This window comes from Sphingobacterium sp. KH_072, assembly GCF_057837975.1.
The window spans coordinates 1,727,745-1,843,087 of record NZ_CM174457.1 but is presented as its reverse complement, the minus strand read 5'-3'; the positions used below and the strand labels follow the sequence as shown (position 1 = coordinate 1,843,087).

The 115,343-nt window shown below is 42.0% G+C and carries 108 protein-coding genes and 5 pseudogenes (2 of these 113 cut by a window edge); 74 read left to right on the top strand and 39 right to left on the bottom strand.

The window, feature by feature from the left end; translation table 11 throughout:
- Positions 1–755, top strand: the 3' portion of a protein-coding gene (locus AC3IRT_RS08630) for an SDR family oxidoreductase (RefSeq protein ID WP_489395976.1). The gene continues 142 nt to the left of window position 1, outside the view; the window shows 755 of its 897 coding nt (coding positions 143–897); the start codon falls outside the window, past its left edge; the stop codon is at positions 753–755.
- 12 nt (positions 756–767) lie between these two features.
- On the top strand, positions 768–947 hold the full coding sequence (locus tag AC3IRT_RS08625) for a DUF6496 domain-containing protein (protein ID WP_489395975.1): 180 nt from the start codon (positions 768–770) through the stop codon (positions 945–947).
- 110 nt (positions 948–1,057) lie between these two features.
- On the opposite strand, the pseudogene AC3IRT_RS08620 reads toward AC3IRT_RS08625, so the two are convergent.
- From AC3IRT_RS08620 to AC3IRT_RS08605, 4 genes and pseudogenes are all read right to left on the bottom strand, one after another.
- A pseudogene (locus AC3IRT_RS08620) lies at positions 1,058–1,337 on the bottom strand (transposase); the annotation flags it as partial.
- A 324-nt stretch (positions 1,338–1,661) separates the two neighbouring features.
- Positions 1,662–1,964 carry a hypothetical protein gene (locus AC3IRT_RS08615; protein WP_489395974.1) on the bottom strand — a complete coding sequence of 101 codons (303 nt, stop codon included), beginning with the start codon at positions 1,962–1,964 and terminating at the stop codon, positions 1,662–1,664.
- Between the two features lie 113 nt (positions 1,965–2,077).
- The gene (nhaA, locus tag AC3IRT_RS08610; RefSeq protein WP_489395973.1) at positions 2,078–3,301 is read right to left on the bottom strand and encodes a Na+/H+ antiporter NhaA; all 1,224 of its coding nucleotides are present in this window, start codon (positions 3,299–3,301) and stop codon (positions 2,078–2,080) included.
- A gap of 14 nt (positions 3,302–3,315) precedes the next feature.
- A complete protein-coding gene (locus tag AC3IRT_RS08605; protein WP_489395972.1) occupies positions 3,316–4,734 on the bottom strand; it encodes an alanine/glycine:cation symporter family protein in 1,419 nt (472 codons plus the stop codon).
- A gap of 175 nt (positions 4,735–4,909) precedes the next feature.
- Between AC3IRT_RS08605 and AC3IRT_RS08600 the strand changes: the two genes are divergently transcribed.
- Positions 4,910–6,280, top strand: coding sequence for a TrkH family potassium uptake protein (locus tag AC3IRT_RS08600; RefSeq protein WP_489395971.1), 1,371 nt, complete (start codon positions 4,910–4,912; stop codon positions 6,278–6,280).
- A 9-nt stretch (positions 6,281–6,289) separates the two neighbouring features.
- The gene (locus AC3IRT_RS08595) at positions 6,290–6,967 is read left to right on the top strand and encodes a potassium channel family protein (protein ID WP_489395970.1); all 678 of its coding nucleotides are present in this window, start codon (positions 6,290–6,292) and stop codon (positions 6,965–6,967) included.
- Positions 6,968–7,086: 119 nt separating this feature from the next.
- Here the strand turns inward: AC3IRT_RS08595 and AC3IRT_RS08590 are convergent, their stop codons facing one another.
- The gene (locus AC3IRT_RS08590) at positions 7,087–7,899 is read right to left on the bottom strand and encodes an undecaprenyl-diphosphate phosphatase (RefSeq protein WP_489395969.1); all 813 of its coding nucleotides are present in this window, start codon (positions 7,897–7,899) and stop codon (positions 7,087–7,089) included.
- A 198-nt stretch (positions 7,900–8,097) separates the two neighbouring features.
- On the opposite strand from AC3IRT_RS08590, the gene AC3IRT_RS08585 reads away from it, so the two are divergent.
- The 6 genes from AC3IRT_RS08585 (at position 8,098) to AC3IRT_RS08560 (ending at position 17,589) form a co-directional block, all read left to right on the top strand.
- Positions 8,098–8,937, top strand: coding sequence for a universal stress protein (locus tag AC3IRT_RS08585; RefSeq protein WP_489395968.1), 840 nt, complete (start codon positions 8,098–8,100; stop codon positions 8,935–8,937).
- Between the two features lie 1,645 nt (positions 8,938–10,582).
- Positions 10,583–13,765, top strand: coding sequence for a SusC/RagA family TonB-linked outer membrane protein (locus AC3IRT_RS08580; RefSeq protein ID WP_489395967.1), 3,183 nt, complete (start codon positions 10,583–10,585; stop codon positions 13,763–13,765).
- Positions 13,766–13,791: 26 nt separating this feature from the next.
- A complete protein-coding gene (locus AC3IRT_RS08575; protein ID WP_489395966.1) occupies positions 13,792–15,333 on the top strand; it encodes a RagB/SusD family nutrient uptake outer membrane protein in 1,542 nt (513 codons plus the stop codon).
- An 8-nt stretch (positions 15,334–15,341) separates the two neighbouring features.
- Positions 15,342–16,106: a carbohydrate-binding protein gene (locus AC3IRT_RS08570; RefSeq protein ID WP_489395965.1), complete on the top strand. Its 765-nt coding sequence runs from the start codon at positions 15,342–15,344 to the stop codon at positions 16,104–16,106.
- 10 nt (positions 16,107–16,116) lie between these two features.
- Entirely contained in the window at positions 16,117–17,181 is a 1,065-nt protein-coding gene (locus AC3IRT_RS08565) for a glycoside hydrolase family 43 protein (protein WP_489395964.1), read from the top strand.
- A 213-nt stretch (positions 17,182–17,394) separates the two neighbouring features.
- Positions 17,395–17,589: a DUF3253 domain-containing protein gene (locus AC3IRT_RS08560; RefSeq protein ID WP_489395963.1), complete on the top strand. Its 195-nt coding sequence runs from the start codon at positions 17,395–17,397 to the stop codon at positions 17,587–17,589.
- Here the strand turns inward: AC3IRT_RS08560 and AC3IRT_RS08555 are convergent.
- A complete protein-coding gene (locus tag AC3IRT_RS08555) occupies positions 17,540–17,677 on the bottom strand; it encodes a hypothetical protein (RefSeq protein ID WP_489396154.1) in 138 nt (45 codons plus the stop codon). The two genes, AC3IRT_RS08560 and AC3IRT_RS08555, sit on opposite strands and share 50 nt — an antisense overlap.
- 175 nt (positions 17,678–17,852) lie before the next feature.
- On the opposite strand from AC3IRT_RS08555, the gene ku (AC3IRT_RS08550) reads away from it, so the two are divergent.
- Positions 17,853–18,611 carry a non-homologous end joining protein Ku gene (ku, locus tag AC3IRT_RS08550; protein ID WP_489395962.1) on the top strand — a complete coding sequence of 253 codons (759 nt, stop codon included), beginning with the start codon at positions 17,853–17,855 and terminating at the stop codon, positions 18,609–18,611.
- Here ku (AC3IRT_RS08550) and ligD (AC3IRT_RS08545) read toward each other — a convergent pair.
- Positions 18,608–19,042 (bottom strand): non-homologous end-joining DNA ligase LigD, encoded by a 435-nt coding sequence (gene ligD, locus AC3IRT_RS08545; protein ID WP_489395961.1) that lies wholly within the window; start codon positions 19,040–19,042, stop codon positions 18,608–18,610. The genes ku (AC3IRT_RS08550) and ligD (AC3IRT_RS08545) overlap by 4 nt on opposite strands.
- Positions 19,043–19,084: 42 nt before the next feature.
- Between ligD (AC3IRT_RS08545) and AC3IRT_RS08540 the strand changes: the two genes are divergently transcribed.
- From AC3IRT_RS08540 to AC3IRT_RS08465, 16 genes and pseudogenes are all read left to right on the top strand, one after another.
- Positions 19,085–19,363 carry a transposase gene (locus tag AC3IRT_RS08540; protein ID WP_489393147.1) on the top strand — a complete coding sequence of 93 codons (279 nt, stop codon included), beginning with the start codon at positions 19,085–19,087 and terminating at the stop codon, positions 19,361–19,363.
- On the top strand, positions 19,360–20,211 hold the full coding sequence (locus AC3IRT_RS08535) for an IS3 family transposase (protein ID WP_489393126.1): 852 nt from the start codon (positions 19,360–19,362) through the stop codon (positions 20,209–20,211). The genes AC3IRT_RS08540 and AC3IRT_RS08535 overlap by 4 nt, the downstream gene beginning before the upstream one ends.
- Positions 20,212–20,504: 293 nt before the next feature.
- Positions 20,505–21,401, top strand: coding sequence for an SDR family oxidoreductase (locus AC3IRT_RS08530; RefSeq protein ID WP_489396119.1), 897 nt, complete (start codon positions 20,505–20,507; stop codon positions 21,399–21,401).
- Positions 21,402–22,143: 742 nt separating this feature from the next.
- Entirely contained in the window at positions 22,144–22,401 is a 258-nt protein-coding gene (locus tag AC3IRT_RS08525) for a hypothetical protein (protein ID WP_489395960.1), read from the top strand.
- Between the two features lie 270 nt (positions 22,402–22,671).
- Positions 22,672–23,787: a sensor histidine kinase gene (locus AC3IRT_RS08520; protein WP_489395959.1), complete on the top strand. Its 1,116-nt coding sequence runs from the start codon at positions 22,672–22,674 to the stop codon at positions 23,785–23,787.
- Positions 23,788–23,988: 201 nt separating this feature from the next.
- Positions 23,989–25,005 carry a LacI family DNA-binding transcriptional regulator gene (locus tag AC3IRT_RS08515; RefSeq protein WP_489395958.1) on the top strand — a complete coding sequence of 339 codons (1,017 nt, stop codon included), beginning with the start codon at positions 23,989–23,991 and terminating at the stop codon, positions 25,003–25,005.
- Positions 25,006–25,323: 318 nt separating this feature from the next.
- A complete protein-coding gene (locus AC3IRT_RS08510; RefSeq protein ID WP_489395957.1) occupies positions 25,324–28,251 on the top strand; it encodes a SusC/RagA family TonB-linked outer membrane protein in 2,928 nt (975 codons plus the stop codon).
- 24 nt (positions 28,252–28,275) lie between these two features.
- On the top strand, positions 28,276–29,859 hold the full coding sequence (locus AC3IRT_RS08505; RefSeq protein WP_489395956.1) for a RagB/SusD family nutrient uptake outer membrane protein: 1,584 nt from the start codon (positions 28,276–28,278) through the stop codon (positions 29,857–29,859).
- A 35-nt stretch (positions 29,860–29,894) separates the two neighbouring features.
- A complete protein-coding gene (locus AC3IRT_RS08500) occupies positions 29,895–30,959 on the top strand; it encodes a SusE domain-containing protein (protein WP_489395955.1) in 1,065 nt (354 codons plus the stop codon).
- A gap of 66 nt (positions 30,960–31,025) precedes the next feature.
- Positions 31,026–32,894, top strand: coding sequence for a glycoside hydrolase family 13 protein (locus AC3IRT_RS08495; protein WP_489395954.1), 1,869 nt, complete (start codon positions 31,026–31,028; stop codon positions 32,892–32,894).
- A 110-nt stretch (positions 32,895–33,004) separates the two neighbouring features.
- A complete protein-coding gene (gene pgmB / locus AC3IRT_RS08490) occupies positions 33,005–33,655 on the top strand; it encodes a beta-phosphoglucomutase (protein WP_489395953.1) in 651 nt (216 codons plus the stop codon).
- Positions 33,656–33,727: 72 nt separating this feature from the next.
- On the top strand, positions 33,728–36,049 hold the full coding sequence (locus AC3IRT_RS08485; protein ID WP_489395952.1) for a glycoside hydrolase family 65 protein: 2,322 nt from the start codon (positions 33,728–33,730) through the stop codon (positions 36,047–36,049).
- 212 nt (positions 36,050–36,261) lie between these two features.
- Complete coding sequence (locus AC3IRT_RS08480) at positions 36,262–38,022, top strand: alpha-amylase family glycosyl hydrolase (protein WP_489395951.1); 1,761 nt, start codon at positions 36,262–36,264, stop codon at positions 38,020–38,022.
- An 80-nt stretch (positions 38,023–38,102) separates the two neighbouring features.
- Positions 38,103–39,446, top strand: a complete 1,344-nt coding sequence (locus AC3IRT_RS08475) for an MFS transporter (RefSeq protein WP_489395950.1) — start codon at positions 38,103–38,105, stop codon at positions 39,444–39,446.
- A 181-nt stretch (positions 39,447–39,627) separates the two neighbouring features.
- Positions 39,628–39,987 (top strand): annotated as a pseudogene (locus AC3IRT_RS08470) (recombinase family protein).
- Positions 39,902–40,201, top strand: coding sequence for a helix-turn-helix domain-containing protein (locus tag AC3IRT_RS08465; RefSeq protein ID WP_489395949.1), 300 nt, complete (start codon positions 39,902–39,904; stop codon positions 40,199–40,201). The pseudogene AC3IRT_RS08470 and the gene AC3IRT_RS08465 overlap by 86 nt, the downstream one beginning before the upstream one ends.
- 118 nt (positions 40,202–40,319) lie before the next feature.
- Here the strand turns inward: AC3IRT_RS08465 and AC3IRT_RS08460 are convergent, their stop codons facing one another.
- From AC3IRT_RS08460 to AC3IRT_RS08445, 4 genes are all read right to left on the bottom strand, one after another.
- Positions 40,320–41,153 (bottom strand): tyrosine-type recombinase/integrase, encoded by an 834-nt coding sequence (locus tag AC3IRT_RS08460; protein ID WP_489395948.1) that lies wholly within the window; start codon positions 41,151–41,153, stop codon positions 40,320–40,322.
- A 241-nt stretch (positions 41,154–41,394) separates the two neighbouring features.
- Positions 41,395–41,565 carry a hypothetical protein gene (locus AC3IRT_RS08455; protein ID WP_489395947.1) on the bottom strand — a complete coding sequence of 57 codons (171 nt, stop codon included), beginning with the start codon at positions 41,563–41,565 and terminating at the stop codon, positions 41,395–41,397.
- Positions 41,566–41,661: 96 nt separating this feature from the next.
- Positions 41,662–42,513 (bottom strand): IS3 family transposase, encoded by an 852-nt coding sequence (locus AC3IRT_RS08450; RefSeq protein ID WP_489393126.1) that lies wholly within the window; start codon positions 42,511–42,513, stop codon positions 41,662–41,664.
- Positions 42,510–42,788: a transposase gene (locus AC3IRT_RS08445; RefSeq protein ID WP_489393125.1), complete on the bottom strand. Its 279-nt coding sequence runs from the start codon at positions 42,786–42,788 to the stop codon at positions 42,510–42,512. The genes AC3IRT_RS08450 and AC3IRT_RS08445 overlap by 4 nt, the downstream gene beginning before the upstream one ends.
- A 642-nt stretch (positions 42,789–43,430) precedes the next feature.
- On the opposite strand from AC3IRT_RS08445, the gene AC3IRT_RS08440 reads away from it, so the two are divergent.
- The 24 genes from AC3IRT_RS08440 to AC3IRT_RS08325 all read left to right on the top strand — a co-directional run bounded on the left by AC3IRT_RS08440 (position 43,431) and on the right by AC3IRT_RS08325 (position 65,672).
- Complete coding sequence (locus tag AC3IRT_RS08440) at positions 43,431–43,961, top strand: hypothetical protein (protein WP_489395946.1); 531 nt, start codon at positions 43,431–43,433, stop codon at positions 43,959–43,961.
- Positions 43,945–44,316 carry a hypothetical protein gene (locus AC3IRT_RS08435; protein WP_489395945.1) on the top strand — a complete coding sequence of 124 codons (372 nt, stop codon included), beginning with the start codon at positions 43,945–43,947 and terminating at the stop codon, positions 44,314–44,316. Before AC3IRT_RS08440 ends, AC3IRT_RS08435 begins: the two co-directional genes overlap by 17 nt.
- A gap of 45 nt (positions 44,317–44,361) precedes the next feature.
- Positions 44,362–44,637 carry a hypothetical protein gene (locus tag AC3IRT_RS08430; RefSeq protein WP_489395944.1) on the top strand — a complete coding sequence of 92 codons (276 nt, stop codon included), beginning with the start codon at positions 44,362–44,364 and terminating at the stop codon, positions 44,635–44,637.
- A gap of 314 nt (positions 44,638–44,951) precedes the next feature.
- Complete coding sequence (locus AC3IRT_RS08425) at positions 44,952–45,176, top strand: helix-turn-helix domain-containing protein (RefSeq protein ID WP_489395943.1); 225 nt, start codon at positions 44,952–44,954, stop codon at positions 45,174–45,176.
- Positions 45,173–45,505 carry a HipA N-terminal domain-containing protein gene (locus AC3IRT_RS08420; RefSeq protein ID WP_489395942.1) on the top strand — a complete coding sequence of 111 codons (333 nt, stop codon included), beginning with the start codon at positions 45,173–45,175 and terminating at the stop codon, positions 45,503–45,505. Before AC3IRT_RS08425 ends, AC3IRT_RS08420 begins: the two co-directional genes overlap by 4 nt.
- Positions 45,498–46,451 (top strand): HipA domain-containing protein, encoded by a 954-nt coding sequence (locus tag AC3IRT_RS08415; RefSeq protein ID WP_489395941.1) that lies wholly within the window; start codon positions 45,498–45,500, stop codon positions 46,449–46,451. The genes AC3IRT_RS08420 and AC3IRT_RS08415 overlap by 8 nt, the downstream gene beginning before the upstream one ends.
- A gap of 561 nt (positions 46,452–47,012) precedes the next feature.
- Entirely contained in the window at positions 47,013–48,014 is a 1,002-nt protein-coding gene (locus AC3IRT_RS08410; RefSeq protein ID WP_489395940.1) for a virulence RhuM family protein/type II toxin-antitoxin system death-on-curing family toxin, read from the top strand.
- Between the two features lie 157 nt (positions 48,015–48,171).
- Positions 48,172–48,441, top strand: a complete 270-nt coding sequence (locus tag AC3IRT_RS08405) for a hypothetical protein (RefSeq protein ID WP_489395939.1) — start codon at positions 48,172–48,174, stop codon at positions 48,439–48,441.
- Positions 48,442–48,987: 546 nt separating this feature from the next.
- Entirely contained in the window at positions 48,988–49,452 is a 465-nt protein-coding gene (locus AC3IRT_RS08400) for a (2Fe-2S)-binding protein (RefSeq protein ID WP_489395938.1), read from the top strand.
- 5 nt (positions 49,453–49,457) lie between these two features.
- Positions 49,458–51,695 (top strand): xanthine dehydrogenase family protein molybdopterin-binding subunit, encoded by a 2,238-nt coding sequence (locus AC3IRT_RS08395; RefSeq protein ID WP_489395937.1) that lies wholly within the window; start codon positions 49,458–49,460, stop codon positions 51,693–51,695.
- Between the two features lie 134 nt (positions 51,696–51,829).
- The gene (locus AC3IRT_RS08390) at positions 51,830–52,849 is read left to right on the top strand and encodes a sensor histidine kinase (protein WP_489395936.1); all 1,020 of its coding nucleotides are present in this window, start codon (positions 51,830–51,832) and stop codon (positions 52,847–52,849) included.
- Complete coding sequence (locus tag AC3IRT_RS08385; RefSeq protein ID WP_489395935.1) at positions 52,849–53,604, top strand: LytR/AlgR family response regulator transcription factor; 756 nt, start codon at positions 52,849–52,851, stop codon at positions 53,602–53,604. The genes AC3IRT_RS08390 and AC3IRT_RS08385 overlap by 1 nt, the downstream gene beginning before the upstream one ends.
- Positions 53,605–53,690: 86 nt before the next feature.
- The gene (locus AC3IRT_RS08380; protein ID WP_489395934.1) at positions 53,691–54,107 is read left to right on the top strand and encodes a helix-turn-helix domain-containing protein; all 417 of its coding nucleotides are present in this window, start codon (positions 53,691–53,693) and stop codon (positions 54,105–54,107) included.
- 120 nt (positions 54,108–54,227) lie between these two features.
- Complete coding sequence (locus AC3IRT_RS08375) at positions 54,228–55,382, top strand: XdhC family protein (RefSeq protein ID WP_489395933.1); 1,155 nt, start codon at positions 54,228–54,230, stop codon at positions 55,380–55,382.
- Positions 55,376–56,356 carry a GTP 3',8-cyclase MoaA gene (gene moaA, locus AC3IRT_RS08370; RefSeq protein WP_489395932.1) on the top strand — a complete coding sequence of 327 codons (981 nt, stop codon included), beginning with the start codon at positions 55,376–55,378 and terminating at the stop codon, positions 56,354–56,356. Before AC3IRT_RS08375 ends, moaA begins: the two co-directional genes overlap by 7 nt.
- Before the next feature lie 11 nt (positions 56,357–56,367).
- Positions 56,368–58,155, top strand: a complete 1,788-nt coding sequence (locus AC3IRT_RS08365) for an NTP transferase domain-containing protein (protein WP_489395931.1) — start codon at positions 56,368–56,370, stop codon at positions 58,153–58,155.
- Positions 58,146–58,880, top strand: coding sequence for a sulfite exporter TauE/SafE family protein (locus AC3IRT_RS08360; RefSeq protein ID WP_489395930.1), 735 nt, complete (start codon positions 58,146–58,148; stop codon positions 58,878–58,880). Before AC3IRT_RS08365 ends, AC3IRT_RS08360 begins: the two co-directional genes overlap by 10 nt.
- 39 nt (positions 58,881–58,919) lie before the next feature.
- Positions 58,920–59,147 carry a MoaD/ThiS family protein gene (locus AC3IRT_RS08355; RefSeq protein ID WP_489395929.1) on the top strand — a complete coding sequence of 76 codons (228 nt, stop codon included), beginning with the start codon at positions 58,920–58,922 and terminating at the stop codon, positions 59,145–59,147.
- Between the two features lies 1 nt (position 59,148).
- A complete protein-coding gene (locus tag AC3IRT_RS08350) occupies positions 59,149–60,258 on the top strand; it encodes a ThiF family adenylyltransferase (protein ID WP_489395928.1) in 1,110 nt (369 codons plus the stop codon).
- Positions 60,248–60,688, top strand: coding sequence for a molybdenum cofactor biosynthesis protein MoaE (locus AC3IRT_RS08345; RefSeq protein WP_489395927.1), 441 nt, complete (start codon positions 60,248–60,250; stop codon positions 60,686–60,688). Before AC3IRT_RS08350 ends, AC3IRT_RS08345 begins: the two co-directional genes overlap by 11 nt.
- A gap of 18 nt (positions 60,689–60,706) precedes the next feature.
- Positions 60,707–61,618 carry a bifunctional molybdenum cofactor biosynthesis protein MoaC/MoaB gene (gene moaCB, locus AC3IRT_RS08340; RefSeq protein ID WP_489395926.1) on the top strand — a complete coding sequence of 304 codons (912 nt, stop codon included), beginning with the start codon at positions 60,707–60,709 and terminating at the stop codon, positions 61,616–61,618.
- A 230-nt stretch (positions 61,619–61,848) separates the two neighbouring features.
- Positions 61,849–62,442 carry a (2Fe-2S)-binding protein gene (locus tag AC3IRT_RS08335; protein ID WP_489395925.1) on the top strand — a complete coding sequence of 198 codons (594 nt, stop codon included), beginning with the start codon at positions 61,849–61,851 and terminating at the stop codon, positions 62,440–62,442.
- Positions 62,439–63,416 (top strand): FAD binding domain-containing protein, encoded by a 978-nt coding sequence (locus AC3IRT_RS08330; protein ID WP_489395924.1) that lies wholly within the window; start codon positions 62,439–62,441, stop codon positions 63,414–63,416. The genes AC3IRT_RS08335 and AC3IRT_RS08330 overlap by 4 nt, the downstream gene beginning before the upstream one ends.
- Before the next feature lie 30 nt (positions 63,417–63,446).
- A complete protein-coding gene (locus tag AC3IRT_RS08325; protein ID WP_489395923.1) occupies positions 63,447–65,672 on the top strand; it encodes a xanthine dehydrogenase family protein molybdopterin-binding subunit in 2,226 nt (741 codons plus the stop codon).
- Here AC3IRT_RS08325 and AC3IRT_RS08320 read toward each other — a convergent pair.
- Complete coding sequence (locus AC3IRT_RS08320; protein WP_489395922.1) at positions 65,659–66,795, bottom strand: cysteine desulfurase family protein; 1,137 nt, start codon at positions 66,793–66,795, stop codon at positions 65,659–65,661. The two genes, AC3IRT_RS08325 and AC3IRT_RS08320, sit on opposite strands and share 14 nt — an antisense overlap.
- 181 nt (positions 66,796–66,976) lie before the next feature.
- Between AC3IRT_RS08320 and AC3IRT_RS08315 the strand changes: the two genes are divergently transcribed.
- The 3 genes from AC3IRT_RS08315 to AC3IRT_RS08305 are packed head-to-tail and all read left to right on the top strand — an operon-like array spanning position 66,977 to position 70,394.
- Positions 66,977–67,486, top strand: coding sequence for a (2Fe-2S)-binding protein (locus tag AC3IRT_RS08315; protein ID WP_489395921.1), 510 nt, complete (start codon positions 66,977–66,979; stop codon positions 67,484–67,486).
- A complete protein-coding gene (locus AC3IRT_RS08310; protein ID WP_489395920.1) occupies positions 67,479–68,126 on the top strand; it encodes a hypothetical protein in 648 nt (215 codons plus the stop codon). Before AC3IRT_RS08315 ends, AC3IRT_RS08310 begins: the two co-directional genes overlap by 8 nt.
- Before the next feature lie 27 nt (positions 68,127–68,153).
- A complete protein-coding gene (locus AC3IRT_RS08305; protein WP_489395919.1) occupies positions 68,154–70,394 on the top strand; it encodes a xanthine dehydrogenase family protein molybdopterin-binding subunit in 2,241 nt (746 codons plus the stop codon).
- A 747-nt stretch (positions 70,395–71,141) separates the two neighbouring features.
- Here AC3IRT_RS08305 and AC3IRT_RS08300 read toward each other — a convergent pair.
- The 14 genes and pseudogenes from AC3IRT_RS08300 to AC3IRT_RS08235 all read right to left on the bottom strand — a co-directional run bounded on the left by AC3IRT_RS08300 (position 71,142) and on the right by AC3IRT_RS08235 (position 84,986).
- Entirely contained in the window at positions 71,142–71,603 is a 462-nt protein-coding gene (locus AC3IRT_RS08300) for an MEKHLA domain-containing protein (RefSeq protein WP_489395918.1), read from the bottom strand.
- A gap of 14 nt (positions 71,604–71,617) precedes the next feature.
- Complete coding sequence (locus AC3IRT_RS08295; RefSeq protein ID WP_489395917.1) at positions 71,618–73,333, bottom strand: thiamine pyrophosphate-dependent enzyme; 1,716 nt, start codon at positions 73,331–73,333, stop codon at positions 71,618–71,620.
- An 855-nt stretch (positions 73,334–74,188) separates the two neighbouring features.
- Positions 74,189–77,359, bottom strand: a complete 3,171-nt coding sequence (locus AC3IRT_RS08290; RefSeq protein ID WP_489395916.1) for an efflux RND transporter permease subunit — start codon at positions 77,357–77,359, stop codon at positions 74,189–74,191.
- A gap of 18 nt (positions 77,360–77,377) precedes the next feature.
- Complete coding sequence (locus AC3IRT_RS08285; protein ID WP_489395915.1) at positions 77,378–78,517, bottom strand: efflux RND transporter periplasmic adaptor subunit; 1,140 nt, start codon at positions 78,515–78,517, stop codon at positions 77,378–77,380.
- Between the two features lie 31 nt (positions 78,518–78,548).
- Complete coding sequence (locus AC3IRT_RS08280) at positions 78,549–78,872, bottom strand: hypothetical protein (protein ID WP_489395914.1); 324 nt, start codon at positions 78,870–78,872, stop codon at positions 78,549–78,551.
- A gap of 45 nt (positions 78,873–78,917) precedes the next feature.
- Positions 78,918–79,667 carry an IS21-like element helper ATPase IstB gene (istB, locus tag AC3IRT_RS08275; protein ID WP_489393027.1) on the bottom strand — a complete coding sequence of 250 codons (750 nt, stop codon included), beginning with the start codon at positions 79,665–79,667 and terminating at the stop codon, positions 78,918–78,920.
- A gap of 19 nt (positions 79,668–79,686) precedes the next feature.
- Positions 79,687–81,216 (bottom strand): IS21 family transposase, encoded by a 1,530-nt coding sequence (gene istA, locus AC3IRT_RS08270; RefSeq protein ID WP_489393026.1) that lies wholly within the window; start codon positions 81,214–81,216, stop codon positions 79,687–79,689.
- Positions 81,217–81,628: 412 nt separating this feature from the next.
- Positions 81,629–81,751, bottom strand: a complete 123-nt coding sequence (locus AC3IRT_RS08265; RefSeq protein ID WP_489395913.1) for an integrase core domain-containing protein — start codon at positions 81,749–81,751, stop codon at positions 81,629–81,631.
- Positions 81,738–82,214: a transposase gene (locus tag AC3IRT_RS08260; RefSeq protein WP_489395912.1), complete on the bottom strand. Its 477-nt coding sequence runs from the start codon at positions 82,212–82,214 to the stop codon at positions 81,738–81,740. Before AC3IRT_RS08260 ends, AC3IRT_RS08265 begins: the two co-directional genes overlap by 14 nt.
- Positions 82,215–82,256: 42 nt before the next feature.
- Positions 82,257–83,303 (bottom strand): IS3 family transposase, encoded by a 1,047-nt coding sequence (locus AC3IRT_RS08255; protein ID WP_489395111.1) that lies wholly within the window; start codon positions 83,301–83,303, stop codon positions 82,257–82,259.
- Positions 83,216–83,419: pseudogene (locus tag AC3IRT_RS08250) on the bottom strand (transposase); the annotation flags it as partial. The gene AC3IRT_RS08255 and the pseudogene AC3IRT_RS08250, both read right to left, overlap by 88 nt.
- Before the next feature lie 23 nt (positions 83,420–83,442).
- Complete coding sequence (locus tag AC3IRT_RS08245; protein WP_489396118.1) at positions 83,443–83,595, bottom strand: IS3 family transposase; 153 nt, start codon at positions 83,593–83,595, stop codon at positions 83,443–83,445.
- Positions 83,596–83,732: 137 nt separating this feature from the next.
- The gene (locus AC3IRT_RS08240; protein ID WP_489395911.1) at positions 83,733–84,011 is read right to left on the bottom strand and encodes a transposase; all 279 of its coding nucleotides are present in this window, start codon (positions 84,009–84,011) and stop codon (positions 83,733–83,735) included.
- Positions 84,012–84,701: 690 nt separating this feature from the next.
- Positions 84,702–84,986, bottom strand: a complete 285-nt coding sequence (locus AC3IRT_RS08235; RefSeq protein ID WP_489395910.1) for an SDR family NAD(P)-dependent oxidoreductase — start codon at positions 84,984–84,986, stop codon at positions 84,702–84,704.
- 398 nt (positions 84,987–85,384) lie between these two features.
- Between AC3IRT_RS08235 and AC3IRT_RS08230 the strand changes: the two genes are divergently transcribed.
- The 5 genes from AC3IRT_RS08230 (at position 85,385) to ku (AC3IRT_RS08210) (ending at position 93,824) form a co-directional block, all read left to right on the top strand.
- Positions 85,385–88,375, top strand: a complete 2,991-nt coding sequence (locus tag AC3IRT_RS08230) for a SusC/RagA family TonB-linked outer membrane protein (RefSeq protein ID WP_489395909.1) — start codon at positions 85,385–85,387, stop codon at positions 88,373–88,375.
- A gap of 17 nt (positions 88,376–88,392) precedes the next feature.
- Complete coding sequence (locus AC3IRT_RS08225; protein WP_489395908.1) at positions 88,393–90,078, top strand: RagB/SusD family nutrient uptake outer membrane protein; 1,686 nt, start codon at positions 88,393–88,395, stop codon at positions 90,076–90,078.
- A gap of 547 nt (positions 90,079–90,625) precedes the next feature.
- Positions 90,626–91,627, top strand: coding sequence for a type IV toxin-antitoxin system AbiEi family antitoxin (locus tag AC3IRT_RS08220; protein WP_489395907.1), 1,002 nt, complete (start codon positions 90,626–90,628; stop codon positions 91,625–91,627).
- Positions 91,608–92,438, top strand: coding sequence for a nucleotidyl transferase AbiEii/AbiGii toxin family protein (locus AC3IRT_RS08215; RefSeq protein ID WP_489395906.1), 831 nt, complete (start codon positions 91,608–91,610; stop codon positions 92,436–92,438). Before AC3IRT_RS08220 ends, AC3IRT_RS08215 begins: the two co-directional genes overlap by 20 nt.
- 627 nt (positions 92,439–93,065) lie before the next feature.
- On the top strand, positions 93,066–93,824 hold the full coding sequence (gene ku, locus AC3IRT_RS08210) for a non-homologous end joining protein Ku (protein WP_489395905.1): 759 nt from the start codon (positions 93,066–93,068) through the stop codon (positions 93,822–93,824).
- On the opposite strand, the pseudogene ligD (AC3IRT_RS08205) reads toward ku (AC3IRT_RS08210), so the two are convergent.
- The 4 genes and pseudogenes from ligD (AC3IRT_RS08205) to AC3IRT_RS08190 form a co-directional block, all read right to left on the bottom strand.
- Positions 93,821–96,287, bottom strand: a pseudogene (gene ligD / locus AC3IRT_RS08205) (DNA ligase D). The gene ku (AC3IRT_RS08210) and the pseudogene ligD (AC3IRT_RS08205) sit on opposite strands and share 4 nt — an antisense overlap.
- A 187-nt stretch (positions 96,288–96,474) precedes the next feature.
- The gene (locus tag AC3IRT_RS08200; RefSeq protein WP_489395904.1) at positions 96,475–96,960 is read right to left on the bottom strand and encodes a hypothetical protein; all 486 of its coding nucleotides are present in this window, start codon (positions 96,958–96,960) and stop codon (positions 96,475–96,477) included.
- 4 nt (positions 96,961–96,964) lie between these two features.
- Positions 96,965–98,107: a zinc-dependent alcohol dehydrogenase gene (locus AC3IRT_RS08195; RefSeq protein WP_489395903.1), complete on the bottom strand. Its 1,143-nt coding sequence runs from the start codon at positions 98,105–98,107 to the stop codon at positions 96,965–96,967.
- A 200-nt stretch (positions 98,108–98,307) separates the two neighbouring features.
- A complete protein-coding gene (locus tag AC3IRT_RS08190) occupies positions 98,308–98,538 on the bottom strand; it encodes a hypothetical protein (protein ID WP_489395902.1) in 231 nt (76 codons plus the stop codon).
- Positions 98,539–98,953: 415 nt separating this feature from the next.
- Here AC3IRT_RS08190 and AC3IRT_RS08185 point away from each other — a divergent pair, with 415 nt between their 5' ends.
- The gene (locus AC3IRT_RS08185) at positions 98,954–99,148 is read left to right on the top strand and encodes a hypothetical protein (protein ID WP_489395901.1); all 195 of its coding nucleotides are present in this window, start codon (positions 98,954–98,956) and stop codon (positions 99,146–99,148) included.
- Positions 99,142–99,354 carry a hypothetical protein gene (locus AC3IRT_RS08180; RefSeq protein ID WP_489396117.1) on the top strand — a complete coding sequence of 71 codons (213 nt, stop codon included), beginning with the start codon at positions 99,142–99,144 and terminating at the stop codon, positions 99,352–99,354. Before AC3IRT_RS08185 ends, AC3IRT_RS08180 begins: the two co-directional genes overlap by 7 nt.
- 341 nt (positions 99,355–99,695) lie before the next feature.
- Here AC3IRT_RS08180 and AC3IRT_RS08175 read toward each other — a convergent pair whose 3' ends face one another.
- Complete coding sequence (locus AC3IRT_RS08175; protein WP_489395900.1) at positions 99,696–101,576, bottom strand: PAS domain-containing sensor histidine kinase; 1,881 nt, start codon at positions 101,574–101,576, stop codon at positions 99,696–99,698.
- 262 nt (positions 101,577–101,838) lie between these two features.
- Here AC3IRT_RS08175 and AC3IRT_RS08170 point away from each other — a divergent pair, with 262 nt between their 5' ends.
- The 3 genes from AC3IRT_RS08170 to AC3IRT_RS08160 all read left to right on the top strand — a co-directional run bounded on the left by AC3IRT_RS08170 (position 101,839) and on the right by AC3IRT_RS08160 (position 103,888).
- A complete protein-coding gene (locus AC3IRT_RS08170; protein WP_489393125.1) occupies positions 101,839–102,117 on the top strand; it encodes a transposase in 279 nt (92 codons plus the stop codon).
- Positions 102,114–102,965 (top strand): IS3 family transposase, encoded by an 852-nt coding sequence (locus tag AC3IRT_RS08165; RefSeq protein ID WP_489393126.1) that lies wholly within the window; start codon positions 102,114–102,116, stop codon positions 102,963–102,965. The genes AC3IRT_RS08170 and AC3IRT_RS08165 overlap by 4 nt, the downstream gene beginning before the upstream one ends.
- A 641-nt stretch (positions 102,966–103,606) precedes the next feature.
- A complete protein-coding gene (locus AC3IRT_RS08160) occupies positions 103,607–103,888 on the top strand; it encodes a hypothetical protein (protein WP_489395899.1) in 282 nt (93 codons plus the stop codon).
- 379 nt (positions 103,889–104,267) lie between these two features.
- Here AC3IRT_RS08160 and AC3IRT_RS08155 read toward each other — a convergent pair whose 3' ends face one another.
- A complete protein-coding gene (locus tag AC3IRT_RS08155; protein ID WP_489395898.1) occupies positions 104,268–104,465 on the bottom strand; it encodes a hypothetical protein in 198 nt (65 codons plus the stop codon).
- 224 nt (positions 104,466–104,689) lie between these two features.
- On the opposite strand from AC3IRT_RS08155, the gene AC3IRT_RS08150 reads away from it, so the two are divergent.
- Complete coding sequence (locus AC3IRT_RS08150; RefSeq protein ID WP_489395897.1) at positions 104,690–105,022, top strand: hypothetical protein; 333 nt, start codon at positions 104,690–104,692, stop codon at positions 105,020–105,022.
- 382 nt (positions 105,023–105,404) lie between these two features.
- Here the strand turns inward: AC3IRT_RS08150 and AC3IRT_RS08145 are convergent, their stop codons facing one another.
- Both AC3IRT_RS08145 and AC3IRT_RS08140 read right to left on the bottom strand, forming a co-directional pair.
- Positions 105,405–106,421, bottom strand: a complete 1,017-nt coding sequence (locus tag AC3IRT_RS08145) for a lipoprotein (protein ID WP_489395896.1) — start codon at positions 106,419–106,421, stop codon at positions 105,405–105,407.
- Positions 106,422–106,669: 248 nt separating this feature from the next.
- Positions 106,670–106,879 (bottom strand): helix-turn-helix transcriptional regulator, encoded by a 210-nt coding sequence (locus AC3IRT_RS08140; RefSeq protein ID WP_489395895.1) that lies wholly within the window; start codon positions 106,877–106,879, stop codon positions 106,670–106,672.
- A 90-nt stretch (positions 106,880–106,969) separates the two neighbouring features.
- Here AC3IRT_RS08140 and AC3IRT_RS08135 point away from each other — a divergent pair, with 90 nt between their 5' ends.
- A complete protein-coding gene (locus tag AC3IRT_RS08135) occupies positions 106,970–107,188 on the top strand; it encodes a hypothetical protein (RefSeq protein ID WP_489395894.1) in 219 nt (72 codons plus the stop codon).
- A 28-nt stretch (positions 107,189–107,216) separates the two neighbouring features.
- Here AC3IRT_RS08135 and AC3IRT_RS08130 read toward each other — a convergent pair whose 3' ends face one another.
- The 3 genes and pseudogenes from AC3IRT_RS08130 to AC3IRT_RS08120 all read right to left on the bottom strand — a co-directional run bounded on the left by AC3IRT_RS08130 (position 107,217) and on the right by AC3IRT_RS08120 (position 108,177).
- Positions 107,217–107,417 carry a hypothetical protein gene (locus AC3IRT_RS08130; RefSeq protein WP_489395893.1) on the bottom strand — a complete coding sequence of 67 codons (201 nt, stop codon included), beginning with the start codon at positions 107,415–107,417 and terminating at the stop codon, positions 107,217–107,219.
- Between the two features lie 47 nt (positions 107,418–107,464).
- Positions 107,465–107,860 (bottom strand): annotated as a pseudogene (locus AC3IRT_RS08125) (PcfJ domain-containing protein); the annotation flags it as partial.
- Positions 107,861–107,868: 8 nt separating this feature from the next.
- Positions 107,869–108,177, bottom strand: coding sequence for a hypothetical protein (locus tag AC3IRT_RS08120; protein ID WP_489395892.1), 309 nt, complete (start codon positions 108,175–108,177; stop codon positions 107,869–107,871).
- Positions 108,178–108,402: 225 nt separating this feature from the next.
- Between AC3IRT_RS08120 and AC3IRT_RS08115 the strand changes: the two genes are divergently transcribed.
- Positions 108,403–108,777 carry a lipocalin-like domain-containing protein gene (locus AC3IRT_RS08115; protein ID WP_489395891.1) on the top strand — a complete coding sequence of 125 codons (375 nt, stop codon included), beginning with the start codon at positions 108,403–108,405 and terminating at the stop codon, positions 108,775–108,777.
- A 361-nt stretch (positions 108,778–109,138) separates the two neighbouring features.
- Positions 109,139–110,374 (top strand): phage integrase SAM-like domain-containing protein, encoded by a 1,236-nt coding sequence (locus AC3IRT_RS08110; protein ID WP_489395890.1) that lies wholly within the window; start codon positions 109,139–109,141, stop codon positions 110,372–110,374.
- Here AC3IRT_RS08110 and AC3IRT_RS08105 read toward each other — a convergent pair.
- Positions 110,346–110,669: a helix-turn-helix domain-containing protein gene (locus tag AC3IRT_RS08105; protein ID WP_489395889.1), complete on the bottom strand. Its 324-nt coding sequence runs from the start codon at positions 110,667–110,669 to the stop codon at positions 110,346–110,348. The genes AC3IRT_RS08110 and AC3IRT_RS08105 overlap by 29 nt on opposite strands.
- A gap of 20 nt (positions 110,670–110,689) precedes the next feature.
- Positions 110,690–111,424 carry a S24 family peptidase gene (locus AC3IRT_RS08100; RefSeq protein WP_489395888.1) on the bottom strand — a complete coding sequence of 245 codons (735 nt, stop codon included), beginning with the start codon at positions 111,422–111,424 and terminating at the stop codon, positions 110,690–110,692.
- A 247-nt stretch (positions 111,425–111,671) separates the two neighbouring features.
- Between AC3IRT_RS08100 and AC3IRT_RS08095 the strand changes: the two genes are divergently transcribed.
- The 6 genes from AC3IRT_RS08095 to AC3IRT_RS08070 all read left to right on the top strand — a co-directional run.
- Positions 111,672–111,917: a hypothetical protein gene (locus tag AC3IRT_RS08095; protein WP_489395887.1), complete on the top strand. Its 246-nt coding sequence runs from the start codon at positions 111,672–111,674 to the stop codon at positions 111,915–111,917.
- Positions 111,917–112,201: a hypothetical protein gene (locus tag AC3IRT_RS08090; protein ID WP_489395886.1), complete on the top strand. Its 285-nt coding sequence runs from the start codon at positions 111,917–111,919 to the stop codon at positions 112,199–112,201. Before AC3IRT_RS08095 ends, AC3IRT_RS08090 begins: the two co-directional genes overlap by 1 nt.
- Positions 112,202–112,382: 181 nt before the next feature.
- Positions 112,383–113,165, top strand: a complete 783-nt coding sequence (locus tag AC3IRT_RS08085) for a recombination directionality factor (RefSeq protein ID WP_489395885.1) — start codon at positions 112,383–112,385, stop codon at positions 113,163–113,165.
- Positions 113,165–113,476, top strand: coding sequence for a hypothetical protein (locus AC3IRT_RS08080; protein ID WP_489395884.1), 312 nt, complete (start codon positions 113,165–113,167; stop codon positions 113,474–113,476). The genes AC3IRT_RS08085 and AC3IRT_RS08080 overlap by 1 nt, the downstream gene beginning before the upstream one ends.
- A 3-nt stretch (positions 113,477–113,479) precedes the next feature.
- The gene (locus AC3IRT_RS08075; protein ID WP_489395883.1) at positions 113,480–114,577 is read left to right on the top strand and encodes a hypothetical protein; all 1,098 of its coding nucleotides are present in this window, start codon (positions 113,480–113,482) and stop codon (positions 114,575–114,577) included.
- A gap of 3 nt (positions 114,578–114,580) precedes the next feature.
- Positions 114,581–115,343: the 5' portion of a hypothetical protein gene (locus AC3IRT_RS08070; RefSeq protein WP_489395882.1), read on the top strand. Its footprint extends 401 nt past the window's final position; only the first 763 of its 1,164 coding nucleotides appear in the window; the start codon lies at positions 114,581–114,583; its stop codon lies beyond the right edge, outside the window.

The following is a 115,343-nucleotide window of genomic DNA, read 5'->3' as shown; positions in this document are numbered from 1 at the left end:
GCGGAAAATTAAAAGGGAAGAAAGCGGTTATCACGGGCGGAGATTCAGGTATAGGGCGAGCAGTCGCCATCGCATTTGCGAGAGAAGGTGCAGATGTTTTGATTAGTTATTTGGATGATTCAGAGGATGAGGATGCAAACTTGACGGCAGAGTATGTTGAAAAAGAGGGGAGGAAAGCCATCTTAATCAAGGGTGACATCAAGGAGGAATCGCACTGCAAGTATATTGTAGAAACTGCGGTGAAGGAGTTTGGAGGATTAGATATTTTGGTGAATAATGCGGCATTCCAGATGGCAAGAGAAAGTATTCAAGATGTATCCTCTGAAGAATGGGATAAAACCTTTCGTACCAATATCACAGCAATGTTTTACCTGTGTAAAGCTGCTGAAACTCATTTGAAACCAGGTAGCAGTATTATAAATACCACCTCCGTCAATGCATATTCTCCTAACGAACTCTTATTACCTTATGCGGCTACAAAGGGTGCAATACAGAACTTTACAGCTAATTTGAGTCAAATTCTGCTGGAAGATGGAAAAGGCATCCGGGTGAACGCAGTAGCACCAGGACCTATATGGACACCGCTTATCCCATCAACAATTCCTGCTCACGAGGAGTTTGGGAAAAATACACCGATGGGACGTGCTGGTCAGCCAGCTGAGGTAGCTCCAGCTTATGTATTTCTTGCATCAGAAGATGCTAGTTATATCGCGGGAGCTACTATACCAGTAGCGGGTGGAAGAATAACTATTTAAAAATTTGATTTCATGGCAAAATATTCAAAGAAAGCAAGTGAAAAGGTAGAGCAGGCTATGCACGAGAAAAAAAGAGGTAAGTTGAAGAGTGGCAGTGGTAAAAAGGTGACGAGTGACAAGCAGGCAATTGCTATAGACCTTGCTCAGGCGAAGAAGGACGGTGAGAAAGTGCCCAAACAAAAGGAGGATTGACATTCGTGGAAAAGGCGATTAAACAGACAGTATTTCCCGTGTGACATCCCGTTATCTAGTTTGATTAGTGGGAGTGTAACGTGAACTTTGTCATTCAGAATTAACGCGTTTCAGAGTCCTCTATTTTCTTGAAGGATTCTATCACCAAATAGAATATATAATTGTGACAATGCCAGTCCCCAGTTTTGGATTGGCATTGTCCATTTTATACTGATATTTCTGATGAGCAGATACATGAGTTTCAGTAGTGCTTGTTCGGAAGAAAATGCCCCCCTAGTCTTTGGTGATCTTGCGAATCTGACGGTGTACGCCCTCGATAGGATTGGTAGTATAGGTAGTATAGATAATCTATCGAATCACTTGATGGTACTCAAAAAATGCAGATCGATTTGTCTAGTTTTGAAGCCATGATTTTACACCATATTCGTGCGAACCGTCCATAAGTCTAATAATCTCAGCCCCCCAACTCAGTCATTTAAATAAACTTTCGAAAAATAGGAGCGGAGTTACAAATAGGTTACAGTATAGTACTCCCTTTTTGCTGGACAGCAATAGTTCAAACTTAAGTTTATTTACGACACTTTTTTATTATTTTGATAGAATACCTGATTTGGGGTAAAATGACCCAGATGCGGTTTGGACGATTAGTTCCAAAATCAGTTGTGGCGATATGCTAGATAAATATGCGTTTTACCTATCGGCTTATGTGGCTGGTTAACTTTCTGATAATAAAACATTTTTGAATTCACTAAAGACAACTTCTGGGAACTTATTGTGACAAAATTCAGTAAAATGTTCATGTACAACTTGTTCGTTTATTATTTTGACAGATTTATTTGCGTAAAGTATACCGTCCTGATCATCAATCTCACACCAGCAAACTACAACTTCTGCATCATCCATATACATTCCGTAGCCATCTAGTCCATTCTTATCAGAATGTATCTCGAAAATCCTATATACTGCGTCTCCTACTTTGCCACCATCGACATTCATTTCACTTGTTATACGAACCATACCAATTCAGTTTAGTAAACACAAGTGTTAGAACTGTAGTTTTGTTTTTAAAAATTGAAATCCACAAAGTCACCTCTAGTATACGTGTACTTTAAAGCATCAATCCTTGAATCTTAGTCTAGTGATTTTCCTATGGTGATAGTTTCATTATCGAGTTTCTTCTTTTCTGGAACTGCTTTTTTAGGGCTAAAATGAAGTATCAAATACCCTACAACACCTGCCAGTAAAGAGGTAAGAAGAATAGAGAGTTTAGCCTCAGATACATGAAGAGGGTCAGAAAACGAGAGTATAGCAATAAAGATAGACATCGTAAATCCAATGCCGGCCAATAACCCTACACCTAAAATATGAATCCACCGACTTCCCTCTGGCAGTAAGCCTATTTTAGTTTTAACACACAAAAGTGTAGTCAAGAAAATCCCTACAGGTTTTCCCAGTAATAGTCCTAATGTGATACCCAGACCTAGCGGGGCGGCTAAACCATCGATCATTTCGCTTTCTAGGGTGATATTAGTATTGGCGAAAGCAAAAAGGGGAATAATTAAAAAATTGACCGGGCGAACAAGCGCGTGTTCCAATCTTTCCAGTGGCGATTCGATATCGGTATCGTTTGTGGGGATGGTCATTGCAACTAATACTCCAGCGATCGTAGCATGAATGCCTGAATGGTGTACAAAGTACCAGACAAAAACGCCCGGAATCAAATATAGATACGGGTTAAGAATATTTAGCCGATTCATGATTACAAGCGCAATCAACCCAATTCCAGCATATAGAAGATAAGTAACTTCTATACCAGAAGAATAGAAAAAAGCAATCACAAGGATAGCTATCAAGTCATCTACAATGGCAAGGGCCGCCAAAAATATTTTTAAACTGGCTGGTATTCGTTTACCTAAAATATTGATCACTGCTAAAGCGAAGGCGATATCAGTTGCCATCGGGATACCCCATCCGCTTGCGGTTGTGGAGCCTGAGTTGAGGCTTAAATATATTAAAGCAGGCACAATAGCACCACCTACAGCACAAAGTATAGGTAATGAAGCTTTTTTGGGAGAGGATAACTCACCCTCTACCACCTCTCGTTTAATTTCTAACCCTACCAATAGAAAAAAGATGGCCATAAGACCATCATTTATCCAAAGCAATACTGGATATCTAAGGTGCAAAGAACCATACTCTGTTCCTAAGGGGTAATCCAAGAGCGCCTGTAGATCAAACTTCCACGGGCTATTGGCTATTGTAAGCGAAATTATAACGCAAATTAACAACAGTATTCCGCCCGCATTTGCGGATTGGAAAAAATTTTTAAAAACTGTAAGATTTATTCGTTGCATGCTATTACTTAATTCTACCAATTTAAATTTTCAGACTGCTGAGTTGATACCGTTTTATAAATGGGATCTATACCTTTTTTCCGCTGAGTTTCGTAGTCTTTGAGCAAAAATACGGCTTTTTTGTACAATAACAGAATAGCGATCAGGTTCAGCCAAGCCATTAATCCTACGCCTATATCGCCCAGTTTCCATGCTAGTTCGGCTGTATTTACACAACCCATATACACAGAAATCAATAATATCACACGTAGAGTATGAATCGCAAGATGTACATGTTTTCCTGAAAACAAAAAACTAATATTTGTCTCTGCTATATAATAGTAAGCCATAATAGTTGTAAAGGCAAAGAAAAATAGCGTTACAGCAATAAATGCATGTCCAAAACTGGGGAAGTGAAGTGCTACTGCCTCCTGCGTAAACTCTGGTCCACTTAAACTTGCATCAATATGTTGTACAATAAAACCGCCCATCTGATCAGATACATTATATTGTCCCGTAAACAAAATCATAAGTGCTGTTGCGGTACATACGAATAGGGTATCAACGTATACGGAGAAACCCTGAACAAGTCCTTGTTTAATTGGGTGAGACACCTCTGCCGCAGCAGCTGCATGCGGAGCCGTACCTTGTCCTGCTTCATTACTGTAAATACCTCTTTTTACACCCCAAGATAGTGCCATACCTGCAACTCCTCCAAATACAGGCTCTAAATTAAATGCTGATCGGAAGATTAAACTAAAGACTGAAGGTATCTGATTGTAATTTAGCCCAATTATTATTAGGGCCATTATTATATAAGCTCCAGCCATAAAGGGTACTACGAATTCTGCCACTCTACCAATACGTCTTACACCCCCGAAAATAATCACCCCTAAAACAAGCATTGTGAATAGTGCTACTGCTACTCCTGATACTTCAAATGCACTATTGGCTGACACAGCTATGCTGTTGCTTTGCACACTTGGCAATAAGAAACCACAACTAATAACCGTAATTCCAGCAAAAACCCAAGCAAATATTTTTGAACGAAGCCCATGAAATATATAGAATGCCGGACCACCGCGATATTGTCCATCTTTTACTTGCTTATATAGCTGTCCCAAGGTAGCTTCTACAATGGCTGATGAACTACCTAGAAAAGCGATAATCCACATCCAAAATATAGCGCCGGGACCTCCCATAGCAATAGCAGTAGCTACGCCAGCTATGTTTCCGGTGCCAACTCTGCCGGAAATAGCTAAAGCAAACGCTTGTGCAGATGAAATCCCTTTATCTGAGCTTTTTCTTGCAAAAAGCAGCTGAATAGAGTGTTTTAGATAGCGTAACTGAGGCAGCCTTAGCTTAATACTTAAGAATATTCCAGAAATCAGGCATAAATAAATTAAAGCATCGCTCCAGACGACGTTGTAAATGATGTCAATAATATTTTCCATAAGGTAGTTAGTAACTTTTTGCAAAATATGTAAAAATATTCGGCTGTAAAGTTCTTTTATATGAAAATGTAGGTCTCAGCTGTCCAATTTCACATTGGATTTGTTTTATATCAGTTATGACAATATAGTTGGCAAATTTTATAATTTTACACACTTAATTAAGCAGTTTGAAAAGATGCGTTTTTACAATCCCGCCCAACTATTTGTTTTGAGTTTCATGCTTCTGATCCTAGCGGGATGTGTTTTGTTGAAAATGCCCTTTGCCCTTCAAGCTGAACTTTCTTGGGTAGATGCCATTTTTACTTCGACAAGTGCGGTATGTGTTACAGGATTGGCAGTGGTTGACACGGCGACACATTTCACCCGAATGGGGCAGTTCATTATCATGCTGCTTATTCAAGCCGGCGGTATCGGTATCTTGTCCTTCGCAGGGTTGTTTAGTTATTATCTGAAAGGAGGGAGCACGTATGAAAATCAACTCGCTATAGGCAATTTTTCAAATACTGATCGTATGTCGGAGGTCTTTGTTTTACTACGGCGCACTATTTATATCACTTTTAGTATAGAACTTATTAGCGCCGCATTTATCTTCATAAGCATTAGTGATCAGGGGCATGATTTGACAAATCAGCTATTTATCTCTGTTTTTCATGCAGTATCTGCCTTTTGTAACGCTGGATTTTCGGTTCTACCACGTGGAGCGGCTACGCTAGGCTATGTAAATAACTATTCATTTCAGCTATTACTAGCGGCAACCTATATACTAGGAGGATTGGGCTTTCCAATTGTAGTTAATATTTTGAAATATGTTCAACACGTCGCAAGACGTCTTATAGGCAGGTTGCGTAAAAGGGAGTTTTTCTTCCAACCTTGGGTAATAAATATTAATAGCAAGATCAATCTGATTACAACATTGTTGATCACCATTGTTGCCACAATATTCATTTATTTAAATGAATACCGAAATGTTCTATCCGCGCATGAAGGAGTAGGTAAATTTATAATTGCTTTTGCTACTGCTACTACTCCACGTACGGCGGGCTTTAATAGTGTAGATTTTGCCACATTGGAATTCTCCAGTATCATCTTTATCATATTTTTGATGTGGGTAGGTGCTTCCCCAAACAGTACGGGTGGTGGAATAAAGACCAGCACGTTCGCTGTGGCTGTAATGAATGTAATTAGTTTGGTCAGAGGTAAAGATAGGACAGAGGTATTCCGTCGTGAAATCAGTCCAATTAGCATCCAACGTGCTTTTGCCACCATGTTTCTATCTTTGATTACCATTGGCGTAGCAGTGATGGTAATTTCGTTTTTTGAGCCAGATAAGCCGCTATTAGACATTGCTTTCGAAGGCTTCTCTGCCTACAGTACGGTAGGATTGTCACTGAATGCAACCAGCACGTTTACGGTTGGTAGTAAAGTGGTACTTATCATCACCATGTTTATCGGTCGGGTGACCATGCTGTCCATGTTAATTGCGGTGGTTAAGAAGGTTAAACATTTGCAATACCGTTATGCATCGGAGGAACTCACTATTTATTAATTATTTGATATGAAATTTATTGTTATAGGTCTTGGAAATTTTGGTGCTTCACTATCACAAAAGCTTACTCGGCAAGGTCATGAGGTGGTCGGGGTAGACCAACGAATAGAACGTATTACGGCGTTAAAAGAAAAGATTACACATACCATCTGTTTAGATGCAGCCGATGAAGCAGCATTTTCCACACTACCTTTACGCAACACAGATATTGTTGTGGTAGGGATCGGAGAGAACGAGGGAGCCAATATTATGGTTACTGCTCTTTGTAAGGAGGCTGGTGTTAAACGTCTTATTAGTAGGGCTGTTAACCATCTTCATGAAAAGGTGCTACAGGCCATTGGGGTTGATGAGATTGCGCATCCGGAGGAAGAATCTGCCGAACGTTGGTCAAAGAGGTTGAGCATGACCGATTTGATAGACTCATTTGAACTCAACAGTCAGTACTCCATCGTAGAAGTACTTGTTCCAAATCGTCACGTTGGAAAAACCATCATGGATGTAGGCTTTAGGGAAAAATATGAATTACTGGTGCTAACCATATTAAAGAATACCCGAAAACAATCGACTTTTGGTAAAAGTATTGTCACAACGATATTGCATGGTATACCACGGCCCGATACCGTATTGGAGCAAGATGATATCTTAGTGTTATACGGTCATAACGACAACATTAAATCCTTTCTGTAAACGTTTTTTACAAGTATACCAGCCAGCTGCACTTTATAGACTTCTTAGCGCTATGCATAGTAATAAAAGTAGGCTGTTTTAAACCTGTAACCTTTAATATAAGGTACTAAAGGTTATGCTTAGATCCAAAGAAAAGTATACAATAGTACGCCTGAGCCAACAAAAGCGCAGTAATAGGAAAAGTAGACGAGTTTCGCTTGCTTGACAAGAGCGATCATCCATTTACAGGCAATTAAACCACAAACAAATGCCGCTATAAAGCCCAATACTAGAGCAGAGAGGGACATCATTTCTGTGGCCTCTAAATTTGCTTCAACCCCCGGACTGCTCAGCAACTTTTTGAGTGTAGCTCCCAATATTAAAGGAAGGACCATCAGAAATGAAAATCGTGCCGCAACGGAGCGATCTATCTTTAAAATTACTGCCGTGGCAATAGTGCTTCCTGATCGTGATAGTCCTGGTAAAATAGCCGCCATCATCTGAGCAAGACCAATCCAAAAGGATTTGATTGTCGAAATTTGTCCATTATTAGATGTTTGTCGATCTGCAAAATATAGCAATAGGGCAGTTATCAGTAATGAGCAGCCGACAACTTTCAAATTCGTAAAGAGTGCTTCAAGTTCATCCAGAAAAAACAAACCTGCAATAGCCGCAGGGACCATGGATATGATCACGTATAGGGAGAAGTTAATAGCTTCTCTATCTTTAAGTGTGATCACACCCGCTATAATTTGCATAATATCTTTCCTAAAAATAACAATAGTACTAAGCGCGGTAGCGCAGTGCAGCACAATGGCAAATGTAAGGTTCTCTTCTCCAAAGTCAAGTCCGAGCAGTTCTTGGGCAATAACAATGTGACCACTTGAAGAGACCGGTAAAAACTCTGTAAACCCCTGAACTATTCCTATTATAAGTGCTTTTAATTCTTCCATATCTCAACAGTTGACATATGATCGCTCACATATCATAATTCTTTTATCTATACATTGCTGTGGTGCAAACTTAAAAGAATTTTCCCTTATAGCTAAATATTCCTGACGCTATAACTAACTTTAGGAAGGCTGCTAAAAATAATAGCGTTTTTTATAACTTAGCAAGACGTAAAAAAATGCTAAGTATCCCAAAAGCCTATGAAAAACAAAATACTAGTACCTGTAGATTATTCGGAAAATGCATTATCAGCTGCCCGATATGCCTGTCAATTAGCATTATTATTAAATTCTGATGTGCAACTATTACATGTTTTCCAACCATTTAATTCGGCATTTCAAAGTCCTCTGGCTAATAAGACAGATAAACAACGTGCTGAAATTGGCGCGCAGAAGGGTATGGCGGAATTTCTATCTAAACTAAATCCCATAGGTAATCTAGCGGTAGAATGCTTGGTTGTAGAAGGTCTTTTGCTCGATTCCATTGAGCAAGTATGTATCGCGGATGAAGTAATTATAGTGGTAATGGGTACGCACGGAGCCTCTGGGGTGCGAGCTGATTTGATTGGAAGTAATACATATAATGTTGCTAAAACGGCCAGCAAACCTTTGGTAGTTGTACCACACGATTATGTGATGAAAAGTAGCTCGAATGTTACTTTTTTCACAAACTATCATAAGGATGACCTAAACACAGCAAAGGTCTTTGCAAGTGTATTTCATCAGGTTTACGCAAAGATTTTCATATCACATATATTGCCTGATAAAGACACCAATGGAGAAAGCCTGTCAAAATTAGCATCTTGGGCAGAGACACTTGAGCCGAGCCTTCAATTCTCGGTAGAATCTATTCTCATAGAGCATGCTGAAACCTTAGATACGGTCTTTCGAATACTTAAAAAAACAGAGTCAGTCATGTGCTTATTAACTCTTGCACATGATCGAAATTTTTTTGAAAATCTATTCCATAAAAGTTTGGCAAAAGCTATTATTATGAATCCGTACTGTCCTGTATTTTTAGCAGGTAAAAGCTCAATGTAAATCAGCATTAAAACCTTGCCATCAAAAACAAAACCTCCTGTAAACTATACTTTGTTAAGTATGCAACGATAAGTGTGAACAAAAAACAATACTAATGGGTTTAAATGCGAAGAGTACAAGAATGCAACTTTGGGATTGGATAAGTGATAAGATATCTAAGTTTAGTGCTTGGTGCAAGCCTGATCCTACGGATTCCACTTGGGTTCAAGTGGGAAAGTCAATTTTAAAAGTTCCGATTATTTTGTTTGTTCTAGCATGTTCGCCGGTGATGCTAATCATTTCAGGACTTATCTTCTTTTTATTACTTTGAAAAAAAGCATCAACCACCTCCTTAATCCTTGGTTTTTATCCTTTACGCTGCTATTTATTTCACATCAAATTCTGCAATGGATCTTGGGTATACATTGGAAATGGATTGATTCCTATCTGGATCCTATCTTGATGATGCCGATCACGCTTCATCTGGTGTTATGGGAACGGCGATTTATGTTTCGACAAACTGAATATTGCACCTTTTCAAAAACGACTATATTCCATTATTTTCTTCTAGTAAGTATTATCGGTGAGGTAATTTTTCCCGCCATTCAACCTATGTTTGTTGCAGATTGGGTGGATGTTTTATGTTATGCCCTGGGTACAGGTATATACTATATCTGGATGAATCAATAAAATATAGATCGGAGAATCTGTTTCAAAAAAAGAACGCCCTGTCAAAAAAAGGTTTTGGAGCAAACTTATTCAAGATTGTAATATTCTTAAATTGTGTTATAAATAGGTTTATAAGGTATAATTTCAAAGGCTCAATAATTATCAATAATTACTTCTGTTAATCAGAAACGCAGATTTTAGACCATATCGAAAATGGTTGCTAAAAGTCTCAAAATCTCAACCTCCTAATCAACCTTTAAACGAACTTTCAAAAAATAGGAGCGCGGTTACAAATAGGTTACAGTAATCTCAGCGTTCTATTATTTGGCAATAGCAAGTGTATCATTATCAGTTTTTCTAGCCATTACACTTTGTTGTGCTTCAAAGACTAAACATCTTAAGGTTATTCAGTAAAACGATATCGACTTTCTTGATTATTCAATTATAAAATTTGGACATAGAGGTCAATCACTAATATAGAACTAAATGCGCTAGTGAGCATTATTTAATAGAAATGTTCCCAATCGCCCCAAATGCATAGTTCATAGAAAGTTTATAGGCTTCAACCTCATCCTCCATTCCCATAAATGTGGGTTACCAAGTTCATTACTATTAATTCTTCCGGGTAAAATTTGATCTAAATGGACAAGTTCATGCAAAATAAGTTCGTTTTCCAAGTATACGTTTCCAGATTTTTCTATAGTTATTCCTCAAGCGCAGCCGTGCTTATAAAACGCGTACGTTTCATATTGGTTTGCCGTTATTTATTAGACAATATTAAAAATAAGATCGAATATGTTATAGAAGACAAAACGCCCCCTTCTCCTATATAAAGTGTTTGGCAATCTTCTTTGCTATGAGGAATAATAGGTAGTTAGGGAAAATAACGATGAGTTTCACTTTGATCTAATTTGGATATAATTTGATCAGATATGGCAAACTGCGCTGCGTAATCACTGCTTATATTGCTCGTTATAAACCTAAACCACAATAATATATGAGAAATATTGCAACCCTGCTGGGCTTGTTATCGACCGCTGTATTTCCGTTGGGGTATTTGCAGGCAAATACCACCTCATTAACCGCCAAGTACCATCGGGCATTTAGCAGTAAGACCGAGAATTATCAGAATTTCCAGTCTGTTTTTGCTGTCACCGGAACTGTGCAAGATGCCAATGGGCAACCAGTGCAAGGTGTATCTGTCCGCGAAAAGAATACGAATACCGAAACCATCACACAAGCCAATGGTTCCTACCGACTCGCTGTGAGTAGCGAAACGGCAACAGTTGTCTTTTCTTTCGTGGGCTATCAATCACAAGAAATTATTTTGTCGGGAAGCTCTACGGTAAATATTACGCTACAGTTAGACGATAGCGATATCGATGAAGTAGTTGTTATTGGTTATCAATCCATCCGCAGAAAAGACTTAACAGGGGCGGCATCTGTCGTTGAAACGCAAAATACCTCGGCAAAGGTTGCGCGTTCTTTGCCAGAAGCGCTGCAAGGACAAGCTTCTGGATTGGTGGTGCGAAATTCTGGCGGCCCCGGTCAGGGAGCTGTGGTGAACATTCGAGGCTTAAGTACACTTTATGGCAATGCTAGTCCGCTTTATGTTATTGACGGAATGCTATCTGACCCAAATGTTACCGTCAATCCCAACGATATCGAAAGCGTACAGGTGCTCAAAGATGCCTCTGCAGCGGCTATTTATGGTGCGCGTTCGGCCAATGGAGTTATCATCATAACCACCAAAAAAGGAAAACCAGGACCGATGGTCGTGAATGCTTCTGGGCGCTATAGCGTCTCCAGTTTGCCCAATATGTTTGATATGATGAGCGGGCCAGAATACGTTGCGATGAATCGACAAGCGTATGAAAATGCTGGATACACGCAACAGAATGCCGTATCGAATTACGATGGCACCGATGTAAATTGGGGCGACGAAGTGTTTCGTACTGGTGCGATTCAGGATTACAGCGTATCCGCATCCGGTGGAGGGCCCACGTCCAAATATTTCATGTCTGGATCTTATTTTAAAGATGTGGGTACCATGATCGAACGCAAATTTGATCGCGCAGCATTGCGTATCAATACAGAAGGATCCAAAGGACGCGTGCGCGTAGGAGAAAATCTGATGGTATCTACTTCCTACGGTCGATCGCCATTTTCTGGCGGAGCATTCGGTGGCAATCCATTTTACGATGCCTTTAGCATGTTGCCGATTATACCTGTGCAAGATTTTTCATTCATCAGCGATGCCAATCCAGGCGGATGGGGAATTGGCTCGAACGATGCGCGAACCTATTCGCGCAACCAAGTTGCCCAAGCCTACATTACGAATTCATCGTACAACTATGTGAAACTATTGGGTAATCTGTATGGGGAAGTAGATATCTTGGATTGGCTGCGGTACCGTGTAAACGCCGGTGTGGAAACTAGTTTTGATAAAAACACCGCGCTTCGTGGCAAAGGAATTTGGTACTGGAATCAAATTGATCCGCCTACGCGTATTGATGAAGATCGATCACAGTTCCTCAGCTATTTGTTCGAACACACACTCAACTTCAATAAAACGTTAGGTAAACATCAGATAAATGGCGTAGTGGGTTATACTCAGCAAACCATAGGTCGGGAATCAATCGGTGCAGGTAAAACCGATCTCTTAGCCGCTTCCGATCAGTACTTTACAACCATCAATTCGGCTTTAGGAGAGAGCATTTCTTCCGGTAGCCGAGGCCGAAATTTCATCGATTCTTGGTTGGGTCGTTTAAACTACACGTATGATGATCGCTATTTAGCCACTTTTAGTTTCCGATCTGATAAAGATTCTCGCTTTTCCAAGCCATACCGCACAGGTTTCTTCCCATCAGGTGCATTTGCTTGGCGGCTTAGCAATGAGGATTTTTATGATGTAAGCTGGTTGCCCGAGTTGAAGTTGAGAGCGTCGTATGGTGTTTTGGGTGCAGCAAATCTTGGAAACTACCAGTATTTGGGATTAATTAATCAAGCTCCGAGAGCCATCTTTGGTTCGGGCGAACAAAGCACACAAGTCGGTGCAACGCAAGTCAGTTTGGTAGACCCCAATTTGAGATGGGAGCAAAAGGCAACTTTAAATGTAGGATTTGATGCGGCCGTTTTCAATCCGCAGTTTAATGTGTCCTTCAACGCATTTCGCTCAGTGACTTCGGATGTACTCTTGTACTTGCCGCTACCAGGATACCTAGGCACAGTGGGCGGAGGCGGTATATTGACCAATATCGGCTCGATAGAAAATAAGGGTCTAGAATTGGAGCTTAGCTATCGGCCCGTTAGCCAGCGGGAGAATGGATTTAAGTGGGATATTTCTGGAAACTTCAGTGCGATCCGCAATAAAGTATTGGAGTTAGGTAATCTAGGGATTGATCCAACGACTGGATTGCCGCGCAACTACATACAATCTGGCAATACACGGACGCAAGTTGGTCGTTCGATCGGTGAATATTATCTGATTATGACCGACGGACTTTTCCAGAATCAAGAAGAAATCGATGCGCATCGTGCACAGGCTGGTATTGCGCAGCCTGGTGATGTGCGCTATGTAAACTTAATAGATCGCGGCACGAACAATGACATCACGCCAGATGACCGCACGTATGCAGGTACGCCTTGGCCCATGTTTACGTCTGGCATACAATGGAATGCGTATTATAAGAATTTTACGCTAAACCTGCAGGTATATGGTGTATATGGCACAAAATTGTACAATGATATGCGTCGCGACTTTGATGGCATGGGCTATTCTAATTACCGTCGTGGTATCATGCCGTGGACGGCGGAAAATCCAACGGATTTCCCACGTTTAGGCGTGTCCTACACGAGCAATACACCGGGAGATCCTGCGGTGGATCAGGGTATTATCTCCAACGTACGCGGAGATAGTAATCGCTGGTTAGAAAACGGTTCGTATTTGAGATTAAGCAATGTGCAAATAGGATATACTTTACCACAATCTATGCTGAAACGCTTGAATATACCATCCATGCACGTCTATGTAAGTGGTCAGAATCTATTAACGATAACAAATTACAGCGGTCTTGATCCGGATGTGGTCGGAGCCAATGCCAACTTAGAACCCGGAGTCGATGTTGGTGGCTGGCCGCCAAGCCGCATTATTTCTTTTGGCATATCTCTAGGACTTTAATCAATTAACCGGAAAAGAAAATTACCATGAAAAAAAAATTAATATCCCTACTTACTCCGTTGATCTTGATTAGTATAAGCTGTCAACGGGATTTTGATGAACCCAATCCCGATATGCTTACTACGGTATCCTTTTGGAAAGATCAGCAAGATGCTGTCAAAGGAATCAATGCGGTATATAGCTCCTTAAACAGGAGCGACTCTTATTACAATCGGGGCATGTTCTTCCTGTACTTACTACGTTCAGACGAAGGTTTTGGTTCCGGGGGAGATATTGGTCTAAATAACAATATGTCCTTTGCTTTTACCAGTAATAACACAAGTAACGGTACTTGGAACGCGATTTTTCACGCTAATTTTCGCGCCAATCAAGTGATCAGCTATGTGCCAGAAATTAGCATGGATGAGACACTGAAGAAGCGCATAGTCGCGGAAGCAAAGTTTATCCGTGCACTGAATTATTTTAATTTGGCTGTTTTTTGGGGGCGACCACCTTTGGTATTAACTCCGTTGTCGCCGACAGATTATCCACCAAATGCAACACAGAACGAAGTATTTGCACAGATTGAAAGAGACCTGACGGAGGCCATTCCTGATCTGCCGATATCGTATAGTGGTGAAGAGCTAGGCCGTGTTACACGCGGTGGTGCCTACGGCTTATTAGCCAAAACCTATGTGCAACAAGGGAAATTTAACGAAGCAAAACTGGCGATGGATTGGCTTGTTACGGGCGAAGGCAGCTCGATTTACGGGTTGATGGACAACTATGCAGATAACTTCAAAAAAACCTCTGAAAACAATCGGGAGTCTATTTACGAAATTCAGTACAAGGAAAATCCGGCCGAGAATGGGGATGATGATACCAACCCGGGCATCAGTCTAAACACTGGATCTTCCGTGCCGAAGTTTTTAGCTCCTCCTAATCCAGGTCCAGGCTATGCAGATGGCGGCGCCAGAAGATGGATCGTTTCCCTGTTTGAACAAGAACGTACCGCCGACGATCGTCGTGATCCACGTGCTGCGGCAAGCTTTCTCTATGATCAGACCGACGAACGCGGACCGGCATTTACGATGGTGTATGGACAAACTTGGCAGGCAATCTACGGCGGCAACGATCAACGTGTGTGGTTTCGCAAATTACTGAACGACCATTGGAAAAACGGGGAAAGCTTCAGCTCACCCAACAATTATCGCATGATTCGTTATGCCGACATTCTATTGTTGTATGCAGAATGTTTGAATGAAATTGGGCAAACACAAAGTGCCTATCCGCATGTAGATCGCGTGCGCACACGCGTTGGCCTGCGCCCGCTGAGTGTGGCGCGGCCAGCACTAGATCAAGCAAGCTTCCGAGAGCAAATACGGCAAGAGCGTACGCTGGAATTAGCGGGCGAAGGCTGGCGCTATTTCGACCTCGTGCGCTGGGGTGAGTTGGCGAATAACCTGTCCGTTTTGCGACAACGCGACCCAGAATTTACCAACTTCGTGCAAGGAAAGCACGAATGGTATCCCATTCCTCAATCTGATATTGACAACAATCCAAACCTGACTCAAAACCCAGGTTATTAATCGATAATATGATGAAAAATATGCTATCTATTCTTCTTTGCGGCTTCGCCTGTATGGTCGGAAGCTGCGAGCGAACAGTCGACATTCCATCCAGTAGCGCTGCGCCTACTATCCTTCTTACGGCAGATACAGTGGCGATTGCGAGTGGAAACTACGTCTTGCGTGCTGCTGGGCAAAGTGCCTATGGTGGGGCGCAACTGCGTCGTGTTGATTTTTATAAGGGCGAAGAAAAAATCGGGGAAAAGCGCATTGCACCTTTCAACTTTGATTATAAAGTGAATGAAGCCATCCCAGATCAAAGCCTATCTTTTCACGCCGTACTCATCGATGAAGCAGAAAATACGGTGAAGAGCAATACCGTAAACGCACGCGTGAAAGTACTACCTATTCGTATTGAAGCAGAGAATGCAACACTGCGCGGTGTAGCCCGTATTGCCAATGATCCCGAAACAAGAGAAACTTCCTCAAACCAAGCGAAGGTAGGTGCTATCGACAATGCAGCAAGCGGTATTGATGCGACTATTCAGGTATTGGCCGCAGGCGAGTATCGCATACGTATTGCTGCCGGAACCGGTTTCGACGGTACTTCCCATAAGGTATATATTGATGATGACGAATCTACGGCACAGGTCTATTCGATCGCAAACCGAGGCTGGAATGTATGGCAAACCCACGATATTGTGTTCCTGCTTGCTGCTGGCACACGTAAGATTAGCATCCGCCATCAAACCATGTACGGAGAGATTGATTACTTGGAATATGCCAAACTCTAAACTTACTACAATGAAAAACCTATTTTATATTTTCTTTTTAATAATCTCTTTAAGCTGTGACAAACGTGGAGCCGGGCCATTTTTGGCCACACCCAAACCTCCCGAGGCTATGGGCACGGCCAAATTTCAAAACCCATTGCTTACGGCTGCGCCGGATCCTTGGGTAGCACAGCGCGGTGATTTCTATTACTTTTTACAAACCTTGGGCAATCGAATCGAAATCCGGAAAACGGCTAAGATGAGTGAGTTGGCAGCCGCGCCGAGCCAAGTGGTATTTAACGCGCCATCTACAGGCATCAATAGCCGCGATGTATGGGCACCCGAACTCTTCTTTATACGCGGCAAATGGTACATCTATTATACCGCCAGCAATGGGCAAGATGTGAATCACCGGATGTTCGTGCTGGAAAATGCGAATGAAGATCCGACGACCAGTAATTGGGTAGATAAGGGACAGCTTATTACGCAACCTACGGACCAGTGGGCTATTGATGGTAGCATTTTTGAGCACGGTAACGAACTGTTTTTTATCTGGTCTGGCCGACCGGGTGCGCAACAAGGTAACCTAACGCAGAATATTTATATCTCTAAAATGTCAGATCCTTTTACCTTGATCGGCGAGACAAGTATGATCTCTACGCCAGAGTTGGATTGGGAGAAAAAAGGATTCAGTGTTAACGAAGGCCCAGAAATTCTTAAAAATCCCGCAGGCGATGTATTTTTAATCTACAGTGCCAGCTATTGCGGCACAGACGATTATAGTTTGGGGATGCTGAAGCTCAACCAGAATGCCGATCCAATGAAAATAGCGTCTTGGTCGAAACACCCTAGCCCCGTATTTACTAAAGCTCCAACAGCTTTCGGCGCGGGGCACAATGGCTTTTTTAAATCAAAAGATGGAACAGAAGATTGGATTATTTATCATGCCAATAGCGAATCGCATCCTAATAACGATGGCTGTGGCAATGTGCGTAGTACGCGCATGCAAAAGTTCACGTGGAATACGGATGGCACACCTAATTTTGGCCAACCCGTAGCAGCAGGTGCTTCATTAGAAGTGCCAGCTGGCGAGTAATACGTATTGCATATTATAAAACACAAAAAAGTCACTCAACGAGTGGCTTTTTTGTGTTTTAGGGATTATCTGTGTTTCTTTTATTCTAATTGATTAAAGATGTAAATCGTGTCAACTACTAGCGGCAAAACAAGTGTATAAAACTCGAAACCACCCGTCGTACTTACATGTTAATAACATACGAAAGTAGATCCAGACATCTCGGAAGCGATATTGTCGCTGACAGCAGCACACGGCCCGGAGAAAACCATCTGTCTTTCGGAGATTGCCCGTATGTTGTATCCTTACGATTGGCGTCAGCATATGAATGAAGTAGTGGAGGTGGCGATTGCTTTAACTCAACAAGGACAAGTAGTAATCATGCACCATTGTGCGCGATATCTTGGTCGATCTTTAAATCCTTACTGATGTCTGATTGTACGGTGAAATGTACATTTCGATCATCCTTCTCGATTTTCACAATAGTACCTAAGCCTTCTATTACTCCTGTAAACATGACGTTAATTTGTACAGAGCCATTCATTTTTAATAGAAGAAGGAATGATGTGGCGTCATAAAAAGTGCTGTGAATGAAGGTTCAGTCACCTAAAATTCTTGAGGTATGCTATCTTGACTTAGCTCTACAAACATTTTTGGCTTCTCAGTCGTTTTCTAAAAAAAATGCTACCATTATGCGCGCAATCTGGACAGGGGCAATCGGTTTTGGACTGGTGAACATCCCCATCAAAATATTTAGTGCTATTCAAGAAAGTCAGCTTGACTTAGATATGCTGGATCGGAAGGATCTAGCCAATATTCGGTACAAGCGAGTGAACGACAAAACAGGCAAAGAGGTGGCTTGGAAAAATATTGTAAAAGGATATCTTCTAAAAGATAAGTATGTGGTGATCGAAGAAGCTGATTTTGAAGAAGCATTACCGGAGAAAAATAAAATGATTAATCTGCAGACTTTCGTCAAGGAGCGCGACATTGATACAATATACTTTGATACACCCTATTATTTGGAGCCCCAGAAAGGAGGGGAGAAAGCCTATTCGCTGCTCTATAAATCGTTGGAAAAAACCGGCCACGTCGGCTTGAGCACCTTTGTGATGCGCACCACAGAAAACTTGGCTATTGTAAGGCCGTATGATGGGATGTTGATGTTGAATAAATTGCGCTTCGAAGAAGAAATCCGCGCCACATCAGACCTCAAAATTCCGAGTACCCGTATTGCAAAAGCAGAGGTGGATATGGCGACCAAGCTGATCAAGCAGAACAGTTCGGACTTTGATATATCAGGTTTTCGCAACGAGTATAGCAAGGAACTGCTCAAAATTATCAAGAAAAAAGCGCAAGGAAAGCGTGCTAGCATTCGCAAAATTAACGTCGATAAAGAGAGTACAAAAGCTTCGGAGTTGTTGGCAAAATTGAAAGCTAGTCTGGCTTAGAAAGAAGCAATGGCTTTCTTCAAGTTGGCCTTGTGCTTAAAAATATCTTTCCAAGGATCTTGTTGCGATTCGATTCTGGTCAATACAGCATTCATAGAAAACTGCGCAATGCTCAAATCGTCATTTACCTCATCCCATTCCAGTGGCGTCGAAACGGTAGCTCCAGGCTTAGGACGTACTGAATAGGGTGCTACGATGGTTTGTGCGCGTTTATTCTGCATAAAGTCGAGGTATATCTTTTTCTTCCTTTTGGATGGTGACCGCTCTACGCTGGTACTATCTGGATGTTGTTCGTGCACCAATTCTGCTAGCATTTCCATAAAATCACGTACAACCTCAAAAATATATTGTTCGGCCACATATATGAAAATGTGCAATCCTGTCGATCCCGATGTTTTGATGAAGTTGCGTACGCCTATAATACTCCCCAAATATTGGACAGCTGATTAAATTCGATAATTTAACAGTTGAAAATGAAAAAAGAGCGTAGAAAATTCAGTCCGGTTTTCAAGACCAAAGTAGTCTTAGAAGCCCTTAAAGAAGTTAGTACCATGCAGGAACTTGCTTCCAAATACAGCCTTCATCCCACACAGATCACCGCTTGGAAACGGGAATTTCTGGAGAAAGCTGACACGGTGTTCGGTTCAGAGAAACCTACACAGAAAGAAGAGTCTAAAGAGAAAGAACTTTATTCCAAGATTGGTGAACTTCAGATCCAAGTTGATTTCTTAAAAAAGGTATTGGGGAAATGAGCATGATTGAAAGGCGCGGACTTGTTTCCCCAGGATATAAACCGCTAAGTATTGTGGGGCAGTGTAAGCTGCTGAATCTTCAGCGTAGCTTCTATTATTTCAAGCCTAAAGGTGAATCCTTGTTGAATCAGTCCATCATGAAGCTAATTGACCGCAAGTTTCTGGACTGTCCATTTTACGGTGTGGAACGGATGACTGCGTATCTCAACAAAGATCTAGGGTATCGTATAAATGCCAAGCGCGTACGGCGTTTATATCGGCTAATGAGCCTTCGGACCATTTACCCAAAGAAGAACCTAAGTAAAGCAAATGCAACACATTACAAATACCCGTACTTACTCAAAGGCTTAAAGATAGAGCGGCCAAGCCAAGTTTGGCAGGCCGACATCACTTATATTCCTATGTTTAGAGGCTTCATGTATATGTTCGCCATTATAGATGTGTATAGTCGAAAGATTGTGGGGTGGAGTATCTCTAATACCATGACGGTGGAATGGTGCAGGGATGTGCTGTTGGAAACAATAGCAGAGCACGGCACTCCTGAAGTATTCAATACCGATCAGGGTTCACAATTTACCAGTCCGATCTTTACCAAAGTCCTCAAGGATAATCGTGTGAGTATATCAATGGATGGAAAAGGAAGAGCGCTGGACAACGTGTTTATCGAAAGGTTCTGGAGGTCATTGAAGCAGGAATACATTTATTTGAACCCACCTAACGGTGGCATGGAGTTATTCCAAGGTGTGAAACGGTATGTCGAATTTTACAATACGGAAAGAAGACATCAGTCTATGGACCATTTTACCCCAAATCAGGTATTCTATCAAAATAATAAAAAAGTGTCGTAAATAAACTTAAGTTTGAACTATTGCTGTCCAGCAAAAAGGGAGTACTATACTTTTAGGTCAGCTTAATAGACAACTACAGCTTAATTCCTTCTTTGTTCATAAATAATTAATTAGTTAAGTGATATATCTAGGCAAGACACATTAAACACTTCCTTTTTGCACAGATTATTTATTTCAAACACTTCCTCATACATGTTGTTTTATTGTGTAAGCAATCTCAGATTCGCTAGATGACAAATGCTAAGAACATTGATATTGGCAATTTTGATTATAAATACATAAAATTCAACAAGATGGTGAGCGATAAAAATACTACATCAGATCCCGCCCAAAAGTATCCTAAACCTCCAGTTTCTAAGCAAGATCAACCTGTACCCGGCGTAGAAGATAGGTTGAATCCAAAGGCAGATCATGGCGAGGAATCTTATAAGGGCAGCGGAAAGTTAAAAGGAAAGAAAGCGATTATCACCGGTGGAGATTCGGGTATAGGACGAGCAGTTGCCATTGCATTTGCACGAGAAGGAGCGGATGTATTGATTAGTTATTTGGATGACTCAGAGGATGAGGACGCAAAGATGACTGCAGAGTATGTGGAGAAAGAGGGTAGGAAAGCCATCCTAATCAAGGGCGATATTAAAGAGGAGTCGCACTGCAAATATATAGTAGAATCTGCGGTGAAAGAGTTTGGTGGATTAAATATTTTGGTAAATAACGCGGCATTCCAAATGGCAAGAGAAAGTATCCAAGATGTATCTTCCGAAGAATGGGATAAAACCTTTCGTACCAATATTACAGCAATGTTTTACCTGTGCAAGGCCGCTGAACCCCATTTGAAGCCGGGTAGCAGTATTATAAATACCACTTCTGTAAACGCATACTCTCCTAACGAATTGTTATTACCTTATGCAGCTACAAAGGGTGCTATACAAAATTTTACTGCTAATTTGAGTCAAATTCTGCTGGAAAATGGGAAAGGCATCCGAGTGAACGCAGTAGCCCCAGGGCCTATATGGACACTACTCATCCCATCAACGATTCCTGCTCACGAGGAGTTTGGTAAAAATACACCTATGGGACGTGCAGGGCAACCAGCTGAGGTAGCTCCAGCTTATGTATTTCTTGCATCAGATGACGCTAGTTATATTGCGGGCGCCACTATACCCGTAGCTGGTGGAAGAATAACTATTTAAGATCAACCCATATTTTGTACCACCAAAATATTCCGGTCTATCTGAAGGTAGATACTGCATCATTTTCTATGGTTAATGGTCTTTTCATTTCAATTACTAATCATATCCTCGCTAGAGAAGAGAAAGCACTATGGTAAGATTTTCAACTCGAAATCGTAGACATGGATCGTCACAGGATTGATAAAGCTATGGTTGCAAAAATATAGCTTACTTTACTATCATAGAATCTTTTAAGGCCGCATATGTCTTTTGCAAAAAAATCTACTAAAAGTTGCATCATAACTTCGTATCTATCGAAGCACTTTTCAGCTCTTACATACATCTATAAAGTGTCGGAGGTGTTTGATTTATGTTTGCACATTAGATAGAGTGATTGCTGAGCTATTTATATATCTTTGGATTGAATGACTCACTTAAAATATCTCTCAACCAGCCAGTTTAGCGAGGACCTAATTTTAATGGCTCTTAATGACTCTTCAGAGCCTACGGCCATATACTCCGAAGAGAATATGATCATGAGGTTTGCAAACAAGGGGATATTGGAACTTTGGGGAAAAGATGCGTCAATAATAGGTATGCCTTTGTTGGATGCCATTCCTGAACTTGTCGGGCAGTCTTTTTTGCCCTTTTGCAAAATGTTTGGTATTCAGGTAAATCGTATTCGTTTAAGAGTGCTCCAGCCGAACTTATTAAGAACGGACTTAGAAAAGTCGATTATTACGATTATACATATAAAGCCCTTTTGAACCAGGATGGTAAGACTTGGTGTATTTTAAATACCGCCCGTGAGGTCACTTCAGAAAAAAAATATCTGGAAACGATTTCCGTCAAAGAAAAAAGGGAAGAGGCACTGAATGATGAAATGGCTTCGACACTCAAAGATTTGTATCGCACAAACGAAAGTCTCAGAAATTCGATGAATTTACTTTCTGAGAGCCGTGAGCATGTTAGAACAATTATTGAACAGGCCCCCTGTTGGAATCGCAATGTTACGTGGTAAAGATCATGTTATTGAAATAGCAAATAGGCAATGTTAAAAATCTGGGATCGCAGGGAAAGTGAGGTTTTAAACCGACCTCATATAAATGCTAGACCCGAACTACAAGGCCAGAAAGTCTTCGATTGGCTAGACTAAGTTATTATTACAGGGGAACGAAAAACAAATAATGAGTTTACCGTCAGACTTTATCATAATGGCTCCCTGAGAGATGCAATCGTCAATTCAATTTACCAGCCTATATTTTCGTCTGACGGGGAGGTAACTGGAGTGTTGATAATACTTGATGAAATTACTGAGCAGGTAACTGCAAGGAGAAGAAATGAAAAAGATCAGCATATGCTTGCGATGGCTATTCAGGCTGGGGAACTTGCTACGTTCTACTATGAACCTGCAACTAATCTTTTCTTAGGAAATTTATTGTTGCACACGTGGTTTGGCTTAAAACCCTTAGATCATATTGATCTTTCTACGGCATTATCTGTAATCGTAGAAGAAGATAGAGCCCGAGTGACTGAGGCAATTATGTCTTCGATTAGTAAGGATTCCGATGGCTGCTATGCTATTGATTATCGGATTCAGCTGCCTCATGAATCAACTCCCAGAATGGTGCAAGCTCTTGGAAAGGTTTTATATGATCAGAATGGACAAGTGGCGAGCCTAAATGGCACACTGCGTGATATAACTGAGCAAAAGAAAGATGAACAACGAAAAGACGATTTTATCGGAATGGTCAGCCACGAACTTAAAACAACCCTTACTTCTCTGAGCGCATATCTTCAACTAATGCAACGGGACATTGCTCCTTCGGCGAATCTTTCTATGCAAACAAAAGTAGAAAGATCACTACGTCAGGTACACTATATGAATACCTTGATTAATAGTTTTCTTAATATCTCGCGGCTAGATTCTGGAAAGATGGTTCTTGATAAATCATACTTTGATTTAAGCAAATTATTTTCCGAACTCGAAGTGGAGTTGAGCAATATAAATCATAGCCATTTGGTTGTTTTTAAATATGAAGAAAGTATTGAATTGTTAGCAGATCGTGAAAAAATATCACAAGTCATCAACAACCTAATCGGAAATGCCGTGAAATATTCCCCCGCAGGATCTACCATACATGTCAGTTACCATCAAGTATATCCAAATACGGTTGAGATCAAAGTTAGTGATGAGGGAATGGGTATTTCCGAGCAGGATCAACAGCAAATTTTTGAACGCTATTATAGGGTTAAAAATAGCAAAATGGGATCTATTGCAGGATTTGGAATTGGATTATATCTATGTAAAGAGATTTTAGAATTGCATAGCGGCGCGATCTCAGTGGAGAGCAATGGCGAGAAGGGTACGAGTTTTAAAATTATTTTACCACTGTCACAAATCTAATTCAAATTAATTGATCTATTTATTCCACTTAGTGTCTGATCCACTCAAGTTTGCTCCGTAGCCAATCAGCTATCGTTGGTCTATGTGTGGAACTTATCATTATTTAAATTTGTTGCTTTAATTCATCAAAACTTTTGTCTTTCGTGAGCGCTAAAAGATCATATAAATCCTTTTTTAAGTATGTTTGCTTAATCAATAGGTATGGCAAATAACATCACCATAGTAAAATTAGCTGCAGCACTAGGGCTTTCTAAATCGACAGTATCTCGAGCATTTCGCGAGGGCTCAGATATTAATCCCAAAACAAAGGAAATAATCCTTCAGAAGGCTGCCGAACTAGGTTTTTCACCTAATTTATACGCTAGTAATCTACGAGGCAACAAAAGCTATACTATTGCTATTATTATCCCTGAGTTTGGTAATAAGTTTTTTTCGCAGGCTATAAAAGGTATTGAATGGGTAGCTCGGAATAATGGTTATCACGTTCTTATCTATGTCACTGATCATAGTGCAGAGAAAGAGGCTGATATTATACGCACCTTAGTGAATGGTCGTGTCGATGGTGTAATCATGTCTGGCTCGGGTGAAGGTGATAATCATGAATATCTCAAATTACTTAAAAGCAATAAAGTTCCACTTGTTTTTTTTGATCGCTATTATGAAGATGTCTCTACGGCATGTATCACAGGGAATGACTTCGATTCTAGTTATCAGGCCACCAAACACTTGATTGCCAGTGGCGCCAGAAAGATTGCTTATTTAGCTGTCAATAAAGATGTGTCGATCGGGAAGATACGGATGGAGGGCTACAAGAAAGCCCTACAGGAAGCCGCACTTCCTTTAAATGAGCAGTTGATGCTGGATACATCCAATGATGTGCTTGTTAATTATAAAGACATCAAAAACCTAATAGAAAACCAGAAGCCTGACGCCATATTTGCATCGGTAGAACGGCTCGCCATGAGTACCATTCGAGTGGCTAAAGAGCTTCAACTTTTAATACCAAAAGACCTAAAACTCATTTGTTTCTCCTGCTTAGATATTGCAGACATGCTACAACCCTCGCTTAGTGTTGTCAAGCAACCTGCTTACGAAATGGGTATTGAAGCCACTACACAACTATTTGATATATTGTTTGGCCGCAAAGCTGATGGCATCCGCGAGATTATTTTTCTAGATTCCGAGCTCATTTTCCAAGGCTCCAGTAGCGGAGCGTAAAATATTTTAAAACTTGCTTTGCGTAATTTAATTTTTGTACTACCTTAGTATTGTTTTGGGAACGTTCCCGGGAACGATCTCATTGTGATGATACTGGCCATCGGCCGCAATTATAAATTTAAGTAAACAAAGACGTTAGCGTGCAGATAAAAATACCCATTCAGACTTCGGTTTGGCGTAGGTTATTTTATTTTTTGGTAAGATGTATATGATCCACCAAGGGCTGTTCGCTTACCGAGAAACAATACAACACACACAATAAATACATCTATAAACCAAATTAGTATTATGATCAGCAATTTTACATTACGCACAGTGATGAGCATAAGCTTATTGATGGTGCTGTTCATGTCTGCTTTTGCGCAAAACAACAATCTGGCGGGGCGTGTCTCGACGCGGAGCGGCGAAGCGGTGCAAGGAGCAACAGTTCGCGTTTTAGGCACGCAACTGGCCATTTCTACCAATGAAGCGGGGGAGTATGCTTTTAACGCTATTCCATTAGGTAATCGCATGGTTACTGTTGAAGTCGTGGGCTATGAGACGGCACAACAATCCATCGTGATCAATGCCGGACCCAATACACTAGACTTCCAACTTCAGGCATCTTCCAGTGATTTAGAAGAAGTGGTTGTTATTGGATATGGTACTCAGCGAAGAGATCAGTTAACCGGTTCAATTACTGCCATCGGCTCTAAAGATTTTCAGAGTGGAGTAATTACCACACCCGAGCAATTAATTCAGGGAAAGGCAGCCGGAGTGCAGATTACCTCTTCGGGAGGTCGTCCGGGTTCAGGAAGTACCGTTCGTATTCGTGCCGGTGCTTCGCTAAATGCCAGTAATGATCCATTATATGTGATCGACGGTGTGCCATTTAGTCCTACCACTATTAATGGCTCAGCCAGCCCAATGTCACTTATTAATCCGAATGATATTGAGTCATTCACGGTGTTGAAAGATGCCAATGCGACGGCAATCTATGGATCCCGTGCATCCAATGGGGTAGTGCTGATCACAACTAAAAAGGGTAATAGCGGTGCACCAAGAATCAATTTTAGCACTGTGAATTCGTTATCCACAATCGATAAATACTACGAGGTGATGTCGGCAGATAGTTTACGTTCTTACGTCAACACCTACGGTACTGCAGCACAAATCGCTCGTTTGGGTAATGAAAATACAGATTGGCAACGCGAGATCTACCGCACCGCATTCACTACGGACAATAACGTGAGTATTGCAGGTGCATACAAAGGTCTGCCATATCGTGCTTCTGTTGGTTATCTTAACCAGCAAGGAGTATTGAAAAGAGATGTAATGGATCGTACCTCTGCCAGTCTATCAGTTACACCAAAGTTCTTTAATAATAGTTTAAAGGTCGAGTTAAACTTAAAAGGATCACTGCAGAACTCCATGTTTGCGAATGATGATGCCATTGGTTCTGCGATTGTCTTTGATCCCACCCAACCTGTTTACCAAGAGAATGCCTATGGAAATTATTTCGAGTACATGCAGGGAGATTTGCCTCACCCATTGGCACCTCGTAACCCATTGGCGATGATAAACCTGAAAGACGACGACGCAAAAGTTGCACGCAGCTTTGGTAATGTGCAGATCGATTATACGATGCCATTTATTTCTGGCCTAAGAGCTAACCTGAATTTGGGGTATGATATCTCTCGCGGACAAGGAGGTGTATTCGTGCCAGATTTCGCCGCTATGGAGAATCGTACACAGGGTTTGCAAACTCGTTTTATGAACGATTACACCAATTTGGTGGGCGAATTTTATTTGAATTATAATAAAACCTTCTCTGCTATCAATGGTCACTTGGATGCGACGGCGGGTTATGGATATTATGATTACCAAACAGCGACTAATAACTATCCGAGTTTACGTGCGGACGGAACGGTATTAACAGAGCCGGTATTTCCTAGAGACATTCAGCAGAATAGATTGATCTCTTATTTTGGACGTGCAACTTATACGGCAAATGAGAAATATATCATCTCTGGAACACTACGCGCAGATGGTTCTTCCCGGTATAGTCCGGAAAATCGTTGGGGTGTCTTTCCATCAGCTGGGGTAACTTGGAGAGTAAACCGTGAATCATTTTTGGAAGATGTTACGACCTTATCCAAACTAAATCTTCGCCTGAGTTATGGCGTTACCGGCCAGCAAGATGGTATTGCGAATTACTCGTATCTTCCTAACTACTATCTAAGTGTCAATGAAGCACAGTACCAATTTGGTGAAGAATTCTACCGCACGTATTCCCCGATCGCCTACGATAGAGATCTTCGTTGGGAAAGCACGGCAACGTACAATGCCGGAGTCGATTTCGGTATCCTAGGCGACCGCATAGATGGTAGTATTGATGTGTATCGTAAGAATACGCGGGATCTATTAAGTACCATTCCTATTCCAATTGGTACCAATTTCAGCAACCGCCTACTGACCAACGTCGGTAATATGGAAAATACCGGGGTAGAATTTAATCTAAATGCCATACCAGTACGCCGCGAGAATTTTAGTTGGAATGTCAATTTTAACTTCACGTACAATACGAATAAGGTAACCAACCTGACAGCCGTAGCTGATCCAAATTACTTTGTAGAAGTTGGTGGAATCACGGGCGGTACGGGTCAGAATGTACAGGCGCACGTAGTGGGATACAGTCCATTTACATACCGTTTGCAGCAGCAAATATATGGTCCTGATGGTCGGCCTTTGGAAGGTGTATATGCAGACATTAATGGCGACGGCGTAGGTAACGAGTCTGATCGTCGTTTGTTCGGCTCACCACTGCCAAGATATTTACTTGGATTCTCTACTGGCATAGACTACAAAAATTGGACATTCAGCACGGTACTACGTTCGAATCTTGGACAACATATTTATGATAATATTAGCTCTAACTTGGCTATCCGCAACAATGTATTAAGTCCGATAGGCATTATAAACAATGCACCAAGCTCGTTGACCAATACCAATTTTATTAACAACAGGGCGTTGAGTGATTTTTATTTACACGACGGATCATTCCTGCGTATGGATAATATTTCAGTGGGCTATAATTTCATGAATGCTTTAGGCGAAGGAAAAAATATCCGTGTATCGGGCAATGTACAAAACGTGTTTGTATTAAGCGGCTATCCTGGTATTGATCCAGAAATACAAGGTGGTATTGACAATAACCTGTATCCACGTCCACGCACATTTGTATTGGGTGTAAACCTTGATTTGTAATCCAAATTTTAAAGAGAAAACAGTATGAAACGCAATTTTTTAACATATATAGTCGCTGCAACTAGCCTGTTCAGCGCGTCATCTTGCCACGATAAGCTGGATTTAGTTCCACTTAACGACGTGACCTCCGAGGTCGTATATCAATCAGTTGACGGCTACAAACAATCTTTAGGTAAGGTATATGGAAGTATGGCTATGTCTAGCGGTAGAGGCACCTCGGGTGATGGAGATATTGCCGGTATCGATGCTGGGGCATCCGATTTCTTACGCTTATATTTTAATTTACAAGAAGTGGCTTCTGATAATGCCATTTGTGCTTGGATACAAGATCCAGGCGTATCAGAGATAAACAGCCTAACCTGGTCTTCCAATAATGTGATGGTTTTAGGTATGTATGCACGTTCCATGTATCAGATCACAGTTGCTAATGACTTTATCAGGGAGAGTTCTGATGATAATTTAGCCAACCGCGGTATTGTGGGTGCAGATGCAGAAGCTGTACGTGGTTTTCGCTCCGAAGCTCGTTTTCTTCGTGCCTATCAGTATTGGGTGATGATGGACTTATTTGGTAATCCACCATTTGTAACCGAAGAAAACACGATCGGTAAAACACCTCCTGAACAGATTAGCCGAGTAGATTTATTTAATTACGTAGAATCTGAATTACTGGCCGTACAGGAAGAATTGGTGGCACCGCGTCAAAATGAATATGGTCGTGCCGATCAGGCAGCAGCATGGATGTTGCTTTCCAAATTGTACCTGAATGCAGAAGTCTACACTGGCACTGGCCGTTATCAAGACGCACTAACTTATGCTTCGCGTGTGATTAATTCGACATATACACTAAAGGAAAACTACGCACACCTATTTTTAGCAGATAATAATATTGGACAAGATGAAGTGATCCTGTCCATCAACTACGACGCCATTAGAACCCAAAACTTTGGTGGTACAACATTTTTAGTCAATTCTTCCAGCGGTTCGGGTATGAATATGGCCGCCTTAGGTATTCCTAGTGGCGGATGGGGCGGCAATCGGAGCCGTCGTACATTGCCAGCCAAATTTGCTGATCCAAGTGGGCAGACCGATCGTAGAGCGATGTTCTTCGGCGAAGATCCCAATATTACTGACCCAGCTGTTTTTGTACAAGGCCTAGCGGTTACGAAATTCAAAAATGTGGATCGTAACGGTGTGGCTGCACCTTCCAACGACGGTACACAAGTATCGACCGACTTTCCATTAATGCGCTTAGCAGATGCTTATTTGATCTATGCCGAAGCCGTCTTACGTGGTGGAGGTGGTAACATGGGTGAAGCCATCAATTATGTCAATACCGTACGTCGCCGTGCATATGGCAACAATACGGGCGATGTGAGCAGCATCAATCTAGATTTTATTTTAGACGAGCGCGCACGTGAATTTTACTGGGAAGGCTACCGCCGTACCGACTTGATTCGTTTTGGTCGTTACACTAGCACAGCATACGTTTGGCCATTCAAGGGTGGTACAGCAGCTGGCACATCGGTGCCTGAGTTCAGAACCATTTATCCTTTGCCCGCCTCTGACGTGATTGCCAATCCAAACCTGACGCAAAACCCAGGCTATTAATCCAAACTAATTGTGAAATTTAGGAATATACGAACATGAAATTCAATCATATCATAGCAGTAGCGTTGGCTTGTGTGGCCAGTACATTGGGATCCTGCGAGAAGGATAACGAGATGGTCACCGTTACGACAGGAGAGCTGCCTACGCTAACGGCATCGGCTGATTCGCTAGTATTGCTACAGCAAAATGCCACCGATACGGCCTTTACTTTCAATTGGTCGCCATTAGAAGTCAACTGGTCAAATGAGGCGGTAAGCAGTAACATCTTGCGCTATAGTCTTCAAATTACGACGCAAGAGCGCAATTTCCAAGGAAGCCCGCTGCTAACTGTAGATGCAGAAGGAATTTCTGCAAGTATTACGGTGAATACGCTCAATACCGCCTTGTTGGAAGCGAAGGTGGCTCCCGAACAGCCCGTTGTCTTGTTGGCACGACTAGCGATGACGCTAGCGCCAAATAATATTGTGTACTCCAACGTCATTGAATTAAAAGCCACGCCATATGAAGACGTGGTGCTATTACCCTCTTTATTTATCGCTGGTGCGTTAAATGGATGGTCGCATAGCAATGATTTCCGCGTCGGGTCGATCGAAGGCGATAGTAAATACGAAGGTTATGCCAATTTCACAGCCGGCAATTTAGTATTTAAGTTTTCGAGCCAAGCCAACTGGGATGGCACCAATTACGGCGCAGCAGCTGCAGCTGGCAAGTTGAGCGTCGCCGGCGATGCCGGAAACTTAGAAGTACCAGCAGCAGGTTATTATTTGCTGAAAGCAGATACCGAAACTTTAGATTGGTCGGCTACGCCGGTAACCTGGGGTATTATTGGTGCAGCAGCTGGAGGTTGGGGCGATACCGATGATGTGGCACTAACCTATGATGCGAACAGCGGATTGTGGACAGCTACATTAGACATGAATGCAGACGAATTTAAGTTCCGCGCCAATAATGCCTACGCCATCAACCTTGGTGCTGGAGCACGCAATGGCGTACTCAGCAACGGCGGTGGCAACCTACGAATCGCAGAAAGCGGACGTTACTTAGTCACGCTTGATCTTCGTAATGCAGGCTACTATACCTACACCATAGAAGCACAGTAAAACAGAATACCTCGGTATCCTCACCCTTCGTGAGGATACCTTTTTTAGCTATTAAGACGAACAAATATGAAGATGCAACCTTTTTTTGCCAGCCTAATCTGGTTATTGATTTTTGGAACGACTACGGCATTCTCACAACAAATGAGGAAGAGTGACGAACCTCGAATCGCCCCATTAAGTTGGTGGGTGGGTATGAAAAACCCGAATGTACAATTGATGGTTTTTCATAAAGACCTTGGTACTCGCACCCCAAAGATTAATCACAAAGGTGTGGAACTGCTCAAAGTAAATCAGGTAGAAAATCCGAACTATTTGTTTCTTGATTTGAAAATCGATGCTAAGACCAAAGCCGGCGAGTTCAATATTGTATTTTCTGAGCCAGGAAAGTCAGATATCGTCATGCCTTATACTTTAGCGGCACGCGATGCAAAGCAAAAGAAAGCGCAAGGCGTGACCAACGAAGATTTTATTTACCTCATCATGCCCGATCGCTTCGCCAATGGCGATGCCTCTAATGACGTCATCCAAGGCGCGCGCGAAACCAACTTGCACCGCGACTCCTTGTATTATCGTCACGGTGGCGATATCCAAGGAGTTATCGATCATTTGGATTACCTACAAGATATGGGCGTGACGGCTGTATGGCTCAATCCTGTGTTGACAAACGATATGGAAAAAGCTTCTTACCACGGCTATGCGGCTACCGAGTTTTACCAAGTCGATCCACGGTTAGGTACCAATGAATTGTATCGCCAATTGGCCGATGAGCTACACAAAAGAGATATGAAACTGATTCAGGATTTGGTACACAATCACGTGGGCGCTGAGCACTGGACGGTAAAAGATAAGCCTTACCAAGATTGGCTCAATAACTGGGACGAATACACCAACACCACCTACAAAGATCAAGTACTATTTGATCCTTATGCCGCGCAGTCCGACAAACGTAAGATGACCGATGGCTGGTTTGTACCTTCTATGCCTGATCTTAATCAGCGCACCGAGTTCATGCAAAATTACATCACCCAGAGCCATATCTGGTGGATCGAGTATGCTGGTGTCGACGGATTTCGTCTAGATACGTATGCCTATAATGATGCCGAGTATATGGCCAAATGGGCACAAGATATTACCGCAGAATATCCGAGTATGACCTATTTTGGAGAAACGTGGGTCAATGGTATGACAAATCAAGCCGTCTTTACCGAAGGAAGTACCATCAATCAGCACTTCGATACACACTTACAGGCAGTCACTGACTTTCAAACCTTCCATGCGATTAATAAAACCTTCACCGAGCCATTCGGCTGGACTGAAGGGGTGAATGCTTTATATAGCACCTTAGCCAATGATTATATCTACAAAGATCCGACACGGAATGTCGTTTTCTTGGATAATCATGATGTGAGTCGATTTTTGTCAATTGTGGGCGAAGATATCAACAAATACAAATCTGGTTTGACATGGCTACTGACCACCCGAGGCATTCCGCAACTGTATTATGGTGCTGAAATTGCGATGAAAAATTTTGCAGATCCAGACGGAAAAGTTAGGGAAGATTTTCCAGGAGGATGGACAGGAGATCAGCAAGATAAGTTTGTAAGCGAAGGCCGAAATGATACTGAAAATAGTGTGTTCGACCATGTGAAAAAATTGGCTGTATACCGTAAAGAGAATACCGTATTGCAAACCGGAAAACTGATGCAGTTTGTGCCAGAAGATGGCATTTACGTATACTTCCGCTATGATAATCAGAAAACAGTAATGGTGATAATGAATACCAATGAAGGTGAAAAATCGATTAAAACCCAGCGTTTTGCAGAACGTATACAGTCGCATACAATTGGCTGGGATGTGGTAGCCCAGCGCGAAGTGGACATCAACGATCAGCTTACCGTTCCCGGATTTACGGCATTAGCATTAGAATTACGATAAAATACAAGAAGCGTCCTTGGATCACGCTCCTAAATAAACGCACATGAACAGATTTAGGTTATCAAATAATAGCCAATCTGCATATACAACACAAACCACAACAAAGCAACATGACATCAGGAACAACGACCATATTAAATCGCCCAGCTTACATATTTGATCTGGATGGTGTATTGGTAGATACCGCCGTATTCCACTACCAAGCGTGGAAGCGTTTGGCCAATCAATTAGGTTTTGATTTTACGGTAGTTCAAAATGAGCAACTCAAGGGAGTAAGTCGGGTAGAATCATTAGAGAAAATACTGGACTGGGGAGAAGTGAGCAAGTCCGAAGCCGAAAAGTTGGCACTTGCACAGCAGAAGAACGATTGGTATCTAGAGATGGTAGCCCAGATGACAGCTTCCGATCTGCTTCCAGGAGTATTAGAGTTTTTAGAACAAGCAAGCTCGGCAGGCAGGAAAATCTCTTTAGGATCAGCCAGTAAGAATGCGCCCCTTATTTTGGAAAAGACCGGTATTGCCCGCTTCTTCGATGCGATTGTAGATGGCAACGAAGTGACTTTGTCCAAGCCCAACCCAGAAGTGTTTCTTTGCGCAGCACGTAAATTGGGCTTTCCTCCCGAGGACTGTCTAGTATTTGAAGATGCCGAAGCCGGTGTAGCTGCCGCAATAGCAGGTGGTATGGCCGTGATCGGTATTGGCGAAGAAGGTGCATTGCCTGAGGCCAATGTGCTAGTGTCCGATTTGAGCAAACTATTATAGGAAAAATAAGCGCCGCAAAGAGATACACGGAAACCACGTGTCAGAATTTTTGGTGAAAAGATAGATAACTACATGAAAGATTATATAGTAAAAGACCCTTGGCAGATCATAGAAGATCAGTTCAGACCAGAATATAACGAAATATCGGAAAGCATTTTTTCGATCGGAAACGGTCGGATGGGGCAACGCGCTAACTTTGAGGAAGATTATTCGGGCAAGTCCCTTTCGGGGAGTTACGTAGCCGGCGTCTATTATCCCGACAAAACCCGTGTCGGTTGGTGGAAAAATGGTTATCCAGAATACTTTGCCAAGGTCATCAATTCCACCAATTGGATTGGATTGCACCTCACGGTGAATGGTATACTGCTAGATCTAGCCCAAGTCACCGTGAAGAAATTCGAAAGAAGATTGGATATGAAGGCCGGTGTATTGCACCGTACCGTAGGCATTACTCTGCCCGATGGCACGCAACTCGCTATTACTTCCCGACGATTGTACAGTGTAGCAGAGTCGCAATCGGCGGCACTCTCATATCAGATTCGCGTCGTGCAAGGCACAGCACATATATTATTAGAGAGTGGCCTGGATGGCGATATCAGTAATCGCGACTCCAACTATGATGAGAAATTTTGGGATGAAGTAGCTCGCTCCGCCAATGAAGAACACATTAGCTTGCAGTTGAAGACCAAAAAGACAGGATTTGATGTGCATACCCGCGTCACCCAACAACTTGTGCACGATGGCCAATCTATCGCCGTGGGTGAGGTGATCGACCGTGAGAAATATGTTGCGCAGCAATATGAGTTTACTTTGGAAAGCGGGCAGGAGGCTACCCTGTCAAAATACGCTGTCATCCTGACCAGCGAAAACCATTCCTTAGCCGATTTATCGGCACATGCTGAAACTCTGCTGCAAAGCGTAGCCAATAAAGGCTTCGAAAAATTAATTAAGGAGCAAGCAGCAGGCTGGGCAAAAATATGGCAAGATAGCGACATCCAGATTGAAGGCGACGTAGCCGCTCAGCAGGCCATTCGTTTCAATATATTTCAACTGTATCAAACCTACACGGGTGAAGACGACCGACTGAATATTGGTCCTAAAGGATTCACTGGTGAGAAATATGGCGGCATTACCTATTGGGATACCGAAGCTTATTGTATACCATTCTACATGGCCACCACCAAGCCCGAAATCGCCCGAAATCTCTTGATTTATCGGTATAAACACTTGCAGAAAGCTATTGAAAATGCCGCTAAGTTAGGTTTTAAAGATGGTGCTGCGCTGTATCCTATGGTAACTATCAATGGCGAAGAATGTCATAATGAATGGGAGATTACATTCGAAGAAATTCACCGTAACGGTGCTATCGCGTTTGCTATCTACAATTATGTACGTTATACCGGCGATGTGAGCTATCTGCAGGAGTACGGGTTGGAAGTACTGTTAGGTATTGCCCGTTTCTGGGCGCAGCGTGTCAATTGGAGCGAAGCGAAGCAACAGTATGTGATGTTGGGCGTGACCGGCCCGAATGAATACGAAAACAACGTAAACAACAACTGGTATACTAATCGCATTGCTGCTTGGTGTTTGCAGTATACATCCGAAGTTATCGATCAGTTTGCGTCATCAAACCCAGATCGTCTACAGCATATTTTGCATACTGCATCATTTGTGACAGCGGAAAAAGAGAAATGGCAGCATATCGTCACCAATATGTATTATCCAGAAGATGCGGAGCGTGGCATTTACTTACAGCAAGATGGCTTTTTGGATAAGGAATTGATTCCAGTGAGCGAGTTGCCAGTCTCCGAGCGTCCCCTAAATCAAAAATGGAGCTGGGATCGCATTTTACGTTCCTGCTACATCAAACAGGCAGACGTGTTGCAAGGATTATATTTCTTAGAAGATCATTACGATCTAGATATTATTCGCCGAAATTACGATTTCTACGAACCGATGACGGTACACGAAAGTTCACTTTCACCATGTGTGCACGCCATTATTGCCGCCAAGTTGGGTAAGGAAGATAAAGCGTACGAATTCTATTTGCGGACTTCCCGATTGGATCTGGACGATTATAATAACGATACTGAAGATGGATTGCATATCACATCGATGGCAGGCACGTGGATGACGATCGTAGAAGGGTTTGCCGGCATGCGTATTCGCGATGGCAAGGTTCATTTTCAACCAATATTGCCAACTCAGTGGGACAGCTACAGCTTCCGCATCACCTTCCGAGGTGCAGATCTACAAATTAAAGTAGACCACGAAGGAGTACACGTCAACAATTCTGGTAATCAAGATGTGCAGGTTGTATTGTGGGATACACAATACGCCATGCTATCCAATGGCACGTTGGACGTGCCATATGCAGTAACGTCAAAGGCGTAAGTACATGATGGTAGTTTCCTTGTTTTCTGGAAACTACCATCATGCTGACACCTAAAGGTTAAACAAAAAATGAATTGTATTGTCATAAATAAAATCAGATTCTGGATCTAATTTGACTGCCTATACATTACGCAATGAAATATATCAAATGCCCCAAGGCGTGTTGGCCTGTGCTAATAAGTATAATCATGGGATCTTCCTGTGCTTCACATATGAATAAACTAGAGTTGCTGAATAAGGAAAATACGTTAAATGAACCAATCGAAGATCATAAGCTAGTCATTTACCAATCGCTAGTTCGACATTTTGGAAATAAAAATACCACCAATAAGTACTGTGGCTCCATAGAGGAGAATGGTGTTGGTAAATTCAATGATTATTCGGAAAAAGCGCTCGCCGAACTACAAGATCTGGGTGTCACGCACATGTGGTATACTGGAGTTTTGGAACATGCCACCATGACTGACTACAGTGCTTATGGCATTGCAGTGGATGATCCTGATGTCGTAAAAGGTCGCGCCGGATCGCCCTATGCTATCAAAGATTACTACGATGTCAATCCGGATTTTGCAGTAGAAGTTCCTAACCGTATGCGTGAATTTGAGCAATTGATCGCACGTACGCATCAGGCCGATATGCAGGTGCTCATCGACTTTGTGCCCAATCATGTGGCGCGGTCTTACGGTTCGGATCAGAAACCAGCAGACGTACGCGATTTAGGCGCAGACGATCATACCGACGTCGCTTTTGCTAGCACCAATGATTTTTATTACCTACCCAACCAAGCTTTGCAAGTGCCACCCGGATATAATCCTGGCGGTGACGCCTTCCAATCGCCCGCCAAAGACGGTCAGTTCAGCGAGTTTCCGGCCAAAGTGACTGGCAACAATGTATTCTCCGCTAGTCCGTCTAAAGATGATTGGTTTGAGACCATCAAGTTGAATTATGGGGTTGATATACAACAGCAACATGCAGCACACTTTGAACCCATTCCACCGCTGTGGTACAAGATGCGCGATATTTTGCTATTCTGGGCGAACAAAGGCGTGGATGGTTTCCGTTGTGATATGGTCGAAATGGTTCCTGTCGAGTTTTGGAGTTGGGTAGTACAAGAAGTGAAACAAGAATACCCAAAAATAATTTTCATTGGCGAAGCCTATAATAAAAATGAATACGCAAACTTCTATGACGTGGGCAAATTCGATTATCTGTATGATAAAGTCGGTTTGTACGATACGCTGAAAACCTTGGTGCGTCACGAAGATCATGACGGTGTGCAAGGTATACAAGATGTGTGGCGGCGCGAAGTCGCTGGATACTCATCGAAGATGCTGCGGTTCTTAGAAAACCACGATGAACAACGATTTGCCTCACCAGATTTTGGCGGTGACGCTTGGCGCGTAGTGCCTGCGATGGTCATTACGGCAACATTATCTAGCAGTCCGGTCATGATCTATAGCGGACAAGAAGTAGGAGAGCCCGGCGCCGGCAATGCAGGCTTTAGTGGTGAAGATGGTCGCACCACAATTTTTGATTATTGGGGTGTGCCTCACCACCAAAAATGGGTAAACAATGGCGCCTTTGATGGGGCGCAATTGAACGATTCAGATAAACATTTGCGCGAATTTTATCGTAAGCTATTACACTTAGTGCGCAACGAAAAAGCTATTAGGTCGGGTGGGTTTTATGATTTGATGCCGGCACAACAGGCTAACCCCAGTATGCCGCCTCGGGTATATGCATATATGCGCTATACAGAGCAGGAACGACTACTCATCGTGAACAATTTTGAGCACCAAGAGAAGCAGTTTCACCTTCAATTGCCTGCTGATGTTATCAATGCTTTCCATCTGTTTGGTGAAGATATACTATTCACGGATCAGCTGACTGGTAAGCAATCATCTGTCGTCAATTTCAAATCGCAGGTTCCGGTGCAAATCTCGGCTAATCAATCTGTAATTTTAAAGTTTTAAAACCAATGCACACCACGATCAGGCTATAACACACCAAATAATAAGCAGATACAAATGCCGATCGCTATAAACCAATTATCATGCATAAACCAACACGTAAACCATCGCTAAGCATGGCGCAGATTTTCCATATGAGCTTCGGTTTTTTAGGTATTCAGATGGGCTTTGCCCTACAGAATGGTAACGCTTCGCGTATCCTACAAACCTTTGGCGCCGATGTGGAACATTTGTCGTTATTTTGGTTGGCAGCACCCTTAACAGGAATGATTGTACAACCGATCATCGGCCACTATAGTGATCGCACTTGGAATAGCTTAGGTCGTAGAAGACCATATTTCTTGGGTGGGGCTTTGTTTACCGCTGTTGCGCTTATTTTTATGCCCAACTCAGCGGTGTTGGCAGCTATGCTGCCGCCCTTACTGATCGGCGCGGGAATGTTGATGATTATGGATGCTTCGATCAATGTGACGATGGAGCCATTTCGCGCTTTGATTGCCGACAATTTGCCGAGTGAACAGCGTAGTCTAGGTTTCTCCATGCAAACCTTTTTGATTGGATTAGGCGCGGTGTTGGGATCTTGGCTTCCGTATATTCTGGCAGAATATGGCGGCGTGTCTAAAGTTGCCGAAGCAGGTTTCGTTCCTAATAACGTGATTTATTCGTTTTACGTGGGTGCTGCAGTGCTTATTGGAAGCATTCTCTGGACGGTGCTTACCACCAAAGAATATTCACCGGAAGAATTGGAAAGCTTTGAGAGCGGACAAGCTACTGCGGTTACCGAGCCTTTGGTAGCTCGCGGCTTTTTTAAAGGTTTGGCAGAAGATATTAAAAATATGCCGACTGCCATGCGTCAATTGGGCTTGGTTCAATTCTGCTCCTGGTTTGCTCTATTCCTGATGTGGGTATTTTCGACACCTGCGATTGCCGAGCATATTTACAATGTACCCGCCGGAGATACCACTTACGTTGGTTACGCCGATGCAAGCAACTGGGTGGGAGTGCTGTTTGGTATTTACAACGCGGTGTCTGCCATTTATGCTTTGTGTTTACCGCGGATAGCGCGTGCTATCGGTTTGAAAGCGACCCATGCCTTATCATTGACGATTGGTGGTATTGCGTTAGGATCTATTTACTTTATGACCACACCCGAGATGCTGATTATCGCGATGCTAGGTATTGGTATTGCTTGGGGCAGTATTTTGGCGATGCCTTATGCGATATTGAGCGATAGCTTACCTGCCCGCAAGATGGGTTTGTATATGGGATTATTCAACTTCTTTATTACCTTCCCACAAATCGTTAGCGGATTAACCAGTGGGTTTTTAATAAAATATGTGTTCCAGGGACAAGCAATTTATGCTTTGTTGGGCGCAGGATGCTTAATGATTATCGGAGCAATTAGTGTGCGCAAAATAAGCGCATAGTATGCAAACATAATTGGTTATAAACGAGAAAGCAAACTTCAAATGTTTGCTTTCTCGTTTTACGGTCGTTTTCTGCGACAAAAATAATAGATTCTGCAATTGTCAATATTTCATCTTTTATACTGTCTCAAAATGTGGTTTCACAAATCTATGTTTCATAATTAGCACATTAAATGTTTTTATGAAAATAGGATATGCCAGAGTGAGCACCCAAGACAAAAACTTAGACATGCAGCTCGATGCGTTGGCAAATGCCGGTTGCGAAATAATATTCGAAGAGAAGGTTTCATGAAAATCAAAAGAACGGCCAGAGCTGACAAAGCTCTTCGAAAAGCTAAGGAAAGGTGATACTGTTATCGTGTGGAAGTTGGATCGTCTTGGTAGATCTCTTAACGATCTGACCGACTTAGTTACTAAGAAGCAAAAACTCGATGTAAGTTTCCTAAGTATACAAGATGGAATCAACACAGATACTGCGACAGGGCGATTTACCTTCCACATATTTGTATCGCTTGCTGAGTTCGAAAGAGATAATATCTGAGAGAACGAAAGCGGGATTAACTTCGTCCAGAACTAGATGCAGTAAGGGAGGCCGACCAGCTCGCTATAGTAAAGAAACTATAAAAAAGATTAAAGCTGTAAGAGCTCTATACAATGCTACGCACAGCCCTTCTATTCAGGATATAGCAGATAGCCTGAATAGAAGTAGAGCAACTTGTTATCGATATTTAAAAATTTCCGACCCTATTAATTAGAACCTCAATTATAACAGCAAATCGATAATTCTATTTGATGTCATAATGAGCTGGCTTTGCTACGTACAGCGTCTATTGAGACTAAGATTATAGTTCATCCTTTGCAATAATACTTTTGCTAATTTCTATTTACGTTTCCTAAAGCAATTTTATATGTTTCCTCAAAATGGCGGTTCAACGATAAAATTCTGTTGGTATCTATGGGGTTTATATATCGCTGAAACATAAGTTCCGTACTATGTCCTGTCGCTTCCATTAGTAAAGGAGTAGGAATCTTTCCATAAAAATTTGAAGCAAAACTACGTCTTCCTACGTGTGTCGTAATTGCCTCCCATTTTGGAACATTCGCAACATAGCCCCTAAATCCAATGCGCTTCCTTACCTTAATAGATTCATCACAACCAGCAATTTTGGATAAATACTTAATATTTTCATTATAAGTCTTATATGAAAGTTTAGGTGGGAAACAATTACCGTTTTTAAGGATGACTGCCTGCACAGCGGGGTGCAGGGGAAGATGAATTTCTTTTTTTGTTTTACACTGCCTAAACACTATGTACATTTTACCTTGAACAATCTTAATCATATCGGTGGTAAACCTCATAAAGTCGGATACTCGCTGTCCGGTATAGCAACTGATTATCAACCAATCTCTGGCAGTCTTCAATTCGTTGCACACTTTTAAACGATTAATGTGCAGTAATTCCTCCTCGGATAGTGTAACCATTTCCGTTTTCTCATTTTGTTTTGGAAGCTCCAATTCATAAACAAAGGTACGCACTCCTCTTTTTTCCAAATGATTAAGTACAGTTCGAATAAAGTGTACTGTCCTATGGATCGTGCTCACTGAGTATGATTCTTCTTCACCAAAAGCCAATAAGCGAGGTATTATGGAAGAATTAATATCTTCAATGAATATGTGGTGGCCTATATATGCTTCAAATTTCTGCACGAAGTTGTAAAATACATGATATCTTTTACGTGTTGAAAGAGAAATAATGTGTACTCTCGAGTTGATGTAGCTTTCTATATGATCCAATAGACCTCCTGAGGGTACATTAACGTCATTGGAAGAGTGTTTACGTATTATATGTGCCAGTTTGCGTAATGAATATGATTGATTAGAGACTGAGCATGCATTAAGATATGTTGATACGGCTACTCGAAGATTGTTAAGTCGAACATTTAATTTTTTATATTTCTTTAGATATATATTCCGAGGCCCGTAAAGAACACCACATCCCAGCTTCTATACGGAAAGGCGTTGATAGCCTATCTGTTCTAATGCCATCTTCATTAATAACAAAAATAATTGCAGCTGGATTAGATGAAGTATCAATCTCAAAATTAAATGTAATAGCCATTTCGAAAAGTTTAAATGTAATTAAACAGCTAATGTATAGATAAAGTGTATAGTACTCCCTTTTTGCTGGACAGCAATAGTTCAAACTTAAGTTTATTTACGACACTTTTTTATTATTTTGATAGAATACCTGATTTGGGGTAAAATGGTCCATAGACTGATGTCTTCTTTCCGTATTGTAAAATTCGACATACCTTTTCACACCTTGGAATAACTCCATGCCACCGTTAGGTGGGTTCAAATAAATGTATTCCTGCTTCAATGACCTCCAGAACCTTTCGATAAACACGTTGTCCAGCGCTCTTCCTTTTCCATCCATTGATATACTCACACGATTATCCTTGAGGACTTTGGTAAAGATCGGACTGGTAAATTGTGAACCCTGATCGGTATTGAATACTTCAGGAGTGCCGTGCTCTGCTATTGTTTCCAACAGCACATCCCTGCACCATTCCACCGTCATGGTATTAGAGATACTCCACCCCACAATCTTTCGACTATACACATCTATAATGGCGAACATATACATGAAGCCTCTAAACATAGGAATATAAGTGATGTCGGCCTGCCAAACTTGGCTTGGCCGCTCTATCTTTAAGCCTTTGAGTAAGTACGGGTATTTGTAATGTGTTGCATTTGCTTTACTTAGGTTCTTCTTTGGGTAAATGGTCCGAAGGCTCATTAGCCGATATAAACGCCGTACGCGCTTGGCATTTATACGATACCCTAGATCTTTGTTGAGATACGCAGTCATCCGTTCCACACCGTAAAATGGACAGTCCAGAAACTTGCGGTCAATTAGCTTCATGATGGACTGATTCAACAAGGATTCACCTTTAGGCTTGAAATAATAGAAGCTACGCTGAAGATTCAGCAGCTTACACTGCCCCACAATACTTAGCGGTTTATATCCTGGGGAAACAAGTCCGCGCCTTTCAATCATGCTCATTTCCCCAATACCTTTTTTAAGAAATCAACTTGGATCTGAAGTTCACCAATCTTGGAATAAAGTTCTTTCTCTTTAGACTCTTCTTTCTGTGTAGGTTTCTCTGAACCGAACACCGTGTCAGCTTTCTCCAGAAATTCCCGTTTCCAAGCGGTGATCTGTGTGGGATGAAGGCTGTATTTGGAAGCACGTTCCTGCATGGTACTAACTTCTTTAAGGGCTTCTAAGACTACTTTGGTCTTGAAAACCGGACTGAATTTTCTACGCTCTTTTTTCATTTTCAACTGTTAAATTATCGAATTTAATCAGCTGTCCAATATTTGGGGAGTATTATATTAATCAAGATTTATGATCGCCCATGTACTAAAACTTTTGGAATTACTATAAGACATCAGCATATCCAATTTATGAAAAAAAAATACATAACCCCCGACATTAAAGTTGAATATGTCAGATCAGAATCTTCCTTTGCTATCACATCGAAAAATTACACAATTAAAGTTAAGGGAAGAGATTCAGCTTTGAATTTAGTACTATTCTTAAAAAAAATATGGTTAAGAATATATCAAAAATTCGAAATCCAATTTCGTGGTGATCATTGATTCTGCCAAAGGCATGCATTTATAATAAGATTGTATGATAAGTGTTTACCATTGTGAATGGTAATAGTAGACTTAAAAAATCCTTTAATTCATGTTGACGGTCTATGTGCTGGTGTACAAATTTGAAAAAACGATTTCTGTCTGAAAAACGTTTTTTACTTTTTTCAAGATTTTTTAGGAGTCTGTATACTAAGCTTCATTTAGCCTTCTGCGATTGTTGTAGTTTGTATAGTTTTGGTTTTATTACTCCACAATCAATAAATTATATTTTGCAATTTGCGAATTGCAAAATATAATTTATTGTGTTACTTTTAATATATGAAACGCAAACATAATGGTATGAGGCCACAAGATATCGTTATTCTATCTAAGATACTGACAATAAAAGATCAAAGTTGGCAATTCAAAGATTTGGCACATTCGCTGCAAATCAGTAATTCTGAAATATCGGAGTCATTGGAGAGAAGCGTATATGCTGGTTTAATTGATTTTGGAAAGCGCACTATCAATCGCGGAAATTTGTTTGATTTTTTTATATACGGAATGAAATATGTATTTCCTACACAGCCAGGAGTCCTCACAAGAGGTGTGCCTACTGCTCATTCGCATCCTTTTCTGAAGTCATTTATCAGTAGTAACCAAGCTTACGTCTGGCCACTCTCTTCTGGATCAGTATTAGGTCAGGCAATAGAACCATTCTATGCCAATCAGGTCAAAGCTATAGAGGAAGACAAAGAACTTTATAAGTTGCTGGCATTATTGGACGTAATTAGAGTTGGCAAGATTCGTGAAAAAGCTGTTGCAGAGAAAGAAATAAAAGAACTATTAGGCTATGTCAAATCATATTAATATTGTAAGGATCAAGGCTGTGAACAATGCTTTACAAGAGTTACGCGACCAAGTAGTTTTTGTAGGTGGATCAACGGTATCTCTTTATGCCGATCGTCCTGTACTTGAGATAAGGCCGACTGATGATATTGATGTGATTGTCAAGATACTTAACTACAGACAGCGACAGCAGTTGGAAGAACGTTTGAGAGAGATCGGTTTTACAAACGATATAGAATCTGGAGTAAATTGTCGGTTCAAAGTTAAAGGTATTGTCGTTGACATTATGCCTACTGACGATTCGTCTATCGGTTTTAAAAATAAATGGTACCCGAAAGGTTACGAGCATGCCGAAAATTACACACTCGACGACTGACAGGTTATCCGTATTCTTACAGGACCATATTTTCTCGCAACAAAGTTGGAAGCCTTCAAAGGAAGAGGAGGTGGAGATGGCCGAATGAGCCACGATTTCGAAGACATCGTTTTAGAAAACAGGGAGCAGCTATGGGTTGAAATCAAAAAGTGTGATGAGGAATTGAGACAATACCTAGCTATAGAATTTTCAGCACTGATGGAGAATCCATACATTTATGAATGGATAGAAAGCCACGTAGAGCGCGGAAATACTTCTCCGCAGACTGCAAAAGTCATTAGGAATATAAATAATTGGCTAGCGCAAACAAAAGGCGAATAACTAATGAACAGAGTTGAAAATATTATGCTAATTTACCCGTAATTGCAACGTACTATTTTATTCTTGCTCACCGTATCTCAGATTGGGCAGAATTCGTTATGATGATGAACAGGTACGGCTACCCATGCTAAGTAATTGCGAGTTGCTTTTTGAACCAATAAACCCTTTTTTTATTTTTCCTAACCAAACTACATGTAATAATTCTGTTCTTTATTATATCTAAGTACATATAATTTATATCAATAAATTATTTTTATATGTTTTCGCATATAATATTGTATATTTGCTTAAATTAGTTGTGAAAGCATATAATTATGATGATACTTGGAGATTTTGTTAAGCTGAAAAGAAAGGAAGTAAATCTTACACAAGAGGAGTTTGCTGAACGAGCTGGTGTTGCACTTACGGTAATCAGGAAAATTGAACAGGGTAAGGAAAACCTGAATCTCGAAAAAGTAAACCAAGTACTTAAAATGTTTGGACATGTCTTGGCTCCTGTGAATGCCAGAGAGATTTTAAAAGCAAAGGATCAGAGATGAGAAAAGCATCTATCTACTATAAGGATAATTTGGCAGGAACTCTCACGGAGACCGACGATGGTGAATATGTTTTTCAATATGATGAAGCCTACATTAGAGCCTATCCTGCAGCATTCATAACATTCACCATGCCCGTAAGATCCAAGCCCTACAATGATAAACGTTTGTTTCCATTTTTTGAGGCGCTGATACCGGAAGGCTGGTTGTTGGACATTGCTTCCAAGAATTGGAAAATCAATACAAACGACCGTATGGGTTTGCTGTTAGCGTGCTGCCAGAACTGTATCGGTGCTGTAAGTGTTCAACCTATATCTCAGGAAAATGAGTAACGAAAAGTGTTTATACTGTTATAAGGAATTACCTAACGATATGTCCGATGGTTTTCACGAGAAATGTAGTTTAGATTTTTTCGGCACAAAGCAGCCGCCAGCGATCGAACACTCATTATCACAAATGACTGAATTAGCAAAGAACGTCGTAGAACGAAGTATAGCTGTTCCTGGGGTTCAGCCCAAACTTTCTTTATCGGTCGTAAAAAGCACGATCCAAGATGGAGAAAAGGGGCGTCTAACCGTAGTGGGAGCTTTGGGTGGAAATTATATCTTCAAACCACCTTCCGATTATTTTCCTGAAATGCCACAAAATGAACATTTAACCATGCGTATCGCTGAAGCTTTCGGCATTAACGTTGTAAAGTCCAGTTTGATACGGTTAAAATCCGGTGAACCATCTTATATTACAAAAAGAATAGACCGAACGGATGACGGAGAAAAAATACATATGCTCGATATGTTCCAAATAACAGAAGCATTTGACAAATACAAAGGGTCGATGGAGAAAGTCGGTAAGGCACTGGACGCATATTCAGACAATACGTTACTGGATAAGTTTTCCTTCTTAGAATTGGCAGTCTTTTGTTTTCTGACTGGAAACAACGATATGCACTTGAAAAATTTTTCCATGATCAACACGAACGGAAAATGGACATTGGTACCAGCCTACGATCTGCTGAATGTAACTATCGTAAACCCCGAAGACACGGAAGAGCTTGCATTAACTTTAGATGGAAAAAAAAGAAAACTTCACTGGGAGCATTTTCAAAGATTGGGACTGTTGTTAGGATTAAATGCCAAGCAGATTAATGGTATTGCCAATCGTTTTCAGAAAAGGAAACCAATTGCTTTGCAATGGATTGACCGTTCATTTCTTTCTGACGAATACAAAGAGAAGTACAAAAATATTTTGGAAGAACGATATCACAGAATTGAAATGTGAATGTGTTAACAACCAAGACTTCTTGCAAAACCTTCAAATATGCATTGTGTAATAAAATTTAACGTTTTCAAAAATTTTTAAAATATTGCTTCTGCAAGTCAGAAGTGGAGGTTTTTCGTTTCACCAACAGTAGCGAATAGATAGTCTCATCATCTAAATCAATAACTTCAATCTTATAGATCGAACTTCGATATAATAGGAGTGAGGTTACAATAGGTTACAGTGAATGTTCGATTAAGTCATTGCAACATGTAAACACCTAATTACTAGCAGTTAGTTTCGTTTCAATTCTTGGCGCTCAAAAGACTGGACATCTTTTGGCTATTCAGCAAGAGGAATACAGGGTTCTGAACTTTTAAGTAGCTTACTCTCAAGAAAGATCTTAGTAACTTTCCTATTTTTACAGATTCTATATTCAGACAAAGTTGTGTCGATCCTGAAAATCGATTATTACCAATGATACATTTTACTTTAAGTGATTTTGATTTTTGTTTTACTTTTACAATGTATAAAATGAACTCAGCAGTTTTTTCGCCAACTTCAATTTAAACCTGCTTACAGATGGAAAAAAAAGAAAAAATTGAAATTTTTAAACCCAAAGATAGAGAGTTAGAATTTCAGATTGTATTGGACGAAGGAGAAGATACTGTTTGGGTTACGGAGGATCAAATGGTAGCGCTTTTTGAAAAGGGAAGGAGGACTATAGGAGGACACATCAAAAACATTTACGCAGAAGGAGAACTTGATAAAGGATCAACTTGGCGGCAAAACCGCCAAGTTCAAATTGAGGGCGGAAGGAAGGTAGAAAGGAAAGTTTCCTACTATAATTTAGACATAATTATATCTGTGGGTTACCGTGTCAAATCGCCGTCTGGCGTAGAATTCAGAAAATGGGCAACATCAAAATTGAAAGAATATTTGATTAAAGGATATGCCATCGATCGAAAAAGACTTTTGAATCAAAGTTCAAAAATAAAAGAACTGGAAGTACAAGTCTCTGAACTCAATCAGCTAATCGTTAATACGGAATCGCAATTGACAGATGGGTTTCTAAAAATCATTGAACAATACACGAAATCCTTTGAGCTGTTAAATCAATTTGACACTGAGACGTTATCGACAGATGGACTTAAAGAAAGACTCATAAATTATATCGACTATAAAAGTGTACGAATAGCAATTGACGAACTAAAAAGAGATTTGGTTAAGAAAGAAGAAGCCTCATCACTTTTCGGTAATGAAAAAGATGATTCCTTTAGGGGAATTCTAGCTAGCATATCTCAAACAGTATTTGGTGAATTCGCTTATCCCACCATCGAAGAGCAGGCAGCCCAGTTATTATACTCAATCATTAAAGGACACTCCTTTAATGATGGTAACAAGCGAATAGGCTCATTTATATTTGTCTGGTTTTTAGAACAAAATGGATATCACTTAAAAACGACTGGTGAGAAAAAAATAAATGATAACACCTTAGTTGCATTAGCGTTAGCTGTTGCACAAAGCTCACCAGATCAAAGAGAACTTATTATCAAACTTATAATAAATCTGATCAAAAATTAGACAAGATTAATAAAACGCAATCTCAAAAAGAAATCAGGATGTGGTTGCCTGTGAACTTATAAAAGGATCTGTTACACGTGATTTTGTGACCTCTCCCCGCAAAACCGGACTTTCATAAAGTAGAGATTTTCGGTGTCAAAAAGATAAAATACTTAAATTGACACTATTAAAAAATCAAAGTTTACCGAGGCGCAGATCACCTTTGCCCTGCGTCAATCCGAGACGGGTATCACATCCCTTGTCTGCCGGACTTCCGGCTGGAATTAATTCGGTATATCGCAAAGATCAACCAATGGGCTGGGGCAAGCCAGGATTAGGTGCCGGTATTATTGCTACTATTCCCGGTCAGCCAAATAAGGCTATTATATTCAGCTATGAAAAGGCGCAACAATGGATTATGACTTTATTGCTCTTGCACGTCGGGTAGCATTTTTCCTCGACCAATTCAGTTTAGTAAACACAAGTGTTAGAACTGTAGTTTTTTTAAAAAATTGAAATTCACAAAGTCAGCTCTAGTATACATGTACTTTAAAGCATCAATCCTTGAATCTTAGTCTAGCGATGCTTCGATGGCGACTTCGTACGGCAAGTTGAAAATCTATTAATTTTTGCAATATCAAAACTGCTCTATAATATTTTCATACTGCTTAAACTCAAAGGTGATCAAAGATATATTTATGAAAATTTCTTCTGCAATTTCACTAATCTAAATGTTTTGAATACTAATGATAAGGTTATTAAAAACAATACCGTGAAAAACGATAGCGTAAGCGAGTCAATCTATTTTAAAAAAATACTGCTGCTAAAAGTATGGCGTAAAGCGGTTCAAGATTGAAATTAAGCCGAATTCTCTACTTTTGGAAAGTCCTGTTTTTTTGAGAAGGTCAAATAATTGACAGTCTTTTTTGGCTAATGGTAATGCAACAATATGGACTGAAAATCGTTTTAAGTTTAATTAACCTATCTAGACAATATGAAAGATGTATTTAATATTCGTGTGAATGGTACAAAATTTCAGATCAAGACAGATCCTGAGACACCGATGTTATACGTTCTTAGAAATAATCTATCCCTAAATGGGCCTAAATTCGGTTGTGGATTAGCGCAATGTGGGGCTTGTATGATTCTGGTGAATGGCGTTGCGACACCATCTTGTACCTATGCCGTTCAACATGTCGGGCAATCCGAAATAACTACGCTGGAAGGTTTGACTGGGGAAGATGGACAACTTCATCCAGTGCAGCAGTCTTTTTTTGATGAACAAGCAGCGCAATGTGGCTATTGTACTAACGGGCTGATCATGGCCTCAGTAGCTTTACTTCGTCGCAAACCGAACCCCTCTGAACCGGAAATTAGAGCTGAACTTCAACGAAATATCTGTCGTTGCGGTATACATGCCAGAGCAATTCGTGCCGTTAAGAACATCGCAGATCGCTAAGCATTATGGAAAAAGAGCAACAAAGTAGACGCGCATTCATTCATTCGCTAGGTGTATTAGCCATTGGTTTTTCCATGTCGGGTGCTGCATGTTCCACTTCAAAAAGCAAAGAGCGGGTAGATCCCGCTGCACCAGATATACGTACAAAAGAACTAGATCTGGAAGAAATAGATTCATGGCTGCTGATTCGGGAAGATGGTCGCGTGACCATCATGACGGGAAAAATGGAGTTGGGACAGGGGATTACGACGGCGATTGCACAAGTCGCTGCGGAGGAATTGAGTATGAATATGTCGCTTATCGATGTGCATTTGGCGGAGACTGGTTATACGCCCGATGAAGGGTATACCGCCGGAAGCATGTCCATACAGACCAGCGCCATGTCGGTTCGTAAAGCAGCGGCTTCTGCCCGTGAATACCTGCTAGAGCTTGCATCTCAGGAAATGTCAATCGCAAAAAATGCATTGCATCTTGCAGATGGATATATTATCGGAGAAGGAAAATCGATTGCGCTTTATACGGTACTAAAAGGGAAGTATTTTGAAGCGAAGATTTCTTCAGAGGCATCTTTACACGCCATGTCGCGCCGTAAGATCGTCGGTCAGTCCATAGCCCGTATGGATATCAAGGATATGGTAACAGGTAAGCCGCATTTCATACATGATCTGCGTTTTCCCGATATGGTGCACGCACGTATTGTTCGCCCACCGGCACAGGCTGCGCGGTTAACTGCGATCGATACACAAGCCATTTCGAAACTTTCCGGTTTGGCGAAGTTGATACGTATCGGCAGCCTCGTTGGGGTTGTTGCAGAAGACGAATATCAGACGATTAAGCTCTCGCGAGCCGTATCCAGTCACCTCACATGGGATTATCAAAAAGCATTACCGATCAACACTTTGCTCGTGGATCATATCAAAACCTTACCAACTGATACGGAGACGGATAAAAAAAGTGATGGTTGGTCTGATAACGTCATTGCCAACTTACCGGTAAGACATCATGCCGCTTATTTCAAACCCTATATTATGCATGCCGCCAATGGACCTTCCTGTGCAATAGCGCGTTATGCAGATGGAAAGCTGTGGGTCTGGACACATAGCCAGGGTGTATATCCATTACGAGGTGCACTTACAGGTTTACTCGGCTTGCGTGAGGAACAGATACATGTGAAAGGCGTTCCTGGATCTGGCTGCTATGGGCACAATGGCGCAGATGATGTGGCTGCTGAAGCCGCATTACTAGCGATGGAATTTCCTGATCGACACGTGCGCTTACAATGGATGCGTGAAGAAGAAAATGCTTGGGAACCTTACGGTACCGCAATGGTGATGGAGGTCGAGGCAGGCTTAGATCGTGCAGGTCGTATAAAAGGCTGGAAGTATGATTTATGGTCGGACGACCACGGAGTGAGGCCGGGTGGCGATGCAGATAATTTGATGCCTGCCTGGTATATCGAAAAGGGCCACGGACAAGCTAAGTCAGGATTTCGAGGCGGGGCGACACGTAACTCAGAGCCTTATTATACCATTCCTCAGCTGCATTTGCAGTCTCACATTTTTCGAGGACCGCTACGAAGATCATCTTTACGAGGTTTAGGAGCGTATGGAAATGTCTTCGCCATCGAAGCATTTATGGACGAGCTGGCAGAGAAAGCGGGTATAGACCCGATTCAATTTAGAATTAATCATTTGCGTGATGAACGGGCTATCTACTGTTTGGAACTACTAGCTAAACAAATTAAGCGCGCTCGCAAGCAGGAGGCGGATGAGGGAATCGGAATTGCCTTTGCTCGCTATAAAAATGCGGCGGCCTATTGTGCTGTGGCAGTGCAGGTAAGAGTTGATGGGCAAACTGGAAAAGTGGAGGTGCAAAAACTCTGGGCCGCAGTCGATGCAGGAGAAGTCATCAATCCCGATGGCTTGAAAAACCAGATCGAAGGCGGTATGGTGCAATCTGTGAGTTGGGGGTTGATGGAGGAAGTTACGTTTGATGATACCCAAGTGACTAATTTAGATTGGAGTACGTATCCCATTTTACGTTTTCAGGAGGCTCCTGCTATTCATATTGATGTGATTGACCGGCCGCAAGAAGAGCCCTTAGGCGCTGGAGAAGCCGCTCAGGGACCAGCCACAGCCGCTCTGGTGAATGCGGTCTATCAGGCCACGGGGACCCGTGTACGACAACTGCCCGTTGAGAAAGCACTGCAAAGAGCAGGCTTTGGAACTAAATCTCTGTCGTAATTTGTTGTGAAGGCTCTTAACGTAAGTTTTTAACAACCGGTTGGATTCGTGATTGTCGACATATTTTCGTGATAACACGTGTTTGCACCATTTTACTTTTGTAAAATGATAGTTTTACGGCTATTTTAAGGATCATGATACAGCGATATTACAAAACCTATCAAATTCTTCTGCTCAGTTCGCTGGTTGCGCTATTTCTAATTTTTCCGGATATGGTGTGGACGCCGTACGAGATGCGCGAGATGCCCGCAGATCGAAGAATTTTTTACGTCGTTTTTTCGATCTTGCGTTATGCTTATTTTACCCTGTTAATCTATCAGTTAATTAAGATTAACCTCGAAAGATGGTCGACCACCATTTTTCTGAAACGTCTTTTGCACAGCGTATTAGTCGTCATAGTAGCGTATGTCTTATATGGCATCATTTCCTACTTTCTATATGGCCGCATACGGCATTTCGGAAGCTTGGTGTTGTTTCAGTTTTTTATCGTTGCCATACTCAGCGCATTGATCGGGCATATTTACTTACTATATAAGCTACAGCGAAGTAAGGAAATTGAAATCGAACTGCTGAAAGTGGAAAATTTACAAAGCCGTTACGACGCGTTGACCAACCAAATCAATCCGCATTTCTTCTTTAACTCGCTCAATGGCTTAACCTCCTTAATCCGTAAACAGAATCAGGATGCGACGCTCACTTACGTGGAAAAGCTATCGGATGTCTTTCGATACATACTTCGTAGCGATAAAAAAGGCTTGGTAAGTTTGGCAGACGAATTAGACTTCGTCCGCTCCTTTGCTTACATGATGGAAGTGCGTTTTGCGAATAAGATCTACTTTGAGATGGCTGTAAATCCAGACTTGCTATCGTATCAGTTACCAGTGCTGTCTATTCTGCCGCTGTTGGATAATATCGTCGTGCATAATACGATTGATAGTCTGCACAATATGAACATCCGCATAAGCACTGATCAGGCAGATAATTTGCGTATCACGAGCCCCATTTTTCCCAAGATCAGAGAGCCGGATACGACAGGTACCGGATTGAAAAACTTACAAAGTAGGTTTAAGCTATTGTTGAATAGAGCTATAACTATTGAAAGGCTTTCCGATACTTTTACCGTGATTTTACCACTAAATAAGCCTGATATCTGATGAAAGTGTTAATCGTAGAAGACGAAACTGCGGCCTACGACAGTTTAATCGCCATCTTGTTGGAGATAGATTCCTCGATTCATGTGGTAGGCAATACCGAGGGAGTGGCGCAAACTATTCAATGGCTGCAGCAGCAACCGTTGCCAGATCTTATTTTTATGGATATCCATCTGTCCGACGGGCAGGCTTTTATGATATTTGAAGAGATGCCACTCGATGTGCCTATTATTTTCACCACGGCATATGATACTTATGCGATTGATGCTTTTAAGGTAAATAGCATCGATTACCTTTTAAAACCTTTGATGACCGCAGATGTTAGCAGTGCGATACAGAAGTTGAAGAGAAGATCGCAGCCAGAACTGCTTCTACATCAACAATCTACCAAAGAGGCGATGCAACAGCTGTCTTATCCCGAAAAGATACTAGTACCCCAACGTGATAAGCTGATCCCGATTGCACTCCACGATATGGCATTTTTTTACACGACAGAAAAAAATACCAGCCTGCATTTATATGCAGGGACGGTTTTGCGCTACACGAAGACCTTAGAACAGATCGCCTCCTCATTAAATCCACGGCTATTCTATCGCGCCAATAAGCAATTTTTCATCGCTCGAGAAAGCGTGGTAGACGTGGTGGTTTGCGCAGATAGTCGTTTGCAGGTCAATTTGAGTGTGGCAGTCCCTGAAATCATTTTTGTGAGTAAAAATCGGGCAGCAGATTTTAAGGAATGGTTGATACAGAGTTCGTAACGCTTTCGTATTCGTCTTGAATAGCGACTTTTTCGCTTTAATACCTCTTGGCATATGTATGGGGCAATTATTGATAAGTTTGAAGTATGAATTGGCTTACATCCTATACACCATCCAACACACCAAGAGGCAACTTATTACGCCAACTAGAAGCTTTGTTAGATGCTTATTACACACGTGGAGATCAGCTGGAATTCGGTGTGCCCACGGTTAATTATTGTGCTGATCAGCTGCATTTATCGGCAAATTATTTTGGAGACCTAATTAAGTTGGAGACCGGATTATCTGCAAAATCGCATATTCAGAATTGGATTATCGCCAGAGCGATTCAAAAAGTAGTATGCTCCGGATGTACCGTGAGCGAAATTTCATACCTATTAGGATTCAATTATCCGCAACACTTCTGCCGATTCTTTAAAAATAAAGTCGGACACACACCGGTGGCCTACCGCAAGCAATATACCTCGGTAGCGATGACACATTCGGATAGGCAATCACCTTAGGTGTTTTTGTCCGATAGAACAATATTAAATCATATCGGCCGGATACCAAGACATTGCATGGTTTTTGTAGCACCTAATTAAGTTGATTGGCAGAGAGTCCCCCTACTAATTTTTGGCAACATGAAAGAGATACACGATATAGTCATGGCGTATGATAAGGCGAGCAGCCAAGGCAAGCAAGCCGTGCTGGCTACAGTTGTGCGCGTTGAGGGATCTTCTTATCGGCGACCCGGAGCGCGGATGCTAGTGACTGATGATGGACAAATTACGGGCGCGATAAGTGGGGGTTGTTTAGAAGGCGATGCTTTAAATCGCGCGTTATTGGCTGCTTACCAAAAGGTGAGTAAGCTCATCACCTACGATACGACAAAAGATAGTGATTCCGCTTTTGGCGTACAATTAGGATGCAATGGTATTGTGCATATCCTGTTTGAATATATCAATGCTGAACAGGATGATAATCCGATTGCATTATTGCGCGAGTTGGTGCATTGCCGATCGCATGCCGTCATCGCTGTACAATACGCATTGGAGCAGCGTGATAAGCAACAAGGTACTTTTTTGCTCGTAAAAGATGACGCAGACAGGCGGACAATCTTACCGGAAGCTTCAGCTGTGGATTCTGCTTTACAGCTTGATATTGACTTGGTGCTCCGAGAAAAGCGTTCTCATCAGAAGGAAGTAATTCACGAAGGTATTTCTCATGATATTTTATTGGAGCATATTGCTCCTTCTATTGCATTGCTAATTTTTGGTGCCGGTAATGATGCTCAGCCACTGGTGGAGCTTGCTGCGGCATTGCACTGGCCAGTAACCGTTATTGACGGCCGCGCTACGCATGCTACGGCTCGTCGGTTTCCAAAGGCGGAGCGTGTCTTGATTTTTCCGGCTCCCGATGCCGTAGCCCAACTTTCCATTGATGCGTATACGGTTGCGGTGTTGATGACCCATAATTATAACTATGACCGGGATGTATTGCCTCATTTACTACGGTCGGATAGCATTTATATTGGATTGCTAGGTCCTCGCACGCGATTTGATCGCCTGCTGAGTGAGCTCGAGACGAATGGTAGTAATAAATCAGGTTCCGAGGATATCAAACGTTTATTCGGGCCAGTAGGCCTAGATATTGGTGCAGAAACGTCAGAAGAAATTGCGCTATCGATCCTGGCAGAGATCAAGGCGGTTGTGAGCCATCGTGCTGGACGATCGCTACGCGAACGCATAACCAAGATGCATAGTGAAACACCTATTTTAACGACTAATGCATGCTAGTAGATCAATTCGGACGCCAACATACCTATCTTCGGATATCATTAACCGACAATTGCAATTTGCGATGCTTTTACTGTATGCCCGAAGAGGATTACAGCTTTGCACCGCGCGCACAGCTTATGCAACCCGAGGAGATTAATCATCTTGCACAGGAATTTATCCAAATGGGTGTAAATAAAATCCGACTTACCGGCGGTGAGCCCTTCGTGCGCAAAGATGCCGACCGGATCATGGCAGGATTGGCGCAATTGCCGGTGGAGTTGGCCTGTACGACTAATGGCATTCGGATTGACGAATTATTGCCCGAAATACGGGCCTGTAATTTTAGCAGTATGAACGTGAGTCTGGATACGTTGCAGCGCGACAAGTTTTTCAAAATTACCCGTCGCGATTTGTTTGATCGGGTCTATAACAACATCGATTTGTTGATGCAAGAAGGTATTCCCTGCAAAATCAATATGGTGGTGATGAAGGGATTGAATGATGATGAACTGGCCGACTTTGCGGCCATGACGAAAGATCATACGATCGAGGTTCGCTTCATTGAATTTATGCCTTTTGCCGGGAATAAATGGACGAGCAATCAAGTGCTCACGCACGCAGAAATTCTTAATAGGTTGGCCATCGATCCAAAATTACACGTACTTCCGGGTAGCCCGCATGATACAGCCAAGCGATACAAAATGCCTGGTCATCAAGGTGCTATCGCCGTCATCAGTTCTATGAGTGAACCATTCTGTAGTGGTTGTAATCGAATTCGGTTGACAGCTGACGGAAGATTAAAAAATTGTTTATTTTCAGAAAGCGAAGTTGATCTGCTTACGCCGTTACGTGCGGGAGAAGATCCTGTGCCACTGATCAAAGCACATATTTACAAGAAGAAGGCTCGGTTGGGAGGGCAGATGACACAAGATTTTAATGATTTGGAGGCAGATAAGCTGTCTAACAGAAGCATGATACGTATTGGTGGTTAATAGAGAATGCAATGGATAAAGTAGGTGTCTTAATCCTAGCTGCAGGAAGCTCATCTCGTTTGGGTTATGCCAAGCAGCTATTACGACATAAAGGGAAAAGCTTGATCCGTCAAGTCACGGATGAGGCGCTGAAATTAGGTACACCGCATGTCGTTGTCGTACTCGGGGCTCAACAAGATGCGGTTGCCCAAGAGCTGCAGGATTCTGGAGTAAACACCTGTGTAAATCCAGAATGGTCTGTCGGCATGGGCTCATCCCTTCGCGTGGGCGTACAGCATTTACTGGATGTCACTGCAGATTTATCAAGTATAATCATTTCGGTCTGTGATCAACCTTTCCTAACCACCGCCGTATTTACTCAGCTTTACCAAACTTACGAACAGTCAGATAAGGAGATCGTGACTTGCCAATATGGCGACGATCCATCGCATATCGGTGTGCCAACTCTTTTTGGTCGAAAATATTTTGAGAAACTAACGCAACTGGGAGATGAAAAAGGTGCCAAGGGATTACTTCAACAATATCAAGATGATGTGGCCACTGTGCCATTTTCTCAAGGTCATATCGACATAGATACACAACACGATACAGTGCAATTGATGGAATACATGGTATCCGTTCAACAAGCTTCCGAACTAATTTTGGAGCAAGTAAATCCACTCCCCATAATTCGCCAGACATTGGCAGCAGCTCACGGATTCGTTTTGGCCGAAGATGTGTATGCGAAACTGGATATTCCCAATTTTGCGCAGTCTTCCATGGATGGCTATGCGATCACATTTGCGGATCGAGCTGTACCATTAGCGGTAGTGGGAGAGATGCGCGCCGGCAGTGGACTGATGCAATCTCTGGGGCCTCAGGAAGCCATGCGCGTCTTTACGGGTGCGCCTGTTCCTTCGGGAGCGGATACGGTGGTCATGCAGGAACGTGTAGAGAAATCCGAAGAAAAAATTCGAATTGTAGATGACAGTCTAACAATAGGCGCGAATCTACGCACTGCGGGTTCAGAAGTGAAAAAGGGAGAGCTGGCAGTTGCCGCAGGTACCTATCTTTCTGCCGCAGCGATAGGTTATCTGGCTGGTATGGGCTGCGAACACGTAGCGGTGTATTCCGCTCCGCGAGTTGCTTTGCTGATGACGGGCGATGAGTTGCAATCCCTTGGAAAACCGCTGGCATTTGGAGAAGTATACGAATCGAACTCCATACAATTGTCGGCGGCATTAAAGGCGGCTGGAGTGACCAATATGGATACGCAACGGGTGAAAGATGATCCAGCAGTGCTGCGCAAATCCATATTGGATGCATTGCCTAAGGCAGATGTACTTATTCTGGTGGGAGGTGTGAGCGTTGGAGATTATGATTTCGTGGTACAATCGTGCCTATCCTCCGGCGTGAATCCCGTAGTGCATAAAATACGGCAAAAGCCCGGTAAACCGATCTTTTTTGGGTATGCAGGCACTACATTAGTGTTTGGCCTGCCGGGCAACCCGTCTTCCGCTTTGACATGTTTTTACCGCTATGTGTTGCCTGCTATAGATCGCATGATGCAGCGCAAACCATCACTCGTTCAATCCAAAGCGATTGCGGCAAATGACTATCGAAAACCCGTAGGTTTGACCCATTTTATCAAGGCTTATTTTACCGAAGGACGCGTACAAGCACTACATGCGCAAGAATCGTATCGAATGCAATCGTATGCCCGCTCCAATGCCTTGATGGTATTGCCGGAAGACTCAGAAGGTCATGTAGCAGGAGATGAGGTAGAGATTATTTTATTGCCAAATCACGCATGGATATAGAATTGTTTTACGGATTGCTCTTTATCGTCGCCTTTTTGTACGCGGCGGTTGGCCATGGTGGCGCCAGCGGCTACCTAGCACTGATGGCACTCTATGGTGTTGCACCGCAGGAAATGAAGCCAACGGCATTAATTTTGAATCTTTTTGTCGCGATGACTTCCTTTATCCAGTATTATCGGGGAAGGCATTTTAAAATGCCCATCTTCTTGCCCATCGCATTAGCGTCGATTCCTTTCGCATTCTTGGGCGGCATGCTGACGATGGAAGACGCGTATTACAAAAAAATATTGGGCATCCTGCTCATTTTACCGATTGTACGCTTCTTCTTTTTCAAGAATACAGCAGATGAAAACTTGAAACCGCCTGTAGTATTGATTTCCGTATCAATAGGAGCGGTAGTCGGTCTTTTATCGGGTATGATCGGAATTGGAGGCGGCATTATCTTGTCGCCCGTATTGATCTTACTACAGTGGACGAATCAGAAGCAGACGGCAGCAATCAGTGCGGCATTTATTTTCGTCAATTCCCTTGCCGGACTGGGCGGCATGATGACGCAAGGCATTACAGTCACCAATCATATGGCGATGTATATTACCGTCGCCTTTACAGGTGGATTGCTCGGAGCTTACTTTGGATCAAAGCGATTCAATCAGGAAATATTGAAATACGTACTGGCAACAGTGCTTTTGGTGGCAGCATATAAACTGCTGTTTACTAGTGTTTAAAATGGTTTTACTTCAACAGGTAAAGGAATCGGAGGAATTATGAAAATACAAGTTTTATCCTTTGGAGGATTGGTCGAAATTGTCGGAAAAGAAAATATCATCGAAGCAATGGATACGCAAAATCTAGTGCAACAACTGGAGCAGACTTATCCTGCGCTGGCTGGTCGGAAATACATTTTGGCGATCAACGAAAACATGAAAACCGAGAATACACCCTTGCAGGAAACTGATGTGGTAGCGTTGTTACCTCCTTATTCTGGAGGGTAATATGGAACATACTAGTTCTCGTTACCTACGTCAGTATGCGCTCAAAGATTTCGGGATGCAAGGGCAGAGAAAGTTAGCCAATGCACGTGTATTGGTCGTTGGAGCAGGCGGTCTTGGCTGTCCGGTATTACAATACTTATGTGCCGCCGGAGTAGGCCATATCGGCATTGTAGATGCAGATAAGGTAGCATTGAGCAATCTGCATCGCCAACCACTGTATCGTACCGCTGACGTCGGCCGCCTAAAAGCAGAAGTGGCCGCCGACATACTTCGTGGCCAAAATGATACCATCCGTATAGCAGAATATGCGATTCATCTCGACAATCAGAACGCATGGGATTTACTCTCTTCGTATGATATTATTCTGGATTGCACGGATAATTTTGAAACGCGGTACATGCTTTGCGACGTCTGCGTTTTACTCCATAAACCGTTGGTATATGGAGCAATCTATACTTATGAGGGACAAGTGGCGGTGTTTAATGTAGCCGACTCTGCTGGCATAAGCAGCAATTATCGCGACCTTTTTCCGATGCCTCCAGCACCAGAAGAAGCGCCGAACTGTGCCACAACAGGTGTGTTAGGCGTGGTGCCAGGAGTAATCGGTGTTTTGCAAGCAAATGAAGTAATCAAACTATTGGCCGACATCGGCGAACCGCTGATCAACAAACTATTTACTATAGGGTTATTGGATTATCAATCCATCACCGTACGGATACAAGCAAAGCATCATCCGGATGCGCCCCAATCTCGAATAGCCTTCGAGGCGGTGCACTACGGACATTACTGCGGCACGGTGAACGAAGGCATAGCGCTGATCGCTGCGCATGAATTGGATGAGATCGCCCGTCGCCCAGATACGCTGCTCATCGACGTGCGTGCGTTGAGTGAAGCACCCCGCTTATCGCTGCCGCATCGCGCTATTCCGATGGAATTGCTGATGGCGAATGCAGACGAACTACGGGCTGCACACCTTGTGCTGGTTTGCCAAAGTGGTATACGAAGTGCGCGCGCCGCCGAATGGTTGATGAACCATTTTGGTGCTCAACGAACAATAAGCCATCTAAAAGGAGGAATGGTTGCATATCAATCAACAAAAAATGACGAGTAAACCAAAGAATATTTTTATACAAGGACCGATATCGCCCTCTTTTGTGGCAGATAGCTTGGAGAAACATGCTTCGAAGCAGGAGATTGGCGCTCATGAAATCTTTTTAGGCCAAGTACGTGTCGATGAGGTAGAAGGTCGCAAAGTCAGTGCTATTCGATATACCAGCTATGAAAGCATGGCATTAGCACAAATGGAGCAGATTCGGGAACGTATTTTCAATGCCTACAATCTGGTTTGCATGCACGTCTATCACAGCTTAGGAGAAGTGCGCGCAGGCCAGTTATGTTTATTCGTATTTGCTTCCTCCAAGCATAGAAATGAGGCTCAGCTAGCCTGTCGAGATATCGTCGAGCAGATCAAAAAGGAACTGCCGATTTGGGGTGAAGAGATATTTGAAGATAACAGTAGTCAATGGAAAACAAATACTTAATTAAGAGAACCTGCACACATGGTTGATATAACATACAAAACATTTAGCCTGCGCAAAGCCATTGCCATGGCTAGGGTAGAAACATCTAGCGCCGAAACCGTGCAAGCAGTCTTAGACGGCAGAGTGCCCAAAGGTAATGTGTTTGAATTTGCACGCGCAGCGACATTGCTGGCGATCAAAAAAACCAGCGATATCATTCCTGATTGTCATCCGCTACCGGTAGAATACGCGGCTGTAAGCTATAGTACCGATGGTCTTGCCATTGAAATCACGGTAGAAGTACATACGATCTACAAAACGGGTGTGGAAGTCGAGGCAATGCACGGCGCATCTGTCGCCGCGCTGGTGATTTACGACATGTTGAAGCCAATTGACAAAAAGGTGGAGATTGGTACCATCAAGCTGTGCAGCAAGACGGGAGGAAAGAGTGGGAACCAGCCACTAGTTTCTCCAGATGAAATAAAAACCGCTGTGGTGGTTTGCAGCGATTCAGTGTCGCGTGGTGATAAGCAAGATACTGCTGGCCATCTTTTGGTCAGTCTGCTCCAAGAACAAGGATTAAGCGAGATCGGTTACCGTATTGTACCGGATGACGTGCAGGCCATACAAACTACATTACAAGAATCGCAAGAGGCCGGTGTGCGCTTGCTGATCTTCACCGGTGGTACTGGCCTGTCGGATCGGGATGTCACGCCTGAGGCAGTCAGTCCATTCATCACCAAGGAGATCCCAGGAATTGCGGAGACGGCACGGCAGTATGGGCAGCAAATGATTAAAACGGCTATGTTGTCGCGCGTGGTAGCGGGCTTTGCAAAAGATACGTTGGTAATTACCTTTCCTGGTTCTCCGAATGCCGTTCGTGAATTTATGCAGGTATTATTTCCCCATCTATTTCACGTATTCCATGTAAAGGACGCTGGAGGTCATTAGTGCTACGTGTCCTTCCCAATATGCAAACTAAGAAAACAATAGTTGGTACGCACGTGTTTCAGATATATACCTGCCTGATGTGTACAATCTGTAAAAAGGGTTAACAGATCACGCAAACAAATGACATATTTGTTGTCAGAAGAAGAGAAGATAAAGTTACCATGTTTGGCATCGTTTGGATCATAGCCAACATTACGCATACCTATAAGAGATAATAGAAGATTGTAATTATGGAGAAGAAGAATTCATACTCCAGACGCTTTTTTATTAAAGCATCTGCTGCTATGGGCGCCTTGGCGGTGGTTCCCAAGTATGTATCCTCATTTTATCGGGATGTAAGGGCATTGATTGTACCTACAAAACAGCACGTAAACTTGACCGTGATGGTAAACAAAAAACCATACACGATGCAAGCAGATACGAGATCTACCTTATTAGATTTATTAAGAGAGAATCTACAGCTTACCGGTACGAAAAAAGGATGCGATCATGGCCAATGCGGGGCCTGTACCGTGCATGTCGATGGCGAACGTACACTCAGTTGCCTTACGCTGTCGGCGATGACTGTGGGCAAAGAAGTCACTACCATTGAAGGGCTTGCGGAAGGAGACGATCTGCACCCGATGCAAGAGGCATTTATTGAATGCGATGGTTTTCAGTGTGGCTATTGTACTCCGGGGCAGATCATGTCTGCTGTGGCTTGTGTAAAAGAAGGGCATACGGGATCGGTCGAAGAAATAAAAGCCTATATGAGTGGTAATTTGTGCCGGTGTGGGGCCTACAACGGTATTGTGGAATCTATTCAAAAAGTAGCAAAGGCATGAGACCATTCGAGTACATAAAACCTAAAGACAGCAAGGAAGCGCTTCGCTCAAAAACGCCAACAGGCGCATATATTGCCGGAGGAACCAATTTGGTTGATTTGCTGAAAAAGAATATTGCCGTACCACACGAAGTTGTGGATATTACGAAAGTAGTATCCGATAGAATTGAGCTTAAACGAGGTGATGTCGAAATCGGTGCCATGGTGCGCAACACCACCGCCGCAATCGACCCAACCATCGTAGCACAATTTCCGTTGGTTTCCAAAGCCATCTTGGCGGGAGCTTCTCCGCAGATTCGTAATATGGCATCCATCGGTGGCAATTTGCTCCAGCGAACGCGCTGCCCTTACTTCTACGATACCTCCTTGCCTTGCAACAAACGCGAGCCGGGAAGCGGATGTGGTGCGTATGATGGTGAAAACCGCATGTCGGCCGTGATCGGCTACAGTACACATTGCGTGGCTGTGCATCCTTCCGATCTATGTGTAGCCTTGGCAGCATTAGATGCGACGGTCGTTGTGCAGCAGTCCAACGGAAAAAAGCAATCTATTCTCTTTACTGATTTTCACCGTTTACCAGAATCAACACCACAGCAAGATAATACGTTGCCTGAAGGCGCATTGATCAATCATATCCATATTGCAAAAAACGCGTTTACCAAGCATACAGCTTACGTAAAGATGCGCGATCGGGATTCTTATGCTTTTGCATTAGTTTCCGTAGCGGCGGCACTTCAGCTAGATGGTAACCGCATTGTGGCGGCCAGGCTATCATCTGGGGGTGTGGCGCACAAGCCTTGGCGTTGGCTGGCAGCCGAACAATTTCTGGCTGGTAAGGAAGCAACGAATGCCGTGTTTGCAGAAGCAGCAGCACTAGTGGCGCAAGACATCAAGCCATTGTCCAACAATTCGTTTAAGGTAGATATGCTGAAAGGCACCATAGAAACGGCATTGCAGGAAGCGCTAGACGCGTAACGGATTTTTTATTTTTCAATAATGAGTATCATGAAAACGGCGGAATCATATTATCTTAAACAACAAGATACCGAAGGTAGGGTAGAAGCACGGGCAAAAGTAACGGGAAAAGGCAAGTACGCCGCCGAGTATACCGTCGATAACCTCTGTCATGCTGTGTTGGTGGGTAGCACCATCCCTTCCGGACGGATTAAATCTATTGATCTGGAACAAGCCCGTCAAGTGGCGGGTGTTATCGATTGCCTATCTCACTTAGATAGACCACTTATTCCGGGATTTTCCAGCGCCGAAAAAATAAAAGAATCCGGTTTTGGGTTACCCATATTTCACACCGACAAAATTTACTTCAAAGGACAGCCCATCGCGTTGGTCATTGCCGAAACGCTGGAAGATGCATTGTACGCAGCGGCATTGGTGAAAGCTGAATACGAAAAGGCCGATTTTGATATTGACTTCGATAAAAAAAGACGAGATATTTCGCTGCAAGAGAGTGGAGACGAACGGGGCAGCGTTGCCGCATGGAAGCAGGCGAAGTACGTGGTAGATCAGTCTTACTCCATCAAGGCAGAAGTACACCATCCGATGGAGATGCATGCGACCATTGCGGCATGGACCTCGGAAGGTCATTTGCAACTGCACGATAAAAACCAAGGGGTGAACAATGTGCAACAAGTTTTATCGCGTTTGTACCAAATACCGAAAGAGCAAATACATGTTATCAGCGAATACGTGGGCGGCGGTTTTGGCTCGGGTTTACGCGTATGGCCGCATGTATTAGCCGCTGTCATGGCTGCCAAACAAGTTAATCGACCCGTTAAAATAGTATTGACGCGTCCGCAAATGTTTGTATCTACTGGATACCGTCCGGCTTCTTGGCAACAGATACGCATCGGTGCTGATGAGCAGGGGCGTTTGTTGGGCATACATCATCAAGCGATGAATGGAACATCCAAATATGAAAACTTCAATGAGGGTATTACGCGCATTACAAGGTTGGTATACGACTTTCCAAATCTAAAGGCCGAATCGGCCACTGTTCCGTTAAATATGAATACGCCTACGTGGATGCGCGGGCCAGGCGATTGTACAGGTGATTTTGCGATAGAATGTGCTATCGACGAGCTGTGCTACACCATGCAGAAAGATCCTGTGCAGATTCGTTTGGATAATATTGCGTCGGTAAATCATCCGGATAATAAGTTGCCTTGGTCTACCCATTTTCTAAAAGAATGTGTAACACAAGGCGCTGAGATGATCGGTTGGGAAAAACGTCCTGCCGAGCCACGCACCATGATCGAGGGCGATTGGCATATTGGCTATGGCATGGCGGTCGGTATGTGGAATGCCGGAAGAAATAAGGCCAGCGCAGCGATTCGTATGACGGCCGACGGACATATGGTGATACAAACAGCGATGACAGATATCGGAACTGGAACGGGAACTGGTATGCTCAATATTGCGCACGATATGACCGGTATTCCAAAAAATCAGATCCACATCGAGTTAGGGAATTCCAACTTACCGGCGGCACCAAGTCAAGGCGGTAGTACCGGTATGTCGTCCGTTAGTGGCGCAGTGGTAGCCGTGAGTAATGCGCTCAAACTTCAACTAGCACAATATGCCGCGAAGAACAACCCTGCGTTTAACGGTGTTTCTGCGGAAGAGGTAATGCTCTCTGCGGATAGCCTGTCCTTGCGAGACCAAGCGCAGGTAAGCGTAGCATACACAGATCTTTGGGCAGATAACCAATTGAATGAGGTACGACTGGAAGCAACGTCCGAGCCGGGCGAGGAGCGGAAGAAATATGCCTTCTGTTCATCCGCTGCACATTTTTGTGTGGTGAGTGTGCACCAAAAAACCGGTAAGGTCAAGATTGATCGTATGGTATGCGTTGCCGACGGAGGAACAGTGATAAATCAACGGGCTGCTACCAATCAGATGTCGGGTGCGGCAGTGGGCGGCATAGGCATGGCGTTGATGGAGGAACAGTTTGTAGAACACAAACTGGGTGGATTGATTGCAGACGATCTAGCGGGTTACCATTTTCCGGTCAATGCAGATGCGCCGATCGTGGAGGTGGCTTTTATTGGAAAGCCAGACCCGAATATCAATCCAAGCGGAGCCAAGGGATTAGGCGAAGTCGGTATTATCGGAACAGCAGCAGCGATTTCAAATGCCATCTACAATGCGACTGGGAAGCGCTTGCGCGATTTGCCGATTACGCCCGACAAAGTATTGTTGGCTACCACATCCTAATCTGGCTTACAGCCTTGGTAATGGTTTGAACGGCTATCTCAATCTCTTGCGAGGTGGTGAATCTACCCAAACTGAAACGAATCGTACTCAACGCTTCTTCTGGGGATAATCCCATTCCCAGAAGAACGTGGGACGGTGTAATGGTGACAGCAGAACACGCAGAGCCATTGGAGACGGCGATGGGGCCTAAAGCCCGGATCAGTTGCAGCGCATTTACTCCTACAAACGAGATGTTGGTCGTCGTGTACAGGCGATGTGTGGTATTGCCGTTCACCACGGTATTATCGATCTGTAATAAGCCTCGCTCTAAAAGATCGCGCAATTCGGTAATACGCTCCGTATCCGCAGCCATTTCCTGACGACAAATATTTGCTGCTTTCGCCAAGCCGATCAGGCCTGATACGTTTAGCGTGCCGCTGCGCATGCCCGATTGCTGATTTCCGCCATGAATCTGAGGGAAGATTTTAGGTGTTCCAGATCGAATATAAAGCGCACCAACACCCTTCGGACCATAACATTTATGCGCGGATAGCGCTAAGAAGTCTACACCCATTTGATCCACGTGCGTCGGTACTTTTCCAAATCCCTGCGTCGCATCGCACAGTACGTACGCCTCTTGTGTATGAGCGAGCGCGGCTATCGCCGAGATATCTTGAATCACTCCCGTTTCATTGTTCACGAGCATCGCACAAACTAACGCGGTCTCTGTCGAAATAGCGCGTTCCAGCTCCGCCAAATCACATCGACCGTCTGCCTGAACGGGCATATACCGTATCTCGTATTGTCGCGATTCTGCCAAATAGCGACAAACGTTTAAGACCGCTTCATGTTCTGTAGCGAGCACAATAATCTGTTTTCTTTCCGGCGCTACGATCCCTTTCATGGCCAAATTGATGGCCTCTGTGGCGCCAGACGTCAATACCAGTTCGTTTCGGTGGCAACCAAGTGACTTCGCTAGTGAGTTCCAGGCATTTTCGACTTCTTCCTGTACCAGCAAGCCCGCTAAATGAGGACTACTTGGGTTGGCGTAATTCATCGAAAAATAAGGCATCATGGCTTCCAGCACTCGTGGATCTACCGGAGTGGTTGCATTATGATCCAGATAGATAAGTTTCTCGGGCATATCTTACAAATTTAGATAATTATGTGCTGTAGCAGGTAGAATAGTAAAAATGGTAGTTTTTTCAGTAAAACATATCATTCCAAATGCTCATTATATAAGATATTTGACTACTGATGTTTTTCAATAAACCCTTTTGAGAAATATCGTAGAGAAGAAGAGAGAAAAACAAAAAAATGATACGATGGATGCAATTATAGTGAACAGCAAATCCTATCAGGTAGATTCCGATTTGAATATGCCCTTACTTTGGTTTCTGAGAGAGAGTATAGGTCTATCGGGACCCAAATACGGTTGCGGTGTCGCACAATGTGGTGCTTGCGTGGTACACCTCGATGGAGAAGCTGTACGATCTTGCGTCACCAAGATGAGACGTGCGATCGGAAAAGAAGTAGTCACCATTGAAGGACTTTCCGAACATGGAAATCATCCCGTACAAGAAGCTTGGCGCGAGATCGATGTGCCCCAATGTGGTTATTGCCACTCGGGGCAGATCATGTCTGCTGTCGTGCTGCTACGCGAATGTCCAGACCCGACAGATCAGGATATTGATGACGCTATGGCGGGCAACATTTGTCGCTGCGGAACCTACATGCGAATCCGCAAAGCCATCCATCAAGCGGCTGCTTTACAAAAGCAACAAGTTACTCAGCATGCACCTATCGACAGCTTAAAAACGGGAGATTATGAATAAGAAGATCAACTTGAATCGTATTTGTAGCAGCCGTACGGTGGTCATCGCGGCAGTTTTTGCTAGCGTGATCACCTTATTAGCCTCTGCTTCCTCCGTTTCGGTAGCTGATCGAGACGTCGATTCACCACAAGCTGCGGTTGCTAACGATAGCGTGAAGTCGGTCGTTGCCTTCAAAAAAGTATACAGCGTACTGATGAGTCCCAGATGTGTGAATTGCCATCCCGCGGGAGACGTTCCCTTACAGGGCGATGATAGTCATATGCATGCCATGGCACCAAAGCGAGGTGCAGATGGGAAGGGTATTTTGGCAATGAAATGTACCAACTGCCATCAGCCAGAGAATACAGAAGGCTTAAATATGCCTCCCGGCAATGCAGAATGGCACTTGCCGCCAGCAGCTATGAAAATGGTATTTGAAGGCAAAACAGCCCATCAGCTGGCGAAACAGCTCTTGGATCCGCAACAGAACGGTAACAAGGACAAGGCGGCGCTGATTGCGCATGCAGACGATAGTCTGGTGTTGTGGGGATGGAATCCGGGAGAAGGTCGGACATTGCCGCCACTCAGTCATGCTGAATTTAAAGAAGCTTGGATCACTTGGCTCAATACGGGCGCTTACGCGCCGTCGGAAAATGAATAGGGGTACACACCAAATAACATCCAGAAGATGAAAGATAACATTGCGAGACGCTCATTCTTAAAGGCAGCCCTGCTCGCTGGAGGGGGATTGATGTTGCGCTTCAATTGGCCTACGGCAGTGGCAGCAACAGCCACTTTAAAGGATCTAGCGGTCGAACTAAATAGCTATATTAAAATTAGTCCAGGAGGAGGAGTCACCCTATATAATCCAAATCCAGAGTTTGGTCAAAATGTAAAAACTTCCTTGCCTATGATTCTGGCTGAAGAGCTGGACGTAGCGTGGGAAGATGTCGAAGTGGTGCAGGCCGATTTTTACCCAGAAAGATACGAGCGACAATTCACGGGTGGGAGTAATTCCATACGCGTCTCATGGGAACCACTCCGTAAAGCAGGAGCCACCGCGCGGTATATGTTGATGACTGCTGCTGCGGGAATGCTACAAGTGCCAATCTCAGAAATCTCAACAGCGGACGGTGTATTGCATCACCACAAATCTGGTCGAAAAATAGCGTATGGTGAGGCTGCTACGCAGGCCGCAGCCGTTCCGGTGCCAGAAAGTGTGACGCTAAAAGATCCCAAAGATTTTAAGATCATAGGCACCTCTAATGGTAACGTGGAAATAGATCGTATTCTGACGGGCAAACCGCTCTTTACCAGTGACTACAAAGTGGATGGAATGTTGATCGCGATGATCATACATCCGCCAGCCTTTGGATTGGAGTACAAATCACATGATGAGCGTACGATCAAGGACATGCCGGGCATCCGTCAAGTGTTTGTAATCGAAACTTTGCCAGCGGATATCGAGCAGAATACGTTTGATGTCACCAGTTTTGCCAAAATGGTGGTACTGATTGGAGACAGCACTTGGCAAGTGATGCAAGCCAAAAAGAAACTCCATGTGGAGTGGCAGGAGGCATCAGATGGGTATTTTAACGTAGGCGCTTTCGGTGGTAATGCACGAAAAGTGAAGCGACCGGCAGGCTTGGAGTCGACCAGCTGGCATTTGGAACAAATGGCAAAGAGTGCTACGTCTCCAGCTGAAGTTCGCAGACGAGATGGCGATCCTGAAGCGGCATTTAGCAGCGCTGCTAAAATCATAGAAAGAACCTATACTGCTCCTTATCTGGTGCATAATACGATGGAGCCCGTTTGTTGTTTTGCAAACGTCACGGCAGATGGTGCAGATATCTATGGCCCAATCCAAGCACCAGAATTTATCGTGAATACCATCGCCACCCGCATTGGTATGCCAAAGGAAAAGGTAAAAATACGTTTGGCGAGAATGGGAGGGGGCTTTGGACTGCGCGCGTACGGACATCATTTAGTCGAGGCGGCTGTGATTTCACAGCACGTGAAAGCACCAATCCGATTGGTGTATACGCGAGAAGACGAAGCGACCTACGGGATCTATCGCCCTACCTATAGCGCTACCTACAGAGCCGCTTTAGACGAAAACAATCAACTTATCGGGCTACATATAAAGGCAGGTGGTATTCCAGAATCGCCATTGCATGAAAATCGTTTCCCCGCTGGCGCGGTGGATCACTACCTGGCAGAATCTTGGGCGATCGAGTCCAACATTACCATCGGTGCGTTTCGGGCGCCTCGCTCCAACTTCATAGCGAGTGCCGAACAATCTTTCTTGGATGAATTGGCGTTTGAAATGAATCAAGATCCCTTAGCATTTCGGTTAGCGTTGCTGGAACGCGCACGCACCCGACCGGTAGGAGAGCGGAATGAATACGATGCCGAGCGGTATATGGAAGTCTTGAAGCTGGTGCGCGATAAATCGAATTGGGGGCAGCCCGTTCCAGAAGGTGTAGGGCGTGGCGTAGCTGCTTATTTTTGCCATAATACCTACGCCGCTACCGTCGTAGATCTACATATTCAGCAAGGCGAACCCCGTGTTTTAAAGGTTGTCGCGGCAGCAGATTGCGGCATTGTGGTGAATAAAGATGCGTCTATTAATATGGCCGAGGGTGCGATCATCGATGGTGTGAATAATGCGCTCTTTGGAGAGCAGCTTTTCAACAACGGGCAACCGCTCAAAAACAACTTCAGTGCTTACCGAATGATCCGTATGAATGAAGTCCCGAAAGAAATCGAGGTACATTTTGTGGATAATGGAAAAAATCCTACGGGGATGGGCGAACCATTATTTCCACCGATGTTTGGGGCGATTGCCAACGGTCTATATAATGCCATCGGAAAAAGATTCTATATACAACCATTTATCAACAGCTTTATCGAAAAAGGGTATGCTTAAATTACGTGCGTCACTTTTTCGAATTAGTATTCTTTTTGGTTTGCTGCTAATGAGGATAATTGGAGTTGCGTCGAAATATCAAAATAGTTTTGAATGTCTTCCTTTTAGGTATAATCAAACTCTTGATCATGCCTTTACCTAATCATGTTTATTTGGTGTTATGATTTAAAAATTTTGTTTCATTTTCTAAAAATGTTCGAAACCTGCTTTGCACACCTTTGTAAGTAGCCATCAGTTCAAATCCATCTTTTGTCAACTCAGATCTTCCGCCACTTTTTCCGCCAACCTTAGGGTACTTATCACCCCCTTACTGATCCGCCGAAAAATTGGGCCTCCATCCATACTTTTAAAAAGTTTATCCATAATCAACTTCACAGTTTGATGCCCACCTTTTTTGTAATTGACCTTCCTGAGTTCCTGCTCTAAATCTTTTATCCATTTTTTGATGCTCTTCTTTGTCTTTGGTTTTTGAATGATACGTAGATAATGGATTCCTATTCGTAATTATTCTTGTAATTTGCGATACAGCTACTTATAATATATTAGATACACTTTACTACTTCTTCTGTGGAAAGTACTAATAAAAAAACAAGCTCTATCATTTCGTCCTTAAGCTGTTCAGAACAATTGAATCTTGTAAGTGATTATTCAGTCATTGACTATAGATGTTTTAGCACATAATTGCGTGGGACTTAAAGACGGATAAGAGACTTTTCGATTAGGCAGTAGTTTTTATCAATTTTAATGCTATAGTTTGTACCAGTCTGGTCTGCAGTATTTATCTTGCCAGAAAAGTGCTGCCTGCCCTAAGGGGTGCCCCGCTGCATCTTTGATGTTCCAGATAATCCCATCATAAATGTGGAAAGACTGACCCAATTTATCGACACGAACTCCTTCGTATCCAAATACAATGTCTCTTTTCTCTACACCTGCTAGCTGGTGTGCACGTTCGGATTGATGTATCGCTGAGGCACTCTTCTTCGACGGCATCCCCAAAAACTCGTTCTGGTCGTAGTTGAAAGCTTGTAGCGCCAGTTCATTGGCATATATAAATACCGGTTCTTCAGTATGGCTGTGTGCAAGTAGCGCATAATCTGAATGCATGTGAATCCATGCAAAGCGATTAGGTAAGTCCTTTGGTGAGGGCAGAGGAAGGCCGGTCAGGTTGTACAAACTCTGATCAATCGCATTAAGTAGTGTCAAATTCATATTTGTTAAGGTTTTTAGAGGTTTGCTAATCGTTGATTCTTACCGAGCATCTGCTGTGGATCGACTGGAATTTCTACTAACAAAGATCGCTGGCGATCTGCTCGGATGGCCTGCGTTAGGGTGTCAAGGTTATCTAGATCAGGTTGCACACCGATGTAATCCCAACCAAATCCTGCGGCGATTTGTGCGTAATCTAAATCCTTTAGCTTAGCATGATACTTTGCTGTTGTCGTGCCGGGCAAAATTTTAACCAATCCTTGGTCTACGATTCCAAGCACTTGATTGTTCAATACAAAAAGTACTATTCCGAAGTCAGCAACTTCTGCCATAGATCCGCAAAACAGTCGAAAGCACCCATCGCCGGTGAAACAAAAGACATGTTTGTCTGGAGCTCCCATTTTTGCGCCTACTGCGGCTCCAAAGGCGCCACCCATAGCCGAGCCTCGATAAAAACAGAAAAAATCGATATGATCATTTGGTCTTTGTACCACATATTGCCGATCCTTATACGCTAAGCACACATCATCGAAAGCAATGGAGTTGACTGGCCAGCAAGCATCTAATTTTCGGTAGAGTACCGACATATCTACATATCCTGGGCGAGCAGATTCATAAGGATCATTATTAAGCGAAGCTGGAGCTGGTTCTGCCGGGTTGTTTTCGAAGGGGGACTGATCGGAGTCGCATAGCAGGTGATCGACAATGGCGGGGATGTTGCCTCGAATCTCGTCATAACTACCATCGGTGAGATGTCGATTGGAATTTTCTAACAAGCCGTATTTATGCGTGTCACTACCAAGATAAAAGGTATGCGATGCACCGATTCTACTCATATTGGTGGTGTACTCGTCTGAGCAGGCGCCTAGTAATAAGAGTACATCATCTTCACCCAAACTGTTGAAAAGCGCTACCGCTTTGTCATTGCCACCAAATAGTACATAGCCATAGCCATAAGCATTTTGCCGGCTTACGGCATTCGCCCCATTGATGCTCCAAATGGTTTGAGCCTTTAGCGTATGACTAAGCGCCGTTGTTAGTTCGCGCACGTGATCATACTGAAGCATCTCTTCACCAACCAGGATCACGAGTCGTTTTTGACGAATTGCTTTGCGAAACGTTGATAGGAAGTATGAGAGCTGCGTAGTTTCAGGGTCTGCAATAAGTTTGTTGACTTGTAGGCTCATGGAGAAGTCGAATTCCAGATGCTCCGTATATTTCGTTAAAACAAATGCAATTGGTTGGCGCTCGGTCAGGGCACGCTGTATTCTCGGGAGGTCTTTTTCTGGGGCGAAGTCTCTATCCAAGAGAAAGGTCGTTTCTGGGAGTTCTGCCAGCAGTTGGTCTAGGATATTGCTGCCGTACGGTGAGCTATCTTGCAGCGGACTCAATCCCCAGGTTTCTTTTTCGGAAGTCGGCACAATGTATACTGCTGGTATATTGTGTAGTTTGGCGTCGCTAAGACCACAGGTTAGTAATTTCGTAGCAGCGCCCGTAGTAGCTACGGCGGCACATCTTTTTCCACTGGATAGGTAGTATCCTAATGGAACGAATCCTGCTGCATACTCGCTAATGGTAAAGAAACCACTGGCCTCGCTAGGCTGAAAGATCGGATCAAGATATTTCAGCAAATGAATAACCCCGCCGCCAGTCATGCCGACGTAATGATTAATTCCTACTTGGGATAATAAATTTACTAATTGATGTTCTTGTTGGATACTGGTCGTGTTCATAGATGTATAAGTATAAGTGGAGTGATTTCATGCTTTGATACTCTTCGACGTAGATGTTGCCCTTGGGAGAGGGCAAATGATTATATTATATATAATAATACTAATTATCTTTTAATAAAGAAAATATTGAAAATTTAATAATAATGAATTAATATAAAAAAGGAGTGTGATCTATAAATCAGACTTTAGCATCACCTGTTTTTCATCCTTACCTTAGAATATGTGGCTTCAAAAAACTCTAGTGAATTATTATCAAATAGCATTAACAAGCGGAGATGGATTGGAGAAATGATTCACAGGAGAATTTGACATTTGAAACCTAGTATTGAGTACTGAACACTTATGAAAACTATTACGAAAGAAGCTCAACAGATCTAGAGCAGGAAAGACGAGGAAGTTCAGCGAGTCTTTTCAAACTCCAATGACGAGATGCACCTGCAACAAATACTTGAAACCGCATTTAAACCATGTTCTTTATTTTGTAATTTCATTACTATTTTTGCAAACTTGCATTTGCAGCTAAAAACAAGGTGAGCTTTTCGGTGAGAACTATTATACATATCCAAGATCGGGTAATTTTGCCATAACTGCAAGACGTAAAAAAGACCGTCCGTTGAAATGCCCACACCTCAAAAAAAATGGGATACTTTCTGCGCGTATAACAAAATACATGCGCTGGAATAATCGTCCTGCCGACTTGTAAACTAGCAACTTGAAAATAACTCCCATAGCATCGAATTACGCAAGTTCCTAAAATCTTACTTCAACAAAAATCCCTGCCAAAATTAATTAGCAGGGATTGTACTTAAATCCTAAGTTTGCACAACCTATTTCGGATGCTTCACTTTGGTTAATTTAATGTGATGATAATTGTTTGGCCTTTTCTTCATCGTAAGATTCTTCCAATTCAGCGAGTTTTTTCTTACCGTAGGCGATTTTTGTGATGACATAAAACAATACCGGAACGATAAAAATGGCTAGTAGTGTAGCAGCCAACATACCGCCAAAAACAGTCCAGCCTATTGTCTGCCTTGAGTACGCGCCTGCACCAGAAGAAAGCATCAAGGGTATAATGCCTAAGATAAATGCAAACGAAGTCATAATAATAGGTCTAAGCCTTAATTTTACGGCATCTAGAATAGCATCCATTAGTGGCATACCTATATCTACCCTTTCTTTGGCAAACTCGACAATTAAAATGGCATTTTTTGCGGCCAATCCGATAATAGTAACTAAACCAATTTGGGCATAAATATTATTATCCAGACTTGGAATAAACGTTAATGTTAATATTGCCCCAAAAATACCCAAAGGAACCGATAGTAAAATCGAAAAGGGAACTGACCAACTCTCGTACAGTGATGCCAGCAGTAAGAAGACGAAGATTATACAAAGGGCAAAGATCATAATTGTGGAATTTCCAGACTGGCTTTCTTGCAGCGAAAGACCGGAAAAATCATAACTATATCCAGCAGGTAGCGTTTGTGCAGCTACTTCTTGCAAAGCATTTAAAGCATCACCCGAGCTGTATCCTGGAGCGGCTGAACCACTAACCTCAATACTTCTAAAAATATTAAAGTGATTGATGATGGAAGGATTTTGAACCAATTCCCAACTCACCATGCTTGATAAAGGAACTGGTGCTCCCATGGTATTGTTGACATACAGTTTATTTATATCTTCAATATTCATCCTAAAGTTGTTATCAGCTTGTGTCACAACACGGAAGTTTCTACCGTAGCGCGTAAAATCATTGATGTATGAAGACCCTAGGTAAGCAGAAATAGTACTATAAATCGATGATATCGAAACGGACATTTTTTTTGCCTGCTCTCTGTTGACAGAAATTTTGAAGTTTGGAGAATTGGAATTAAATAGTGTATATGCCATTCCAATCTCAGGTCGCTGATTTGCAGCGGCAAGAAATTGACCAACAACGCCTTCAAATTGTTTAATATCCACAGTTTGCTGATCTTGGATCATCAATGAGAATCCCCCTGATGTACCTAGACCTGGTATAGCAGGCGGTGTAACGGCCAAAATTTTGGCTTTACCATATGTCGCGTACTGCCCCATTATAGCCCCTGTGATATCAGCCACCGTTTTTTTGCGATCAGCCCAGGGTTTGAGCGATATAAAAAGCGTAGCAGCATTAGATTTGTATGATCTATTTAAAATGTTGATACCAGATATTAGGGTAATATGCTCTATTTCGGGGTAATCTTTTCTAAACTCCTTGTCTAATTCATCTAGCACTTCATTCGTGCGGCTAGCAGCAGAGCCTTCGGGAAGTGTTACACCAGCGAAAAATGAACCGTTGTCTTCTGAGGGGATAAAACCTGTTGGTTTCGTTGTAAACATATAGCCCGTTCCAACGAAAATGCAGAGCAGAATAATGATGGCAAAAGGAGCCCTACGAATTGCATATTTTACACCCTTTGAATAGCGAAGAGTTACTCGCTCAAACCACAGGTTAAATTTATAAAATAATTTATTCAACCCTCTAGCCTCCTCATTAACTGCGGTAGGTTTAAGAAGTAAAGAACATAGTGCGGGTGTAAGAGATAATGCGATGAAAGCTGAAAGCATTACCGATACGGCAATCGTTATGGCAAACTGTTGATATAATTGTCCGACCATACCAGGAATGAATCCAACCGGAACGAATACTGCTGCAAGAATTAATGCAATAGCGATTACTGGGGCAGTAATATCTTTCATGGCTCGCACGGTAGCTTCTCTGGCATCCAACTTTTCGTGATCTATGTAGTGTTGAACAGCTTCAACAACCACAATGGCGTCATCTACCACAATACCGATCGCCAGAACAAATGCTAGGAGTGTCAGGTTATTGATGGAAAATCCAAACATCGTGAAGAAGATGAATGTCCCTACAATAGAGACCGGGATAGCCAAAACTGGTATCAGTGTTGCTCTCCAGGATTGAAGAAAGAAAAACACGACAAATGTTACTAATATTAGTGCTTCAACTAGTGTATGGATAACCGAATCAATAGATGCGTGTACAACTGATACTGTTTCGTAGCCTACAACATAGTCAACACCCGGAGGGAATGACTTTTTCATTTCCTCCAAGGAAGCATAAATTCCCTCGGCAGTCTCCACAGCATTACCTCCGGGAGTTTGTGCAACCATCATACCTGTAGATCTCATACCATCAGTTTTCGTAGTTGTGGCATAGCTAAATTGTCCCAATTCGACTCTGGCTACATCCTTAAGGAGGACTATTGATCCATCAGTATTTGATTTTATGACGATTTCTTCAAAATCTTGAACAGATGATAGATCAGAATCAGTAATTACAGGATACTCGAACACCTGTGAATTCTGCAAAGGGGGAGCACCTACAGAGCCCCCAGGCATACGTAAATTTTGCTCTGCTATCGCCGTGGAAATTTCTGTCGGACTCAGTTTTAAGCTTGTCAGCTTATTGGCATCTAACCAGACACGCATGGCAAAGGGTTGTCCAAAAGCATTAACATCACCAACGCCTGGAACACGCAAAATAGCGTCTTTGATATAAAGGTTTGCATAGTTTGCTAGGAACTTATCATCTCTAGAGCCATCAGGCGACACTAAGGAAACCAACATTAAAATGTCGGTATTAGCCTTTCTTGTTATAACACCCAAACGTCTGACAGCCTCAGGCAATGCAGGTTCTGCAATACCAACACGGTTTTGAACATCTAAAGTCGCAACATCTATATCTGTCCCAACTTCAAAAGTTACCGTGATGGTTGACTGCCCATTTGAGGTACTATTAGATGACATGTAAATCATGCCGGGTGTACCGTTTATTTGACTTTCAATGGGTGTTGTTACCGTTTGCTCAACGGTCTGTGCGTCAGCCCCCGTATAGTTTGCCGTCACCGTCACCGTTGGTGGGGCTATGGAGGGGTATTGACTTATGGGAAGCGTCAGTATTGATATAGTACCAATAATCATAATCAATATTGATATGACAATAGCAGTGACGGGTCTTCTTATAAATACTTCTGATATCATTCTTATGTGATTAGTATGCTAATTTGAATCTTGATTTTGAGGTTTGCTTTCAGTAACTTTTGCGCCTTGACGAACATTAAAAACGCCATCAACCACTATTCGTTCACCAGCATCTACCCCTGATTCTACCACTACATTAGTTCCGGTTTTTAGACCCAACTCGACTGGACGTGTCTGGGCCATACTACTATCATTTACAACATACACGTTATAAACACCAAGTTGATCTTGTACAGCTTTAAATGGAATAATAACTTGCTCAACCTGAGATGTGCTTTTCACATTGATAGTTAAATTCATGCCTGCGCGTAAAGCATTTTGGGCATTATTAAATGAAGCGCGAACTTTAATAGTTCCCGTTGTAGGATCTACAGCGCGATCAATGATCGCTATTTTTCCAGATTGAGTATAGCTTTCACCGCCTGGCAGTGTAACGGTAATCTCAGTTGAAGACTTTCCAGTTTTATATGCATCAAATTCGGAGATTTCACGCTCGCTGATTTGAAACTCTACAGCGATTGGATTAATGGAGCTTATAGTGTTCAATAATGTGGTACCTGCGCTAACTAAGGCGCCAGCGCGCACTTGAGAGATACCGACGGCTCCGCTAAATGGTGCCCTAATGACCGAACGTTGTAAATTGGTTTCTGCGGTTGTTAAAGCAGCCTGTGCAGATTGAATCTGCGCCTTTTGATTATTAACATCTGTCAGAGCGTAGTCTAATGTTTGCTTAGCAATTGCATCACTTTCGGAGAGCTTTTGATAACGCGTTAAATCCTTGTTAAAGCGATCTAATGTACTCTTAGCAATCTCTAAGTTTGCTTTAGCTTCGTTTACTGCAGCTTGGTATCTAATGTGATCTATTTCATAGAGCGCTTGGCCTTTAGATACCGATGCTCCATCGGTGACATAAATTTGGGTAATGTATCCGCTTACCTCTGCAAACAACTGAGTTTCCTGCATTGGCACAACACTAGCAGGGTATGTTTTTATTCCTGAGACAATTTCTTTTTGAGCAATTGTTGTGGATACGGGAATGGCTTGTTGCTGCTGACTATTTGCTTTTTGTTGTTTATCTGATTTATCCTCTGAGCCACATGACTGCAAAAACAATCCAGATGCTACAATAAGTGCGGAAAGTATATGATTCTTATTCATGGTTACTATATAACGTGTTTGATTTGGTCTTTTAGTTTCTTGCTATATCTACTGTGCCTAATGCTCTTTGTATATCCAGCTTGCTAGCAAGTACTGCATAAAGGGCATTTAAATAATTTATTTGACTGGTCTTCAAGTCTGTTTCTGCTGTCATTAAGTCCAAATATGTCTTTATTCCCGCATCGTATTGCAATTTGATGGTATTATAGACATCTTCTGAGAGATCCATGTTATCTTTAGAATTTCGCCACTCATTCATATTGGATCTGTAGCTAGCCTGTAGATTTCGGAGAAACTGACCATGTAATTCCGTGGCAAATTGACCACCTAATTCGCTGGCGAACGAACGTTGCAAATGCTATAGAGGCGTTAACAAAAGTAGTGATTTAAAAGTTGTGTTTTATTGGAAGCTATTTTCTTGCACAGGCATCCTTTTCTTTCGCATTGATTCTCCCTTGAGTTCAATACGGTGTGCATCATGAACAATCCTATCCAATATTGCGTCAGCAATGGTTTTTTCACCGATCACTTCATGCCATTTGCTTACCGGCAGCTGTGAGGTAATGATAAGTGAGGTCTTTGAATGGCGATCCTCGATGATCTCCATCAAAGCCGCCCTGCTCTGGGCATCGAAGGGCTGTATGCCGAAATCATCTAGGATCAATAGCTGCTGTTTTTCAATTTTTGCAACCTCTTTGATATAGGAGCCATCGGCCTTGGCCATTTTCAGTTTGGCAAAAAGCTTTGGCGTACTGGCATATAATACCCTGTAGCCCAGCATACATGCCTGATGTCCGATTGCCGAGGCAAGGTAGCTTTTTCCGATCCCCGTACTTCCGGTAATGAGCAGGTTTTCAAACCTGTCGATAAAAGTACAGTCTGCCAACCTCATCACCTGGTTTCTATCAATGCTCCGATCCACATGGTAGTGGAGCTCCTCTATGGAAGCTTTATAACGGAATCTGGCATACAGTATCTGGCGTTCGATCCGCCGGTTCTGGCGGTAATCCCATTCGGAATCGATAAGGTGCGCCAATAGCTCATCGGAGGTGTACTGGTCGGTCTGTCCGGTTTCGATGCTGCTCTTAAAGGCATGGAACATGCCGTAGAACTTCAGTTTCTGTAATTTGTCAAGTGTGCTCGTGTTCATTTTTTATCTATTTTAAGGGTTATTGGTAATAGTCTTCGCCACGGATATTGTCATGGCTGGGCATAGGGAGTTCATCGGCAAAGAGGCTTTCGGGGTACTGGTCCATATTCTTCTCCAATATCATCTGTATGGTCTTATAGGAGTAGATACCAAAGCCCAGCGCCCTTCTACAGGCATTGATCAAACGTTCGTTGCCGGCTTTTTTGGCAAAGCCAAGGATACCCACGCATGATCTGTAGGCCTGCTCTGGATGTTGCTTGCGCTCCAGTACCTTTAAGATATAGAGCCTCACGTCGTCATGGATGCTGGTGGCCCATTCCAGAAAACGCTCTGGTGTCCAATCAGTAACGAACCTATGGGTGGTGGCCATATGCTCCCTGTCGGTGGTATAGTTGTAGGGGCTTTTCATCCGCTTGTGCATGGCGATGCGTTCATAATGATAGAATACCTCCACATTTGAGCTGCTGTACATTATCTTGACCTTTTTACCGATAAAGCGGAATGGTACGCTGTAATAATGTTTGTCCACTCCTAGGTTCACGTGCCCGTTCTTCATAACGGTGGCATAGTGTTGCTTTTTGAAGGCATAGCGCAGTACCGGAAGAGGATTCAGTGCCTCTTTTTCGATCTCTTCGAACTGCAGCCTCCTGCTGTAGTTGCGACCTTTCAAAAGTTGTGTGTTATGGGATTCCAGCGCCTCCAGTATGGCCGAATTGAGCTCGGACAGCGAATGGAATACCTTTTTGTTCAACGGGGCATAGATGCGGCTATAGGCTATCTTTACCGCTCCCTCCACCAGTGCCTTATCCCTTGGGCGGTATGCCCTGGCCGGCAGGATCGTTGTTCCATAGTGGTCTGCGAAATCGGCAAAGGTATCGTTTAGGGTAGGCTCGTAGCGGTTGCTCTTGGTAACCGCTGCCCTGAGGTTATCAGGTACGATGGCTGCCGGAACACCGCCAAGATAATGGAGCGTGTTCTCGCAGGCCGAGATAAAGTCCTCTTTCTGTTGGCTCATGACCGCTTCAACATAGGTGAGCTGGCTGGCGGCCAAGATGGCAACGAAGACCTCCACCTGGGTTACCTCGCCCGTATTCTTGTCTACGATGGCGAGTTTCTGTCCCGCAAAATCGATAAAAAGTTTATCGCCCGCTTTATGGTCCAAGTGCATCACGGGGTTCACCCTGTTCTTCCACTGGTTGTAGTAGAAACAGAACTGGGTATATTGGAAGCCATCCGGAAACTCCTTCATATAGGCCTCCCATAGCATCATACGACTGACCCCGGTCCGCTTTAGTTCACGGTCAATGCGGGGAAAACAACGTTGAAGCGATATTAACCGGTTATTGGGAGCTTGTTCACGGCTCTTGCCAAAGAAATCATCCAGTTCCTTATCGTTAAGTGAATCAATCTGCTCAAAACTACAGCCGCTGGAACTGAAGGCCCTTAAATAAACTTTGACCGTATTACGGGAAACACCAGTATGGGTAGCGATGGAAAGCTTGCTACGCCCTTGGGAATACATTCTGAGTATCTGTCTGATCTTGCTCATGCTTATAGTGGAATTGGCCATTTCGATGGATTATATATCCATCAAAAGTAGGCTGGCCGCTATAGCATTCACGCATTATTCGAACTGGTCAATTTCCCCCGAAATCGGGTGGTCAATTTCAAGCGGAATAGGTGGTCAGTTTAAACCGAAATCGGGTGGTCAGTTTCAGCGAAATCTCCAATGCGTCGCACTTCATTGAACAATTTAAGGCTAAATATGATTTCACGCCTAAAGAAAAGAATATGTAACATTATACTAAATGCATTTATCCCGACAAAAATTTGCCTTTTTCTACACTTTTGATTCCGAGTGGTTGGTTAAAATTGCGAGCGAAATGGGAGCAAAGGTAGTAGACAATAAACTATGATACTACCTATTTGTTGGACAATATTTTTACTAAACTAAGATATAATTACGATACATTTTTGATTTGCTGATTGAACATTTCATCGGGAGTTATCCGCCCAATTGATTTGTGTCTTCTTTCGGTGTTGTAGAAAATGATATAATCCTTGAGCTGTCTATAGAGATCCACTCCGCCATTTGGCGGATTTAGATATATTTTCTCCCTTTTGAGCGAACCCCCAAAACCTTTCGATGTATATATTGTCCAAAGCTCTGCCTTTGCCATCCATAGATATTTTTACCTCATTTTCTTTAAGGAGTTTCACAAAAACTTCCGAGGTAAACTGCGAGCCCTGATCCGTGTTAAATATTTCGGGCTTACTGTAGTTCTGCATGGTATTTGCCAGCACATCCCGGCACCATTCTGCGTTCATGGTATTGGACACATCCCAACCCATTATCTTTCTACTGTAAACGTCGATGATGGCGAACATATACATGAAACCCCTGAACATAGGAATGTAGGTGATATCTGCCTGCCATACCTGATTAACTCGTCCTATTTTTAAATTCCTGAGCAGATAAGGAAATTTATAATCCGCCTTACAGGCTTTACTAAGGTTCTGTTTAGGATGTATAGTCTTTAGGTTCATGAGCTTATACATGGAACTGCAACTAAAAATGAGAGACTTTTTTTACGCTGCTAGTTTTTCTTTGTTCAGCAGCATTTCTTCCATTTGCTTAGGTGTTTTATACCCTAATGCCGAATGTGTTCTTCTGGTATTGTAAAAGCCTTCAATATATCCGAATACCTCTAATTTAGCGGACTGCTGATCAATAAATCTTCTGTGGTAGACCATTTCAGCTTTTAGTGATTTGAAGAAGCTCTCAGCCACCGCATTATCCCAACAGTTTGCCTTCCTACTCATACTCTGGGTTATATTATTATCCCTGAGTATCGATTTAAATTCGTCACAGGCATACTGAACCCCTCTGTCGGAGTGAAAGATCAGTCCATTCTTGGGAGCTCTGTTCCCAACAGCCATGTTCATGGCGGCTACCGAGGTGTTTTCAGCTGTCATATCGGTGCTCAAAGACCACCCGATCACTTTTCTGTCCGCCAGATCAATAACGGTTGTCAAATAAAGCCAGCCCTTGCTGGTATGGATATAGGTGATATCGCCGACCCACTTTTGCGACAGGGTATCCGCTGAAAAATCTCTTTGGAGGAGATTTTCAGCTATCCGATAGCCATGGCTGGAATCTGTTGTCACCTTATACTTCTTTTTCACTTTACTGCGTATACCATGTTTCTTCATCAACCTTGCTACATAGGATCTGGAAACCGGGTCTCCAGCTTTATGCAGTTCAGCTGTTATTCTTGGGCTGCCATATATACAATCACTCTCCTTGTGTATTTTTTGTATTTTCTCAACAAGTATTTTAACCCGCTGTTCACCAGGGGACTCTGGAGAAACCAACCAGCGGTAAAAACAACTAGCGCTAACACTAAATACATCGCACATCTTCTCTACGGAATATACCTCTCGATTCGCTGCTATGAACCGGTATATGGACCGTCTCCCTTGGAGAAGATGGCGATGGCCTTTTTTAAGATGTCGCGCTCTAGCTCCGCATCTTTTAGTTTTTTGCGCAAAACCCTCAACTCCTGCTCCTGGGGGCTTATCTTGGGGTTGTCCGGAAGAACTTTGTTGCCATTGAAACGTGGGTTCCTGCGCCATTTACTGAGCAAACTGGGATCGATATCCAGCTCCTTGGCCACTTCCGAAACTGAGCCTTTCACAATACTCAGCTCAACAGCCATTATCTTAAACGAATCATCAAATTTTCTATGCATATCATCAAATTTAAAATTACTGATTAAATCTGTCTCGCACTAAAGGTAGCAACTCCATACAGCCTTCGAACACGCTTGTGCCCGACAAAGTACCCAAGATCCTGCCGCAGGTAGTCCGTCATTCGATCAACGCCATAGAAGGGGCAATCCAAGAACTTACGGTCTATGCGATTCATAAGTTGTAGATTGAATGGAGACTCTCCTTTACCCTTAAAATAATAACTACTACGGGGCAGCTCAATCACTTTGCATTGCTGATAAACGCTCATCTTCTTATAAGAGGGGCAAACAAGTCCGCGCTTCTCGTTCAAACTCATTTGCCCAATACTTTTTTTAAGAAATCGACTTGTATCTGGAGTTCACCGATCTTCGAATAAAGCTCCTTCTCTTTGGAATCATCCTTTAATAAAGATTTCTCAGCCGTAAAAACCGATTCTGCATTGTACAGAAACTCCCGTTTCCACGTATTGATCTGCGTAGGGTGCAGCTCGTACTTCGACGCCAGTTCTTGGATTGTCTGCTGTTCTTTGATTGCTTCTATGGCAACTTTCGCCTTAAAACTTGCACTAAATTTTCTGCGTTCTCTTTTCATTCTCAACTGCTAATTTAAACATTTATACAGTTGTCCAGTATTTGGGTAGTATTATAGAGAAACGAATATTTTTCGCTTTACCAACAGGTGCGACTAAAGAGTCTCATAGTCTAAATCTATAACTTCAATCTTATAAATCGAACTTCGATAGGATAGGATAGGAGCGAGGTTACAAATAGGTTACAGTAAATGTTCGATTAAGTCTCATTGTAGTTTGTAAATGCTTCATTATTAGTAATTAGGACTGTTTCAATTCTTGGCGCTCAAAAGACTAACCATCGTTTGATCGCTACAGTATAAAAAACTAAGGAACACAACTATCTCAACATCTCGATTAGGGAGTGTCAATAAGAGTTCCGACGTATCAATATTTGGTGATCTATTGTGAATTTAAGTAGATTGTAAATAATAGGGGTGAGGGTACAAACAGGTTACAGTAAATATTTAGCAATGCTGAACATCGATTGCAAATAATTCATTATCAAATAGTTTGCTTACTGTTAGTCATTGCACTTAAAAGACAAAAGATCTTCTATTCGGACATTCAATTACCCCTTTTGCTATGCGCCCTTGTAAAATGCATGATGAAATAAATACTGATTTGCTTGGCGCGGCCATTTTCTTCGTATTTGTTGTCTCTATTACTGGTTTTTACATTAGATAGATAAAATCGGTAGGTTCCGCCGATATTTAAACAGGTAAGGCTACCATGCCTGCGTTGTTAACTAGCATGCTGATTGTTAAACCCTTCAAGTGTATTTCGTTACACAGTCCTTGAACAGCCTCTGGTTCAGAGAGATAAGCAACAATAAAGATCACACTGATCTGGTGATCAACTGTAAGTGCTTTGCACAAAGTACTCAATTTATTTTCATTCCACGCTACGAGTATTAGTTTGTGCTTCCTTTGCGCAAGTTGATGTGCCAAGGCTTCGTCGATACCGCCCGAAGCCCCTGTGATTATTGTATATTCCATTACAAATCGTATTTAACTTCTATACAAAGGTTATAAAGCTTAGTGTAGCATTTGTGTGCGAAAGTCGGTAAATTGTGTTTGAATATCGGTTGATATATGGGTCGTTGAAACAACTCTCCAGCAGCTATATTATACTCTGTCCGCTTGAGTGTAAAAAGGAAAATAATTCGTCTTGTGAGATACGTTCTTTTTAAATTTTTAATAGGTATAATCCAGGTTATACTTGTAGATCTTTTGAGGAGGTTACGGTTAAATCTGTTACTTTACGCATTTTTTATATAGCACATGTTTACAATTGCTATCAGTTTACATGAAACAAATTGAACTAAATCTTTCTATAAAGTCAAGCACATTAATCAGCTTTTTCCTACCTTAGGTTAACTAATAAATATAAACCTATGAATCGTAAACTTGTATCGAATTGCCGCCTTTTTGGGGCGTCAAAAGTGGCATTCATGTGTCTATTTGCAATCACAGTTTCTCACCCATTAGAGGCTTCTGCAAGATCTACACTAACACATGTTGTCCAATCAACTCAACAAAAAACCATTACTGGTCAAATCACAAATTCTGACGGAACCGAAAACCTCTCTGGCGCGACTGTAAAACTAAAAGGTTCCAGCACAACAGTTACGACAAACGTCGATGGCTTTTTTGAAATCAATGTACCCAATCCAGAAGCTGTATTGCTCATCACTTACATGGGTTATCAATCCAGAGAAGTAATCGTCGGAAATCAATCGGCGATCACCATTAAAATGGTAGAGGATTCCAACAGTTTGGATGAGGTAGTCGTGGTGGGCTATGGATCATTAGATCGCAGGGATCTAACCAGTCCGGTATCTGTTATAAAACAGAAGGACCTTATTGCAGGCGCGGTGTCCCCACTCATCGCTATTCAAGGAAAAGTTCCCGGACTTACAGTAGCTTCTACCAATGGAACGGATCCTAATGCCGGGCTATCTTTACAGCTTCGCGGCGTGAATTCTATCAACGCTTCACAAGGACCATTAGTTGTGATTGATGGCGTACCTGGAGGAGATATCAATTCCGTAGTTCGGGAAGACATTGAATCTATCAACGTGCTACGCGATGCATCTGCTGCAGCGATCTATGGAACCCGAGCTTCCGGTGGTGTTATTTTGATCACTACCAAAAGACCTCAGATCGGAAAAACGAATGTCACATTTACTTCCGAATACTTTACAGAACGTGTTCGAAGACGCCCTGAAGTGCTGACCGGAGATGAATTCGTGCAATATGGTCTTGGCGAGGATTTGGGTCATCGCACCGACTGGTACAACGAAGTAATGAATCAAAATCCCTTCTCGAATCGTCAGGTGGTCAACATATCAGGCGGTTCAGAAAATGCTAATATCTATACCACCTTCTTTAAAAGAAAAGCAGAAGCCATCGCGATGGGATCTGAGCGCGGTGAATTGGGCGGAAGGATCAATTCAAACTTCAAATTTTTTGACGGTAGAGCCGAGCTGAGTACTCAGGTGAGCTACAATCAGGTAGACGCAGACTTCACAAACAATGACATATTTAATATGGCTTTGGTACTTAATCCCACTGAGACACCTTACAATGCTTCCGATGTGACTGGATACAATGTGCTTGTTGGTGGATACGACTATTGGAATCCTCTAGCAGAGGTTGCACTGCGAAGCGATCAGCGACAATATAGATATTTGCTTGCCAATAGTGCGCTGAAAATCAATATTACAGACCATCTCTCTACCACGGCTACTGTAGGTATCAAAAGTAACAGTGAGCACGGTCGCTTTTATCGTTCTGCACAACATCGAGAATCTCGATTGAATGGCATTGATGGCTATGCTAGCCAAGATTATCGCCGTTGGGAAGACCGCATTTTCGAATGGTCAGTGGCATACGATAATCGCTGGGAAAGACATCATCTTAATGCCGTAGCAGGATATAGTTATCAGGATTTTAATGGGCAGGGATTTAATGCTAATAACTCCAATTTCCCGGTAGATGGTATCCGAGAACATGATCTTGGAACTGGCACATTTCTACCGGATGGCCGTGCTGGCATGGGTTCATTCAAAAACCCCTGGGTAAAACTAGCAGCATTTTTTGGTCGAGTAAATTATTCCTTTGACAACCGATATATCGCCACGGCAACGGTACGTCACGAAGGCTCGTCCAAATTTGATCCTGCAAATCAGTGGGGAACATTTGCCGGTATATCCGGCGCATGGCGTATCTCTGAAGAGGCATTTATGAAAGATGTCGGATTTATCCAAGACCTAAAACTACGCGCAGGATACGGAGAAACTGGAAATGAGGGTTTCAGTGCCAATACCGCCAGACGTATGTATGGCGCGGATACTTGGTGGTTGTTTGCGGGCAACTGGAACAGAACGTATGGTGTGATGCATAATCAAAATAGAGATATCCGCTGGGAGGTGAAGAAGGAGTATAATATAGGTCTAGATTTCACGATCCTAAATAACAAATTGACTGGCCGGGTAGACTATTATAAACGTTTCATCGACGATATGATCTATGACATTAGCGTATCGCAACCGCCAGCTATTCACGATCGTACACAGATGAATATCGGCGATATGCAAAACCAAGGGATAGAGTTTGAGTTGAATTATAATGTCGTCAATAATGCCGATTGGAACTACACCACCACCTTTGTAGCTGCTCATAATCGCAGTCGTTTAAATTCACTTTGGGGAAGTCAGACGTTTGCCGATCGCAAAGGATTTCCTGCTCCCGGATCTCCAGGTAATGCAGTAAGACTGTTTCCGGGAGAAGATATCGGTCGATTCTTCATCTGGCAGCATGCTGGTTTCACCGATGATGGACAGTGGATGTTATACGATCAAAACGGAGAAGCTTTTGATGTAACCGAGCGCAACAAGACGCTGGCCGACAAACGATTTACCGGCAATGGTATACCGCGGGTACAACTTTCATGGAATCATACCATTGCTTATAAAAACTGGGATGCCGGTGTATACATGCGCAGTTGGTTGGGGTACGATGTGTTCAACATGATTAACATGTATTACAGCTTACCTAATGTGCGCGGACAAAATGTATTACGCACTGCTTTTGAAGAACATCAGGGTATTGTTGGCGAAAAAGAATTGAGCGACTACTGGTTAGAAAAGGGTGATTTCTTAAAAATAGACGTCATCAGCCTAGGATACACCTTTAAAAAAGATTGGATTAAGCCGCTAAGCAATTTGCGCCTCTATGCATCGGGTCGAGATCTATTTGTATTTACTAAATACAGTGGATTAGATCCTGAGGTAAATATCAACGGATTGGAACCTGGATTTGAAGAGCGCAATGCCTATCCAAAAACTAGAACCTTTATGTTCGGCTTACAAGCTAATTTTTAACCAAAAGCAACTTACAGATGAAAACGAAAAATATAGTATTGGGAATCTTGAGTTTGAGTAGCCTGATGATAGGATGTACCAAGCTAAATCAAGAATTCTACAGCCAAGTTACGCCAGAAACTTTCTTCCAAAGCGAAAAAGATATTCTCGCCGCTCTCAACCGCCCATTTACGCATGCCCGCTGGTACCTAGGCGAAGATCGCTGGCGACTACAAGAATATACGGCAGATAATTTTGCAATTACAACCAAAGGTAGACATTGGTATAATGGCGGTGAAAATGAGCGTTATCATTATCATCGATGGACGCAGGATGAAGGCTGGATATGGGGCAGTTGGCGTGGTACATTAATGGGCGTAGCACTCGCTCTTGACGCCAAAACAGATCTAGAAAAATTAGACTACACGCGTTTTGCTTTGACCGAAGAGGACAAACAAGCACATTTAAATCAGCTCAATACATTAGCCGCGTTTTTTTACTTGCGAGGACTAGATTATTTTGGCGGTATGCCGATATTCACCACCCTAGAAGGAGAAAGTTTACCTCGGAATACAGATGTCGAATTATTCGCACATATAGAATCAATATTACAAGGAGCTATTCCGTTGCTTCCCAAAAAGGAAGCTGGCGCAGCAGAGCAGGGTGAACTGAAAGCAGCAGCAGCCGCTACGATGTTGGCCAGGCTTTATTTTAATGCAGAAGCCTATATCGATAAGGCAATGTACCAGGAATGTATGCAGCTTTGCCAAGCCATCGTAGATCAACAGCATGGTACGTATGCATTAGATCAGAACTGGTATGGTCCACATGGATTTAGCAACAATCAATCACCTGAGATCATTTGGTCTATCCCTTCGGAGTTCAATAAGTTGCAGTACGACTGGTTTTATGCCGACTTTTATCACTATAACTCCCGGCAGTTTTTTGATCAGGATATGGGAGCGAATAATGGTGCGCATCTAACCCCTTCTCGTCGGCCAGATAGTACGTTGTACACCAACGCATTTAAATTAGGATCACCCTTCGAAAAATTTGCCAGTACAGACCTTCGGAAGAGACCGTATCGGTATTTGGGAAATGGCACGTATGAGGGCATGTTTATCAATGGGCCCCATCGTACTCGCACTGGTGGCGCTATTAACGGTGGCGAAGAATACCGCGATCAACCATTGATCTTTCGAGATCAGGTAGGTCGTTTCTCTGAGGTAGGTCTCGGTAAACGATACGCGTCTATTTCCGATCTGCCATCTACAATGGCTAACGGGGAAGAAAATACCGGCGTGCGCTTGGTAAAAGTTCCGATCCCGACATTGGCAGAAAATACGCTGCGCTGGGGAGCGGATAATCCAGCTATTCGATTGTCGGAGGTGTATTACATGCTAGCAGAATGTAAATGGCGAACCGGTGATATAGCGGGTGCCGCAGCATTGATTAATACGGTACGCCAGAGGAATTTCGGCGGCGGTCCAGATCCTGATCCGGTAACGGTAGCCAATCTTGACAAATATCGATTCCTAGACGAATGGAGCATTGAATTCTTGGGTGAAGGCCGAAGAAGAACAGATCTGATTCGATGGGATGCTTTTGTCACGGAAGCATGGTGGGATCACCAACCATCCAATTCCAAGCATTTGCACCGCTTTCCGGTGCCGACCGAAGCCATATCTGGCAACAATAGTTTGGAGCAAAACCCAGGTTATTAATTATTAAATTGAAATCAACAGTATGCACAAAAGCCTCGATGATCCGAGGCTTTTGTTTTTAATAGGCCAGAAATTTGTTCGTTTTTTGAGACAAATCAGTGTCTTTAAGCTTCCTAATTTAAAAACCAAATAATTGGCACTGACTTTGCACACATTTAGTAGGTTAATAATTGGTTTGGTAAAAACGCCTGAGGTTCTCAACTTCAGGCGTTTTTTAATTTACAAGATCACAACTCGAAATGTTTAAATGTACGTTTTGTGAGACAGCGTTTTAAAAATCTATACTTTAATGATATGTATTAAGTTCAAAAATCATAAAGTAACCTCACCATTTTATAATTTAAATTTGATCCCGAATTCTCTACTTTTAAAAGGTCCTGTTTTTTGGGGGGAGGTCACTCAGGAAGACAGATGATAGAGGAATATATTATTGCAACATCAGCTTATTCAATTGAAGCTGTGATTAAAAAATATAGAAACTTGGAATTATAATTTTTGTTCATTATATTTGAACGTTCACGTATCGTGAACTTAAATATTATTGAACATGGAAGAGCAAATTATCTGTGCATTAACAAAACTCGAAGAGAATACCGGCTTTAAATGGGATTACAAACAAATAGGTATGGATCTGGATGGAACAGTGGACCTCTATATCAATGATGATAGGCTAAATTTTACCATAGAGCTTAAAAAAGAGCTCAGAGAATACCAGTTGCCAAAACTGATCTATCATAATCACAAGCATAATCCGCTTTTGTTAATTGCTGTGAGGATATTCCCTATGATAAAAGAAAAGCTGCGTAAAGAGAATATCAATTACCTTGATGGTGCGGGCAATGCATATATCAGGACAAAACATCATACTATATTGCTGGATGGTTTCAAACACATAGAGCAGGAAAAGCCTGTCACAAACCGTGCATTTACAAAGACAGGGCTAAAAATGGTCTTTTATCTGATGCTGCATGAAGAGGCAATCAACATGCCACAACGGATGCTTGCCAATGCCACAGGCGTAGCCTTGGGCAATATAAAAAATGTTATCAGCGGGCTAGATGAAGCTGGCTATGTCCTACAGGTTGGAAAGAAAAGACGAATACTACAGAACAAAAGAGCCTTATTGGATAGATGGATTGCCGGTTACGGAGAAACACTGAAGCCTAGCCTGCATTTAGGCAATTTCAAATTGCAGACAGGACACCCCTTAGAGGTACTTGATAACGATCTGATAGAAGCCGGAAAAACAGTGTGGGGCGGCGAACCTGCTGGAGAATGGTTGACCGCATACCTCAAGCCTCAGATTTTGACTATTTATACGGTGGAAAAAAGAAATCAGGCAATGGTAAAGTGGAAGCTGATCCCTAGTTCTAACGGAGAGATTAGGGTGTATGATAAATTCTGGAAAGATGAGGAAGCTGATGTAAACCCTTATGCTCCAGAGTTATTGGTATATGCCGACCTTTTGCTAACCGGAGATCCGAGGTGTATAGAAACGGCAGGAATGATTTACGAAAAACATTTGAAAAATGAATTTGGAGAATATTAAGAAGGGAGAGCTCAAAGAGATATTTGATGCACTGGAGGATACATTTAAAGAAAATGCTATCGATTTTTATATGATTGGTGCGATAGCGCGAAATATCTGGTATGCCAAAGGAGATGAAAAATTCCGTACTACAAAGGATGTAGACTTCGCTGTAATGATAGGCAGCAAAGAAGATTACAAAAAGGTCAGGGATGATCTTATCAAAAAAGGATACACCGAAAGTGCTACCAATGCTTTTGTCATCATTTCGCCTACAGGATTACAAATCGACCTTTTGCCATTTGGCGGTATCGAAATCGATGAGGAAATAAAGTTCGAGGGACAGGGGTTGACGAGTATTAAGGTTAATGGTTTCCAAGAGGTATATAGCATGGGCACCGAGGACGTTATCCTAGATACCGGTCATCAGTTCAAGATAGCAACACTACCAGCTATTGTATTACTCAAGTTTATAGCCTATGACGATAGACCGGAATTGCGCTTCAAGGACGCAAGGGATATCATCAATATAGTAGACCATTATTTTAATCTCCAGAGCGACCTGATCTATAACCATCATGCTGATCTCTTTGGTGTAGAGGACCAAGATATTACCTTGGAAGAGATTTCCGCAGCGGTAATAGCTCGCGAGATAAAAAAGATGATCAACGACAATGAAAAACTTCACTTGCGTCTAAAGGGAATCATTTCGGGTCAGTTAGAGCAAATGGAAAAAAGCGCCCTGATAAGGAACATGGTTAATGAAAGTGGGAAGGATGTAGAAAATGTGGCAGCTATATTGGATGCAATGTTAAAGAACCTTATAGATTGAAAACTGGATACAAAAAGCTATCTAAATGAGATATAAGTTATAAGGCAATATATGGAAGAGACGGAAGTATAGAAGAGGCGGCTGGTTTAATCCAAGGCATACGATCAGTTACTCTATTGTACCATATATCTAGATCAACCGGGCAAAGAATCGGTCTATAGGCAGATTAGAATACTTAATTCATAACTACCAAAATGTGATCCAAAATTAACTGGTCTTTTTGATCATGCTTTCTAGGTTATACGTCAAAAGGGAAACTGGCAGGTGATATTTTGGGAATACTCAAATACGCTATTTTACGACCTTATTTTTAAGAACCATAATAATGCACCATTAAGAGATTTAGTGGGAGATGAGAACGATAGGTTCTTGAAAGCCTACCTTTTGATCAATTCGGAGATCAACAATGGATTTAAGGTATCTAAGCCTTCTATTACTCCTGTAAACATGACGTTAATTTGTACAAAGCCATTCATTTTTAATAGAAGAAGGAATGATGTGGCGTCATAAAAAGTGCTGTGAATGATGGTTCAGTCACCTAAAATTCTTGAGGTATGCTATCTTGACTTAGCTCTACAAACATTTTTGGCTTCTCAGTCGTTTTCCTAAAAAAAACATGCTACCATTATGCGCGCAATCTGGACAGGGGCAATCGGTTTTGGACTGGTGAACATCCCCATCAAAATATTTAGTGCTATTCAAGAAAGTCAGCTTGACTTAGATATGCTGGATCGGAAGGATCTATCCAATATTCGGTACAAGCGAGTGAACGACAAAACAGGCAAAGAGGTGGCTTGGAAAAATATTGTAAAAGGATATCTTCTAAAAGATAAGTATGTGGTGATCGAAGAAGCTGATTTTGAAGAAGCATTACCGGAGAAAAATAAAATGATTAATCTGCAGACTTTCGTCAAGGAGCGCGACATTGATATAATATACTTTGATACACCCTATTATTTGGAGCCCCAGAAAGGAGGGGAGAAAGCCTATTCGCTGCTCTATAAATCGTTGGAAAAAACCGGCCACGTCGGCTTGAGCACCTTTGTGATGCGCACCACAGAAAACTTGGCTATTGTAAGGCCGTATGATGGGATGTTGATGTTGAATAAATTGCGCTTCGAAGAAGAAATCCGCGCCACATCAGACCTCAAAATTCCGAGTACCCGTATTGCAAAAGCAGAGATGGATATGGCAACCAAGCTGATCAAGCAGAACAGTTCGGACTTTGATATATCAGGTTTTCGCAACGAGTATAGCAAGGAACTGCTCAAAATTATCAAGAAAAAAGCGCAAGGAAAGCGTGCTAGCATTCGCAAAATTAACGTCGATAAAGAGAATACAAAAGCTTCGGAGTTGTTGGCAAAATTGAAAGCTAGTCTGGCTTAGAAAGAAGCAATGGCTTTCTTCAAGTTGGCCTTGTGCTTAAAAATATCTTTCCAAGGATCTTGTTGCGTTTCGATTCTGGTCAATACAGCATTCATAGAAAACTGCGCAATGCTCAAATCGTCATTTACCTCATCCCATTCCAGTGGCGTCGAAACGGTAGCTCCAGGCTTAGGACGTACTGAATAGGGTGCTACGATGGTTTGTGCGCGTTTATTCTGCATAAAGTCGAGGTATATCTTTTTCTTTCTTTTGGATGGTGACCGCTCTACGCTGGTACTATCTGGATGTTGTTCGTGCACCAATTCTGCTAGCATTTCCATAAAATCACGTACAACCTCAAAAATATATTGTTCGGCCACATATATGAAAATGTGCAATCCTGTCGATCCCGATGTTTTGATGAAGTTGCGTACGCCAGCCTGCTCCAATATATCGTGCGCAGTATTTGCTACGGCAACGACTTGCGCCATTGGGATCCAGATCCAATACCGCAAAAACAGGTTTTGTTTTCTTCCGATAAGTGGCTAACCAAGGATTGATCTCAATAGATCCCATATTGGCAATCCAGAGTAAGGTCGGCAGATCATTGCATATCAGGTAATTTACCGTATTGCCGGTAGATTCAGATTCTAGAGCTACTGTTTTTAACCAATTTGGCCGTGTATTCTTGTCCACATCTTTTTGAAAAAAACCTGTTTCTTTGATGCCATTGGGAAAGCGATTCATCGAAATGGGCTTATCTTTCAGGTAGGGCAACATCAGCTCACCGATTTGTTCATAATAGTTCAACAAATCACCCTTTGTGATACCGTCATCAGGCCAATATATTTTCTTTTGGTTTGATAAGGTTAGTTTCTTTCTGCCAAAAGCCAGCTCGCGCTCATTGACTATTTCTACTAATGGTACCACTTTGGTGATGTCTTGAATCTTCTTATCGTGACGTAAAGCTTTAAATACTGGGTGTCGAAGATGATTATCCGTTGTCCAATCACTAAATGTTATTTCTGCTATTAGTTTAGGTTTTACCCAAGTCACTTTATTTTCGTTGGCCACAGCGATCGATGTCGCAAAGGGTTTTTTCGTAGTTTTGATCTTGCTGAGTTGCGCGCTCAACTCTTGCAACTGTACATCCGTGAAGCCAGTTCCTACATTTCCAATGTATTGATATTGCTTTTCCTGTATGACCGCCAAGATCAATGCACCAAATCCAATGCGATTGCCAGCAGCTGCGGTGAATCCTACAATGATGGCTTCCTGCGATTGCAACAGCTTCAATTTGCGCCAAGAATCTGTCCGTTTGCCGGATAGATAAGCGCTATCGCTCATTTTGGCTACAATACCTTCCCAATTTTTCTCCTTGGCAACTTTCAAGGCCTCCTGTTCGTTTTCAGTTTGCATACTTTCTACCAAACGCACATGGGGAATTTTAGCCTTTTTCACCCATCGTTCCAACAAATCAAGGCGTTCTACCAATGGATATTCTCGTAGATCATTGCCATCTAACATTAGTAGATCAAAAACATAATACACCAATTGGTATTTTGCTGGAAGTGGATCGCCATGTTGCAGCAACTGAAAACGTGATTTGCCTCTGGTATCTTCTGCCACGATTTCACCATCCAGTATGAGCGTCCGTTCATCAGTTTTTAGCGCTTTCGCTAATGAGGTAAACTGTTTGTTGAAGCTTTTCCCATTGCGGGAGCGTAGCTGAACATCTTTTTTTGATAAGTGCGCGATTGCACGAAATCCATCTAATTTTTCCTCAAAAATCCAATCGTCATCTTCGGTGGTGGCAGTTGCCAAAACGGCGAGCATTGGTTCGAATGCCGATGAATTGGTTGTGTCGTTGTTAGAATCTTCCGCTTTTTTGGTAGAATTAGCAGCTTGCTTTCGGAAACGTTTTCCAGCGGCCTTATCCGCTGCGCTGACTTCGTCTTCTGAATCATATGCTTGCTCCACGGCATATTTGTCATTATGTTTTAGCAGTAGCCACGCGTTATCATCCTGCGCTTGTTTCATACGTACCAAGGCAAATTCGCCTTTTAATTTTTTGCCATGCAGTACAATTTTTAGGCTGCCGCTCTCTAGCTCAGCCAACAGGTCTTTCTCACCGTGCGATTTTTCTAAAGGAGTATAGTAACCTTCGTCGAAAATAGTGACCTTTCCAAAACCATAGCTTCCTTTAGGGATTTCACCTTCAAACGTGCGATAACTCAGCGGATGATCTTCCACCATCACGGCCAAACGTTTGTCTGTTGGGTTGAGCGAAGGTCCTTTGGGAATAGCCCAACTTTTTAAAACGCCATCCATTTCGAGGCGAAAGTCGTAGTGCAATCGAGAAGCATGGTGGCGCTGAACGACGAAGCGCAATCTCATTGTAGGGCGTTTCCTTTTCTCATCACCTTTGGGCTCTTTCGTTTTATCAAAATCGCGTTTCTGCTGGTATTTCGTGAGGATCGCCATATTAGAAAAACGTTTGTAAGAGAGATTGGTTTTCCAGAAGTTTATTCAGTGGTAAGAGATCGGGATGGAAAGCAATTTATTATATGTGAGCTCATCTATTTCTTAAACTCGACTAAATGCAAGAGCTTAGTTATAAAGCGGTAAAGAAGCACTAATGAACTTCTTTACCGCGAAATTGTATTGCATTTTATCGACTTTTTTTGAGTGAAAATAAGCAAATGACTAGTCCTACAGCAGCAATAGTAGCCACTTTCTTAATCATTCTTTTCTGATTGTACTTCCATTCCACTTTCCAACCTCTTTCTGCCGCGATATTAGGAATATAACCGTTGCGAATATCAGCTAATAGACCTTCCCAGACTTGCACTCTATCCGCTATTATCAATGGAATCCAGTGTCTCATTTTATCTTCACTATATTTAAAAGCATAGCGGCGAATCGCGCCACTACAACCAGATGGTGGTACGGTTGTACCAAATACACGTGAAATAGCTGGCCTTTCTGTAGATGACAACAATTCAATAGTTGTTTTTTGTTGTTCTGCCCGCTCGTACTCACTGCGATTGTGGTCATCACCAGTATAGTTTTTCATCGGATAAGTAGGTTCATTTTCAGGATCTGCATCCATGCCCCAACCGGGTATATGTTGATATTTTTCATTTACAATGTCCATAGTGTTATGCTTTTGTAGAGGGAATTAATACCGTTTTGATACAATTATCGAGTTTAGAAGAGAATAGCCGGTAAGCGTCCGAAACTTCTTCCAATGGTACACGATGCGTGATTAATTCTTTAGGATTTAACCTTCCGGATTGTACATGATCGATTAATTTTGGTAGTAGGCGCTTAACGGATGCTTGATTGGCACGTATTGTAATGCCTTTGTTCAATACATTACCGATAGGAATCATGTTAAATGGTGGCCCATACACGCCTACAATAGATACAATTCCACCTTTTTTGACGGAATTAATTGCCCATTGTAGTGCGGTAGCGGATCCTGCTTGCATCATCAGATTTCGCCCTGTAAACGTTTGCAAGGGGTTTCCATCGGCTTCACAGCCCACAGCATCAATACACACATCGGCACCATACCAATCTGTAATTTTCTTGATGAATAGTACGGGATCTTCGTAGTCTTTGAAGTTATAGGCTTCGCATTTGGCATAATTTTGAGCAAACTCCAATCTGTAATCGATCTGGTCAATAATGATTACACGAGATGGTCCGAAAAACCATGCGCATCGGGCGGCCATAATTCCGATGGGTCCAGCTCCAAAAACGACTACTGTGTCACCTTTTTTAATGCCAGCCATTTCAGCGGCTTGATATCCCGTCGGCACGACATCTGTCAATAGCACGGCATCGTCGGGATCCATATCAGCTGGAATAACGGTTGGTCCGACATCAGCGTAAGGTACGCGTACATACTCTGCTTGGCCGCCATCAAAACCGCCGGCAGTGTGTGAATAGCCAAAAATTGATCCTACAGCGGTAGACATCGTATTTGCCTCATGACAGTTGCCGTAAAGACCTTGCTTGCAAAAATTGCAACGACCACAGGCGATATTAAATGGCACAAGTACTTGATCGCCAACTTTCAAATTTTGGACTAAAGGCCCGACTTCTTCTACAATACCGGTAAATTCATGTCCGAATGTGGAACCGACTCGCGTATCAGGAACCATTCCGTGATAAAGATGCAGATCAGAGCCGCATATACATGTGCGAGTGACACGAATAATGGCATCTTCCGGATGTTGTATTTCCGGCATCGGTCGCTGTTCGGTTCGAACCCGATAAGGACCTCGATAATTCATTGCTAGCATAGTTGTTTATGTTAAAATTTTAATAACCAAGTTGTTATATATAGCAAGCTAGATAGCGATTTGTGAACTGATTCACTTGGTTTTTACTCGTATCCACAATAGACTTATTGGTCTTAAAACTTTATGCCTCCATGGCAGAAAGCATAAAGTTTACGCTTCATTGCTCAAATTGTGCTCAATACTGCTTTGTACTAATCGTGACCTTCAGTCTTAACGATTTTATTGTAGATGCCCATAAGTAAAAAAGGCGCTGCCCACTGTCCAACAAATAAGGCGTTCTTATCTTTACATAAACACTTTAATGTTAGCGAAACACCCATCGCGGCTACTGCGGCAATTAAAAATGTCGCTGATGGCACTTTAGATGTTGCAATTTCGATTTGTTTTGTTACTTCTCCTTCGTTTCCTGTTTCAAAAGCCATAATGTTTTTTTATTAAAGTACATATTCAATTGTTTGCGACTAAACAACAAGCTTCTGAACAGATCGTTCTTGAATATGGTGAAACGGGTATATCTTTCATCATCAAGAAATTAATACTTGTTTTATAGAAATAATTAAGGTAAAGTGCGATTAGCGCTTACATGACAGAACCCTTTTCAGAAATTATTGGATCAATTCGAAAACTCTACTTTTATCGGCATAACAGCTACACCTTTCGCATCCGATGTGAATCTACCGATGAACGGTTTCTATGAAGAATGGTGGTTGGCGATCCCATTGCTCTGTTAATTATCGAAGGTTTTTTGGCAAAACCCAAGTATTATGGTTATGATCTCGAACTAAATAGCCTTCAAGCCGGCAGCAATGGGGATTTTACCATTAGCGCACATCAGATATGCTTTTCGGTTCGGATCATATGCTCGATTTGTTATTGCAAGCCTATCAGGCACATACCATCAAAAAGAAGACCTTAATATTTAATAACGGCATCTTTACTTCCCGTAAAGTGCTGGAAGTATTTGAGGCTGCGGGCTACCCTATACGCCATTTGGACAACAAACACCTAGTGCAGAGAGAGAAGAAATTCTAAAATGGTATCACAAAACAAAGGAAGTCATCCTGACTTCTGTATTGATCTTGACAACGGATTTCGATGAACCACAAACCCAAGCGGTCATCCTCTACCGAACCACGACATCCATTACCTTGTACCATCAGATGGTAGGCCGTGGAGCTCGGCGCTTGGCACAGAAAGCAACCTCTACCTTAGTCAATTTAGGGAATAATGCAGATTGATTTGGAAATTGGGAAGCAGAGATCAATTGGCAATATGTGTTTGAAAATCCTGACATTTACCACGAAAGTGTGAAGCATATGGTGAGTAATACTCGTCAGATCGATCCGGAGATGCGTACACGGTGTCCCAATAGTCCGGAAACCTCTTTTGATATGCTTTCCGCGTATCAGGCATTGATAGAAGCGGGCGAAAAGCCTAAAAATGCAATACGCAACTCGACACGACAGCATGCTAGTATGTGTATATACATAGCTCAATGTAGATATGGTTTTCAATTAAACTGCTGATAATTAGTATACCAATATTTATATGATTAAAATTAGTTAGCAATTGGATCTTATTAATTATGAGCTACGTCAAGTGTGAATGAAAAAGTAGAACCTTGACCAATCTTACTGTCAATAAGAATTTGGCTACCATGTAGGTGAAGGATTTCAGCTACTAGATATAATCCGATACCAAAGCCAGAAACATTTTTGCTGCGTTGATCTTTAACACGGTAAAAGCGTTGGAAAAGATTTTCTTGATCCTTTTTACTAATACCTATTCCTTGGTCAGATATACGGATGGAAGCTTGCTGCGAATGAATTGTATAGGCAATTAATATATCTCCACCAGCTGGCGAGTATTTTACAGCATTACTAATTAAGTTTGTCAGCACTTGGCAAATCTTGTCGCGGTCGGCATAAACCTGCAAGTCTTGTTCACCTTTAATAATGAAGCGGTGAGGAGATTCAAATAACTCAGCATCACTTACCACCTCCTTAATCAAATCTGCCAAATCGAAATGCGTTAGATTTAGTTCAGCCTTTCCCTGCTCAATTCTGCTTAGGTTCAAATAATCTCCGAGTAAAATATTCATCCTTTTGGCGTGCAGTTCTACACGTCGGCTCAATTGACTCAGATCTTCATACTGTGCCTTAGCTATCTTCTTACCAAGAAGTTGGGTATACAATAAAATGGATGTAAGTGGCGTTTTAAGTTCGTGACTGACTACGGAGATAAAATCATTTTTCCTTTTGTCTTCCTCTTTTCGTTCCGTGATGTCGCGTGCAATCTTCGAGATACCTATTATCTGACCATCCGAATCCAGTAACGGAGATATGGTCAATGATACGTCAATAAATGCTCCGGACTTATTGACTCTCATCGTTTCAAAGTGTTTCACAGATGCTCCTTGCCTTAATTTCAATAGAATATCCTCCTCTTCACTTTTGCGGTCTGCGGGGATAATTTGCAGGATCGATTTACCTATGATTTCCTTTGCACTATAGCCAAACAGTCTTTCTGCGGAGTCATTCCAAGTAGTCACAATGCCCTCTAAAGTTTTTGATACAATAGCATCATCTGACGATTCAACAATGGCAGCAAGTCTAGCATGTTGCTCCTGCGACTCCTTGCTTTTGGTCACATCAAGCATTGTGCCCAAGAATCTATTTAGAGTATTATCAGCATCAATAAACACGGTACCTTGAGCCCTTAGCCAGCGGCATTCGTGATTGTCAATTCTATATATCCGAAACGTCATATCGAAATGACCGTCCTCAGATGAATTTACTAAGTCCTGTATACGCTGGTCAATGTCCGGACGATCTTCTGGATGTATACAATCTAAAAATTGCTTGAAAGATAAGCGATCGCGGGGTGAGAGACCTAGAATGTTTCTACATTCCCGAGACCAGTAAATTATTTTTTGCTTTCTGTTCCAGTCCCATGTTCCTAAGTCTGTGGAATTAATTGCTAAGCGCAAACGAGCTTCACTCTCCTGCAACTTTAAATTGTATAATTGGTCATGGTTTCTTTGTAATACTTTATCGGTAATGTTTCTGGTAAAACACCGCGTATGAATAAATTGGCCATTTTCACGGTATACGTTGGAATTAATAAGAACGTGACGAATGGTGCCATCCTTATGAATTAATTTTGCAGGGTAATCTAAAATTTGTTGATTGTCACTTAGTTTTTGGACGATGTCTTCAAAGACGTGAATCTCAGCATGTAAATCTGATATTTTTTTGCCTATGTATTCGTCTTTAGAGTAACCAAGTAAATCTAGCTCAGCCTTATTTGCCCAAGTTATTAGCCCTTGACTATCTACCCATCGAAGTGGTAATGAACCATTTTCTACGAAGTCTGTTAAATATCCGCAACGCTTTTTCAATTCTTCATTCTCTCGCTGTAAGACTGAAAGCTGCGTTCTATAGATTTCAATATCTTCCATTTTTAATCGTACGTTATTGCGATGAAAGTAAGTTAACTAAAAAAAGTATATATTAAACTGCTTACTGATATTTAATTTAAATTGGTATAACAAAAAAATGCTATTTATACATTTGATGCCTTTTTTTTAAATTAATTCCATGAAGAAAAAGGTAGTGATTATAGAAGAAGATTCGGGGATTAGAGAACTTTGGGGTCTATAACCTTATAATACTCCCCAAATATTGGACAGCTGATTAAATTCGATAATTTAACAGTTGAAAATGAAAAAAGAGCGTAGAAAATTCAGTCCGGTTTTCAAGACCAAAGTAGTCTTAGAAGCCCTTAAAGAAGTTAGTACCATGCAGGAACGTGCTTCCAAATACAGCCTTCATCCCACACAGATCACCGCTTGGAAACGGGAATTTCTGGAGAAAGCTGACACGGTGTTCGGTTCAGAGAAACCTACACAGAAAGAAGAGTCTAAAGAGAAAGAACTTTATTCCAAGATTGGTGAACTTCAGATCCAAGTTGATTTCTTAAAAAAGGTATTGGGGAAATGAGCATGATTGAAAGGCGCGGACTTGTTTCCCCAGGATATAAACCGCTAAGTATTGTGGGGCAGTGTAAGCTGCTGAATCTTCAGCGTAGCTTCTATTATTTCAAGCCTAAAGGTGAATCCTTGTTGAATCAGTCCATCATGAAGCTAATTGACCGCAAGTTTCTGGACTGTCCATTTTACGGTGTGGAACGGATGACTGCGTATCTCAACAAAGATCTAGGGTATCGTATAAATGCCAAGCGCGTACGGCGTTTATATCGGCTAATGAGCCTTCGGACCATTTACCCAAAGAAGAACCTAAGTAAAGCAAATGCAACACATTACAAATACCCGTACTTACTCAAAGGCTTAAAGATAGAGCGGCCAAGCCAAGTTTGGCAGGCCGACATCACTTATATTCCTATGTTTAGAGGCTTCATGTATATGTTCGCCATTATAGATGTGTATAGTCGAAAGATTGTGGGGTGGAGTATCTCTAATACCATGACGGTGGAATGGTGCAGGGATGTGCTGTTGGAAACAATAGCAGAGCACGGCACTCCTGAAGTATTCAATACCGATCAGGGTTCACAATTTACCAGTCCGATCTTTACCAAAGTCCTCAAGGATAATCGTGTGAGTATATCAATGGATGGAAAAGGAAGAGCGCTGGACAACGTGTTTATCGAAAGGTTCTGGAGGTCATTGAAGCAGGAATACATTTATTTGAACCCACCTAACGGTGGCATGGAGTTATTCCAAGGTGTGAAACGGTATGTCGAATTTTACAATACGGAAAGAAGACATCAGTCTATGGACCATTTTACCCCAAATCAGGTATTCTATCAAAATAATAAAAAAGTGTCGTAAATAAACTTAAGTTTGAACTATTGCTGTCCAGCAAAAAGGGAGTACTATATACTTTGTTTTTCATCAAGCCGATTTACTTGCGGCAAATGTCAAGGATCAATACTTTACGTTAAAAATAAATTAATACATGTTAGCGAAAGACCCTCTTACATAAGCCATCTAATCCACGTAGCTGAATGGAGTTAGAATAATCTTTCACTGCCTGTTAATCGATAAATTTTTCTGCAAAACCGATAAGAATTGTTTACGGTATCCAGATATTGTGAATCTGTATACGTTTGTGGATCGTACTATAAGGACGCGCTGCAATTGGTGGAATTGTAGTTATAGATTATTCAACGTGCCGAGCTTGATATTCTGGAAGCAACTTCGTTTGAGAAGGGATTTAGGTAATTTACGATTGCTGTTTTGTTACAGTGGAAAACTAGAACAGTAGTAGGTTCAGCGTTCACTAATACAACTATAGACTTGACGATTGATGCATCTAATATCAACGTTTCTATAACTTTTCAAACGACTGATTCCAATGGTGGTACTTGTAACTGGAAATGTTATTAAAATTTAAATATATCATATTGTTAGCATTTACGCTAACTACACTTTCTTATTCGTGCCAAAATTCTTATAAAGATTATAAGTTTGTGCATACGATTCCTGATTCATTAAGATCCGAAGACGACAAAATACTACTCAGAAAAATCAAAGATATTGTAATATATAATTACAAAGTAGATGATAATAAGGTCAGTCTCGACTTAAGTAAACAAGAATTCAAAGAAAGGGGTATTCCAGTTGAATACTATTATAAAATTAAGGATGATTTAAAAGAGCTAAATAAATATGTAAATTCCACAGACTCCCTAAATATGGAACTTCTTATTGATTCTTTAAAATCAGACATGAGACGAATCGTAATCGAATAACTTACTTTTCAACCTCATAATTTTCAACGTTTCCCAAGATAGCATCGATACTATTTCTGTATCGATGCTATTACTTTAAATAATCTACATAGCCTCCCTAAACTCCAATAGCCTTTGCGAAACATCGCATCTGCGGACTCACCTTTGTACCTAAAAACAATATCAAACTGCACGATTTAAAAAGCTTTAGAATCTAAAATGCTGGCTCCAAATGATTTTATGGTGGTTAGTATCTCCACTTCCAAAATCGTCACGGATTTATCCGTGCGTAATTTTATGAATGATATTGGGTAATTGAAACATATTAGATCTTGATTTTGGTTACATCATGTTGGCACACCACAGCTATACATGTCATCCATCATAAATGCGTAAACTCTTAGTTTAACACCTCCCTCAAATATTTCTTACTCACCTCCAAGTCACTGTCCAGATCGAATACCCCGTAAACATAGGGCAATAGACGATCGTATTCCATTCTTCTGGAGTGGCTATCAATTACCAACACTGTACGGACATCCGGTATGGATCGAAGTAGATCCACGTCGGCATCGCCCAGCAAGTTAAGATTGATCATCAAAACAGATATGTTCTCATAGCGGAGAGTGTCCAGAACATCTAATATATTGTCTGCTTCAAATGGCTCAATATCAATTCTACATTCTCTGGCAACCAGTATAGTACTGTACCTGTATAGGTTTATTTCATCAGCAAATAGTACTTTCAAAATCTTACAATTGTAGGTTACGACTAAGATAATAAAAATAGGTTTACGATTGCAGCAGAGTATAAATACGATAAATGATGGTTGGCCTAGATATTATTGAAGATGTTAGGTTATACTTGCTAACGATATTAGTAATTATATCTAAGGTAGAAGTTATACCAGAGTGGTTAAAGAAAAGGCATGAGCCTGCGGATATGCCACCTCATGCAGTAGCACTTTATAAGGATGTGAAGTTTAGTGGTTCGTGGATATATCACACAAAAACAAGAAAGTTTTACACGCCTGATGAGTTTTTAGAAAATTGGTCAAAAATTTATCCTGTGAGAGGGTTTCGCCACTCATGTGAAGAACCTGATCTAAAGATTATGAATCGATCAAAAATTAATTTGCTGAAAACAAGATTATAACATTTAAAAAGGCTAAAGCAGAAAGTAACACACTATCTCTTCTGAAATTCTTATTCTTAAATAGTACATAAATAGCATATATGAAACTAATTGCTATAATAGCAGTAATTGGAAATATCAACGTTTCCTGTACAAATGTTATTATCCCGACTATAAGATTTGCATTTAACACCCCAGTGCCTACAAAAACAGTCAAAATAAAAAAAACTAAAATAACCAGATTAAAAGTGGTTAATACCTGTAAATAATTTTTCATACCTAGTAATGTTATTTGTGAATGTACCATAATTTACCTAATTACAATATCATAGAACAAACTCATATTAAGTGAATAATGAACCAGGCATACAAAGGTTGTAAGCCTGGCTATAATTTCTAAAATCTAGCCTTCTTCCATAGGCTCACATGCCCAACCACAATGCCATTTGTCGCATCTAGCACATTCAATATCATGAGCCCAACAAATTAAGCTCCATGCCACACAGCAACCGGAATAATTTCCACAACAACCTAGGTCACTACCACATCCTTGGGAACATCCAGAGCAGCCAGCTACAAATAGTGTCGGTTCTAAATTTCCAGTATTTTTAGCGAAAATAAAATCTCCAAGTTGTTTGTAATTCAGTGTCATCGAGTTTGTCACGATAGTTTGTACGTCCTGCTTTTCACGTTTGATCTGATTCTTAAATTCATCTATTGGAAAATGTATTGAATAGAATTTCTGGAATGGTATCCTATCACTATTCTCCGTCGCTAAAAGACTGCTAATCCTGCTAGATTTTTCATCATTGCCGTTTAACGACCTATAAATATCTAAAGCGGCTACAATGCTTTCTCGTGAATAAGATACGTCTTCTTGACACCTGAAAAATGATTTTCCTGTTAAATACATAGGGTGAACAGTGCAACCTTGACCTGTATTTACTCTTTGGATGTTGGTTATAACTGACGAATGGTAAGCTAATAGAGCAATTTTTGATTTAATTGAATTATTGTACGGAACATTCTGAAATACGTTCTCAAAAGTTCTGGATAATTCGGCAAATTCTAAACTATTTAAGTCCATTTTCGAAGAGGCTTCCATGCTTAGTTTATCAACTTGTTCGTCTTGAAACAACTCCCATTTTTCCTCATTGGTGTTAATTATGTAATCGATAACTAATAATTTGTTATCCAAAGTTCGCTTAACAGATAATTTGCTTTCGTAAATATTCTCTTGATTTGAAACTTCGAAAACATAAGAAAAGTTATTTGAAGAAAAATCTATGCTAACGGAATCATTTGATTGTACGATACTGTTCAATTCAAATGTAATTTCCTCATTAAAGGAATCTGGGGTCTCACTACTACAACTTGAAAGTAGTAGTGCAATAGTAAAAAAATAAAACAATCTTTTCATAATTAGATAAGTTATTACCTGTGTAAACAATTGATTGAAAATCAATATGTCAATCTTAGTGGTTATGTTATCATAATATAATTAAAAATTTCCATAAAATTACTTTGTGCAAGAAAAAATAAATTCATCAATACATGACATTATTGAGAATGATCAAATGATAGAGAATATTAGAGATGACGGTTTAAACCCTTGGTGTCATCTATCATTCATTACTAATTATGGGTAAATGACCAAAAATAGAAATACTAAGCATTAAGCTTACCCACCATCACCCCCAAATGAAACATCGTCTTTGCTCCAAACTTTTTACGTATCGCAATAAGATGCTTTTCAATGGAGCTTAGACTATTTGGCTTGATCCCTTCATTGTAGAGTTCCTGGGAAACTTCTCGTTGAGATTTTCCTTCACTCAATTTCGTGATTAGTAGTTTTTCGAATTCTGTTAGTGTGGGCATGGTGTGAAGGTCGGGAGAAAAGGTGGTGGGCGATAAGGGGGAAAAGTTAAAATTCTTTAATTATAATTCGTACATCACTATGTTTACATTATGATATATCAAGATTTAGAAACAGGATTTGGTGTAGAGCGTTTGTCAGATGAAAACTTAAGACTACATTATGAAGAAGGTATTGGCAGGCAGGCTATTAAAGCAAGCATACTATCAGGTGGAGAATTACATATATCTTCAAATGATCGCTTAGTTACAAATCCTAAAGTATATGATGCTGTAGAAAGGGCTTACAGGGAGTGGGGGTTAATTAAGTAATATTATAAATTGCAATTTATCATCGTATTTACTGATAATTCGCTTTATCATTGATTTTACTGATACAAACCAATTCCTCTGGCCAGTTGATTTTGCTTTGGCGCGTCACCACCATATTGTGCGCGTTGTAGTGGCCGCTGTGAAAAGTCATTACCTTTTCTGATAGCTGCTCCAAATCCCTAACTGTGCATCCGCACAAGCTTGCTACCTCAATGTGAGACATTCCCATACCGTGTAGTAGTTGGCGCTTTGAAGCTGTTCGTAGATCTTCCGCACCTAGCTGATATTACGATCGACTAGTTTCTTGATATCCTCATTGTATTCAGAAGCTTTGTTGTGTAATCCGCGAGACTGGATGATCTGCAATTCTTTCAATGATAACTCCACGGTCTCAACTGGAATGCCTTTGACCAATGCGCTGAAGATTAAAGAATCTTGCTTTTTGAAGTAATCACCAGTGAATACACAATGCTTATAAACTTTGCTTTCCCTCACAAACTCCTGTACAGACTCTAAAACTTTCACAGTAACATCACCGCTGACAAAACATAGGCCGAAGAATGCTTGCTTGTCTTTTAGGTACTGCGCTTCGTTTTCCCTTGCTCTTGCGATTTTCCTTGCCTCTGATTGGCGTCGATCCATTTCCCTAACTTTTTTCACATATCGATCGTGTTCTTTCGTTAGGTTTTTAGGGCAGACGTATTTACGACTTCGGAGATCTTTTCTGCACCGCGCGAGTAGCCCAGGTAATCGTAATACATTTGAGCATCCTTGACTTTGTACTTATTTCGGATACAGATCTTGATTGAATCCCAATATCTGTAGGCGCTACCGCTACCGCGTTGTATCTCCTGAAAGAACATAGAAGATTGGCCAACTTTAAGTAAAGTTTCTGCGCGATTGTTATTTTCAATTCGCGTAAAGAATATATATGGAGTGACCCAGTGCAGATCACCTTTAAATCCTAACTTCTTAAATATTGGCAGCACCTTATATCCGGTGCACACTTTGTCTACGCTATACTGATAGGAATATAGTAGTCCGTTAGAGGAGTTGTACTTGCTGGTTACCCAACTATGAAGCAGGTAAGATTCAGGAAGAAGCTTTGAGTTGTGAGGTGTTAGAAAAAGACCTCTACGGAAAAATAGGCAGCCTATGTTGTGGGGAAGCCCAACAACCAACCTCTCCAATATTTTCCTATATTTGCTTAAATTATGAAACTACTTCGATACCTACCAATACTAGTTGCCATGTTGCTAACGTTAATTGGATGCTCCAAGGATGATCCTTACGCCAAGCAGATATTAGGGACATGGGAAATCACGCATTACGATGGCCGAGTTGTAGCAGATCATCCAGCGGAATTTCCTCAGCCTAGAACCATTACTTTTCAGGCAGGTGGTGCATTTCGCGAAACTGGAACTTCCCGTGATGGTTATGGTTCTTATACTATCAATGGTACGGATATCACCGTCTACATGCAAGGACGTGCTGTTTTTACGTTTAAAATAATATCAATTCAAGGTAATACTGCATTTCTAGATGTATATACTGGGAGTAGTGTGATTGGAATCAGAATAAAAAAATAAACTAATGGTGAAGTTACAAGGGGTAATAATGATTGCTGCTCTGATAGTTTTATCTGAAGATTGGTCCACCTGTTTAGCTTTTCTTTAGTCACGACACGGAGAGATGTTATATGAGAGTAAAATCAAAGATATCGTATCAAGAAAATGCTTAAAGTAAAAAAATAAGCAACTCTAATCAGAGTTGCTTACACATTACAAACTATATGTATTGATTTATTAAACAGAAAAACGGATCCAAATTGCCTACTGATATCTGAGTGCATTTTTAATAGTGTCAGCCGATATTTTTTATTATTTGACAGTAATACTAACCGTTATTTGTAACTTTATTTTCATCGAAAGACTTACAAATAACTTACAGATGGCAACTATTAATGCAGTGATTCTAAAGCAGCAGCAGAAGAAGACTGATGGCACTTGGAATGTGAAGATACGTATAAATCATAAATCTTCATCAGTCTATATTGAAACAGAGTCTTATGTCACCAAGGCAAACCTTACCACAAAATTCCAGCTGAAGCAAAGTTTCATTGACAGGTATTTTTCAACTGAGCTTTCGACGTATCGAGAATACATTACACTACTTGGTACCAGAGTTAAGCAGATGAGCGCAGGCGAAGTCAAAGAGTATCTCCTAAGCAAGGAAAGCCGGAATACCGAAATAGATGTATTTGCCGAGATTGATAAGGAGATAATTGTACTCAAAGGGAGGGATACAAAGTCAAAGGCGAGTATCATCACTGCCATGATGAATTATTTAAAAGAGTTTTCTGGTGTAGATCGTTTATCTGCCCAGAAGGTTACACCAAACTTTGTAGACCGATTTTCGGAATTTCTCTCTGTTCAGCCATCAAATCGTGGCGGTTTTATGGCTGCTACGAGCGTGAATACCTATATGTCCCATTTTAAGGCATTCTTTACGAGATTGCGTAAAGCATCAAATGATCCAGTTACAGGATATTTTCCATTGCCATACAACCCTTTTGAAGGAAATAAGGCGAAAGTGGTTGTGGATTCACCCAGAAGAAACTTGTCACTAGAGAGTTTCGTAAAAATTGTCAACTATAAAACGGAGAGTGTTATAGAGCAGCGAGCAAAAGATCTCTTTATGCTTTCATTTTACCTATGTGGTATTAACACCAAGGATATGCTGGTTTACCTAAATGATCCGAAGGCCTCTGAACTCGACTACCGGCGAAGTAAGGTGATGAATAAAAGAAAGGATGGTGGGCGAATTAAGATTATTATACCACCTGAAGCTAAGGGGCTTGTGAAGAAGTACGCAGGAGAATTGCAAAAGAGGTATGTCGATAGTAAGCATTTAAACACTGTACTCCATTCTGGCTGGAAATCAATCTCGGAAAAGATCGGTTTTAAATGCACCATGTATTATGCTAGGCACACCTTTGCTAATGTCGCGCGGCAAATATGTAAGTTCAGTAAAGAAGAAGTTTCTATAGCATTAAATCACAAAACTGGTGCCGACATCACGGATGTATATATAGATCCTGACTGGTCAGTAGTTCACAAAGTGCAGCTAGGTGTGATAGCTGCTGTGGGAGATTACATTAAGACTTCTCATTCTGAGCCTTCATAAGTTGGGTTACCATTTGCTCCATCTTAGCAAGTTTGTTCTCTACCTCCGCAAGGCGGTACGATAAGGACTGCTCTTTGCTGTGGAACCGAGATGCATAGGTTAAATCCGCCACATCCATACCCAGTTCTGCAAGTTTCTTGATCACACCTGCATTCGGGCCCTGTTTCCCGTTTTCAATTCTGGATAGTGTAACGGTAGATATATCTAGTTTACTTTTCAGCTGTTCGGCGGTCCATCCTTGGTCATGGCGGAAGCTTGCGATTAGTTTTCCTACTTCAGTAAAGTCTGTGCTCATTGTGTGTATATGCGTATTGTTTATTCTAGTACTCTTTTTACCACATTATAAATCTGGATCAGATCATCCATTTTCACCTCGTAATCTGGATACCTATTCTTGTCAGGATTAAGAGATCGTAGCGTAATTATGCCATTGTCCAAATCTTGATGCGCTACCTGCTTTACTACGATACCTTCTTGGCGATGCACAAATACGAAGTTAGGCCATGAATGAGTGTGTAATTTACTTTGCCAGTATTGTCTGGAAACTTCACGACACAACATTACGGTACCATCTGGAATAGCCTCCCGAATATCTCCATTGTCCATACTATCTCCTGATGCTTCAATAAACTTGTATGTCCCAGTTACATATTTATTCACAGTAGTAGTATATAGAGGTAGTGTATCGATGTATTCTTGATCTTGATATCCCAATAGGTATCCAGCCTGAGCATGTATTGGAATTAATTCAGCTGTTAATAGGTAGTAGCCAGGACTAATTTCTTTCAGACCCTGATCACTCGGAACTTGTCTGATTTCTCCGATTGCTTTGGCGTTGCTGGTGGTAGGGCTATCCTCTGGAAATGCTTTATTAAACTCTAAATCGGTTGCACCGATAGCTTTAAGAATTACCTTTCCTCTTTCGATAGATTCTGGTGTTGCAAATTCAGCCATTTTCAAAGTTGATATCAATGTCCCGCGACTAAATCCAACATATTGCTCATGATTTTTATCGGTAAGATCTTCTTGCCTAACTCGATATTTTTTCATGAGGGCTTTAATATAATTCCCTTTGTGAAACATGCGTATATGTGTGTGTTCTAAACTATGTAATCTGATTCACAGGTGTTTACATTTTATTGTTTAAAATTATTCAAAAATGTTTAATAAAAAAACAAAATGTTCAAAAATGTTTAATACATTTGTACTGTCAAGTCAAACAAATATAACATTTTACATTGTCCTTGCGCAAGGCATGTACCAATTTTCAAATTTTAAACAAAAATGAACAAAAAAGATGATTGAGGTAACTGATAAGGTATTGCCACCATCCAAAACAAGTTTAGGTGGTATTATGGAGGGGATGGCAAAAGGAGAGTCATTCCCTGTCGAAAATGGTAAGGAAAACAAAGTTCGCCAAATAGCATGGGACTTATTTCACCGAACTAATTTAATCACTGGTAAGCCTATGAGCGAAAAGAAGTTCACTGTAAGACGTGATCCAAATGATGTTGCAAACTTTAGATGTTGGAGGGAAGAATAATGAATACGATACCAATGGATTTAGGTTTGGCAGCTATGCTAAAAGAAGCGGCAAAAGTAGGAGCAAAAGCAGCATTAGTAGAGGCAGGCTTGGAAAGGGAGAACGTCTCGTATAGCTACGCTTGCAAAAGATACGGCAAAGCGCGTGTTGATAGATGGTTGCAATCGGGACAGCTGAATTACCGTCAAGATGTATTCGGGTCGACAAAGCGTGAGCTTAGCAAAGTGGATTTGCAAGCATTGAACTCTGGAGAGGAAATGGTTGGACATATTAAAATAACGTGAACAAATGAAAGAACTACTAGAACAACTACTATCAGAGATTCGTGATTTACGTCAAGTAGTCGCGGAGATCAGAGAAGATGCCGAAGCGGCTGATTTAATTTAAAGCGTATCGTAACAGGAGGCAACCTACAGCGATAACTATTTCAAACGAGGGGTAACCTTCATAAAACTCTAACAAAGAATGAAAGGACGAATTTCGTCACGGGGTGCACAGCAAGGCAGTACACTACCCGAAATCGGCAGAATTAAAGTAGGGGAGAAATCCGCAAAGGGTTTTCCTACATCATTAGACTATTTCCGGGCTACCGGAGATTTCGCAAATAGATTCCACAATCTATTTGGCGACAAACCTACAGAATTACACGTGGCTTTTGTATCGAACGACCTTTCAGAGGTCTGCAATGAACAGTTCGAAGCTTGGGAGAAGGGCAAGCGTTGGGGATATGGTAACGGGGAAACATTTACGGTATGGGATGCCACTGGTGGAGCTGATCGCAAAGGCGGATATATCGCTGACGTGCCAAAGGATGATCCGCGAGTTAAGGCCATCAAAGGATGGGCCCGCACATTAACACTTCGTTTTGTACTGCTTGAAATGAAAGGGATACTTGGGTATTGGACGTTTTCAACGAAGGCGAAAGAAACTACCATTCCCAGCATTGTTAAGGCATTTGATATGGTCATGGAGCGCAGCGGTTCGATAATTGGGTTTCCGTTTTCACTAATGGTGAAGAAAGTGCAATCCTATTCCCCTGGTGCAGCAAAGAATTATCCAATTGTACAACTGGTACCAAACTTCACAGAAGAGACTATTGAAGCGGTACGTGCTTATGTTGAGTCCGGAGCAGACTTGAACCGGCTAACTACAAATATGATCACCTCTGGAAGCCTATTGCAGTTGGGGTCGGGGAGTGTGAGCGGTGCGAATGCAGTTGAGGATGTAGAAGCGGCGGAGGTGAAGTAATGGATCTGCAAGTAAATCTATCAAAAAACCTGAAACTACATTATCTAGAAGAAAATGTAGTGAGTGAAGATAATAAGTTAGTTTCTATCCAATTCAATTTTACATTTTTTGGAGAGTATTGTCATGCTGTTATTTCGAGAAAATGTCTTGAATCTAGCAATGGAAGTGTAGTATTTGCTGAATCTCCTAGCGAATTACATGATTCATTTATTGAATCCATTGAGGATACTCATTGGGATAAACTAAAAGATTATTGGAGAGAATTTGAAACCCAATACAATTGCGAAAATCAAAAACAACAGGAGGACTAACCCATGTCAATTACATTCGAGCATATCAACACGGACTGGTTTAACGATCAAGCCCTCCGTTTACCCAATTATAAAGTAGGTCGTGTAAACTTTGGCCAAGGTCGTAGCTACATCCGATTGAACCAAGACGGTGCGCCAGTAGAATCGCCTTTGCGTCTCTACACAAGCCTAACCACGGCGATCAATGCATGTGCCCCAATGGAACAGCCATTGCTAGAATGGTACGTGAAGCACGGTTTAAAAGAAGCTGGCCGTTTGCTAGAACTGAGCCAGCACTATGGCACTTTGATGCATTTAGAAATCGGCAAGTTCCTAATCAATGGCGAATATGACTTTGATCGCGTTGAGTTTGTCGTAGAAGATTACCTATCCGCAGAGAGTTACTATCAACCCGATACGAAAGAATGGCCTGAAAAGCTACGAAACGATCTGGCTGCGTTCATCCAATTTTACATTGAATATAACATTGTGCCACTCGGCATCGAATATGTATTACTTAGCGATCGAGGTTACGGTACTTTAATCGACCTTGTCTGCGACATGACTATTCAAGTTGATGGCCTAGATTATGATAATCCATATAAGTCAGGACCTCGTAAAGGTGAGCCTCGCGAATGCAAAGTCGATAAAACCATACGGGCAATTATCAACTTCAAATCTGGCCGCCATGGCTTTTACCGTACTAATGGATTGCAACTTGAAGCGGAGCGCCAATTATGGGAAGAGAATTTTCCTGATCTTCCACTAGATGCCGCATGTAACTGGTCGCCTAAAGAATGGAGAGGTGAAACACCAACCTACAATTTCAAAGATTGGACTGGTGATATCACCACTGCAGAAGTAGATGCGGTTATGACTCTTGCTGATATCAGGTATGCAAGCAAAGCTGAAAGCAAAACTTACACGACCATTGGTGGAGTATTCAGTATTGCTGATCGTGAACAAGGTTTGTCTGGTGTTATTCGTAAAGAAGGAATTGGCGAATACGTCGGGCGTAAGTTTGGGCATGCTGCGCCGGATTTGCAGCCGATAACACGGCCTACCGCTAAGTCCAGCTCTCCTGCACTTACAGAACCAACCTCCAACCCTTTACCATTCTAAATCATGAGCACCACACAACCCAATACGGCAATCATGCCGTTCACTCAAACAGACCTGCAAAGTGCAGGATCTGTCTACGAGACAGCAGTAGGTTTTCAAGACAAATACCGCGCTAAGCAGGTCGCACTGCTCGCCAAAGCAGCTGCCAACGGAGATAAGCTTCCGAAAGAATTGGATGATGAGCTGATGAATTGGCAAGTCTCCGCTAAAAAAGCGGTAAAACATATTGAAGAGCAGCGCAAACCATTCACAGAAAAAGCACATGCTTTCATCAAAGCATTTACCGGTATTGAAAATACGTTGGGTAAAGAGCTGTACGATCCAATACAGCAGCTGCGCGATCGTAGTGCCAAAATACATGCAGAAGAAGCTGCCGCGGCACGAGCCAAAGAACAGGCAGAGCTGGCCGCAAAGCAAAAGCGAATAGATGATATCGCGCAATTGGAGACTCAACTCCGCAATGGCTATGCAGCACACTTAACGAACGTCAAGCAGACGATGCTTACTGTCTACAGTGGAGCCAAAATCGAGCAAATTGATGAAGCAATGGACGCGCTACAGCAGTTCGTTGGAGCTGCGCTATCCGAAGAGTCGTGGCAAGCAATCACTTTGATAGGCGATGCTGACCTGATCAATGAAGTTCGCACTCAGAAACGATTCGACGCCTGTGATGATCATTTTACGGCTGAGGTCAGCAAATATGCGGAGTACCTGCTTTCACTTATTCCACAGCGTCGCGAGGAATTAGAAGCAGGAGTGGCCGAGA

Excerpts from the sequence above, each read along its gene's own strand:
- AC3IRT_RS08625 (WP_489395975.1), top strand. The coding sequence starts at position 768 with ATGGCAAAATATTCAAAGAAAGCAAGTGAAAAGGTAGAGCAGGCTATG.
- AC3IRT_RS08615 (WP_489395974.1), bottom strand. The coding sequence starts at position 1,964 with ATGGTTCGTATAACAAGTGAAATGAATGTCGATGGTGGCAAAGTAGGA.
- nhaA (WP_489395973.1), bottom strand. The coding sequence starts at position 3,301 with ATGCAACGAATAAATCTTACAGTTTTTAAAAATTTTTTCCAATCCGCA.
- AC3IRT_RS08605 (WP_489395972.1), bottom strand. The coding sequence starts at position 4,734 with ATGGAAAATATTATTGACATCATTTACAACGTCGTCTGGAGCGATGCT.
- AC3IRT_RS08600 (WP_489395971.1), top strand. The coding sequence starts at position 4,910 with ATGCGTTTTTACAATCCCGCCCAACTATTTGTTTTGAGTTTCATGCTT.
- AC3IRT_RS08595 (WP_489395970.1), top strand. The coding sequence starts at position 6,290 with ATGAAATTTATTGTTATAGGTCTTGGAAATTTTGGTGCTTCACTATCA.
- AC3IRT_RS08590 (WP_489395969.1), bottom strand. The coding sequence starts at position 7,899 with ATGGAAGAATTAAAAGCACTTATAATAGGAATAGTTCAGGGGTTTACA.
- AC3IRT_RS08585 (WP_489395968.1), top strand. The coding sequence starts at position 8,098 with ATGAAAAACAAAATACTAGTACCTGTAGATTATTCGGAAAATGCATTA.
- AC3IRT_RS08580 (WP_489395967.1), top strand. The coding sequence starts at position 10,583 with ATGAGAAATATTGCAACCCTGCTGGGCTTGTTATCGACCGCTGTATTT.
- AC3IRT_RS08575 (WP_489395966.1), top strand. The coding sequence starts at position 13,792 with ATGAAAAAAAAATTAATATCCCTACTTACTCCGTTGATCTTGATTAGT.
- AC3IRT_RS08570 (WP_489395965.1), top strand. The coding sequence starts at position 15,342 with ATGATGAAAAATATGCTATCTATTCTTCTTTGCGGCTTCGCCTGTATG.
- AC3IRT_RS08565 (WP_489395964.1), top strand. The coding sequence starts at position 16,117 with ATGAAAAACCTATTTTATATTTTCTTTTTAATAATCTCTTTAAGCTGT.
- AC3IRT_RS08555 (WP_489396154.1), bottom strand. The coding sequence starts at position 17,677 with ATGTTTACAGGAGTAATAGAAGGCTTAGGTACTATTGTGAAAATCGAG.
- ku (WP_489395962.1), top strand. The coding sequence starts at position 17,853 with ATGCGCGCAATCTGGACAGGGGCAATCGGTTTTGGACTGGTGAACATC.
- AC3IRT_RS08540 (WP_489393147.1), top strand. The coding sequence starts at position 19,085 with ATGAAAAAAGAGCGTAGAAAATTCAGTCCGGTTTTCAAGACCAAAGTA.
- AC3IRT_RS08535 (WP_489393126.1), top strand. The coding sequence starts at position 19,360 with ATGAGCATGATTGAAAGGCGCGGACTTGTTTCCCCAGGATATAAACCG.
- AC3IRT_RS08530 (WP_489396119.1), top strand. The coding sequence starts at position 20,505 with ATGGTGAGCGATAAAAATACTACATCAGATCCCGCCCAAAAGTATCCT.
- AC3IRT_RS08515 (WP_489395958.1), top strand. The coding sequence starts at position 23,989 with ATGGCAAATAACATCACCATAGTAAAATTAGCTGCAGCACTAGGGCTT.
- AC3IRT_RS08510 (WP_489395957.1), top strand. The coding sequence starts at position 25,324 with ATGAGCATAAGCTTATTGATGGTGCTGTTCATGTCTGCTTTTGCGCAA.
- AC3IRT_RS08505 (WP_489395956.1), top strand. The coding sequence starts at position 28,276 with ATGAAACGCAATTTTTTAACATATATAGTCGCTGCAACTAGCCTGTTC.
- AC3IRT_RS08500 (WP_489395955.1), top strand. The coding sequence starts at position 29,895 with ATGAAATTCAATCATATCATAGCAGTAGCGTTGGCTTGTGTGGCCAGT.
- AC3IRT_RS08495 (WP_489395954.1), top strand. The coding sequence starts at position 31,026 with ATGAAGATGCAACCTTTTTTTGCCAGCCTAATCTGGTTATTGATTTTT.
- pgmB (WP_489395953.1), top strand. The coding sequence starts at position 33,005 with ATGACATCAGGAACAACGACCATATTAAATCGCCCAGCTTACATATTT.
- AC3IRT_RS08485 (WP_489395952.1), top strand. The coding sequence starts at position 33,728 with ATGAAAGATTATATAGTAAAAGACCCTTGGCAGATCATAGAAGATCAG.
- AC3IRT_RS08480 (WP_489395951.1), top strand. The coding sequence starts at position 36,262 with ATGAATAAACTAGAGTTGCTGAATAAGGAAAATACGTTAAATGAACCA.
- AC3IRT_RS08475 (WP_489395950.1), top strand. The coding sequence starts at position 38,103 with ATGCATAAACCAACACGTAAACCATCGCTAAGCATGGCGCAGATTTTC.
- AC3IRT_RS08465 (WP_489395949.1), top strand. The coding sequence starts at position 39,902 with ATGGAATCAACACAGATACTGCGACAGGGCGATTTACCTTCCACATAT.
- AC3IRT_RS08455 (WP_489395947.1), bottom strand. The coding sequence starts at position 41,565 with ATGGCTATTACATTTAATTTTGAGATTGATACTTCATCTAATCCAGCT.
- AC3IRT_RS08450 (WP_489393126.1), bottom strand. The coding sequence starts at position 42,513 with ATGAGCATGATTGAAAGGCGCGGACTTGTTTCCCCAGGATATAAACCG.
- AC3IRT_RS08445 (WP_489393125.1), bottom strand. The coding sequence starts at position 42,788 with ATGAAAAAAGAGCGTAGAAAATTCAGTCCGGTTTTCAAGACCAAAGTA.
- AC3IRT_RS08440 (WP_489395946.1), top strand. The coding sequence starts at position 43,431 with ATGAAACGCAAACATAATGGTATGAGGCCACAAGATATCGTTATTCTA.
- AC3IRT_RS08435 (WP_489395945.1), top strand. The coding sequence starts at position 43,945 with ATGTCAAATCATATTAATATTGTAAGGATCAAGGCTGTGAACAATGCT.
- AC3IRT_RS08425 (WP_489395943.1), top strand. The coding sequence starts at position 44,952 with ATGATGATACTTGGAGATTTTGTTAAGCTGAAAAGAAAGGAAGTAAAT.
- AC3IRT_RS08420 (WP_489395942.1), top strand. The coding sequence starts at position 45,173 with ATGAGAAAAGCATCTATCTACTATAAGGATAATTTGGCAGGAACTCTC.
- AC3IRT_RS08415 (WP_489395941.1), top strand. The coding sequence starts at position 45,498 with ATGAGTAACGAAAAGTGTTTATACTGTTATAAGGAATTACCTAACGAT.
- AC3IRT_RS08410 (WP_489395940.1), top strand. The coding sequence starts at position 47,013 with ATGGAAAAAAAAGAAAAAATTGAAATTTTTAAACCCAAAGATAGAGAG.
- AC3IRT_RS08400 (WP_489395938.1), top strand. The coding sequence starts at position 48,988 with ATGAAAGATGTATTTAATATTCGTGTGAATGGTACAAAATTTCAGATC.
- AC3IRT_RS08395 (WP_489395937.1), top strand. The coding sequence starts at position 49,458 with ATGGAAAAAGAGCAACAAAGTAGACGCGCATTCATTCATTCGCTAGGT.
- AC3IRT_RS08390 (WP_489395936.1), top strand. The coding sequence starts at position 51,830 with ATGATACAGCGATATTACAAAACCTATCAAATTCTTCTGCTCAGTTCG.
- AC3IRT_RS08385 (WP_489395935.1), top strand. The coding sequence starts at position 52,849 with ATGAAAGTGTTAATCGTAGAAGACGAAACTGCGGCCTACGACAGTTTA.
- AC3IRT_RS08380 (WP_489395934.1), top strand. The coding sequence starts at position 53,691 with ATGAATTGGCTTACATCCTATACACCATCCAACACACCAAGAGGCAAC.
- AC3IRT_RS08375 (WP_489395933.1), top strand. The coding sequence starts at position 54,228 with ATGAAAGAGATACACGATATAGTCATGGCGTATGATAAGGCGAGCAGC.
- moaA (WP_489395932.1), top strand. The coding sequence starts at position 55,376 with ATGCTAGTAGATCAATTCGGACGCCAACATACCTATCTTCGGATATCA.
- AC3IRT_RS08365 (WP_489395931.1), top strand. The coding sequence starts at position 56,368 with ATGGATAAAGTAGGTGTCTTAATCCTAGCTGCAGGAAGCTCATCTCGT.
- AC3IRT_RS08360 (WP_489395930.1), top strand. The coding sequence starts at position 58,146 with ATGGATATAGAATTGTTTTACGGATTGCTCTTTATCGTCGCCTTTTTG.
- AC3IRT_RS08355 (WP_489395929.1), top strand. The coding sequence starts at position 58,920 with ATGAAAATACAAGTTTTATCCTTTGGAGGATTGGTCGAAATTGTCGGA.
- AC3IRT_RS08350 (WP_489395928.1), top strand. The coding sequence starts at position 59,149 with ATGGAACATACTAGTTCTCGTTACCTACGTCAGTATGCGCTCAAAGAT.
- AC3IRT_RS08345 (WP_489395927.1), top strand. The coding sequence starts at position 60,248 with ATGACGAGTAAACCAAAGAATATTTTTATACAAGGACCGATATCGCCC.
- moaCB (WP_489395926.1), top strand. The coding sequence starts at position 60,707 with ATGGTTGATATAACATACAAAACATTTAGCCTGCGCAAAGCCATTGCC.
- AC3IRT_RS08335 (WP_489395925.1), top strand. The coding sequence starts at position 61,849 with ATGGAGAAGAAGAATTCATACTCCAGACGCTTTTTTATTAAAGCATCT.
- AC3IRT_RS08330 (WP_489395924.1), top strand. The coding sequence starts at position 62,439 with ATGAGACCATTCGAGTACATAAAACCTAAAGACAGCAAGGAAGCGCTT.
- AC3IRT_RS08325 (WP_489395923.1), top strand. The coding sequence starts at position 63,447 with ATGAAAACGGCGGAATCATATTATCTTAAACAACAAGATACCGAAGGT.
- AC3IRT_RS08320 (WP_489395922.1), bottom strand. The coding sequence starts at position 66,795 with ATGCCCGAGAAACTTATCTATCTGGATCATAATGCAACCACTCCGGTA.
- AC3IRT_RS08315 (WP_489395921.1), top strand. The coding sequence starts at position 66,977 with ATGGATGCAATTATAGTGAACAGCAAATCCTATCAGGTAGATTCCGAT.
- AC3IRT_RS08310 (WP_489395920.1), top strand. The coding sequence starts at position 67,479 with ATGAATAAGAAGATCAACTTGAATCGTATTTGTAGCAGCCGTACGGTG.
- AC3IRT_RS08305 (WP_489395919.1), top strand. The coding sequence starts at position 68,154 with ATGAAAGATAACATTGCGAGACGCTCATTCTTAAAGGCAGCCCTGCTC.
- AC3IRT_RS08300 (WP_489395918.1), bottom strand. The coding sequence starts at position 71,603 with ATGAATTTGACACTACTTAATGCGATTGATCAGAGTTTGTACAACCTG.
- AC3IRT_RS08295 (WP_489395917.1), bottom strand. The coding sequence starts at position 73,333 with ATGAACACGACCAGTATCCAACAAGAACATCAATTAGTAAATTTATTA.
- AC3IRT_RS08290 (WP_489395916.1), bottom strand. The coding sequence starts at position 77,359 with ATGATATCAGAAGTATTTATAAGAAGACCCGTCACTGCTATTGTCATA.
- AC3IRT_RS08285 (WP_489395915.1), bottom strand. The coding sequence starts at position 78,517 with ATGAATAAGAATCATATACTTTCCGCACTTATTGTAGCATCTGGATTG.
- istB (WP_489393027.1), bottom strand. The coding sequence starts at position 79,667 with ATGAACACGAGCACACTTGACAAATTACAGAAACTGAAGTTCTACGGC.
- istA (WP_489393026.1), bottom strand. The coding sequence starts at position 81,216 with ATGAGCAAGATCAGACAGATACTCAGAATGTATTCCCAAGGGCGTAGC.
- AC3IRT_RS08260 (WP_489395912.1), bottom strand. The coding sequence starts at position 82,214 with ATGAACCTAAAGACTATACATCCTAAACAGAACCTTAGTAAAGCCTGT.
- AC3IRT_RS08255 (WP_489395111.1), bottom strand. The coding sequence starts at position 83,303 with ATGGCGCAGGAACCCACGTTTCAATGGCAACAAAGTTCTTCCGGACAA.
- AC3IRT_RS08245 (WP_489396118.1), bottom strand. The coding sequence starts at position 83,595 with ATGAATCGCATAGACCGTAAGTTCTTGGATTGCCCCTTCTATGGCGTT.
- AC3IRT_RS08240 (WP_489395911.1), bottom strand. The coding sequence starts at position 84,011 with ATGAAAAGAGAACGCAGAAAATTTAGTGCAAGTTTTAAGGCGAAAGTT.
- AC3IRT_RS08235 (WP_489395910.1), bottom strand. The coding sequence starts at position 84,986 with ATGGAATATACAATAATCACAGGGGCTTCGGGCGGTATCGACGAAGCC.
- AC3IRT_RS08230 (WP_489395909.1), top strand. The coding sequence starts at position 85,385 with ATGAATCGTAAACTTGTATCGAATTGCCGCCTTTTTGGGGCGTCAAAA.
- AC3IRT_RS08225 (WP_489395908.1), top strand. The coding sequence starts at position 88,393 with ATGAAAACGAAAAATATAGTATTGGGAATCTTGAGTTTGAGTAGCCTG.
- AC3IRT_RS08220 (WP_489395907.1), top strand. The coding sequence starts at position 90,626 with ATGGAAGAGCAAATTATCTGTGCATTAACAAAACTCGAAGAGAATACC.
- AC3IRT_RS08215 (WP_489395906.1), top strand. The coding sequence starts at position 91,608 with ATGAATTTGGAGAATATTAAGAAGGGAGAGCTCAAAGAGATATTTGAT.
- ku (WP_489395905.1), top strand. The coding sequence starts at position 93,066 with ATGCGCGCAATCTGGACAGGGGCAATCGGTTTTGGACTGGTGAACATC.
- AC3IRT_RS08200 (WP_489395904.1), bottom strand. The coding sequence starts at position 96,960 with ATGGACATTGTAAATGAAAAATATCAACATATACCCGGTTGGGGCATG.
- AC3IRT_RS08195 (WP_489395903.1), bottom strand. The coding sequence starts at position 98,107 with ATGAATTATCGAGGTCCTTATCGGGTTCGAACCGAACAGCGACCGATG.
- AC3IRT_RS08190 (WP_489395902.1), bottom strand. The coding sequence starts at position 98,538 with ATGGCTTTTGAAACAGGAAACGAAGGAGAAGTAACAAAACAAATCGAA.
- AC3IRT_RS08185 (WP_489395901.1), top strand. The coding sequence starts at position 98,954 with ATGCTTTTCGGTTCGGATCATATGCTCGATTTGTTATTGCAAGCCTAT.
- AC3IRT_RS08175 (WP_489395900.1), bottom strand. The coding sequence starts at position 101,576 with ATGGAAGATATTGAAATCTATAGAACGCAGCTTTCAGTCTTACAGCGA.
- AC3IRT_RS08170 (WP_489393125.1), top strand. The coding sequence starts at position 101,839 with ATGAAAAAAGAGCGTAGAAAATTCAGTCCGGTTTTCAAGACCAAAGTA.
- AC3IRT_RS08165 (WP_489393126.1), top strand. The coding sequence starts at position 102,114 with ATGAGCATGATTGAAAGGCGCGGACTTGTTTCCCCAGGATATAAACCG.
- AC3IRT_RS08155 (WP_489395898.1), bottom strand. The coding sequence starts at position 104,465 with ATGATCAATCTTAACTTGCTGGGCGATGCCGACGTGGATCTACTTCGA.
- AC3IRT_RS08150 (WP_489395897.1), top strand. The coding sequence starts at position 104,690 with ATGATGGTTGGCCTAGATATTATTGAAGATGTTAGGTTATACTTGCTA.
- AC3IRT_RS08145 (WP_489395896.1), bottom strand. The coding sequence starts at position 106,421 with ATGAAAAGATTGTTTTATTTTTTTACTATTGCACTACTACTTTCAAGT.
- AC3IRT_RS08140 (WP_489395895.1), bottom strand. The coding sequence starts at position 106,879 with ATGCCCACACTAACAGAATTCGAAAAACTACTAATCACGAAATTGAGT.
- AC3IRT_RS08135 (WP_489395894.1), top strand. The coding sequence starts at position 106,970 with ATGATATATCAAGATTTAGAAACAGGATTTGGTGTAGAGCGTTTGTCA.
- AC3IRT_RS08130 (WP_489395893.1), bottom strand. The coding sequence starts at position 107,417 with ATGGGAATGTCTCACATTGAGGTAGCAAGCTTGTGCGGATGCACAGTT.
- AC3IRT_RS08115 (WP_489395891.1), top strand. The coding sequence starts at position 108,403 with ATGAAACTACTTCGATACCTACCAATACTAGTTGCCATGTTGCTAACG.
- AC3IRT_RS08110 (WP_489395890.1), top strand. The coding sequence starts at position 109,139 with ATGGCAACTATTAATGCAGTGATTCTAAAGCAGCAGCAGAAGAAGACT.
- AC3IRT_RS08105 (WP_489395889.1), bottom strand. The coding sequence starts at position 110,669 with ATGAGCACAGACTTTACTGAAGTAGGAAAACTAATCGCAAGCTTCCGC.
- AC3IRT_RS08100 (WP_489395888.1), bottom strand. The coding sequence starts at position 111,424 with ATGAAAAAATATCGAGTTAGGCAAGAAGATCTTACCGATAAAAATCAT.
- AC3IRT_RS08095 (WP_489395887.1), top strand. The coding sequence starts at position 111,672 with ATGATTGAGGTAACTGATAAGGTATTGCCACCATCCAAAACAAGTTTA.
- AC3IRT_RS08090 (WP_489395886.1), top strand. The coding sequence starts at position 111,917 with ATGAATACGATACCAATGGATTTAGGTTTGGCAGCTATGCTAAAAGAA.
- AC3IRT_RS08085 (WP_489395885.1), top strand. The coding sequence starts at position 112,383 with ATGAAAGGACGAATTTCGTCACGGGGTGCACAGCAAGGCAGTACACTA.
- AC3IRT_RS08080 (WP_489395884.1), top strand. The coding sequence starts at position 113,165 with ATGGATCTGCAAGTAAATCTATCAAAAAACCTGAAACTACATTATCTA.
- AC3IRT_RS08075 (WP_489395883.1), top strand. The coding sequence starts at position 113,480 with ATGTCAATTACATTCGAGCATATCAACACGGACTGGTTTAACGATCAA.